The following is a 115343-nucleotide window of genomic DNA, read 5'->3' on the forward strand; positions in this document are numbered from 1 at the left end:
GGGCAACTCACGCGCCGGCCGGCGCGCCCTGCACCTGCTCGTCGAGCGTCTCGGGCTGTCCGTCCTCTGACCCCGTCGCGGGCAGCGGCGCCGCGTCGGGGGCGGTCGGGTCGACCTCCGCGGGCTGCTCGGCCACCGGCTCCTCGGCCACCGGCTCCTCGGCCACCGGCTCCTCGGCCACCGGCTCCTCGGCCACCGGCTCCTCGGCCACCGGCTCCTCGGCCACCGGCTCCTCGGCCGCCGGCTCCTCAATCACGGGCTCCTCGGCCACCGGCTCCTCGGCCACCGGCTCCTCGGCCACCGGCTCCTCGGTCACCGGCTCCTCCACGACCGGCTCCTCCACGACCGGCTCCTCCACGACCGGCTCCTGCGGTGCGAGCGGCTCGGTGGCGACCGGTGCCGGCACCACCGGCACGGTCACCACAGGAGCGGGCAGGACCGGCACGACCGGGAGCGGCAGCACGGGAACGGCCGGACGCGCGGGCCGGGGCGCCGGGCGGGCGGGCGGCGCGACCGCCGGCGCGACGGGCGCGGTAGCGGCGACGGGACCCGGCACCGCGGTCGCGGGAGCGGGCACCACGGCGGGCACGGCGGGCACGACGGGCACGACGGGCACGGCGGCCGCCACGACGGCGGCGGCGGGCGAGGGACCCCACCCGGGGTCCGCGGACCCCCAGGAGGCGCTGGGCACGGGCCCCGGGACGGTGGTGGACGCACCGGCCACCGGGACGGCGGTGGTGGTCGCGGCCGCGCCGCGGGGGGACGGCTCACCGGCCGCGCCGGTCGCACCGGCGGCCGCGGGCGCGGAGGTCGCGCCGGTCGCGGCACCGGTGGCGGCGGCGGGCGCCACCGCGGGAGCGGCGAGCGCGGCGGGACGCTCGTCGGCGCGGACGAGGGCGGAGGCGCCGGCGCTGAGGGCGATGCCGAGCGCGGCGCCGACGACGAGCAGGCCGCCGCCGCCGAGGGCGCGCGGGACGGACGTCGGGAGGTGGGTCACGGGGTTCTCCGGGGATCTGCGGACGGTGCGGGCGCCACCGGCGGGCGCGGTGCGCGAACCTACGCAGCGGTGCGGGGCGCGCACGGCGCGCGAGCGACCGCGCGACCCGGACGGCGCACCACCGCGACGCCGGTTCCACCCGTCCTCCCCACCCGCCGGCACGCTCCGGTCAGGCACCGTCACAGCTGCGGGGGGCACCGCGCGCGGGGACCCGGGAACGCCGGGACCCCGCCGACCGGGTGGTCGGCGGGGTCCCGGGACGGACGCGCTGCGGGCGTCAGGCGGTGACGACGACCGGCACGATCATCGGCCGGCGGCGGTGCTTCTGGCTGACCCAGGTGCCGACGGTGCGGCGCACGATCTGCTGCAGCTGGTAGGTGTCCACCGGCCCGGTGGAGGCCTCGTTCAGCGCGGCCTCGACCTTCGAGCGGATGCCGGCGAAGCGGTCGTCGCCGTCGCCGATGAACCCGCGGGCGTTGAACTCCGGCCCGGAGACGACCTTGCCGGTGACCGAGTCCACGGCGACGAAGATGGAGATGAACCCCTCCTCGCCGAGGATGCGGCGGTCCTTCAGGTCCGCCTCGGTGATCTCCCCGACGCTGGAGCCGTCGACGTAGACGTACCCGACGGGCACGGCACCGGTGATGCTGGCCCTGCCGTCGACGAGGTCGACGACGACGCCGTCCTCGGCGATGACGACGCGCTCGCGCGGGACGCCGGTCTTCACCGCCAGGTCGCCGTTGGCGATGAGGTGCCGGTACTCGCCGTGCACGGGCATGACGTTCTTCGGCCGCAGGATGTTGTAGCAGTACAGGAGCTCCCCGGCGCTGGCGTGCCCGGAGACGTGGATCTTCGCGCTCTGCTGGTGCACGACGGTGGCGCCCAGGCGGGCCAGGCCGTTGATGACGCGGTACACCGCGTTCTCGTTGCCCGGGATGAGGGAGCTGGCCAGCACCACCGTGTCGCCGGCGTTGACGGAGATGCGGTGGTCGCGGTTGGCCATCCGCGACAGGGCCGCCATCGGCTCGCCCTGCGAGCCGGTGCACATGAGGACGACGCGGTCCTCGGGCAGGTCGTCGACCTGCTTGAGGTCGATGAGCACGCCCGGGGGCACGTCGAGGTAGCCGAGGTCGGCGGCGATGCCCATGTTGCGGACCATGGAGCGCCCGACGAGGGCGACCTTGCGCCCGTGCGCGTCGGCGGCGTGCAGGACCTGCTGGACGCGGTGCACGTGGCTGGCGAAGGAGGCCACGATGATGCGCCGCTCGGCGCGGCCGAACAGCTGCTCCAGCACGGGGCCGATGTCGCGCTCGGGGGCGGTGAACCCGGGCACCTCGGCGTTGGTGGAGTCCACGCAGAACAGGTCCACGCCCTCCTCGCCGAGGCGGGCGAAGGCGCGCAGGTCGGTGATGCGCCCGTCGAGCGGGAGCTGGTCCATCTTGAAGTCGCCGGTGTGCAGGACGAGGCCGGCGTCGGTGCGGATCGCCACGGCGAGCGCGTCGGGGATGGAGTGGTTGACGGCGATGAACTCGCACGAGAAGGGGCCGAGCTGCTCGGTCTGCCCCTCCTTGACCGCGTGCGTGAACGGCCGGATGCGGTGCTCCTTGAGCTTGGCCTCGATGAGCGCCAGCGTCAGCTGCGAGCCCAGCAGCGGGATGTCCGGGCGCATCCGCAGCAGGTAGGGCACGGCGCCGATGTGGTCCTCGTGCCCGTGGGTGAGGACGACGGCGACGACGTCGTCGAGGCGGTCGGCGATGTGGCCGAAGTCCGGCAGGATCAGGTCGACGCCGGGCTGGTGGTCCTCGGGGAAGAGGACGCCGCAGTCGACGACGAGCAGCTTGCCGCGGTGCTCGAACACCGTCATGTTGCGCCCGACCTCGCCCAGGCCGCCGAGGCCGACGACGCGCAGCGCGCCGTCGGCCAGCGGGGGCGGGCTCGTCAGCTCGGGGTGGGGGTGGCTCATGCGGCTCCTCCTGCGGCCGTGGTGGCCGCGACCGGGTGGTGGGTGGTGCTGGAAGCGATGAGGGACCCGCGCGCCCCGGCGAGGTCGGCGGCGAGGACGGCGACCTCCTCCTCGGTGGCGGCGAGCAGGGGGGCGCGCACGACGCGGTTGCGGGTGACGCCGAGCAGCTCGAGGGCGGCCTTGACGGCGACGACGCCCTGCGTGCGCTCCATGATCCCGCGCACGACGGGCAGCAGTTCGGTGTGCACGGCGCGGGCGGTGGCGAGGTCGCCGGCGTCGACCGCGGCGACCATCCGGGCGTAGGCGCGGCCGGCGACGTGCCCGACGACGCTGACGATCCCGGAGGCGCCGTGCGCGAGGAGCGCGAGGTTGAGCGCGTCCTCGCCGGAGTACCAGGCCAGGTCGGTGCGGGCCAGGACGTGGGAGGTGGCGACGAGGTCGCTCTTGGCGTCCTTGACGGCGACGATCCGCGGGTGCTCGGCGGCGCGCACGAGCGTCTCGGTGGCGATGGCGACGCCGGCGCGGCCGGGGATGTCGTAGAGCATGACCGGCAGGCCGGTGGCGTCGGCGACGGTGCGGAAGTGCTGCAGCAGCGCCGGCTGGGGCGGCTTGGAGTAGTAGGGCGTCACCACGAGCAGGCCGTGGGCGCCGGCGCGCTCGGCGGCGCGGGCGAGCTCGACGCTGTGGGCGGTGTCGTTGGTCCCCGCGCCGGCCACGACGGAGGCGCGGTCGCCGACGGCCTCGAGGACGGCGCGCAGCAGCCGGTCCTTCTCGGCGTCGGAGGTGGTGGGCGACTCGCCGGTGGTCCCGCTGACGACGAGGCCGTCGTGGCCCTCCTCGTCGACGAGGCGGACGGCCAGCTCAGCGGCGGCCGCGGTGTCCAGGGCGCCGTCGTCCGCGAAGGGGGTGACCATCGCGGACAGCACCGCTCCGAAGGGGCGCGGTGGTGTCGGCGCGGTGGCGGTCGGCATGCCCCCGAGGCTACCGCCGCGGGGCGGCACCTCCCCCGCCACCTCACCGGACCCGACGCGGACGCGCCCCGGACGCGGGAGGACCCGGTCGCTGCCCGCTCGGGGGTCCGGGCAGCGACCGGGTCCAGGGGCGTCATCGCGCCCGCCCCGCCGGGCGTTACACCGCCCCCGCTCAAGCCTCGACGGTGACGTGCACGCCGCGCTCGTCCACCACGGCCCGCACGCCCGACAGGCGGTCCACCACCACGTCGGCGTCCAGCGGGCCGTCCGGGTGGGTGGTGCGCACGGCGAGGGTGGCGCAGCCGGCGGCGCGGGCGGCGGCCAGGCCGGCGGGGGCGTCCTCGACGACGAGGCAGTCGGCGGCCTCGACGCCCAGGCGGCGCGCGCCCAGCAGGAAGCACGCCGGGTCGGGCTTGCCGCGCTCGACGTCGTCGAAGGTCACCAGCGCGCCCGGCTCCGGCAGGGCGCCGGCGCGCATGCGGGCCGCGGCCAGGGCGCTGCCGCAGCTGGTCACCACGGCCCACCGGCGCGCCGGCAGCGCGTCGAGCAGGCCGGCCACGCCGGGCAGCTGCACGACGCCGTCGACGTCGGCGATCTCGAGGGCGTCGATGCGCGCGCTGGCGCGGGCGACGGCCTCCTCGTCGGCGCGACCGTCCGCCGGGCCGCCGACGAGCTCGCGCACGATCTCGGCGGCGGGCCGGCCGTGCCCGTGCGCTGCCAGCAGCGCCTCGTGGCCGATGCCGCTCTCGAGCGCCCAGGTCGTCCAGCTGCGCGCGATGGCGGCGGAGGAGTCGACGAGCGTGCCGTCCATGTCGAAGAGGACGGCGGCGAAGGGGCGGCCCCAGGGGGACGCGGGCGTGGAGGTCACCGCCGCACGGTACGAGGAGGTGCCCGTGACCCCCGCGGCTGGGCCGGGCGGTGGGTACCGGCCGCCGCGGGGCACGGCCGGGGCGCTCGCGTGCCAGGCTGGGCGCCGCGCGCCGGGGGGCGTCCACGCGCGGTGGGCGGCGGAGGGCGGCGCGCGGGAGGGGCCACGTGGACGGCGCGACGACCCGGACGGCCGAGCACCCGGTGACGGGGGTGGGCGCGGGGGCAGGCGCGGCGATGTCGCTGGCGACGGTGTGCCTGTCGGGGACGCTGGAGGACAAGCTGCGCGCGGCCGCGGCCGCGGGCTTCGACGCGGTGGAGGTGTTCGAGCCGGACCTGGTGGCGTGCCCGCTGCCGCCGGCGGACGTGCGCCGCCTGGCCGCCGACCTCGGCCTGGCCGTGGCGCTCGCCCAGCCGTTCCGCGACCCGGACTCCACCGACCCGGCGGCGGTCGCCCGCACCCGCGAGCGGTTGCGCCGCAAGGCGCGCACGGCCCGCGCGCTGGGCACCGACCTGCTCCTGGTGTGCAGCGCCGTGGGCGAGGACGCGGTCGGCGACGACGACCGCCTGGCCGGGCAGCTGGCCGCCCTGGCGGACGTGGCCCGCGAGGAGGGCGTGCGGCTGGCGTACGAGGCGCTGGCGTGGGGCCGGCACGTGGCCGACTACCGGCACTCCCTGCGGGTGGTCCGGGCGGCCGGGCACGAGCACCTGGGCGTGTGCCTGGACTCCTTCCACGTCCTGTCCCGCGGCGACGACACGGCCGGTCTGGCCGACGTGCGCGGCGAGGAGGTGTTCTTCCTGCAGCTGGCGGACGCGCCGCGGCTGTCGATGGACGTGCTGCCGTGGAGCCGGCACTTCCGCTGCTTCCCCGGGCAGGGCGACCTGGACGTGGCGGGGTTCACGGCGGCCGTGCTGGCCACCGGGTACGCCGGGCCGCTGTCGCTGGAGGTGTTCAACGACGTCTTCCGCCAGACGGACCCGCGGCGCACGGCCGTGGACGGGCTGCGCTCGCTGCGGCGGCTGGCGGACGTCGTGCACCGCTCGGCCGGGGACGGCTCGGACGGCGGGGACGGCGGGGGGCCGCGCCGGGAGGTGGTGCGCGCGGCCGTGCGCCCGCTGCCGGCGGCGCCCGCCCCGGCGGGCTGGGCGTTCACCGAGGTCGCCGCCCCCGGGCCCGTCGAGGCGGAGGCGTCGGAGCTGCTGCAGCGGCTCGGGTTCGCGCGCGAGGGCCTGCACCGCAGCGCCCCGGTGACGCTGTGGCGCAACGGGCCGGTGCGCGTGGTCGTCAACGCCCGCGCGGCGGGGGCGCAGGACGCGGCCGGCGGCACGGGCGGGGCGCGGATCTCCGCGCTGGGGCTGCGCACGCCGCAGCCGGTGGCGCTGGAGCAGCGCGCGCGCCGGCTCCTGGCGCCCGTGGTGGCGCGGCCGGTGGGCCCGGGCGAGGCGGACATCCCGTCCCTGGAGGCGCCGGACGGGACGTGGCTGCAGTTCTGCCCGCCGGACGACAGCTGGCTGGGCGACTTCACGGCGGCGCCGCCCGCGGTCGCCCACGGCCCGGTGCTGACGGGCGTGGACCACGTCGCGCTGCCGCAGCGGTTCGGGGAGTTCGACACCGCGAGCCTGTTCTTCCAGGCCGTGGTGGGGCTGGAGGCGCTGCCCGGCACGGAGGTCGCCGGCCCGCACGGGCTGGTGCGCAGCCGGGCCCTGACCGACCCGGCCGCCGACCTCAGCGTCGTGCTGAACGTGGGCCCCTCCGGCGCGGCGCTGCGCGGGCGCGCCGTCGTGGCCGGGCACGTGGCGTTCCGCACGCCCGACGCGGTGGCCGCGGCCCGCGCCGTGGCGGCGGGCGGCGGGCGGCTGCTGGCCGTGCCGGGCAACTACTACGACGACCTCGCGGACCGGTACGGGCTGGAGGCCGAGCGGCTCGCGCAGCTGCGGGAGGCGTCGGTGCTGTACGAGCGGGACGCCGACGGGGAGCTGCTGCACTTCTACACGGCCTCGCTGACGGGCGGGCTGTTCGTGGAGGTCGTGCAGCGCACGGGGACGCACCGCGGGTTCGGCGGCACCGACGCCGCGGTGCGCCTGGCGGCTCAGTCGCGCTGGAGCGCATGAACGGTCCGCGCACCGGGTAGGCCCGTCTCGTCACGACCGAGGAGACGGGAGACGTCCGTGCAGATCGGCTACAAGCTCGCCACCGAGGCCTTCGGGCCGAAGGAGATCATCCGCCAGGCCGTGGCCGCCGAGGAGGCCGGCTACGACTTCGTCGAGATGAGCGACCACTTCCACCCGTGGCTGGACGTGCAGGGCCACTCCGCGTTCACGTGGAACCTGCTGTCGGCGATCGCGGCGAAGACCGAGCGGATCGGCCTGGTGACGGGGGTGACGTGCCCGTCGTTCCGCTACCACCCGGCGATCATCGCGCAGGCCGCCGCGACGCTGGCGATCATCTCCGACGGCCGGTTCACCCTCGGCGTCGGCGCCGGCGAGCGCCTCAACGAGCACGTCGTCGGCACGCCGTTCCCGCAGGTCGCCGAGCGCCACGAGCGCTTCCGCGAGGCCCTGGAGATCATCCACCTGCTGTGGCGGGGCGGGTACCGCAGCTACGAGGGCAAGCACCTGCGGCTGGACGACGCCCGGGTGTTCGACCTGCCCGAGGAGCTGCCGGTCGTCGCGGTCGCCGCGAGCGGCCCGGTGTCGGCGCGGATCGCCGCGGAGCTGGGCACCGGCCTGTTCGCCACGGAACCGAAGGGCGACATGGTGGCCCGGTGGAAGGAGCTGGGCGGCAGCGGACCGGCGTACGCCGAGGTGCCGATGGCGTGGGCGCCGGACGAGCAGACCGCCGTGGACGCGGTGCTGGAGAAGAGCCGCTGGGCCGTCACGGGCTGGAAGGTCATGTCGGAGCTGCCGAACCCGGTGAACTTCGACGCCGCCACGCGGACGGTGACCGGGGACCACGTGCGCGAGATGTTCGCCGTCGGCCCCGACGTCGGGCAGTACCTGCAGAACGCGCAGCAGTACGTCGACGCGGGTTTCGACCACCTCGTCACCCAGAACGCCGGGCCGGACCCGGACGGTTTCCTGGACTTCTTCTCCCGCGAGCTGGCGGCACCGCTGCGGGCGCTGACCCCCAGCGCGGGCTGACGGGGACCGCGGTGACGAGGAACCCGGGGAACCGGCGGCGCGCGGCGGGGTGGCTGCTGCTGCCGGTGCTGCTGGCCGGGTGCACGGCGGGCACCGGCGCGGAGGTGGACGCCACCGGCGCACCGGCGGGCGCGCAGAGCCCCTCCCCGTCGGCGACGGGCGCGGACGGGAGCGCCGGCGAGTCCGCGGCGGCCGGCGCGCAGGACCTCCAGGACGCCTACCAGCGGGTCATCGCGCAGGTCCTGCCCTCGGTCGTGGAGATCCGCACGAGTTCCGGCCTGGGCAGCGGCGTGGTCCTGGACGACGACGGCAACATCGTCACCAACGCCCACGTCGTCGGGCAGGAGACGGAGTTCCAGGTCACCTTCGCCACGTCCCCCACCCCCTACCGGGGGACCCTCGTGGGCACCTACCCGGAGAACGACCTGGCCGTCGTCAACGTGCGGGGGGTCCCCGAGCTGCGCCCGGCGGAGCTCGGGGACTCCGACGCCGTCGAGGTGGGCGACCTCGTCCTCGCGATGGGCAACCCGCTGGGGCTCTCGGCCAGCGTGACCGACGGCATCGTCTCGGCCACCGGCCGCACGGTCACCGAACCGCCCAGCGAGGCCGTGCCGGCGGGCGCCGTCCTGCCGGGCACGATCCAGACGTCGGCCGCCATCAACCCCGGGAACTCCGGCGGCGCGCTCGTGGACCTGGACGGCCAGGTCGTCGGGATCCCCACGCTCGCGGCGACCAACGCCTCCCAGGGCGGGAACGCACCGGCGCCCGGGATCGGTTTCGCCATCCCGTCGAACACGGTGGCCGACGTCGCGGAGCAGCTGGTGCGCGACGGGGAGGTCACGAGCACGAACCGCGCCGCGCTGGGCGTGACCGTCACGACGCTGGCGGACCCCTCGGGCCGGCCCGCCGGTGCCGGGGTCGTGGCGGTCGAGCCGGGCGGCGGCGCCGAGGCGGCCGGGATCCGGCCCGGGGACGTCGTCACGGCCGTCGACGGTCGGCCGGTGGACAGCGCCGCGGGCCTGTCCACCGTCCTGGCCGACCTGGAGGTCGGCGACACCGTGGACGTCACCGTCCTGCGCGACGGCGACGAGCAGGTCCTGAGCGTGACGCTCGGCGAGCTGCCGGCGGGGTGAGCGTGGCCGCGGCGGGAGGACGGCGGCGCGGGCGCGCGGTGCTGGGCGCCGCGGCCGCCGCCCTCCTGCTGGGTTCCTGCACCACCGGCGGCGCGGGCGGTCCGGCGCCGCCCGGGGACGGCGGCGACGGCGACGGCGACGGCGACGGCGACGGCGACGGCGACGGCGACCTGGGACCGTCGCTGACGGCGGCGCCCGCGACGCCCGGCGCCGTCGTGGGCGGCGGCGACGGCCCGCCCGGCGCCCCGGGCTACGACGTGTTCGCCGACGAGGCGGTCCCGGAGGAGGTCCGCGAGGCGGGCACGGACGCGTGGGCGACGTACGACACCAACGACGCCCTCGTGCGCCGGGCCCCGTGGGGGCTGCCGCACCAGCAGGGCCCGTGGGTGGACCGCGACTACTGGGCGCCGGGGGTCCTGCCGATCGGCGACACCTGGTTCGCGTACTCCGCGGTGCGGGTCGCGCCGGACCGCTTCTGCCTCACCGTGGCCGAGGGCCCGGGACCGGAGGGCCCGTTCCGCGACACCACCGGGGACGCCCCGCTGCAGTGCCAGCCCGTCGAGCGCGACCCGCAGGGATCCATCGACCCGCAGCCGTGGCGCGACCCGGCGACGGGGCGCACGTTCCTGCTGTGGAAGGCCGCCGGGAAGCTGGACGTGCGCGAGTCCTCGATCCAGGCCGTCGAGCTGGGCGACGACGGGCGCCCCCTGCCGGGCGCCGGACCCGTCACCCTGCTGGAGACGAACCGGGACGCGGCCTGGGAGGGCAGCACGGTCGAGAACCCCTCGATGGTGACCTTCGAGGGCACCACGTACCTGTTCTACTCCGCCAACTACTCCGGTGTCCTCGACCACAGCGCCCGCAGCGACCACGCCACCGGGTACGCGGTGTGCCCGGACGGCCCGACCGCCCCGTGCACGCGCCCGGAACCGGCCGAACCCCTGCTGGCCAGCCAGGGCACGGTCCAGGGCCCGGGCGGGTCGAACGGGTTCGTCGACGCCGAGGGGACCCTGCGGGTGGCGTACTCGGCGTTCTGGCTCGGGGAGGACCGCGGCGGGGACCAGCCCCACCCGCGCCGGCTCGGGATCGCGACGCTGGAACGCGCCCCGGACGGCACGCTGGACGTCGTGGACGGCCCCGTGCCCACCGGTCACGAGGTGACCGGCGCGCACGTCGTGCGCGGGGCGATCCAGTCGGCCTGGGGCGACACCGGCTGGGAGGCGGGACCGCTCGGGTTCCCCGTCAGCGACGAGCACGAGGTGCCGCGGGGACTGCGCAGCGACTTCAAGGGCGGTTCCCTGGTGTTCGACACGGTGACCGGTGAGGTCACCCGCCGCTGACCGGCCTCACAGCTCGGTGGCCACCTCCCCGGTGCCGCCCGCACCGCCCGTCGTGCTGCCCGGCCGCGCCGCCCGCAGGTCCTCGCGGACGCTGGCGATGGTCTCCTCGGGCAGCAGCGTCCCGATGCGCTTGAGCTCGGCGAGCCCCGCGGAGGCCAGGGCGGCCGCTCCCCCGCCGTAGAGGAGGGTGGCCACGAGGGCGGCGCTGGGCGCGGGCAGGACCTTGCCGAGGGTGCGCACGACGAACGCGGCGGACGTCCCGGTGGCCAGCCCCCCGAGGACGGCGGCCCCGCCCAGCAGCGCGGCCCCCCTCCCCGCCTCGCGGGCCTTGGCCAGCAGCTCCTGCTGGCCCCGGCGCACCTCGGCGCGCACCAGGCGCGCGGTGTCGGAGGTGAGCTCGTCGACGAGCTCACCGGCGGTGCGGTGCTGCTCTCCGGTCATGGTGTCCTCCTGGTCGTGGAACCGGTCGTGGAACTGGTCGCGGGACGGCGGGTCACGGGCCGGTGGTCCCCGCGGTGCGGTCCTGCGACGGCACGGCACCGGGCACCTCCGCCCGGGCCGAGCCGTCCCCGAGCTCGGTGGCCGGGACGACGCTGAGGGTCCCGTCGCTCTCCAGGACGTCGGCGGCGGAGTCGAACCACACGCCCTCCCCCTACCCCGGTGCGCGCGGTCGCACGCGGTCCACCGGGCCGGGCCGGGCGGCCGCCCCTACCGTCGGGGCATGACGGCCACGACCGGTCCGGCCCCCTCCCCCGTGAGCGCCCCCGACCCCGCCCCGGCGCCGGAGCCGGGCGGCGAGCGCCCGTGGGACCTGCTCGTGGTGGGCGGCGGGACGGCCGGGATGCTCGCGGCGCGCACGGGTGCGGACCTGGGGGCGCGCGTCCTGCTGGTGGAGCGGGACCGCACGGGCGGGGACTGCCTGTGGACGGGGTGCGTGCCGTCGAAGGCGCTGCTGGCCGCGGCCGCGACGGTGCGCGCCGCCCGCGCGGCGCAGCGCTACGGCCTGGGCGCGCCGGGGCCGGTCGACGACGCGGCCGTCCTGGAGCACGTGCGCTCGGCGGTGCGGCGCATCGCGCCCGTGGACTCGCCGGAGGCGCTGCGCGCGCGGGGCGTCACCGTCGCCCACGGGGAGGTGCGCCTCGTCGGGCCCGGCGCGGCCCTGGTGGACGGGCGGCCCGTGCGCTTCGACCGGGCGGTGCTGGCGACGGGGTCGGCGCCCGCGGTGCCCCCGTCGCTCGCGGCGCTGGGCCCGGAGCACCTGCTGACCCACGAGACGCTGTGGGACGTGCAGCGGCTGCCCGGGCGCGTCCTCGTGCTGGGCGGCGGCAGCAGCGGGTGCGAGTTCGCGCAGGCGCTGGCGCGCCTGGGCCGCGAGGTGGTGCTCGTGGAGACCGGGGACCGGCTGCTGCCCGCGGAGGACCCGGCCGCGTCGGCGGTGGTGCGCGCCGCCCTGGAGGCCGACGGGGTGCGGGTGCTGACGTCGGCGTCGGTGACGGGCGCGCACGCCGCGGCCGGCGGCGGGGTGCGCGCGCAGGTGGGCACGGGCGCGCCGCGCGGGGTGACCGTCGAGGTCGACGCGGTGCTGGTGGCGGCGGGGCGCGTCCCGCGCACCGCCGGGCTGGGCTGCGAGGACGCCGGGGTGGCGCTGGACGGGCGCGGGGCCGTCGTCGTCGACGAGCGGCTGCGCACGAGCGCGGCCCGCGTGTGGGCCGCCGGGGACGTCACCGCCCGCCCCCGCTACACGCACACCGCGGGCGTGGACGGCACGACCGCCGCGCTCAACGCCCTGCTCGGCCTGCGGCGGCGCGCGGAGCCGCACGTGCCGCGGGTGACCTTCACCGACCCGGAGGTCGCGGCGACCGGGGCGTCCCCGGGCGGCCCGCTGCCGGACGGCTGGCGGCTGCTGGAGCTGGGCGCCGGGCACGTGGACCGGGCGGTCGCGGACGACCGGACGGAGGGCCTGACCCGGCTGGTCGTGGACCGCGCCGGGCGCGTGCGGGGCGCCACGGTGGTCTCCCCGCGCGCCGGTGAGGTGCTCGCCGAGCTGCAGCTGGCGCTGGTGCGCGGCCTGCGGGTGCGGGACCTGGTCGCGTCCCTGCACCCCTACCCCACCTACGCCGACGGGCCGTGGAACGCGGCCGTGGCGGACCTGTGGTCCACCCTGTCCCGGCCGCCCGTGGGCACGGCGCTGCGCGGCTGGGCCGGCGCGCGCCGCGGCTGGACGCGCTTGACCGGCCGCTGACCGGCCGCCGACCCGCCGCGGGTCGCCCGCGGGTCAGCCGCGCGAGCGCGCCCGGACCCGCAGCCGGCGGCTCACCACGACGATGTCCACGACGGCCACCACGGCCAGCAGGGCCAGGACGAACCCGGGCCCGCGCGCCCCGCCGGGCCCGGCGCCGGACAGCCAGAAGGCCGCCAGCAGGGCGCACACGACGAGGCCGAAGACGGCCAGGACCAGGCGCAGCCGCAGCGGTGAGCGCGCGGTGCGCGCCTCGGTGCCGGTGCGCCCGCGGGGCTGCTCCGGGGGCACGCGCCCCGGCTCGTCACCGCCCGCAGCGGCGGGGTCCCGCTGCACCCGCGGACGGTCGTCCCGCACTCGTCGCTCGTCCATGCCGGTGGGGTACCCGGACACGGACGGCTCCATGCGCGTGTCCCCGGCTGCACGGCGCCGACGGGGTGCGTAGCGTCGCCCGCGGTCCACCCCCGGCCGGGGGGTGGCGTCGAGCGTGGAGGGGACGCGCGTGCTGGGACTGCCCGAGGGGGTCACCGCCCTGCTCTTCGACCTGGACGGGGTGCTGACCGACACCGCCGCCGTCCACAACGCCGCCTGGAAGGACACCTTCGACGGCTTCCTGGGCAGCCGGGAGGCGGGGCCGGGCGAGGACCTGCGCCCCTTCGACCCGGAGGCCGACTACCTGTCGTACGTGGACGGCAAGCCGCGCCTGGACGGGGTGCGCGACTTCCTGGCCAGCCGCGGGATCGTGCTGCCGGAGGGCTCGCCCGACGACGGCCCGGACGCCGCGACCGTGCACGGGCTGGGCAACCGCAAGAACGCGGACGTGCTGCACCGGATCGCCACCGACGGCGTGGAGGTGTACGACGGCTCGCGCCGCTACCTGGAGGCGGCCCGCGCGGCCGGGGCGCGCACGGCGCTGGTGTCCTCCAGCGCCAACGCGCAGCAGGTGCTGGAGGTCACCGGCCTCGACGCGTACATCGAGGTGCGCGTGGACGGGGTGACGCTGCGCGAGGAGCACCTGGCCGGCAAGCCGGCGCCCGACACGTTCGTGCGCGCCGCGCAGCTGCTGGGCGTCGGCGTGGGGGCCGCGGCGGTCTTCGAGGACGCGCTGTCCGGCGTGGCCGCCGGTCGCGCCGGGGGGTTCGGGCACGTGGTCGGCGTCGACCGCGCCGGGCAGGCCGCGGCGCTGCGGGAGAACGGCGCCGACGTCGTCGTGCAGGACCTGGCCGAGCTGCTGGAGGGGTCGCGGTGACCGACGAGAACGAGTCCGAGCAGCGCGACCGCTCCACCCCGCCGGTGTTCCCGGTCGACGCGTGGTGCGTGCGCGAACCCGAGTTCAGCCTGGACCACCTGGCGCGCACCGAGTCGGTGTTCGCGCTGTCCAACGGCCACATCGGCTTCCGCGGCAACCTCGACGAGGGCGAGCCGCACGGCATGCCGGGCACCTACCTGGGTTCGTTCTACGAGGAGCGGCCGATGCCGCACGCCGAGGCCGGGTACGGCTTCCCCGAGGTCGGGCAGACGGTCGTCAACGTCACCGACGGCAAGCTGGTGCGGCTGCTGGTGGACGACGAGCCGTTCGACCTGCGCTACGGCACGCTGCACCGGCACGAGCGGCGGCTGGACCTGCGCGCCGGGACGCTGGTGCGCGAGGTCGACTGGACCTCCCCCGCGGGGCAGCGGGTGCGGATCCGCTCCACCCGCCTGGTGTCCTTCACGCAGCGCGCCGTGGCCGCCGTGGAGTTCGTCGCCGAGGCGGTGGACCGCCCGGCCCGCCTGACCCTGCAGTCGGAGCTGGTGGCCAACGAGACGCTGCCGCACCGCAGCGGCGACCCGCGGGTGGCCGCCGTCCTGGACCGCCCGCTGGTCGCGATCGGCCGGCACACCAACGGCCGCGGCGCGGTGCTCCTGCACGAGACCCGCGCCAGCGGGCTGCGGCTGGCCGCCGGCATGGTCAACGAGGTGGACACCGACGTGCGCGTCACGGTGGACACCGACAGCGCCGACGACTGGGCGCGCACCACCGTCGTGGCGGCGGTGGAACCCGGCCAGCCCGTGCGGCTGGTCAAGCACGTCGCCTACGGCTGGTCGGCGCGCCGCTCGGCGCCCGCGCTGCGCGACCAGGTCGCCGGCGCGCTCAGCGGGGCGCAGTTCACCGGCTGGGAGGGCCTGCTCGCCGAGCAGCGCGCCTACCTGGACGAGTTCTGGCGCGCCGCGGACGTCGAGGTCGACGGCGACGCGGAGATCCAGCAGGCCGTGCGGTTCGCGCTGTTCCACGTCCTGCAGGCCGGTGCGCGCGCGGAGCGGCGCGGCATCGCCGCCAAGGGCCTGACCGGGCCCGGCTACGACGGGCACTGCTTCTGGGACACCGAGGCCCTCGTGCTGCCGGTCCTCACGTACACCGCGCCCGACGCGGCCGGGGACGCGCTGCACTGGCGCTGGTCGACCCTGGACCAGGCGCGCCAGCGGGCCCGGGAGCTGGGCCTGCGGGGCGCGGCGTTCCCGTGGCGGACCATCAGCGGGCAGGAGACCTCCGGGTACTGGCCGGCCGGGACGGCGGCGTTCCACGTCAACGCCGACGTCGCCGCGGCCGTCGAGCGCTACCGCGTCGTCACCGGCGACACCCGGCTGGAGGACGAGATCGGGCTGGAGCTGCTCGTCGAGACCGCCCGGCTGTGGATGTCGCTGGGCCACCACGACCGCGACGGGAAGTGGCACGTCGTGGGCGTCACCGGCCCCGACGAGTACACCGCGGTCGTGGCGGACAACGTGTTCACGAACCTCGCCGCGGCGCACAACCTGCGCTCGGCGGCCGCGGCGGCCACCCGCAACCTCGACGCGGCCGGCCGGCTGGGCGTGGACCTGGAGGAGGTGGCCCGCTGGCGCGACGCCGCCGCGGCCGCCTACGTCCCCTACGACGCGGACCTGGGCGTGCACCAGCAGTCGGAGGGGTTCACCCGCCTGCCCGAGTGGGACTTCGAGCACGAGTCGTCGTACCCGCTGCTGCTGCACCGGCCCTACTTCGACCTGTACCGGCGCCAGGTCATCAAGCAGGCGGACCTGGCGATGGCGATGTTCTGGTTCGGCGAGCGGTTCACCCCCGAGGAGAAGGCCCGCAACACCGACTACTACGAGCGGCGCACCGTGCGCGACTCCTCCCTGTCGGCGTGCGTGCAGGCCGTCGTGGCCGCCGAGACGGGCCACCTGGAACTGGCGCACGACTACGCCTACGAGGCCGCGGGCGTGGACCTGCGCGACCTGCACCGCAACACCGCCGACGGCCTGCACATCGCCTCGCTGGCCGGGACGTGGGTGGCGCTGGTCAACGGGTTCGGGGGTCTGCGCGAGACCGACGGTCGCCTGCACCTGGACCCGCAGCTGCCCAGCGGCATCACCCGCCTGGCGTTCTCGCTGCGCTGGCACGGGCACACGCTGCGCGTGGAGGTGCACCCCGACGAGGTCGTCTACTCGCTGCCGCACTGCGTCGACGGCGAGATCGCCCTCGTCCACGCCGGCGAGGACGTCGTCGTCACGTCCGCGGAACCGGTGCGGCGCAAGATCCTGCCGCGCCACCCGCTGCTGCCGCGGCCGGTGCAGCCGCCCGGGCGCGAACCGGTGCACCGGGCCAGCGGGCCGCGCTGAGGCGCCGGCGGCGCGCATGGGCGCGCATGGGCGGGCAGGTGGCCGGGTAGGGGTGGTTGAGCGGGCGACCACCCGGCCGCCCGCCACCCCAGGACTCCAGGAGGGACGCCGTGAAGGCCGTCGTCTACCGAGGACCGAAGAACGTCACCGTCGAGGACGTGCCCGACGCGCGCGTGGAGAACCCCACCGACGCCGTCGTGCGCATCACCACGACCAACATCTGCGGCTCCGACCTGCACATGTACGAGGGGCGCACCAGCGTCGAGGAGGGCAAGGTCCTCGGCCACGAGAACACCGGGATCGTCGAGGCCGTCGGCGACGGCGTCGACCGGGTGAAGGTCGGGGACCGCGTCTCGGTGCCCTTCAACATCGCCTGCGGCAGCTGCCGCAACTGCGTGCACGGCTGGACGTCGTTCTGCCTGCGCACCAACCCCACCGAGGGCGTGGACGGCGCGGCCTACGGCTACGCCAACATGGGCCCCTACGACGGCGGGCAGGCGGAGTTCCTGCGCGTGCCGTTCGCCGACTTCAACCTGCTCGAGCTGCCGGGGGGCACCGAGCACGAGAACGACTTCACGATGCTCTCGGACATCTTCCCCACCGGCTGGCACGGGGTGGAGCTGTCCGGGATGGTCCCCGGCGACGACGTCGCCGTGTTCGGCGCCGGCCCCGTCGGGCTGATGGCCGCGCACAGCGCCCTGCTCAAGGGCGCCGCGCGGGTGTTCGTCGTCGACGAGGAAGCCGACCGGCTGCGGCTGGCCGAGAGCATCGGCGCGGTCGCGGTGGACTTCTCCGCCGGCGACCCCGTCGAGCAGATCACCGAGGCGACGAAGGGCCGCGGCGTCGACCGCGGTGTCGAGGCCGTCGGGTACCAGGCCCACGACCCGTCCGGCGACGAGCACCCCGAACTGGTGCTGGACAACCTCGTGCAGGTGGTCCGCGCCACCGGCGGCATCGGCGTCGTGGGCGTCTACATGCCCCAGGACCCGGGCGCCGCCACGGAGGCCGCCCAGCAGGGCCGCATCGGCTGGGACTACGGCACCTTCTTCACCAAGGGCCAGTCCATGGGCACCGGCCAGGCGCCCGTCATGCGCTACAACCGCCAGCTGCGCGACCTCATCGTCGCCGGCCGCGCCACCCCCGGGTTCATCGTGTCCCACGAGCTGGGCCTCGAGCAGGCGCCCGAGGGCTACGCGAAGTTCGACGCCCGCGAGGAGGGCTGGACGAAGGTCCTCCTGCACCCGGGGTCCTGACACCCCGCTCCCGGCGGGCGGTCCGCCACCGGCGGTGGTGGACTGCCCGTCGACGGGCGCGCGCCCGGGACGACGGTGACGACGGAGGTGGCCGGTGGCCGCGAAGAAGGAGCACGGGGTCCCCGACCCCGAACAGCTGCCCAGCACGCTGCAGCGCTCGGGCGAGAAGGCGCAGCGCACGTACGCGGCGGCGCTGGACTCCGCGGAGGACACCTACGGCGACGGCGAGCGCGCCCACCGCACCGCCTACAGCGCCCTGAAGCACACCCACGAGAAGGTCGGCGACCACTGGGAGCCGAAGGAGGGCGGGCGCAAGGGCCCCTCCGACGCGCAGGCCGAGGGCGGGCGCGACACCGACCGCCCCACGGCCGGCGGGGTGGACGCCAACGCCACCAAGGCGCACCTGCAGGACGTCGCCAAGCGGCTCGGCGTGCCGGGACGCTCGCGGATGAGCAAGGAGGAGCTCGTCGAGGGCATCCGCAGGGCCAACGACCGCGCGACGCGGCGGGCCCGGGAGGACTGACGGCGCCGCGAGCGCTGCGGGGCTCGTGGCGCTCACGGAGTCCGACCTCGGTGTCGAGGACGACTTCCACGCGCCCGACCTGGGTCTGGTCCGGCAGCAGGACGCAGCGGACCTGGGCCTGCACGTGCCCACCGCCGAGATCGTCTCCCCCGACGACGCCAGCCGCGCGAAGATCCCCTTCCACCTGGGCCGGGGAGTGCGTGAGGTGTGGCTGGCCGACCCGGCCGAGCGCGTCCTGACCGTCCACACGTCCGACCACCCGGACGCCGGCGCCACCGGCCGGTCCGGGCGCAGCGCCGTCCTGGGCCTGGACGTCGAGGAGGTCACCCGCCGGCTCGGCTGGTGAGCACCGGCGGAGCCGGCGAGGGGCCCGGCGCTCAGCCCCCGCCGTGCAGGCGCACGGCGTGCCGGGCCGCCGCGCGGGCGCGGCGGCGGTCCCCGGCGGCGTCGTAGGCCAGCGCGAGGCGGTACCAGGCGCCCGCGTCACCGGGCGCGGCCTCCACCTCGGTGCGGTACCGCTCGTACATCTCCTGCCCCGCCGCGCGGTCCACGCGCCCGCTGGCGGTGCGGCGCAGGTCGTCCACCGGCAGCTCGCCGCGGTCGGCCAGCTCGCGGCCCAGGCGCTCGGTGGCGCGGCCGAAGGAGATCTCCCGCCACACCGCGTACGCCCCGACCAGCGGGAAGGCCAGCAGCGCGGTGCCGAGGGCGGCACCGGCCCACTCCCCCGTGCCCAGCAGCAGGACACCGGTCCGGCCCAGCAGGACGAAGTAGACGAGCAGGGCGGCCACCGAGACCGCGACGACCACCTTGGTGCGCACGGCGGCCGCCTCAGCCCAGGTCGAGGTAGTGCTCGAGCCCGATCGTCACCCCGGGGCGGGAGACGACCTCCCGGACCCCCAGCAGCAGCCCGGGCATGTAGGCGGCCCGGTCGTAGGTGTCGTCGCGCAGGGTCAGGGTCTCCCCCGGCCCGCCGAGGACGACCTCCTGGTGGGCCGTGGCCCCCCGCACCCGCAGGGCGTGGACGTGGATCCCGTCGACGACGGTGCCGCGGGCGCCGTCGAGCTGCTGCTCGGTGGCGTCGGGCACGTCGCCCAGCCCGGCCTCGGCGCGCGCGGCGGCGATGAGCTGCGCCGTGCGCACGGCCGAGCCGGAGGGCGCGTCCACCTTGCCGGGGTGGTGGGTCTCCACGACCTCCACCGACTCGAAGAAGCGGGCGGCCTGCCGGGCGAACTGCATGACCAGGACGGCGCCCAGGCCGAAGTTCGTGGCGACCAGCACGCCCAGGTGCGGGGCGGAGGCCGACCAGCCGCGCAGCGTCTCGTAGCGCTCCGCGTCCCAGCCGGTGGTGCCCGTGACCACGTGCAGGTCGTGGGTCAGGGCGAACTCGACGTTGCCCATCACCGACGACGGCACCGTGAGGTCGACGAGCACGTCGGCGCCCACGGCGTCGCCCAGGTCGTCGCCGCGGCCGATCTCGGCGACCAGCTCCAGGTCCTCGGCCGCCGAGACGGCGCGCACGGCCTCGCGGCCCATCCGCCCGCGCGCGCCCACCACCGCGACCCGCAGCGGGGCGCGCTCCGGGTCGCCGGCGCCCGGGCCGAGGCTCACGACAGCACCCCGCGGAAGGCGCGGTCGTCGGCGAAGGGCCCGACGACGGTGACGGCCCGCGGCCGCCCGACGATCTCGGCGGCCATCGCCTGCACGTCCTCGGCGGTCACGGCCCGCACCCGCGCCAGGACGGTGTCCAGGTCGAGGAAGGCACCGTGCACCAGCTCGGCCTTGCCCAGGCGGTTCATCCGGGCGCCGGAGTCCTCCAGGCCCAGCACGAGGCCGCCGGCCAGCTGGCCGGTCCCGCGCTGCAGCTCCTCGGCGTCCAGGCCGCGCTCGGCCAGGCCGACGAGCTCGGCGAGCATCAGCTCGGCCACCTGCCCGGCTTTGGCGGGCGAGCAGCCGGCGTACAGGCCGACGTAGCCGGAGTCGGCGTAGTTGGCCGCGAAGCTGTACACCGAGTAGGCCAGGCCGCGCTTCTCGCGGACCTCCTGGAACAGCCGGCTGCTCATCCCGCCGCCCAGGACGGCGTTGAGCACCGACAGGGTGAAGCGGCGTTCGTCGGTGGCGGTGAGCCCGGTGGTCCCCAGCAGGACGTGCGCCTGCTCGGTGGGGCGCTCCACGACGAGGACCTGCGAGGCGACCAGACCGCCGCTGGTGCCGCCGGTGCGCCGCGGCGCGGGGGCGGCCTCGCCCAGGGTGCCGGCGGCGCGCGCCAGCTCCCGCTCGACGGTCTCCACGACCTCGTCGTGGTCCAGGCCGCCCGCGGCCGTGAACACCAGCTGGGAGGGCTGGTAGTGGCGCCGGTAGTGCGCCCACACGTCGTCGCGGCCGACGGCGCGGATGGTCTCCGGGGTGCCGCCGATGGGCCGGGCCAGGGGGTGGTCGCCCAGGACGAGCTCGGCGAAGCGCTCGTGCGCGACGTCGCCGGGGTCGTCGTCGTTCATCGCCAGCTCCTCGAGGATGACCTCGCGCTCGGAGGCGAAGTCGTCCTCGTCGAGGACGGCGCTGGTGACCATGTCGGTGACGACGTCGACGGCCATCGGCAGGTCCTCGTCGAGGACCCGCGCGTAGTACGTCGTGTGCTCCTTGCCCGTGGCGGCGTTGGCCTCCCCGCCGACCGCGTCGAACGCGGTGGCGATGTCCATGGCGTCGCGCCGCTCGGTGCCCTTGAACAGCAGGTGCTCGAGGAAGTGCGTGGAGCCGTGGTGGCCGTCGTCCTCGTCGCGCGAGCCGACCCCCACCCAGCAGCCGACGGTGGCCGAGCGCTGGGCGGGCACGGACTCGGTGAGGACGCGCACGCCCGAGGGCAGGACGGTGCGGCGGACCACCGCACCGTCCTGCTCGGACAGCGTCGTCGTCACCGGGGACCCGCCGGCCGCCGTGGTCGGCAGCTCGGCGGGACCCGGTGCGGTGCGGCCGCTCACGTCAGGCGTCGGCCGGCTCGGTGGCAGCGGCGTCACCGGCGTCACCGGCGGTCTCCTCCTCGGCCACGACGGGCACGAGGGAGAGCTTGCCGCGCGGGTCGATCTCGGCGATCTCCACCTGGACCTTCTGGCCGACGGAGACGACGTCCTCGACGTTGTCCACGCGCTTGCCGCCGGCGAGCTTGCGCAGCTGCGAGATGTGCAGCAGGCCGTCCTTGCCGGGCAGCAGCGAGACGAACGCGCCGAAGGTCGTCGTCTTGACGACGGTGCCGAGGTAGCGCTCGCCGACCTCGGGCATCGTCGGGTTGGCGATCGCGTTGACCGCCGCGCGCGCCGCCTCGGCCGAGGGGCCGTCGACCGCGCCGATGAACACCGTGCCGTCGTCCTCGATGGAGATGTCGGCGCCGGTGTCCTCCTGGATCTGGTTGATCATCTTGCCCTTGGGGCCGATGACCTCGCCGATCTTGTCCACGGGCACCTTGACGGTGATGATCCGCGGGGCGGTGGGCGACATCTCGTCGGGGGCGTCGATGGCCTCGGCCATGACGTCGAGGATGTGCAGGCGCGCGTCGCGGGCCTGGGTCAGCGCCCCGGCCAGGACGGAGGCGGGGATGCCGTCCAGCTTGGTGTCCAGCTGGATGGCGGTGACGAACTCCCTGGTGCCGGCGACCTTGAAGTCCATGTCGCCGAAGGCGTCCTCGGCGCCCAGGATGTCCGTCAGCGCGGCGTAGCGGGTCTCCCCGTCGACGGTGTCGGAGACCAGGCCCATCGCGATGCCGGCCACGGGGGCGCGCAGCGGCACACCCGCGTTCAGCAGCGACAGCGTCGAGGCGCAGACCGAGCCCATCGAGGTGGAGCCGTTGGAGCCCAGCGCCTCGGAGACCTGGCGGATCGCGTAGGGGAACTCCTCGCGGGCCGGCAGCACCGGCACCAGGGCGCGCTCGGCGAGCGCCCCGTGGCCGATCTCGCGGCGCTTGGGGGAGCCGACGCGGCCGGTCTCGCCGGTGGAGTACGGCGGGAAGTTGTAGTTGTGCATGTAGCGCTTGCGCGTCACCGGCGACAGCGTGTCCAGCTGCTGCTCCATGCGGAGCATGTTCAGCGTGGTGACGCCCATGATCTGCGTCTCGCCGCGCTCGAACAGGGCCGAGCCGTGCACGCGGGGCAGGACCTCGACCTCGGCGGACAGCGTCCGGATGTCGGCCAGGCCGCGGCCGTCGATGCGCACGCCGTCGGTGAGGATGCGCTGGCGGACCAGCTTCTTCTGCAGCGCGCGGTAGGCCGCGGAGACCTCCTTCTCGCGGCCGGCGAAGCGCTCGGCCAGCGACTCGCGCAGCTGCGCCTTGATCTCGTCGACGCGGCCCTCGCGCTCCTGCTTGCCGCCGATGGCCAGCGCCTCGCGCAGGTCGCCGGCGGCGGCCTCCTCGACGGCGGCGTAGACGTCGTCCTGGTAGTCCAGGAACAGCGGGAACTCGGCGGTCGGCTTGGCGGCCTCGGCGGCGACCTCGGCCTGCGCGGCGACGAGCTTGGCGATGTGCGGCTTGGCGGCCTCGAGGCCGGCGGCCACGACCTCCTCGGTGGGGGCCTGGGCGCCCTGCTCCTTGACGAGGTTCCAGGAGCCCTCGGTGGCCTCGGCCTCGACCATCATGATCGCGACGTCCTCGGTGCCGTCCGCGGCGGTGACGACGCGGCCGGCCACGACCATGTCGAACACGGCGCGCTCGACCTCGGAGTAGCGCGGGAACGCCACCCACTGGCCGTCGACCAGCGCGATGCGCACACCGCCGACGGGGCCGGAGAACGGCAGGCCCGCCAGCTGGGTCGACAGGGACGCGGCGTTGATCGCGACGACGTCGTAGGCGTCGTCGGGGTGGATCGCCAGCACGCTGACGACGACCTGGACCTCGTTGCGCAGGCCCTTGACGAAGCTGGGGCGCAGCGGGCGGTCGATGAGGCGGCAGGTCAGGATCGCCTCGGTCGAGGGGCGGCCCTCGCGGCGGAAGAACGAGCCGGGGATCTTGCCGGCGGCGTAGCTGCGCTCCTCGACGTCCACCGTCAGCGGGAAGAAGTCGAACTGGTCCTTGGGGGACTTGCCGGCGGTGGTGGCGCTCAGCAGGTAGGTCTCGCCGTCCAGGGAGACGCTGGCGGAGCCGGCGGCCTGGCGGGCGAGGCGGCCCGTCTCGAAGCGGACGGTGCGGGTGCCGAAGGAGCCGTTGTCGATGACGGCTTCGGCGGCGGTGATCTCGGGACCCTCCACGGGGTTCCTCCTCCGTTGCTCGGGGAGCACCCGCGCGTGCCGGGAGGGGTTCCCTCCCGTCCGGCCTTCGATCGAGGCCCACGGGCGCTGGTGCGCCCGGAGGCCACTACCGAGGACCGGCACGACGCTGCGGGGTGCTCGGGGTGGTGTGCCCGGTCGAGCCGGGGTCGTGCTGGGTGGTGCGGGGGCGGTCCCGCCGGGCGGGGCCTCCCCGAGTCTGCCGCCCGGACGGTCGCGACGCGCGCCGCGACGGCCCGGGACGGCAGCAGGGGCGGTCCCGACCGGCGGGACCGCCCCTGCTCGCCTCAGCGGCGGATGCCGACCCGCTCGATGATCGAGCGGTAGCGGTTGATGTCCTTCTTCGCCATGTACTGCAGCAGGCGGCGGCGCTGGCCGACCAGCAGCAGCAGGCCGCGCCGGCTGTGGTGGTCGTGCTGGTGCGTCTTGAGGTGCTCCGTCAGGTCGCGGATGCGCTGGGTCAGCATGGCGACCTGCACCTCCGGCGAGCCGGTGTCGCCCTCGCTGGTGGCGTACTCGGCGATGATCTTCTTCTTGACGTCGGCGTCGAGCGGCACTGACCTCTCCTGATCACTCGTTGCGCGGTGCCTCGGGGCTGGTCCACCCGGGCTCTCTGGGTCCGCGGCCGGCAGAACGGCGGGCCCCAGGCTACCAGCGCGGGCCCGCCCCGCCCCCACCGGCGGTCGCGGGCGGCGACGCTCAGCCCGCCCGGTCGGCCCGCCCGGCCCGCTCGGGCAGCCCGAGCGCCCGGCGGCACTCCTCCACGTCGCGGTGCATCTGGCGCACCAGCGAGTCCGCGTCGCCGAAGCGCAGCGTGGGGCGCAGCCGCTCGACGAGGTCGACGTCCACGCGCTCGCCGTACAGGTCCAGGTCGGGACCGGCGTCCAGGCAGTGCGCCTCCACCTGCCGGCGCACCCCGTCGAAGGTGGGGTTGGTGCCGATGGACACCGCCGCGGGCAGCCGCCGCCCGTCGGCGCGGCGCAGCCACCCGGCGTACACGCCGTCGGCGGGCACCAGCTGCTCCAGGCGCTCGCCGTCGAGGTTGGCCGTCGGGTAGCCCAGCTCGCGGCCGCGGTGGTCCCCGTGCACGACGGTGGAGGTCAGGCGGTGCTCGTGGCCCATGACCTCCGCGGCCCGGCGCACGTCCCCGGCCGCCAGCGCCTCGCGCACGGCCGTGGACGACCAGCGCGGCACGGGCGCGCGCCCGGGCAGCGCGGGGTCGCCCAGGTCGTCCAGGGCGACGACGTCGAAGCCGTGCCGGGCGCCCAGCTCCTGCATCGTCGCCAGGTCGCCGGAGTTGCGGTGCCCGAAGCGCACGTCGTGGCCCACGACGACGGCGCTGGCCAGCAGCGCCTCGACGACGACCTCGCGCACGAAGCGCTCGGGGCTCCAGGCGGCCAGCTCGCGCGTGAAGGGCAGGACGAGCACCGCGTCCAGGCCGGTGGCGGCCAGCAGCTCCAGCTTGTGCTCCAGGTCCGTCAGCAGGCCGGGAGCGCGCTCGGGCTGCAGCACGCGCAGCGGGTGCGGCTCGAAGGTGACCGCCACGGCGGCCGCCGCCCGCGCCCGGGCCGTCTCGACGACCCGGCCCAGGACGGCGCGGTGCCCGCGGTGCACGCCGTCGAAGTTGCCGACGGTGACGACCGAGGGGCGCGCGGCCCACTCCTCGTCGGCGGCGCGCGCCGCCCGGACGTCGTCGAGACCCCGCCAGCGCTGCACGCTGCCACTGTGCCAGCCGGGACCGCCGCGGCCGGTGCACGGGTCCCCGGGCGCCCGGGCGGGCGGCTGGCTAGCGTTCTGGGCGCCGACGACGACGCACCGAGACGACGCACCGCCGCAGCACCGACGAGACCCGCGCGACCTGGAGGTCAGCAGTGAGCACGAACCCCGTGGACCCGGCCGGCACGAGCGCCTGGGCGGCGCTCACCGACCACGCCGCCGCCACCACCCCCGACCTGCGGGCGTGGTTCGCCGACGACCCCGGCCGGGCCGAGCGCCTGACGTTCGACGCGGCCGACCTGCACGTGGACCTGTCGAAGAACCTCGTCACCGACGAGACCGTGCGCCTGCTGCTGCAGCTGGCGGAGGAGACCCGCGTGGGCGAGCGCCTGCGGGCGATGTTCGCCGGCGAGCGCATCAACGTCACCGAGGACCGCGCCGTGCTGCACACGGCGCTGCGCCGCCCGCCGGGCGCGCAGCCGCCGCTCGTGGTCGAGGGCCAGGACGTCGACGCCGACGTGCAGCGGGAGCTGGAGAAGGTGTTCGCCTTCGCCGACGCGGTGCGCTCGGGGGCGTGGACGGGTGTCACGGGCAAGCGCATCACGACGGTGGTGAACATCGGCATCGGCGGTTCCGACCTGGGCCCGGTGATGGCGTACGAGGCGCTGGCGCCGTACGTCCAGGAGGGCCTGGAGTGCCGGTTCGTCTCCAACATCGACCCCACCGACGTCGCGCGCACGACCCTGGGCCTGGACCCGGAGACCACGCTGTTCGTCGTGGCCTCCAAGACGTTCGGCACGCTGGAGACGCTGACGAACGCGCGCCTGGCGCGGCAGTGGCTGTGGGACGGCCTGGGCGCCGCGGGGGCGCTCGCCGACGACGACGAGGCGCGCCGCGGGGCGGTCGCGAAGCACTTCGTGGCGGTGTCGACGGCGCTGGAGAAGGTCGAGGCGTTCGGCATCGACCCCGCGAACGCGTTCGGGTTCTGGGACTGGGTGGGCGGTCGCTACTCCGTCGACTCGGCCATCGGCACCTCCCTGGCGGTGGCGGTCGGCCCGGAGCGCTTCCGCGAGTTCCTCGCCGGTTTCCACGCCGTCGACGAGCACGTGCGCACGACCCCGTTCGAGCGCAACGTCCCGGTCCTCATGGGCCTGCTGAACGTCTGGTACGTGAACTTCCTCGGCGCGCACACGCACGCCGTCCTGCCGTACTCGCAGCTGCTGCACCGCTTCCCCGCGTACCTGCAGCAGCTGACGATGGAGTCCAACGGCAAGTCGGTGCGCTGGGACGGCACGCCCGTCGGCACCCACACCGGCGAGGTGTTCTGGGGCGAGCCGGGCACCAACGGCCAGCACGCCTTCTACCAGCTGATCCACCAGGGCACCCGGATCGTGCCGGCGGACTTCATCGCGGTGGCCGAGCCGGCGCACCCGCTGGACGACGGCGGCACCGACGTGCACGCGCTGTTCCTGGCGAACTTCTTCGCCCAGACCAAGGCGCTGGCGTTCGGCAAGACGGCCGAGGAGGTGCGCGCCGAGGGCACGGACGAGTCGGTCGTGGCCGCGCGGGTGTTCTCCGGCAACCGCCCGACGACGTCGGTCCTGGCACCGGCGCTGACCCCGTCGGTGCTGGGTCAGCTCATCGCGCTGTACGAGCACATCACGTTCGTGCAGGGCGCCGTGTGGGGCATCGACAGCTTCGACCAGTGGGGCGTGGAGCTCGGCAAGAAGCTCGCGCTGGAGATCGCCCCGGCGCTGACCGGCGACGAGGAGGCGCTGGCCGCGCAGGACCCCTCGACCGCCGCGCTGATCCGGTACTACCGGCAGCACCGCTCCTGAGCGCGGTCCGGCCTACGATCGCCGCGTGGACGCGACCGCGGCGGTGAGCAGGCTCCTCGGGGCGGCCGCGGACGGCCGCCTCGAGGAGCTCGCCGCGCGGCGAGGCGCGCGGCTGCTGACGCTGTTCGGCAGCGCCGCGCGCGACCCGGCGCGGGCCCGGGACCTCGACGTCGCCGTGCTGGGCGCTCCGACGCCGGTTCCCGGCGCTGCCGGCTCCTCCGCCGACCTGCTCGGTCTGGTCGGCGACCTGGTCGACCTGACGGGTTTCGACGGCGTCGACGTGATGGACCTGGCGGCCGCGTCCCCGACGGCCCGGCACCGGGCGCTGACGGGGGCGCGGCTGCTCGTCGAGGCCGAACCGGGCCTGTTCGCCCGCCGGCAGATGGCCGCGGCCCTGGAGTTCTACGAGACCGCGTGGATGCGCGCCGCCGACCTGCGCAGGATGTCGGCGTGAGCCCGCGCGAGCTGGAACCGGACACGGTGCAGGCGAAGCTGCGCCTGCTGGAGGAACTGCTCGCCGCGCTCGACGGCGCGGGCCCGGTCACGGCGGAGCGCCTGCGGACCGACACGTGGTTCCGCCTGGCGCTGGAGCGCATGCTGACCCACAGCGTCGACACGGTCGTCGCGGTGTGCAGCCACGTCGCCGGAGCGCACGGGCGCACCCCGACGACCTACCGCGAGGCGGTCGCCGCGGCCGGTGAGCTGGGGGTCGTCGAGCCCGCGCTGGCCTCCTCGCTGGTCGCGGCGGTCGGGATGCGGAACCTGCTGGTCCACGAGTACGCCCGCACGGACCTCGACCGGGTCGCGGCGGCGGTGCCCGCGGCCGCCGGGGACCTGCGGGCGTTCGTGCGGCAGGTCGCCCGCTGGCTGGCGGAGCGGACGGGCTGACGGCGGAGGTGGAGGGTGCCGGCGGCCTCGGCCGCTACCGCCTGCTGGCCGCGGGGTACGACGTCCTGTCCGGCGAGCGGCCCCTGTACCGGGTGGGGCGCCTGGCGGGGCTCGCCGCCCTGGCACCGGCGTCCGGCGAGCGGGTCCTGGTGCTCGGCTGCGGCACGGGCCTGGACCTGCCGCTGCTGGCCCCCGCCGTGGGCCCGGCGGGACGGGTCGTCGCGGTGGACGCCAGCCCGGCGATGCTGCGGCGGGCGGTCCGCCGGGTCGCGCGGCACCGCTGGCAGCAGGTGACGCTGCTGCGCGCCGACGCCACGGCCGTCGCACCCGCCGACCTGCGGACCGCGCTGGGCGGGCCCGGCGCGCCGGCGGCCGCCGACGCCGTCCTGTTCACCTACTCGCTGTCGCTGATGCGCCCGTGGCGGGCGGCGTGGGCCACCGCCCTGGCGTGCGCGCGCCCCGGCGCGCGGGTCGTCCTGGTCGACCTGGGACTGCCGCAGGGGTGGGCTCGCCCGCTGGCCCGGGCGGCGTGCGCGCTGGGCGGTTCCGACGTGCGGGCGCGGCCGTGGACGGCGCTGCACGAGGAGCTGGTGGACGTGAGCGCGCACGAGTTCCGCCGCGGCCACGTGCAGGTGCACGCCGGGCGCGTCCCGCAGCCGGGTCCCCCGCACGAGCGGGGGACGCCGTCTCACACCTGGTTCTCCCCACCGTCGACGTAGAGGTTGGCGCCGAGCACGAACGTGCTCTGCTCGGAGGCGAGGAAGAGGACCGCCGCGGCGACCTCCTCCGCGGTCCCCATCCGCCCGAGCGGGACCTTGGCCGCGAACTCGGCCCGGACTGCGTCGAGCTCCTCGGCGGGCACCAGCCCGGAGAGCGCGGGGGTGTCGATGGTGCCAGGGGAGATCGCGTTGACGCGGACGCCACGGCCCCTGAGCTCGTTGGCCCAGGTGCGGGCGTAGGACCTCAGCGCCGCCTTGGAGGCGGCGTAGGTCCCGAACCCCTCGACCCCGTCGTCCGCCCGGACGGAGGAGTTGACGATCACCGAGGCCCCCTCGTTGAGCAGGGGCAGCGCCTTCTGCACGGTCAGCACGGTGCCGCGGACGTTGACGTCCAGGATCCGGTCGACGTGCTCCGCGGTGGTCTCCGCCAGGGTCGCGAAACCGGCGGCGCCCGCGTTCGCGAACAGCGCGTCCAGCCCCTGGCCCCGCGCCCGGACCGCGTCGTAGAGCCGGTCCAGGTCGGCCGGGTCCGCGATGTCGCCGGCCACCGCGGTGGCGGTGCCGATCACGTCGACCGCGTCGCGGAGCTCGTCCTCGCGCCGGCCCGTCACGAAGACGTGCGCGCCCTCGGCGGCGAGCCGTCGGGCCGCCGCCAGTCCGATCCCGCTGCTGCCGCCGGTGACCACGGCGGTCTTCCCGTCGAGCTGTCCCACGTCTGTTCCTCCGGAGGTGGACGTGCGCCGGTTCGGCGCGGTGAGGCCGTGCGGTCGGGTGGTGCTGGTTCAGAGGTCGACGCGTCGTCCGGTGGCCGCGGAGCGCGGGACCGCGTCCAGGAGCCGGTGCCGCCGGACGGCGTGGGCGAAGTCCGGCACGGTGCGCGCACCGCCGCGCAGCTCCCGCCCGATGCCCGCGTACGCGTGCGCGAGGGTGTGCACCGAGGTCCCGTGCAGGTGCGGGAATGCGTCGTACGCCGGCGGCACCTCCAGCCTCGCCAGGTCCCGGCCCCGGCGCGCGCCGTGGACGGTGAGCGGCGCGATGTGCGGGTGGTTCGCGGCGGTGGCCACCAGGGTCCCGGCGGTGCCGTCGAGCCGCAGCGAGAACCCGGGACCGGAGGCGGTGCCGCCGCGCTGGTGGGCGGACAGGACGGCGCCGCCCAGCAGCGTCCCGGAGATCGCGATCTGGTCGTCCGCCGTCACGGGCACGAACCGCCCTGTGCCGGCCAGCGGCACCCGGGGCCGGCGGACCGCCGTCGTGGCGACGACGTCGCGCAGCTCGCCGGTCACCATGAGCACCGGGTCGATCGCGTGGCCGAACGCGATGGCGAGCATCGTCGCGCCCTGCTCCCGGTCGAGGGTGTACGCCTCGCGCTCGGAGACGGGGGAACCCCACTCCGCGGCGGCCGAGAGGACCGTGGCCGACAGCAGCTCACCGACGTACCCGTCGGCGACCAGGTCGGCCAGCCACCGGAAGCGCGGCGACGAGCGGCCCTGCAGGCCGACGAACGTGGGCAGTCCCGCCGCGGCGGCGCTCATCTCGACCGCCTCCGCGTGGCTGACGGCGAACGGCCACTCGCAGAAGACGGGTTTCCCGGCGGCGAGCGCGGGCAGGACGAGGTCGCGGTGCTCCGGGGTCCTGACCGCGACCACGACGAGGTCGACGTCCTCCGCGGCGGCCAGCTGCCCGGCCGAGTCGTACGCCGGCACGCCGAATCTCCGAGCGGCGGCCCGGGAGGACTCCCGCGAGCCCGCCACGAGACCCCGCAGCTCGAACCCGCCGGCGGCCGCCATCGCCGGCAGGTGCGCGCCGGATCCCCAGCCGCCCCGGGCGCTGAGCCCGACGACACCGACGCCGACGGGACGGTCCACCGGCACCTCGTCCACGGGGCTCACACCTGGTTCATGCCGCCGTCGACGTGGAGCTCGACGCCGTAGACGAAGCTGCTCTCGCGGGAGGCGAGGAAGGCGACGGCGCTGGCGACCTCGTCGGGGTCGGCGATGCGCTGGGCCGGCAATCCGGAGGCGATCGACTTCTTCACCTCCTCCGCGCCCTCGCCGAAGACCTCGTCCCACAGCGGGGTGTCCACCGGCCCGGGCGAGACGACGTTGACCCGGACGCCCCGGCCGCTGAGCTCGTTGGCCCAGGTGCGCGCGTAGGAGCGCACGGCGGCCTTGGTGGCGGCGTAGGCGCCCTGGGCGGGGGTGCCGCTGCCGGCTGCGGTGGAGGCCACGAGGACGACCGACGCGCCGGGGTTGAGCAGCGGGAGGGCTCCTCGCACGGTGAGGTAGGTGCCCTTGACGTTGGTGTCGAAGATCCGGTCGTGCGCCTCCTCGGTCAGCTCCTCCAGGGTGGCGAGGTGGTTGGTGCCGGCGTTGGCGACGAGCACGTCCACACCCCGCCCGTGCTCGCGCACCCGCTCGTAGAGGCGGTCGACGTCGGCGGCGACGCTGACGTCGCCGACCACCGCCGTGGCGTCGCCGATGGCGGCGACCGCCTCGTCCAGCTGCTCCCGGCGGCGCCCGGTGATGACGACGTGCGCGCCTGCCGCGGCCAGCCGCTTCGCGGTGGCCAGCCCGATGCCGGCGCTGCCGCCGGTCACCACCGCGGTCTTGCCCTCGAAGTTCCTCATGACCGTGCGACTCCCTCGACGTAGATGTATACCGATCGGTATGGAAAGAACGTAGCACGCCCTCGGCCCGGGCGTCGCGGACTAGGCTCGCGACCGTGGCAGGGACGGGGAAGGCGACGGTCGGGCGTCCGCGGGGTTTCGACGCCGACCAGGCCCTGGAGCGGGCCCTGCTGGTCTTCTGGGAGCAGGGGTACGAGGGCGCCAGCCTGAGCGACCTGACGGCCGCCATGGGCATCACCCGCCCGAGCCTGTACGCCGCCTTCGGCAACAAGGAGGACCTGTTCCGCGCCGCGCTGGAGCGCTACTCCGCGGGGCCGGCGGCCTACGCCACGCGGGCCCTGGCCGAACCCACCGCCCGGGCGGTGGCCGAGGCGTTCCTGCACGGGGCGGTCGGCACCACCACCGGCGACGACCGGCCCCACGGGTGCCTGGGCACCCAGGGGGCCCTGGCCACGGCCCCCGCCGACCGGGCGGTCCGCGACCTGCTGGCCGCCTGGCGCGACGAGGCCCGTTCCCGCCTGGCGGAACGCTTCCGGCGGGCCCGGGACGAGGGCGACCTCCCGGCGGACTCCGACCCGGCGCTGCTGGCCGAGTTCCTCATGACCGTCGCCAACGGGATCGCCGTCCAGGCGGCCGGCGGCACCGGGCGCGAGCAGCTGCTCGCGGTCGCCGACGCCGCCCTGCGCGCCTGGCCGCCCGCCTGAGGACGCGGGTCAGCGCGCGCCGGCGGTCTCCTCGGCGCAGACCCGGGCGAGCAGCTCGCCGGAGTTCGTGCCCTCGAAGAGCCTGTCCAGCGCGGCCGGGACGTCCTCCAGGCCGTCCACCACGTCGACCGAGTACCGCACCTCGCGCCAGATGACCTCGTCGGGGCGCCGGCGCCCTCGCGGGTGGTGCGCGACCAGCCGGTGCTGGTCCACCGTCACGACCGCTGTTCCGCTCGCGGGAGGGCTCGTGGACGGTGCTGCGGGTTCAGGCGACCGGTCCCAGCAGCAACCCGCCGTCCTGGTCGGCGGTGACGCCGAGGTAGCGGAGGCGCACGAGCCGGTGGTGGGAACTCCCCTCCGTCGACCCTGCTGGCGCTCGTCCGCCACCACCGGGCAGCCCCACCGGATCGACGGGTGGAGCTGAGCGGCGGTCAGTCCGACAGCAGCAGGGTGTAGAGGCTGACCATCTGCCCGTCCTGGACGTGGGCCACGTCCACGCCCCGGAGCACGGGGGGCTCGCCGGGCACCCCGAAGTTCCAGGCCACGTAGCCCAGGTCCTGGTTGACGTGGGTGGGGCCGGCCGCGGTGAACTCCAGGCCCTCCCCCGTGTCCAGGATTTCCTGCACCTTGGCGTGCAGGGCGTCGTGCCCGACGGACACGGACCCGTCGGGAGAGTTGAAACATCCCTCGGGCGCCCAGGTCCTGGCGATCGCCGCCCGGCGGCGTTCGGCGTCCCGTTCGTTGAAGACGTCCAGCAGGTTCGCTGTCATGAGCTGCTCGGTGCTCGCCATGACCAGTCCTCTCGTGTCGTGCGGTGGGTGTGCTCCTCCTGCGCGCGTCCCGACCGGGCGCCGGCCGGTCCGCTGGTGGTGCGTCCGGAGCCGGGCCGAGGTGGGGGCTCAGACGGCGGTGAGCTCGCGGGCCGCGGACGCGGCGGCGGTGAAGTCGTCGGCGTCGGTGCTCAGGGCGATCTCGCGCTGGGCGTCCATGTCGGCCAGCCGCTGGGTCAGCGCGGCGCGGATCATCGCGTCGGCGTCGGAGCCCAGCGCCTGCCGCAGCGGCGGGGAGGGCAGTTCAGCGACGCGGATCATCGCCGCGGCCATCTTGCGCGGGTCGCCGGGCATCGCCTCGAGGGGGATGCCCTCTCCGCGCACGAACTGCGCGGCGGGGGTGCCCGCGTAGACGGCCAGCGCGGGGGCCAGGTCGGCGGAGGCGCCGCCGAAACCGGTGCGGGCCATGCCCGGCTCGATGAGCGTGGTGGTGATGCCGAAGGGGGCCACCTCCGGGGCCAGGGCCTCGACGAAGCCCTCGATCGCCCACTTGCTGGCGTGGTAGAGCGACATGCCGGGGAACGCCAGCTGGCCGCCCATGCTGGCCACCTGCAGGATCCGCCCGCCGCCCTGGGCGCGCAGGTGCGGGACGGCCGCCCGGACCAGGGCGACGGCCCCGGTGACGTTGGTGGCGAGCTGCCGCTCGACCTGCGCGTCGGACAGCTCCTCGGCGGCGCCGAAGAGACCGTAGCCGGCGTTGGAGACCACCACGTCGACGCGGCCGAGCTCGGCGAAGGCCTCGTCGGTCACGCGGCGCACCGCAGCGGTGTCGGTGACGTCCAGGGACCGCGTCCACAGCCGCCGCCCGTGCCGGGCGGCGAGGTCGTCGAGGCGGGAGGGGGTGCGCAGGGTGGCGGCGACGGTGTCACCGCGCTCGAGCAGCTGCTCGGTGAGCTCGCGGCCGAAGCCGCTGGAGGTGCCGGTGATGAGCCACGTGCTGGTCATGACGTCTCCTCAGTAACTGGTCGGTTAAGATGTGAGGACCGTAGCACGCAAGTTCCCCAACTGGTTAGGGAAGATGAAGAGGAGAGTGCTGTGACGCGCATCACACCCGAGGTCGTCCCGCCCGGGGAGACCGCCGAGGCCCCCGCGCAGCTCACCGCCAAGCAGCGGCAGGCGCTGGCCACCCGGACGCGCTTGCTGGCCGCGGCGTTCGAGGAGTTCCAGCAGCACGGCCTGGCGGGCGCGCGGGTCGACCGCATCGCCGAGCGGGCGGGTGCGAACAAGCGCCTGATCTACGTGTACTTCGTCGACAAGGAGACGCTCTTCGACACCGTCCTGGAGCAGCACCTCGAAGCGCTGATCGACGGTGTCCCCTTCGCCGTCGAGGACCTGCCGACCTACGCCGCGGACCTGTTCGACTACCTGGAGCAGCGCCCGGAACTGCTGCGGCTGTTCACCTGGCGCACGCTGGAGCGCGGCGCCGACGCCGCCTCCTCGGCCCCCGAGCTGGCGTCGTACCACGACAAGGTGCACGCCATCGACGCCGCGCAGCGGGCCGGTGCGGTCGCCGGCGGGGTGCCCGCCGCGCACGTCCTGGCGCAGATCCTGGCCCTGGCGCAGTTCTGGGCGCTGGCCGCTCCGGCGCTGCAGGCCGTCGAAGCCGTCGGCGTGGCGCGACGGCAGCTCGCCGGCCGGCGGCGGCGCAGCGTCTACGAGGCGACGCTGCGGCTGACGCGCCCGGCGGCGCCGCGCGGCGCCGGGCAGTAGACGACGGGCGGGCAGGTGGGCGGGGGCCGCACCGGCAGCGGCCGGTGCGACCCCGGGCGCGCCGTCAGCGCCGGGGGCTGAGGCTCGTCAGCAGCGCGGCACCGGCGAGCGCCGCGACGGCTCCGACGACCAGCGGAGCGCCGGCGGAGACCCCGTCGACGAGGAGCCCGCCGGCGACACCTCCCACCGCGATGCCGAGGTTGCAGACGGTCACGATCAGACCGCCGATCTGCTCCAGCCGCTCGGGCTGCACCCGGGCGCCCCAGGTCAGCACGCTCGTGGGCACCCCGCCGAAGCCGAGGCCCCACAGCGCGGCCGCGGCGAACAACCCGGCGGTCGAGCCGCCGGTCGCGTGCAGCAGGAGCATCCCCGCCCCCAGCGCGACGGGGAAGGCGAGCACCGCCGCGCGCAGCGCCCGGTCGGCCAGCGGACCGCTGATCGCCGTGCCGAGCGCGGTGGCGACCCCGAACACCAGCAGCAGCGCCGCGGTGCCGGCGGGACCGATCGGCGACAGGCTCTCCACGGCCGGCCGCAGGTAGGTGAAGGCACCGAAGTGCCCGCCGAACACCAGCAGGACCGCGAGCAGGCCCAGCAGGACGACGCCCGAGCGCAGCGTCACCCCGAGCGCGCGGGTGCCGTTCACCGGCGGGGGCGCGATGCGCGGCAGCGTGGCGGCCTGCACGAGCAGCGCGAGGACGGCGACACCGGCGCCCAGCACGAACACCTGCCGCCACCCCCACACCTCCCCCAGCCAGGACCCGAGCGGGACGGCGGCGACCGTGGCCAGCGAGACGCCGGTGTTGACCACGGTCAGCGCGCGGCCGAGGTGGTCGGCGGGCACCAGGTGGGCGACCACGGCGGTGGCCATCGCCCAGAACCCGCCGAGGGCGACGCCGAGCAGGAGCCGGGCGACCAGCAGGACGGCGAGGTTCGGCGCGAGCGCGACGGCCAGGCTGGAGACGACCGCGAGCGCCGTGAGGGCGAGCACGACGCGGCGCCGGTCGGCGCGCGGCAGGAGCGCGGCGATGGACAGGGCCGAGAGCACGGCCGCCGCGGCCGTCGCGGTCACGCTCTGACCGGCCGCGCCCGCCGAGACCCCCAGGTCGTCGGCCATGCGCGGCAGCAGGCTGGCGGGCAGGAACTCGGCCATGACGATGGCGAAGATCCCCAGGCCGAGGGAGACGACGCCGGCCCAGGACGCCGGCCGGTGCGTCGTGCCGGTCGCAGGGGCGGAGCCGGTCGCGGAGGTGCTGCTGGTCGAGCTCACCAGGCCAGCTCGCCGTTCTCGTCCTGCAGCGTCCCCGTGGGGCCGTCCGCGCCCAGGGTCGCCAGCCGGACGACGACCCGGGCGCTGTCCTGCACGGGCCGACCGATGCCGAAGGCGGCGGTCATGTCGGTGGCCGTGGTCCCCGGCTCCAGTGCGTTGAACTTGATGCCGGGGTGCGTCTTGGCGTACTGGACGGTCAGCATGGTGGCTGCGGACTTGGACGCGGCGTACAGCTGCAGCGGCGCCCTCGACTCCGCCCGCTCGGGGTTGTTCACCGCCCAGAAGGACCCCATGCTGCTGGACACCGTGACCACGTTGGGGTTGGCCGAGCGGGCCAGCAGCGGCAGCGCCGCCTCGGTGACGCGCACGATCCCCACCGCGTTGGTGTCGAACGTGCGCAGCGCCGCGGCGGTGTCGAAACCGGTCTCCAGCACGCCGGCGTTGTGCACGAGGACGTCCAGGCGCCCCTCGGCCGCGTCGATGCTCGCCAGCGCCGCGGCCACCGAGGCGTCGTCGGTGACGTCCAGCTGCACGGAGCGGACCCCCAGCTCGGCGGCGGCCTTCTCCCCGCGCTCGGCGTCGCGGGAGCCGATGTACACGAGGTGCCCCAGCGCGGACAGCTGCCGGGCGGTCTCGAAGCCGATGCCCTTGTTGCCCCCGGTGATCAGGGTGACGGTCCGCGAGGTGCTGGTCGTGGAGGTGCTGGTCGCAGGGGTGGTGCTCATGGTGTTCCTCTCGGGACGGGTGGGCCCGGGTGGCCCGCTCCCCACGGTGGGGCCCGGCCCGCTGCCCCGGCAGTGCCCTGGTCAGCCGGGGGTGCGCCAGGACCCCCGCTGTCCCTCGCGCACCGACCTACGCTGGAGCGGTGAGCGAGAGCACGAACCACCTGGGCGCCTACCTGCGCGCCCGGCGCGAGCAGGTGACACCGGCGCAGGCGGGGATCCCCGAGCTGGGGGTGCGCCGCACCCCGGGGCTGCGCCGCGAGGAGGTCGCGATGCTCGCCGGCATCAGCGCCGACTACTACCTGCGCCTGGAGCGCGGCCGGGACCGCCACCCCTCGGTGCAGGTGCTGGAGTCCATCGCGCGGGTCCTGCAGCTGGACGAGGACCACCTGGCCCACCTGCTGACCCTGGCCGCCGGCGTCCCCCGCCGACGCCGCAGGGCGCGGCGGCAGTCCCACCCAGCGGGATGGTGAAGCTGGTGCACTCCCTGGTGCAGCCGGCGTTCATCGAGGACCGCTCCTTCGACATCCTGACGTCCAACGCCTCGGCGCGGGCCCTGTCCCCCGGCCTCGTCGAGGGCGGGAACCAGCTGCGCGACCTGTTCCTGGACCCGGCCGTGCAGGCGCTGCACCCGCAGTGGCACGAGGTCACCGAGTGCTTCGTGTTCAACCTGCGCCGAGCCGTGGGGACCGACGTCGACGACCCCCGCTTCATCGAGCTCACCGGTGAGCTGTCGCTGGCCAGCGCCCGGTTCCGCGAGCTGTGGGCCCGGCACGAGGTGCGGGGGCAGCGCGGCACCCCCGTCGAGATCGAGCACCCGCAGGTCGGGCGCATGACCCTGAACCGCGAACGGCTGAGCATCGACGGCACCGACGACCTGATGCTCGTCGTGTACCACCCCGACGCCGGGTCCGAGGCCGCCGACAAGCTGGCGCTGCTGGCCTCGGCGAACCTGCCGGCGGCGGGCACGGGCGGCGGCACCCCCTCCTCGCCCCGCACCCGGCACCGCGACGGAGCGGGGGCGTGACGACCGTCGGCGTCCTCGGCGCCGGGCAGGCGGGCAGCGTCCTGGCGCACGCCCTCACCACCGCCGGCCACGACGTCGTCATCGCGAACTCCCGCGGGCCCGGAACCCTGGCGGAACTGGTCGCCGCGCTGGACCCCCGGGCCCGCGCGGCGCGCGCCGCCGAGGCCGCGGCCGCCGCCGACGTCGCGGTGCTCGCGTTCCCGTACGCGCCCACCGACCGCCTGCCCGTCGAGGAGCTCGCGGGCAAGGTCGTGATCGACGTCGACAACTACATGCCGTGGCGCGGCGGGAACCTGCCCGAGGTCGACGCCGGCCGCGCGACGCTCCACCAGCTGCGCCAGCGGCAGCTGCCCGGCGCGCAGCTCGTGAAGGCGTTCTCGCACGTGCAGTTCCACGCGCGCTCCCCCGTGCGGTTCCCGGGCGACGAGCGACCCGCCCTCCTCCGGCTGGCCCGGCCGGCGGGAGATCCCGAGCGCAAGGCCCTGGCCGTCTTCAGCGACTTCCCGGACGCAACCGCCCTGGTCACCCGGTTCTGCGACGAGCTGGGTTTCGACGCGGTCGACGGCGGTCCGCTGAGCGAGTCGTGGCGCAGCGCCCCGGGGACACCGGCGTGGCGCCACCACGTCGACGGGCAGAGCCGCGAGGAGCTCGTGGAGAACCTGCGGCGCGCGCAGCGCGTCCCCGGCTGACCCGCACGCTGCCGCGCGGGCCGCCCCGCGACCGCCTCAGCGGTCCCCGGGGCCGTACGAGAAGAACGGCCAGCCGTCGCGGAACTCCACCTCCCGCACCTGCATGCGGATCGTGCCGCCGGTGTCGGTGTCGTAGTAGTGGTGCACGCCGTACCAGCGGCCGCGTTCGCGCACGACGTCCAGGGCGCCGGGCCCGGCCTGGTTCCCGCGCCGCTCCAGCAGGACCTCGCCGCCGCCCTCGGTCAGCGGCGTGCCGTCGCGGTCGACGAAGGGACCGGTGGGGCTGGTCGAGCGGCCCACGACGGTCTTGTACGTGCTGTCCGCGCCGCGGCAGCACAGGTCCCACGCGGTCGTCAGGTACCACCAGCGGCCCTGCTGGAACAGCTGCGGGTTCTCGATGGCGTTGGGCGGGACCTCGGCGTTGCTGGCCAGGCGGATCCGCTCGCCGACGGGGGTGTCCATGCCCTCCAGCCGCTGCAGCTGGATCCCGGACCAGAACGAGCCGTAGGCGATGAACCACGTGCCGCCGTCACGGAACACCATGGGGTCGATGGCGTTGAAGTCGTCGCCGGGTTCCGACGTGAGCACCGGCCCGTGGTCCACCCAGCTGCCCGGGTCGCCCGGGGTGCGGGTGGTGGCGTGGCCGATGGCGGAGCGGTTCGTGCCGAAGCTGGAGGCCGAGTAGTACAGGTGGAACACGCCGGCGCGCTCGACGACGTGCGGGGCCCACAGGTGCGCGACGCCGTACGCGCGCGTCCACTCCGGCAGCGGGATCGCGCCCACGCTCTCCCACGGCCCGGCCAGCGTGCCGGTGGAGCGGCGCACGAAGATCCCGCCCGGGTCGTCGGGGTCGGCGATCCCGGTGGAGAACACGTAGTGGGTGCCGCGGTCGGAGAAGATCGTCGGGTCGTGCACGGGGTCGTCGACGACCCCCTCCACGTAGTCCCCGACGTCGCCGGTCATCGCCAGCTCGCCGGTCAGCGGCGGGCCGCCGTGCCCGGCGGCCTCGGCGCCGACGGGGGCGGCCAGCAGGGCCAGCGCGGCCGCCGCCGCGGTCGTCCAGCGCAGCCGGGACCGGCGCGCGCCGGGGGTGGTGGGGGTCGCAGCAGGGGTCGTGGTCGTGCGGGTCGTCACTGGTCCTCCGCTCGTCGTCGAGCGCACCGGGGTGCGAGGGGTGCCCCCACCCTGCCTCACACTTCCATCGTTGTACAAGGGGGGGAGGCTGGGCGGCGCGACCACCAGCGGGCACCCTGGTCCGGCGCACCACCCCGCGCACGAGCACGCACGAAGGAGAGCGACAGTGAGCGATCGAGCCGTCCCGGACATCCCCGCGACGATGAGGGCCAGCGTCCTGGTCGAGAAGGGCGTGATCGAGCTGCAGGAGCGGCCGGTGCCGCGGCCGCGGCCCGGGGAGGTGCTGGTCCGCGTCGCCGCGGTCGGCGTGTGCGGCTCGGACGTGCACTACTACCAGCACGGGGCGATCGGCGACTTCGTCGTCCGCGAGCCCCTCGTGCTCGGCCACGAGGTCTCCGGCCAGGTCGTCGCCGTCGGCGAGGGCGTCGACGCGGCCCGCGTGGGCGAGCGCGTCGCCGTCGACCCGCAGCGCCCGTGCCGGCAGTGCCGCGCCTGCAAGACCGGCCGGTTCAACCTCTGCCCGTTCATGGAGTTCTACGCCACCCCGCCCGTCGACGGGACGTTCTGCGAGTACGTGACCGCCCCCGCCGACATGGCGTTCGCGGTGCCGGACAGCCTGTCCGACGAGTCCGCGGCCCTGCTGGAACCGCTGTCGGTGGGCATCTGGGCCGCGCACAAGGCGCAGGTCGGCCCCGGCGACCAGGTCCTCGTCGCCGGCGCCGGGCCGATCGGCGCGATGGTCGCCCAGGCCGTGCGGGCGCGGGGCGCCACCGACGTCGTCGTCACCGACTTCGTCGACTCGCGCCGCGAGCGCATCACCTCCTTCGGCGCCACCCGCGCCCTGCACCCCGTCGCCGACGCCGAGGAGCTGGCCGGGATGCGCGCCGACGCGTTCGTCGACTGCACCGGCGCCACCCCCGCCGTGCTGTCCGGGATCCGCTCGGTGCGCCCCGGCGGCACCGCCGTCCTCGTCGGCATGGGCGCGGACGAGATGCCGGTCCCCGTGTCGCTGGTCGCCAGCCGCGAGATCACCCTCACCGGGGTGTTCCGCTACGTCGACACCTGGCCGCGCGGCATCGCGCTGACCACGTCCGGCGCCGTGCACCTGGACGACATGGTCACCCACCGGTACACCCTGGAGCAGGTGGAGGAGGCGCTGAACGCCGACTCCGACCCGCTGAGCATGAAGGCCGTCGTCGTCGTGCACCCCACGACCACGAGCGCGACCGCGAGCGCGGGCGGCGCCGCGTGAGCGGGGTCCTGGACCGCTTCTCCCTCGCCGGGCGCACCGCCCTGGTCACCGGCGGGTACCGCGGGCTCGGCCGGGCGTTCGCGCAGGCGCTCGCCGAGGCCGGCGCGGACGTCGTCGTCGCCGCCCGCGACGAGGCCCGCTCCGTCGCCGCGGCGCGGGAGATCGCCGACTCGACGGGCCGGCGGACCCTCGGCCTGCGCCTGGACGTCACCTCCCGCGCCGAGGTGGAGGCCGCCGTCGAGCGCACCACCGCCGAGCTCGGCGGCCTGCACGTCCTCGTCAACAACGCCGGGGCCTGCGTGCACCGGCCCGCCCTGGAGGTCACCGACGACGAGTACGAGGAGGTGATGACGACCAACGTCAAGGGCGTGTGGCTGCCCAGCCAGGTCGCGGCGCGCTGGATGGCCGCGAACGGCGGCGGCAGCATCGTCAACATCGGCTCGATCAGCGCCTCGATCGTCAACCGCCCGCAGATGCAACCGGCGTACAACGCCTCCAAGGCGGCCGTGCACCAGCTGACGAGGTCGCTGGCCGCGGAGTGGGCGCCGCTGGGCATCCGCGTCAACGCCGTCGCCCCCGGCTACGTCAAGACGGAGATGGCGCCCGTGGACGAGCCGCGCTTCCGGCGCATGTGGATCGAGGACGCGCCCATGCAGCGCTACGCCACCCCGGACGAGATCGCCGCCACCGTCGTCTACCTGGCCTCGGACGCCTCGTCGTTCTCCACCGGCTCGGTGGTCGTCACCGACGGCGGCTACACGCTCTTCTGAGCCGCCGCCGGCAGGACCGCCGGATTGGGAAGAAGCCGGCCCGCGCTGGCATTGTGTCCTCAGGCATGGACACGACGACGAGCGCGGGCTGGCTGTTCACCCAGCGGCGCCACATCGACCTCGGGCGGACGGCGAGCTCCCGATAGGGGGGCCGGCGCACCGGTCCGTCAGCTCACCCCTCCTCCCCCGAAGGTCCCTCCATGATCCGCGCCCTGCGCAGGACGCCGTTCGGCGTCCAGGTCCTCATCGGTCTCGTCCTCGGCGTCGTCCTCGGCGCCCTCGCCCGCTCGATGGGCGGCACGGCCGACGACCCGAACTGGCTGACCACCACCCTCGACACCATCGGCTCGACGTTCGTGACGCTGCTGCGCACGCTCGTCCCGCCCCTCGTGCTCCTGGCGATCGTCACCTCGATCGCCAACCTGCGCGAGGTCACCAACGCCGCCCGCCTGGCCTGGCAGACGCTGCTGTGGTTCGCGGTCACCGCGCTCGTCTCCGTCGGCATCGGCCTGGCCATCGGGCTGGTCACCGACCCCGGCAACCGCACCTCCGTCTCGGCCGACGCCGCGACGTTCGAGGGCCGCTCCGGTTCCTGGCTGGACTTCCTGCAGGGCATCGTCCCGGTCAACCTCGTCGGCCTGCAGGCCTCCACCTCCGTCGAGGACGGCTCCGCCTCGACCTCGCTGAGCTTCAACGTCCTGCAGCTGATCGTCGTCGCCATCGCGATCGGCGTCGCCGCCCTCAAGGTCGGCCAGAAGGCCGAGCCGTTCCTGACGTTCTCGCGCAGCGCCCTCGCGGTCGTGCAGACGATCCTGTGGTGGGTCATCCGCCTGGCCCCGCTGGGCACCGTCGGCCTGCTGGGGCGCGCCGTCGCCAGCTACGGCTGGGACGCGCTGAGCCCGCTGGCCGTGTTCGTCGCCGACGTCTACGTCGGCCTGGCGATCGTCCTGTTCGTCCTGTACCCGGTGCTGCTGCGCCTGCACGGCCTGCCCGTCGGGCGGTTCTTCGCCGGCGCCTGGCCGGCGATCCAGCTGGCGTTCGTCTCCCGCTCCTCCATCGGCACCCTGCCGGTGACGCAGCGGGTCACCGAGGAGAACCTCGGCGTGCCGCGCTCGTACGCCTCGTTCGCCGTGCCGCTGGGCGCGACGACGAAGATGGACGGCTGCGCGGCGATCTACCCGGCGCTCGCGGCGATCTTCGTCGCCGGGTTCTTCGGCGTGGACCTGTCGGTGACCGACTACCTGCTCATCGCCTTCGTGTCCGTCGTGGGCTCGGCCGCCACCGCGGGCCTGACGGGCGCCACGGTCATGCTGACGCTGACCCTGTCGACGCTGGGCCTGCCGCTGGCCGGGGTCGGCCTGCTGCTGGCGATCGACCCGATCCTCGACATGGGCCGCACCGCGGTGAACGTCGCCGGTCAGGCGCTCGTGCCGACGATCGTCGCCAAGCGCGAGGGCATCCTCGACCTGGAGCGCTACCGCTCGCGCCGCCCCGTGGAGGAGACGACGAAGGAGACCGTCGCGGTCTGACCGCTCCCCACCGCACGTCCCGCGGGACCCGTCGCGCCGACCGGCGCGGCGGGTCCCGCCGCGTCCGGGGCGCTCAGCGGCGCGGGCGCGCCTCGACGACCGTGACGCCCGAGGCGAACGCGCGCCGGTCCAGGACCTCCAGGTGGGTCGTGCGCGGGCCCCGCCGCCCGAACAGCGGGACCCCGTCCCCCAGCAGCAGCGGGTTCACCTTCAGCACCAGGCGGTCCACCTCCTCCAGCAGGGACCCGGCCAGCTCACCGCCACCGGCCAGGTAGACGTCCGAGCCGCCCTCCTCGGCCTTCAGGGCGCGCACCAGCGCGACCGCGTCCTGCACGAGCGTCACGTCCGCGCCCGTGCGGCGCCCCGGGGAGCCGACGACGTACTGGCGCAGGTGCGGGTACGGGCTGTCGATCCCCACCGCCAGCGCGGGGGTGTACGTGCCCCAGCCCATGACGACGGTGTCGAAGCGGGACAGGTCCGCCCGAACGCCCAGGGCGCGCTGCACGTGCCCGGGCAGCGCGTCGGTGTACTCGCCGACCACGAGCTCCATGTGGTCCCCCTCCACGGGGAAGGCGTCGGCCGAGCCGTCCGGGGCGGCGATGAACCCGTCGAGGCTGACGGCCACGTAGTACACGAGCTCCCTGCGGCGCGGTGGTCTATCCACCTGGGTGATCGTGCTCGGCGCCACCACCGCGGTCAACGGGGTTCCCCGTGATCGAGTGGCGCTGCGCGCTCACGCGCCTACCGTGCGGACATGACCCCTCCCGCGCGACGCGCCGCCGCCGTCGCGGCCGCAGCCGCCCTCCTGCTGGCCGCCCCCGGGACCGCCGCCGCGGCACCGGCCTCCCCCGCACCGGCGGCCGCCGGCGCCACCCCGCTCGCCGGCCCGCCCGCCGGGCGCCCGTTCCCCGCCACCGTGCCGCTGCCCACCGGGTCCCTGCCCGAGGGGATCGCCGAGGGCCCGGGCACCACGTTCTACGCCGGCTCGCGCGCCGACGGCAGCGTCGTGCGCGGCAACCTGCGCACGGGCGTCACCACCCCGTTCGTGCCCGGCGTCGAGGGCCGCGTCGCGGTCGGGATGCGCTACGAGGAGGGGGCCGACCGGCTGTGGGTCGCCGGCGGTGCCACCGGCGCCGTCACCGCCTACGACGGCACGACCGGCGAGGAGCTGGGGCGCTGGCTGGTGCCCGGCAGCGGGTTCCTCAACGACGTCGAGGTCACCCGCGACGCGGTGCTCGTCACCGACTCCGCCGTGCAGCGGCTCGTCGTGGTCCCCCTCGGCCCCGGCGGGGAGCTGCCCGGACCCGACGGCGCGCGGACCCTGCCGATCACCGGCGACCTCGTCTACGGCGAGGGGTTCAACGCCAACGGGATCCGCGCCCTCCCCACCGGCCAGCTGCTGGTGACGCAGAGCAGCACGGGAGACCTGTTCCGCGTCGACCCCGCCACCGGGGCCAGCGTCCGCGTCCCCGTGGGCGGGCGGGACCTGACCAGCGGCGACGGCCTCGTGCTGCGCGGGCCGTTCCTGTACGTCGTCAACGGGTTCTCCGGCGACAGCGCCGCCGTCGTCCTGCTGACCCCCGGCGGGCGCGCCGGCCTGGTCGTCGGGGAGGTCTCGTCCCCGCTCCTGGACCGGCCCACCACGGGGATCCTCGCCGCCGGGGCGCTGTACCTGGTCAACGGGCGCTTCGAGGTCGAGGACCCGGAGAGCGCCGAGTACCAGGTGGTGCGGGTCGAGCTGCGCTGAGGCGACGGTTCAGGCGGGAGAGACGACCAGCAGGGGCTTGGCCCCGCGGGGCGTGTCGCCGAGCAGGGCCACGAGCGTCCCGTCCGGTCCGAACGCCGCCACGGGACCCTCGACGCCGGCGGCGGGCAGGAAACCCCCGTGCGCCACGGAGGCGGTCTGCGCGGCGTCCAGCTCGCGCACGGGGAACAGCCGGCGCGCCACGTCGGCCAGCGGTTCCACGCGCGGCTCGCGCTCGACCTCCTCCAGCGTGCGCGCGGTGCTCAGCTCGAACGGGCCGGACCTGGTGCGCCGCAGCGCCGTCAGGTGCCCGCCCACGCCCAGCGCGGCGCCCAGGTCGCGCGCCAGCGCCCGCACGTAGGTGCCGCTGGAGACCTCCACCGCCACGTCCAGGTCCACGAAGGGGGCCGCGTCGCGCCGCGCGAGGACGTCGAAGCGGGCGACCACGACCGGCCGCGGCGGCAGCTCGACCTCCTCGCCGCCGCGCACCCGCGCGTAGGAGCGGCGCCCGTCCACCTTCACCGCGCTCACCGCGCTGGGCCGCTGGGCGATCGGGCCGGTCAGCGCCGCCACGGCCGCCGCGAGCGCCTCCGGCGCCAGCCCCGTCGCGTCCACCGGCTCGCCCAGCACCTCCCCCTCGGCGTCGTCGGTGACGGTCGCCGCGCCCAGCCGCACCGTGGCCGTGTACGCCTTGTCGTGGGCGACGAGGTGGGTGAGGAACTTCGTGCCGCGGTTCACCCCCAGGACCAGGACCCCCGTCGCGGCGGGGTCCAGGGTCCCCGCGTGGCCCACGCGCCGGGTGCGCAGCAGCCGCCGGCAGCGGCCCACGACGTCGTGGCTGGTCCACCCCGCGGGTTTGTCGACGACGAGGATCCCGTCGCCGACGTCGGGAGCGGTGGGCTGGTCGGGCTGGTCGGGCACGGCGCCCAGGGTGGCACGCCGGGAGCGCCGCCCGGTCGGACGGTCCCAGCGGCCCCTGGCGCCACCCGGGGGTTCCGGAGGAGTTCCGGAGCAGTTCCGGACGATGTCGGAACGCTTCCGTGACCTTGCGGACCTTGTCGCCCCCGAACGCCGTCCCTACGGTGATCGGCACGCGGCAGCCCCGCACCGGCGACGACGCCGGTGCGCTCGACGACGAGGCGGGAGGCGACGACGTGACGGCACCGGTGGACTCCGCGCGGACGGCCGCCATCCTGGGCGCGCTGGACGCCGACGGCCAGGTCAGCGTGCGCGACCTCGCCCGGCGCCTCGGGGTGTCCGACGTGACCATCCGCAAGGACCTCGAGGCGCTGCAGGCGCGCGCGGCGCTGCGCCGCGTGCGCGGTGGCGCCGTGCCCGTCGAGCGGGACGCGGACCCCGCCGCGCAGGACGAGGGGCCGTTCGAGGCGCGGATGCGCCTGCGGCGCGTGGAGAAGGAGGCCGTCGCCGACGCCGTGGCCCCGCTGGTGGCCGACGGCGACGTCATCGCCCTGGACTCCTCCACCACCTGCCACCTGCTCGCCACCCGGCTCCTGGACCGCCACGGCCTCGTCGTCGTGACGAACAGCCTGCGCACCGCGACCCTGCTCGCCGAGCGCACCGACGCCACCGTCCTCGTGCCCGGCGGCACGGTCCGCCGCCCCTCGTTCTCGCTCGTCGGCGACGTCGGCGCCTCGCTGGCCGGCCGCGGCCGCATCGACCGCGGGTTCTTCAGCGGCACCGGCATCTCCCCCGGCGCGGGGCTGGCCGAGTTCACCGCCGAGGAGGCGCACGCCAAGCAGGTGCTGGCCGCGCCCTGCCGGGAGGTGCACGCCCTCGTCGACCCGTCGAAGTTCGGCGGGCTGTCGCTGTGCACCTCGATCCCCGCCGACCGCCTCACCGCCGTGTGGACCACGGCGGGGGCGGACCCGGGCGCCGTGGCGGCGCTGAGGGCCGCCGGCGTCACCGTCAACGTTCCGGGCGCACCGTCGCGCCCGGGGAGGGAGGAACCGTGATCTCGACACGCACCCGCGCGGCGGCCGCCGCGCTCGGGGTCGCCGCGCTCGTGCTCACCGCGTGCGGCGAGGGCAGCGGGGGGTCCGCCGGTGGCGGCGGAGGTGGCGGCGGGGGCGGCGGTGAGGACGGCGGCGGCGGTCCCACGGTCGCGTTCGTCCCCAAGCTGCAGGGCATCCCGTACTTCGAGGCGATGAACACGGGCGGGCAGGCCGCCTGCGAGGAGCTCGGCTGCACCTGGCTGTACCAGGGCCCGGTGGAGGCCGACGCCGCCGCGCAGGCCGACATCGTGCGCTCCTACGTCCAGCAGGGCGTCGACGTGCTGTTCGTGGCGCCCAACGACCCCGACTCGATGGCGCCGCTGCTGCAGGAGGCCGCCGACGCGGGCATCGCCGTGGGCACCACCGACACGGACGCCCCCGGCTCGGTGCGCGAGGTGTTCGTCAACCAGGCCAGCGCCGAGGGGATCGGGCAGACGCTGACCGACCAGCTGCTGGAGGCGATGGGCGGCAGCGGGCGCTACGCCATCGTCTCGTGCGGGGAGACCGCGGAGAACCTCAACAGCTGGATCGAGGTGCAGCGCGCGCACACCGCCGAGCAGTACCCCGAGGCGGAGATCACCAGCGTCGTGTACGCCGGGGAGGACCAGGCCGTCGCCACCCAGCTGGCCACCGACCTGATGAACGCCGACCCGACCCTGACCGGTCTCGTCGGCGAGTGCACCTCCTCCGCACCTGGTGTGGCGCAGGCGGTGCGCGACGCCGGCCGGATCGGGCAGGTCTCCACCGTGGGCCTGGGCACCCCGCAGTCGATGGCGCCCTACCTGGAGGACGGGTCCAGCTCGGCCAGCGTCCTGTGGGACGTCGAGGCCCTGGGGTGGCTGACCGCGTGGGCCGGCGTCCAGCTGCACGAGGGCGCGGAGTTCTCCGCGACGAACCAGGTGAACGACGACCTGGACGCCGTCGAGTACGACGAGGCGTCGCGGACGCTGCTGCTCGGGCCGCCGCTGGTCATCACCACCGAGAACGTCGGCGAGTTCGACTACTGACGGGAGGCGCACCCGTGGGAACCGACCCCGCGCACGAGGCGCGCGACCCGCGCGACGCGCACCGCGCGCACGCACCGGCGCGACCGCCGCGGCTGGCCGTCCGCGGCGTCACCAAGCGGTTCGGCGCCGTGCGCGCCGTGCGCGGGGCGGACCTCGTCGTCGCCCCGGGGACGGTCCACGCCGTCGTCGGGGAGAACGGCGCGGGCAAGTCGACGCTCATCAAGATCCTGTCGGGCGCCGAGCGCGCCGACACCGGGACGGTCGCCGTCGACGGCGAGGAGGTCACGATCTCCTCCACGGCCGACGCCATGGCGCTCGGCATCGCGACCGTCTACCAGGAACCGCAGCTGTTCGCGGAGCTCACGGTGGCGGAGAACGTCTTCACCGGCCGGGAGCTGCGCCGGCGCGGACGGGTGGACTGGGCCGCGCAGCACGCGCGGGTCGTGGAGCTGCTGACCCTGCTCGGGCTGCCCGAGCGGTACGCCACCGCGGCCGTCGGCAGCCTGTCCATCGCCGAGCAGCAGCAGGTGTCGATCGCCAAGGCGCTCGCCGGGGACGCCCGCGTCCTGATCCTCGACGAGCCCTCGGCGATCCTCACCGACGCGGAGGTGGAGGTCCTGTTCGGCGTCGTGCGCCGCCTCACCGCGCGCGGGGTGTCGATCGTCTACATCTCCCACCGCCTCGACGAGCTGCCGCTCATCGCCGACGAGGTGACGGTCATGCGCGACGGGCGCACCACCGGCACGCACCCCATCGGCGAGGTCAGCGTGCGCCGCCTGGTCGAGCTCATGGTCGGCGGCCTGGTGGAGACCGAGCGCGCCGAGCGCACCGTGGCCGACGCGCCGCCGCGGCTGGAGCTGCGCGGCCTCGGGGTGGAGGGCAGGTTCTCCGGCGTCGACGTCCGCGTCCGCCCCGGCGAGATCGTCGCCCTCTACGGCCTCGTCGGTTCCGGGGTCGCCGAGATCGGCGCGACCGTCTACGGCATCGCGGCCGCCACCGCGGGCGAGGTCGTCGTCGACGGGCGCGCCGTGCGCCCGCGCAGCCCCGCGCACGCCAAGGCGCTGGGCATCGCGATGCTGCCGGCCGACCGCAAGCAGCAGGGCCTGTTCACCTTCCAGCCCATCTCCTTCAACATCTCCGCCGGGCACCTGGGCCTGCTGTCGCGGGCGCGGGTGTGGGTGGACCGGGCCCGCGAGCGCGAGGTGGCGCGGGACATGGTGCGCCGCCTGTCGGTCAAGACGCCCTCGGAGAGGCAGGTCGTCTCGGCGCTGTCGGGCGGCAACGCGCAGAAGGTCGTCCTGGCCCGCCAGCTCGTGGACCGCCCCGGCGTCCTCGTCCTCGCCGAACCCACCCAGGGCGTGGACGTGGGCGCCAAGGAGGAGATCCACCGCATCGTCACCGGACTCGCCGACGAGGGGACCGCCGTGCTCATCGTGACCTCCGACCTGCCCGAGGCGCTGCGCCTGGCCGACCGCGTGCAGGTCGTGCGCGCCGGCACGACGACGGCCGAGTTCGGGCGCGGCGCCACGCAGGTCGACGTCCTGGCCGCCGCGGCGGGCGCCGGGGACGGCGCTGGGCAGGTCGCGCCGTGACCGCCACCGCACCGCCCGCCCCCGCGCACGGCGCACCCTCGCGCGGGCGGGTCCTGCCGCCGCCCGTCACCGGCCAGGAGGTCGTCCTCGTCGCGCTGATCGCCGTGCTGTGGCTCGTCCTGGGGCTGGCGACACCGGCGTTCCTATCCGCCGGCTCGATCGTCCCGCTGCTGGTGGCGACCGCGCCCGTGGCGCTCATCGGCATCGGGATGACCGTCGTCATCGTCACCGGCGGGATCGACGTGTCCGTCGGCAGCACCGTGATGGTCAGCGCCGTCGTCGTCGCCACGACGATGGTCGCCACCGGGGTGCCGCTGCCGGCCGCCGTGGCGCTGTCCGTGGCCGTCGGCGGGCTGCTCGGCCTCGTCAACGGCGTGCTCATCGCCTACGGGCGCGTGCACGCCATCATCATCACCTTCGGCACCCTCAACCTGTTCCGGTTCATCGGCCTGCGGGTGTTCGACTCCTCGACCGTCGAGGGCATCCCCGCCACCCTGGCCGTGTTCGGGCGCGGCGAGGCCGGGCGCACCCTCGGCGTCCCGCACAGCTTCGCCATCACCCTCGTGCTCGCGGCCGCGGCCTGGTGGTACCTGCGGCACACCGCGGGCGGGCGGCACTTCTACGCCGTCGGCGGCGACGCGCACGCCGCCCGGCTGGCCGGGGTGGCGGTGCGCCGGCGGGTCCTGTCCGCCTACGTCCTCACCGGCGTGCTGGCCGGGCTGGCCGCCTGCTTCGTCCTCGCGCAGGGCACCTCCAGCCTGGCCGCGAACGTCGGCTCCGGCACCGAGCTGGCCGTCATCGCCGCCGTCGTCATCGGCGGGACGTCCATCACCGGCGGCCGTGGTTCCGTGCTGGGCACCGTCCTGGGGGCGCTGCTGGTGCAGACCGTCGCCACCGGCGTCACCCAGCTCGGCTGGCCCTCGCAGCTGTCGGCGCTGTTCGTGGGCGTCTCCATCGTCGTCGCGGTCGGCACCGACCTGATCCGCCAGCGCACCAGGAGGTCGTCGTGACCGCCACCGCCGCCCGGCCCGCCGACGCGGGCACCGACCGGCCGGAGTCCCTGCCCGCGAAGGCCCTGCGGGTCCTGCTCACCCAGCGCACCGCGCTGCTCGTCGTCCTGCTCGTGGCGGTCCTCGTCACCATGACGACCCTCAGCCGGCGCAACTACCTCACCGCGCCCTACGACACCGGCTACCTGGCCGCCACCCTCATCAACGCCGTCCCGCTCGTCATGCTCGGCCTGGCCGAGCTGCTGGTCATCACCTCCGGCCGCGGCGGCATCGACCTGTCCGTGGGCTCGATCGTGTCCCTGACCGGCATGGTGTTCGGGTTCGCGTACGGGCTGTGGGGCTGGCCGCTGCCGGCGGCGCTCCTGCTCGCCGTGGTGTTCGGCGGGCTGTGCGGGGCGGTCAACGGGGCGCTCGTGGCCTACCTGGGGTTCCCCGCGCTCATCACCACCCTGGCCACGTACTACGCGTTCAGCTCGCTGGCGCTGGTCGTCAACCGCCAGCAGCCCATCAACTCCGAGCCCGTGCAGCAGCTGTACTCCGCGGCCGCGGCCGTCGACCTGCCGCTGCTGCCGGAGGCGTTCCCGCGCGTGCCGCTGGGCGTGTTCACGTTCCTGCTGCCCACCGCCCTGCTCGTGTGGGTCGTGCTGGCCCGCACCACGTGGGGCCGTCGCCTGTACGCCGTGGGCACCAACGACGTCGCCGCCCGCTGGGCCGGGATCGACGTGCGCCGCACGCGGTTCAGCGCCTACGTCGCCGCCGGGGCGATCTCCGGGCTGGTCGCCGTGGTGACCGTGGCGCAGTTCGCCTCCGCGCGCCCCGACGCCGGGACCACCGGCAACGGGATGGCCCTGCCCGCCATCACCATCGCCGTCCTCGGCGGGGTCGCCATCACCGGCGGGATCGGCCGCGTCGGCGGGGTCGTCCTGGCCGCGCTGCTCGTGGTGTGGCTCAACGCCGGGATCCTGCTCGCCGTCCCCGGCAACGCGGGCGCCCAGTTCCAGCTGCTGTCCCTGGGCGTCGTCCTCGTCGTCGCCGCCCTGCTCAACGGGGTCGCCACCCGCCGCTACGGCGGGACCTCGTGAGCCCCGCCGTCGAGACCGGAACCCCCGCGACCACCGTCACCGCCGTCGACCTCGGCGCCGGCAGCGGCCGCGTCGTCGCCGCCGCCTTCGACGGCGAGCGCCTGCGCACCCGCACCGTCCACCGCTTCCAGCACGCCCCGCGGACCGTCGACGGCGTCCTGCGCTGGGACGTGGCGGCCCTGTGGGCGGGGGTGCGCGAGGGGCTGGCCGCGCTCACCGCCGCCCACGGCGTCCCGGCCTCCGTGGGCGTCGACGGCTGGGGCGTCGACCACGCCCTGCTGCGCGCCGACGGGACGCTCGCGGCCGAGCCGGCCTGCTACCGCGACCCCCGCCGGTCCGCGGCGCTGGAACGGGCGGTCGCCGAGGTCGGCCGCGAGCGCCTGTACGCGGCCACCGGCACCCAGGTGGCCCCGATCAGCACCCTGTTCGCGCTGCTGGCCGACGCCCGCGGCGCGGCGGCCGAGCGCGAGCGGCTGCGCGAGGCGGCGCAGCTGGTCATGCTGCCCGACCTGTTCCACCACCTGCTGCGCGGCGCACCCCCGGTGCCCGTGGTCACCGAGCGCACCGCCGCCTCCACCAGCGCCCTCCTCGACGTCACCACCGGCGCGTGGGCGCGCGAGCTGCTCGACGAGCTCGACCTGCCCGCGCACCTGCTGCCCGGGGTCGTGCCCGCCGGCACGGACACCGGGCCGGTGGGCGGGGACCTGGCCGGCCTCCTGCCCGGCACCCGCGTCGTGCTGCCCGCCGCCCACGACACCGCCAGCGCGGTGGCCGCCACCCCCGGCGTCGAGGACGGCGCCCTCTTCCTGTCCTGCGGCACCTGGTCGCTGCTGGGGACCGAACGGCGCGAGCCCCTCGTCGGCCCCGCCGCGCGCGACGCGGAGCTGACCCACGAGGCCGGGTACGGCGACGACGGCGGCACCGTCCTGCTGCTGCGCAACCTCACCGGCGACTGGCTGCTGCAGGAGTGCCGCCGCGCCTGGGCCCGCGAGGGCCTGCGTCTGGGCGCCGCGGACCTGGCCGCGCTGGCGGCCGCCGAGCCGCCGCTGCGCAGCCTCGTGGACCCCGGCGACCCCGCCTTCCTGGCGCCCGGCGACCTGCCCGCGCGCCTGCGCGCGGCCTGCGCGCGCCACGGCGAACCCGTCCCGGCCACCCCCGGCGCCCTGGCGCGCTGCGTCGTGGACTCCCTGGCCCTCGCGCACCGCGACGCGGTCGCCGCGCTGGAGCGCGTCACCGGGCACCGCGCACCCTCGATCACCGCCACCGGTGGCGGCTCCCAGCACGAGCTGCTCGTGCGGGCCACCGCCGACGCCACCGGCCTGCCCGTGCGCCTGGGGCCCGTGGAGGCCACCGCCACCGGCAACGCGGGCGCGCAGCTGGTCGCCCTCGGCGACCTGGCCGGCCCCGCCGACGTACGGCGCCTCGTCGACGCGGACCCCCGCTGCCGCCGCGTCGTCGAGCCCGCGGCCCGCTCCGCCGAGCGCTGGGGCGAGGCGGCCGGGCGCTGGCGGCGCCTGGCCCGGCGCACCGCCGGCGCCACCACCGGCACCCCCGCCGCCGGCGGCGCGCGGGAGGTGCCCGCGTGAGCACCACCTGGGAACCGGACCTCGTGCCCGCCGAGCTGCTCGACCTGACGCACCGCCTCGGCGACCCGGTGCGCGACCTCGTCGTGCTCGCCGAGGGCAACACCTCGGCGCTGCTGCCCGACGGCCGCGTCGTCGTCAAGGCGTCCGGGTCCTCGATGCGCACCGCGACGGCCGCGGACTTCGTCGTCGTCGACCCGGGCGCGCTGCTCGCGCTCGCCGACGACCCCGCCGCCGACCAGGACGCCCTGACCGCCGCCCTGGACGCCGGCGAGCACGACGGGCGGCGCCGGCGCGCGTCCATCGAGACCCTCGTCCACGTGGCCGCGCAGCGCTTCACCCCCACGCCGTTCACCGGGCACACCCACCCCACCGCCGTCGTCGGCGTCCTCGCCAGCGTCCACGCCGCCACCGCCTGGGACCGGCACGTGTACTCCGACGAGGCCGTCGTCGTCGGCCGGCCCCTGTTCGTGCCCTACGCCTCCCCCGGCATCGACCTCGGCCGCGCGTACCTCGCCGCCCTGGCCCACCACCACGCCGAGCACGGGCAGGTGCCGCAGCTCGTGCTGCTCGGCAACCACGGGATCGTCGTGCACGCCGGCACCCCGGCCGCCGTGGACGCCGTCACCGAGATGGCCGTCAAGGGCGCCCGCGTCCGCGCCGCCGCCTACGCCGCCGGCGGCCTGGCCCCGTTGCCCACCGCCTCCGTCGAGCGCTTCTCCGCCCGCGCCGACGTCGCCGAGCGCCGCCAGGTCCTCGGCGTCCCCGGCGTCCCCGGCGTCCCCAGCCCCCCACCGACCGGCACCACGGGAGAGGAACCATGAGCATCACCTACGGCGTGCACGCCCTCGTCTGGACGGGCGGGTGGTCCGAGCGCGAGGCGCGCGCCGCCCTGGAGGCGACCGCGGAGGCCGGCTACGACCTCGTCGAGCTCGCGCCCATCGACCCCTCCGGGTTCGACGCGGCGATGACCGCGCGGCTGCTGGCCGAGCACGGCCTGCGCGCCAGCGCCTCCCTGGGCCTGGACGAGTCCACCGACGTCTCCAGCGAGGACCCCGAGGTCGTCGCCCGCGGCCGCGAGCGCCTCGGGCAGGCCCTGCGCATCGTCCGCGACGTCGGCGGCGACACCCTGTGCGGCGTCATCTACTCCAAGCTCGGCAAGTACGCCGGGCCGGCCACCGAGCGGGGACGGGAGAACTCCCGCGAGACCATCGCGCGGCTGGCCGACGAGGCCGCCGCCTCCGGCATCGTGCTGGGCATCGAGTTCTGCAACCGGTACGAGACGAACATCGTCAACACCGTCGCCGAGACGCTCGACTACATCGCCGCCGTGGACCGCCCGAACGTCGTCGTCCACGTCGACACGTACCACATGAACATCGAGGAGCGCTCGTTCCGCGAGGCCGTGCACGCGGCCGCCGCCGCCGGCCGCCTGGGCTACGTGCACGTCGGTGAGTCGCACCGCGGCGCGCTGGGCACCGGCACCGTCCCGTGGGAGGAGTTCTTCACCGCCCTGCGCGACGTCGGCTACGACGGCACCGTGACGTTCGAGTCGTTCTCCTCGCGGGTGGTGCACCCCACGCTGTCGAACTCGCTGGCCATCTGGCGGGACCTGTGGAGCGACAACCGGGCGCTGGCCCGCGACGCGCTGGCCTTCGTCAAGGCGGGGCTGGAGCGGTGAGCGGAGCCCGTCCCGGGAGCGGCGCCGAGGCCGTCCACCCGGACCTGGCCGGCGCGGTGGCCGTCGTCACCGGCGGCGGGCGCGGGCTCGGGCTGTCGATGGCGCGGGCGCTGGGCCGGCAGGGCTGCCACGTCGCCCTGCTGGACCTGCTGCCCGGCGTGGAGGACACCGGGGCCGAGCTGGCCTCGGAGACGGGCCTGCCGGCGCTGGGGCGGGGCGCCGACGTCACCGACGCCGGGGACCTGCGCGCGGCGTTCGACGCGGTCGCCGAGCGCCTGGGCACCCCGCGCGTGCTGGTCACCGCCGCCGGGATCGCCGCGTGGGCCGACGCCGAGGACCAGCCGCCGGAGCAGTGGCGCCGCGTCCTCGACGTCAACCTCACCGGCACGTTCCTCGCCTGCCAGGCCTTCGCCCGGCACGCCCTGCCCGCCGGGCGCGGCGCCGTGGTCACCGTCGGGTCGATGTCCGCGAGCATCGTCAACGTGCCCCAGCACCAGGCCGCCTACAACGCCTCCAAGGCCGGGGTGGAGCACCTGACGCGCTCGCTGGCCGTGGAGTGGGCGCCGCGCGGGCTGCGCGTCAACGCCGTCTCCCCCGGCTACACGCTCTCGGACATGACGCGGCAGTTCACCGACGCCCGGCCCGAGCTGCGCCGGCGCTGGGAGGAGCTGACGCCGATGGGGCGGATGGGCGAGCCGTCCGACCTGGACGGCGTCGTCGCCTTCCTGGCCTCCGACGCGGCGCGGTTCGTCACCGGCCAGGCGATCGTCGTCGACGGCGGCTACACGCTCCTCTGACCCCGCCCCCTCCGCCGTGATCATGGACGGGTGAACGCTCACCCGTCCATGATCACGACGAGAGGGAGGTCAGCGGGCGGGCTGGTCGCCGTCGAGGTCGTCGTCGTCCTCGAGCTCGTCGTCCTCGTCGAGGTCGTCGTCGTCCAGCTCGTCGTGCTCGACGGGCTTGCGGTACGGGTCGGCCTCGCCCGCGGGGCGGGAGCCCGCGGCCAGGGCCGCCACGCGAGCGTCCTGCTCGGCCGCCGAGCGCAGCAGGTCCTCGATGTGCGTGGCGGTCTCGGGGACCTCGTCGGAGGTGAACGTCAGCGTCGGGGTCAGCCGCACGCCCGTGCGCTTGCCGACCTCCGAGCGCAGCACGCCCTTGGCGCTCTCCAGGGCCGCCGCGGTGCCGGCCTTCTCCTCCTCGGAGCCGAAGACCGTGTAGTAGAGCGTCGCGTGCTGCAGGTCGTTCGTCACCCGCGCGTCGGTGATGGTGACGAACCCCAGCCGGGGGTCCTTGACGCGCTTCTCGAGCGCCTCCGCGACGACCACCTTGATGCGGTCGGCGAGCTTGCGGGCGCGGGTCGGGTCCGCCACGGGACTCTCCTCCTGGGGGTGACTAGTCCTCCGACGACAGCAGCTGCCGCCGGGTGCTGAGGATCTGGAACTCGGGGTGCGCCGCGACCAGCCGCTCGCAGCGGTCCAGCACGTCGGCGCAGCGCGCCGCGTCCGGGGCCACGACCGCCACCGCCACCTCGGCGCGGCGGTGCAGGTCCAGGTGGCCGGTCTCGGCCGCGGCGACGTCGAAGGAGCGCCGCAGCTCGGCGACGAGGGGACGGACCAGGCTGCGCTTGCCCTTGAGCGAGTGCACGTCGCCCAGCAGCAGGTCCACGGTGAGGGTGGCAGCGAACACGGGTGGGGGTGCGGCCTCCCCCGCGGGTGTCTCGGGTCCCGTCCGCGGGCGCGGACGGCGACGGCCGGGGCGGGAGGGAGGTCCCGCCCCGGCCGTGGTGGGCGCTGGGCCCGGCCGGATCAGCCGGTCAGCGCGGCTTCTCCTGCATCTCGAACGTCTCGATGACGTCGTCGACCTGGATGTCGTTGAACGACCCCAGCCCGATGCCGCACTCGTAGCCCTCCCGGACCTCGGTCGCGTCGTCCTTGAAGCGGCGCAGCGACTCGATGTTCAGGTTGTCCCCGTGCACCACGCCGTTGCGCAGGACGCGCGCCTTCGTGTTGCGGCGGATGAGGCCCGAGCGGACGAGGCAGCCGGCGATGTTGCCGAACTTCGAGGAGCGGAAGACCTCCCGCACCTCGGCGGTCCCGAGCTGGACCTCCTCGTACTCCGGCTTGAGCATGCCCTTCAGCGCGCTCTCGACGTCCTCGATCGCCTGGTAGATGACCGAGTAGTAGCGGATGTCGACGCCCTCGCGGTCCGCGTACTCCTTCGTCTGCTGCTCAGGACGCACGTTGAACCCGATGATGATCGCGTTCGACGCGACGGCGAGGTTGACGTTGTTCTTCGTCACCGCGCCGACGCCGCGGTCGATGACCCGCAGGTCGACCTCGTCACCCACGTCGATCTTCAGCAGGGCGTCCTCGAGGGCCTCGACCGAGCCCGCGCCGTCACCCTTGAGGATGAGGTTGAGGGTCTCGACCTTGCCCTGCTCCAGCGCCTTGGTGAAGTCCTCCAGCGAGATGCGCTTGCGCGCCTTCGCCAGGGCCGCGTTGCGCTCCTGCGCCTCGCGCTTCTCCGCGATCTGCCGGGCCGTGCGGTCGTCGGGAGCGGCGAGGAAGGTGTCGCCCGCCCCCGGCACCGACGTCAGGCCGAGCACCTGCACCGGACGCGACGGGGTCGCCTCCTCGACGTTCTCGCCGTTCTCGTCGAGCATCGCGCGGACGCGTCCGTAGCCGGTGCCCGCGACGATGGCGTCGCCGACGCGCAGGGTGCCGGACTGCACCAGCACCGTCGCCACCGGACCGCGACCCTTGTCGAGGTTGCCCTCGATGGCCACGCCGCGGGCGTCCTTGTCGGGGTTCGCCCGCAGGTCCAGCGCCGCGTCGGCGGTCAGCAGGACCGCCTCCAGCAGCTCGTCCAGGCCGCGGCCCTGCTTGGCCGACACGTCGACGAACAGGGTGTCGCCGCCGTACTCCTCGGCCACCAGGTTGTACTCGGTGAGCTGCTGCCGGACCTTGTCCGGGTTGGCGCCCTCCTTGTCGACCTTGTTGACCGCGACCACGATCGGCACGTCCGCCGCCTGGGCGTGGTTGAGCGCCTCGATCGTCTGGGGCATCACGCCGTCGTCGGCCGCGACCACGAGGATCGCGATGTCGGTCACCTTCGCACCGCGGGCACGCATGGCGGTGAACGCCTCGTGACCGGGGGTGTCGATGAAGGTGATCGGGCGCTCGACGCCGTCGTGCTCCTTGGCGACCTGGTAGGCGCCGATGTGCTGGGTGATGCCACCGGCCTCCTTCGCGACCACGTCGGAGGAGCGGATGGCGTCCAGCAGCTTCGTCTTGCCGTGGTCGACGTGACCCATGACGGTGACGACCGGCGGGCGCGCCTCCAGGTCCTCGTCGCCCTCGGCCTCGAGCTCGGCGTCCAGGTCGATCGAGAAGCCGGCGAGCAGCTCGCGCTCCTCGTCCTCCGGCGAGACGACCTCGATGACGTAGCCCAGCTCGCCGCCCAGCAGCTGGAAGGTGTCCTCGTCCAGCGACTGCGTCGCGGTGGCCATCTCCCCCAGGTGGAAGAGGACGGTCACCAGCGCCGCGGGGTCGGCGTCGATGCGCTCGGCGAAGTCGCTCAGCGACGCGCCGCGGCGGATCCGGACGACGGTCGTGCCGTCGCCGCGGCGGACCTGCACGCCACCCACCGAGGGGGCCTGCATCGCCTCGTACTCCTGGCGCTTCGCGCGCTTGGACTTGCGCCCGCGGACCGGACGGCCGCCGGCGCGCCCGAAGGCGCCCTGCGTGCCACCGCGGCCACCGCGGCCCGGACCACCGGGACGGCCGGCGAAGCCGCCGCCACCACCGGCGCCGCCGGGACCGCCCGGACGGCCGGCGAAGCCGCCGCCACCACCGGGACGACCGCGACCGGGAGCGCCGGGGCGCCCCGCGGGCGCGCCGGGACGGCCGACCGTCGGGCGGGCCGGCATCATCCCCGGGTTCGGGCGCGGGCCGCCCGGACGCGGGCCGCCGGGGCCGGCGGCGCCGCCGGGACGGGGACCGCCCTGCGGACGCGGCATGCCCTGGTTGGCCGCGAACGGGTTGTTGCCCGGGCGCGGACCGCCCTGCGGGCGCGGCATGCCCTGGCTCGTCGCGAACGGGTTGTTGCCCGGGCGGGGAGCACCGGGACGCGCCGCGCCGGCCGGGCCGCCCTCGCGGCCGCCGGGGCGGCCACCGGGAGCGGGACGGTCACCGCGCGGGCCGCCGGGACGGCCGTCGCGCTCGGGCGGGCCGGGACGGCGCGCACCGGGCGCGGGCGCGCCGGGACGGCCGCCGGCCGGTCCACCGGGACCGCCGGGACCACCCGGGCCGGGACGGCCACCGGGCAAGGGACGGTCACCGCGCGTCGGGCCGCCCGGTGCGGGCGGCGTGGACGGGCGGGCCTGCCCACCGGCGGCGGGAGCCTGCTGACCCGGGCGGGCGCCACCGGGCGTCGGCCGCTGCTGACCCGGGCGGGCCGGGGTCGCGGGCGACGGGGCGGACGCCGCCGGCTGGGCCGACGCGGCGGGGGCCTGGAAGGCCGGGCCCGGCGCGGGCGCCGCGGGGGCGGCCGGAGCCTGGGGGGCCGAGGGGGCCTGCGCGGCGGGAGCCGCCGGGGCGGCCGGAGCCGGACGGGCGGCGGGACCCGGCGCGGGCGCCGGGCGGGAGGGCACCGGCGCGGGGCCCGGGCGGGCTCCCTGCGGCAGGCGCGGTCCCGGCTTCACGGCCGGGGCGGGACGGTCGGCGCCGCGGGCGCCGCCGTCGTGGGGGAACTTGTCCTTCAGGCGTCGGATGACCGGCGGCTCGACGGTCGACGACGCCGACCGGACGAACTCACCCATCTCCTTGAGCGTGGCCAGCACGACCTTGCTCTCGACCCCGAACTCCTTGGCGAGCTCGTAGACCCGGACCTTTGCCACATCTCTCCTGTCTCGGTCCGGGCCACCTCGAGGGCGCGGACCGTCGTCAGTCGGGGGTGTTCATCGCTGCGCACTCATCGGGTGCTCATCAGCTGTTCGACCCGCTCTCGTCGGTGGTGGTGGACACGACGCCCTCGACGTGCGAGCGCACGGCGGAGGTGTCGAGGGGACCGGTGCGGCGCAGGGCGCGGGCGAAGGCCCGCCTCTTGTCCGCAGCGGTCAGGCACGCGGGGTCCTCGTGCACCCACGCGCCCCGGCCGGGGAGCCGGCGCCGGGCGTCGACGAGGAGCACGTCCCCGTCGCCGGGGGCGACGACCCTCAGCAGCACCGACCGGAGGTCCCGTCCTCGACAACCCACGCAGGTGCGCAGCGATTCCACGACGGCCCCCTCGGGACGGGTGCTGTCGCGCCGCGCGGTGGATCGCCGGTCGGGTCGACCGGTCGGAGCGAGTGACACGATGGCGGAAGTGTAGCGCTGCGGGCCCGCCTCAGCGTCCGCGCGTCGCGCCCGGGGCCGCGCTGCGGTCGCCGGGACGCCCCGACGTGCCCGCGGCCCCGGAGCCGCCGGGACCCCCGGCGTCCCCGGGCGCCTCGGTGTCCGGGCGGATGTCGATGCGCCAGCCCGTCAGCTTCGCGGCCAGGCGGGCGTTCTGCCCCTCCTTGCCGATCGCCAGCGACAGCTGGTAGTCGGGCACGACGACGCGCGCGGCGCGGGCGACCTCGTCCACGACGGTCACCGACGTCACGCGCGCGGGCGACAGCGCGCTGGCCACGAAGGCCGCCGGGTCGTCGGAGTGGTCGACGATGTCGATCTTCTCCCCGCGCAGCTCGGCCATCACCGCCCGCACCCGCTGCCCCATCGGCCCGATGCAGGCGCCCTTGGCGTTGACCCCGGGCCGGGTGGCGCGCACCGCCATCTTCGAGCGGTGCCCGGCCTCGCGCGAGAGCGCCGTGATCTCCACGGTGCCGTCGGCGATCTCGGGGACCTCCAGCGCGAACAGCTTGCGCACCAGCTGCGGGTGCGAGCGCGAGAGCACCACCTGCGGTCCCTTGGGGCCCTTGCGCACCGACACGACGAAGCAGCGCAGGCGGCTGCCGTGCTCGTAGCGCTCCCCCGGCACCTGCTCCTGCGGGGGCAGCACGCCCTCCAGCGCCCCGAGGTCCACCTGCACCACCCGCGGGTCGCGCCCCTGCTGCACGACGCCGGAGACGATCTCGCCCTCGGTGCCGGCGAACTCGCCCAGCACCTGGTCGTCGGCCGCGTCGCGCAGCCGCTGCAGGATGACCTGGCGGGCCGTCGTGGCGGCGATGCGCCCGAAGCCGGAGGGGGTGTCGTCGCGCTCGGCCAGGACGGTGCCGTCCTCGTCGCGCTGGGCCACCAGGACCCGGCACTCGCCGCTGGTGCGGTCCAGCTCCACGCGGGCGTGCGGCTTCGCGCCCTCGGTGTGGTGGTAGGCGCTCAGCAGCGCCTGCTCGATCGCGCGCACGAGCGTCTCGAAGGGGATCTCCTTCTCCCGCTCGAGCAGGCGCAGGGCCGCCATGTCGATGTTCACCGCTCGTCCTCGTCCTCGTCCACGTCGTCGTCCAGCTCGTCCGCGTCGTCCGCGTCGTCCGCGTCGTCCGCGTCGTCCGCGTCGTCGTCCAGCCCGCCGGCCGGGGCGTCACCCGCCCGGCGGAACTCCACCTGCACCTCGCCGCGCAGCACGTCGGCCAGCGCCACCTCGCGCGGCGCCCCGACGTCGGCGGCCCGGGGCGGGCGGCCCTTGACCGGCTGCGGCTCCAGCCGCAGCAGCACCACCGCGCCGTCCCCGTCCCCGGTGACGGACTCGACGCGCCCGAGCACCTCGCCGCCGGCGCGCAGCAGCACCCGCACGAGGCGCCCGCGGGCGCGGGAGAAGTGCCGCGCGCTGGTCAGCGGCCGGTCCACGCCGGGGGAGGTGACCTCCAGCGTGTACGGGACCTCGCCCAGGGCGCCGGAGGCGTCCAGCGCCTCCGAGACCGCCTGCGAGGCCACCGCGACGGCGTCCAGGTCGACCTCGCCGGGCTCGTCGCCCGCCAGGTCGACGACCACCCGCACGACGCGGCGGCGCCCGGCGGTGGTCACGGCCACGTCCTCCAGCGCCAGCCCGGCCCGCTCCACGGGCCCGGTGAGCACGCCGGTCAGCACGTCCGGCAGGGCACCGGGCGCGGACTGCTCGGACGACGGCACGGTGCTGCTCCCCAGGTCGCGGGCGGTCGCGCGGGCCCGCACGACGACGGACCACCTTAGCCGCCGCGGCGACCCCCGCCCGCCCGCGAGCGCCGGGCGGGACGCGGGGCAGCGGGCGAGCGCGGACCGGGCGCGGGCCGGGCGCGGACCGGGCGCGCGGGAGGCGCGTGGCACGATGCCCGCCGTGCGCGCCCCCCGTCCCCCCGCCGGCGGTGGGGCGCCGCCGGACCCCGGCCGGCGGGCGCTCCTGAGCGCGGGCCTGGCGGCCGGCGCCGTCCTGCTGGGCGGCTGCGGCGTGCGGTGGGTCAGCGGGCCCGAGCCCACGCCCACCCCCGCGCGGGGCCCGGACGACGACGCGCGCGACACCGCGGTGGCCCAGGCCCGCGCGCTGGCCGCCGCGCCCGCCGACCCCGCCGCGGGCGAGGAGGTGCGCGCGGTCCTGGCGGACGTCGCCGCGGCCGCGGGGGAGCACCTGCGCGCGCTGGGCGACGACGGCACCGGGCCGACCACCGGGCCGGGGGCTCCGGGCGACCCCGCCCGGGTGCTGGAGGTCCTCACCGCCGCCACCGCCGACGTCCCCGCGGTCCTCGCACCCCTGTCGGGCGGCGCGGCGCGGCTGCTCGCCGCGGTGGCGGTCTCCCGGCGCCTGCACGCCGAGCGCCTGGCGGCGGCGCTCGGCGCCCCCCTGGAGCCTCCCGCTCCCGCCGGCCCCGGCGAGTCGGCCCGCGCGGTCGCCGCGGAGGCCGCCGCGCTGACGGGGACGCCCGCCGCGGACGGCGGCGCCCCGGCCGGCGCGCTGCAGGACGCGCTCGCGGGCGCCCACGCCGCCGTCCACGCCCACGGCCTCGTCGCCGGCCGGGTGCTGCCCGCGGTGGACGAGGGCGTCCACCGGGCGGCCCTGGCCGCGGCGGACGCCCACCGCGTCGTGCGCGACGCGCTGGCCGGGCTGCTGCGCGCCCGCGGGACCGAGCCCGTGGCGGCCGCGCCCGCGTACGACCTGACCGCGCCCGCCCCCGGGGACGTGGCCGCCGCCCGCGACCTGGCCCGGCGCGTCGAGCTGGCCCTCGTCGACGTCTGGTCCGCCGGGGTGGCCGCCACCCGCGCCGAGCGGGCGCTGGCGGCCGCGGGCTGCCTGGCCGCCGCCCGCGACGCCGCCTCGTGGGGGGCGCCGGTGCCCGCGCTGCCCGGGCTGGGAGACTCGCCCTCGCCATGACGAGCAGCGCGAGCGGGACCGGGCCGGGCGGCCGCACCGACGGGGACGGCGGGGACGGCGGGGACGGCCGGGACGCGGGGACGGTCCGCGTGCTGACGTGGAACGTGTGGTGGCGCTTCGGCGACTGGCGCGCCCGCCGCGACGCGCTGCTGGCCGTCCTGGAGCGCGAGCGCCCCGACGTCGTGTGCCTGCAGGAGGTGTGGGCCACCGCGGAGGAGAACCTCGCCGAGCAGCTGGCCGAGCGGCTGGGCATGAGCGCGGCCTGGTCGCCCTCGCCCGCCCCGCAGCGCTGGCAGCGGCGCCTGGCCTGGACCGGCGAGGACGCCGAGGACCCCGCCGGCGTCGAGTTCGGCAACGCCGTGCTCTCGCGCTGGCCGCTGCGCGAGACGCGCGTCGCCGACCTGCCCACCGGGGGCGGCGAGCCGGAGGGCCGCACCGCCCTGCAGGTGCTCGTCGAGGCGCCGGGGCGGCTGCTGCCGGTGACCACGACCCACCTGAACTCCTCCCCCGCCGAGTCGGCCGTGCGCTGCGAGCAGGTGCGCGCCCTCGTGCGCTTCGTCGCCGAGCGCCGCGACCGCTCCTGGTACCCGCCGGTCCTCACCGGCGACTTCAACGCCGTGCCCGAGTCCGACGAGGTGCGCCTGGCGTGCGGGTACCAGACGGCCGGGCCCGTGGAGGGCTTCGTGCTGCTGGACTCCTGGCGCTTCGCCGAGCCCGGCGACCCGGGCCTGTCGTGGGACCGGCGCAACCCGTGGGTGGCGCGCGTGCACCAGCCCAGCGCCCGCATCGACTACGTCCTCGTCGGCCTGATGCCGTTCACCGGCGAGGGCGCGGTGCTGGGCGCCCGGCTGGCGGGCACCGAGCCGGAGGACGGGGTGTGGCCCTCCGACCACGCGGCGGTCGTCGTGGACCTGCGGGCCTGACCCCGGGCACCGAGGCGGTCGCCGGCGTTCAGCCACCGCGCTCGCGGCGGGCGACGCGCTTCCAGTTGGCCCCCAGCTTCTGCAGGTGCACGCGCGTGCGGTCGGCGCGGAAGAAGTCGAGGGCGTGCTCGACGGCCGCGCCGTCCACGTCGTGCGCGGTGCGGCGGATCGCCAGCAGCGCCGCCCCCGCCGGCACCTGCAGCAGCCGGGCCTGCTCCGCGGTGGCGGGGACGGCCTCGACGGTCTCGTCGGCGCGGTCCAGCTCCAGGCCGTAGCGGGCGGTCAGCGTCGCGTACAGCGACTCGGTGAGGTCGTGCTGCAGGAGCCCGGGGTAGCGGCGGGCCGGCAGCACCGAGCGGTCCAGCGACCACGGCACGTCGTCGACGCGGCGCAGGCGCACGACGCGGACGACCTGCTCGCCCTCGCCCAGCCGCAGGGCCCGCCGCTCGTCGGGACCGGGGACGCCCAGCTCGGCCCGCAGCACCGTCGTCGCCACGCGCATCCCCTGCCGGCGCACCATCTCCGGCACGCCCATGGTCGTGTTCAGGTGCCGCTGCACCTTCCCGTCGTGGGCGAAGACCCCGCCCGTGCGGCCGGTGGCCCGCCGCACCCGCCCCTCGTCCTCCAGCCGGTCGACGGCCTGGCGCAGCAGGGAGCGGCTCACCCCGAAGCGCTCGGCCAGCGCCCGCTCGGACCCGACGAGCTCGCCGGGGTGGAACCGCTCGTCGCCCAGCAGGCGCAGCAGCCGCAGCCGCACCAGGGCGGCGGCGTCCTCGGGCGGCGCGGGGCGCTCGGTCACGCCGGCGGAACCTACCCGCCGGCAGCCGCTCACCGCCCCAGCGCCGTGAGCGAGTCGTCCAGGGCGGTGACCAGCGTGCCCACGTCCTCGCGGGCGAACGCCAGCGGCGGGCGCAGCTTGAGGACGTTGCCGTGCGGGCCGGCCACGGAGGTCAGGACGCCGCGCTCGCGCAGCTCCTCCAGCACCTCCAGGGCCAGCGGCCCGTCGGGTTCGCGGGTGCCGCGGTCGCGCACCAGCTCCAGCCCGGTGAACAGGCCCGCGCCGCGCACGTCGCCGACGCACTCGTGCCGCTGGGCCAGGACGCGCAGCTCCGCCAGCAGCAGCGAGCCCACGACGAGGCTGTGCTCCTGCAGCCCCTCGGCGCGGATCGTCGTCAGGACCGCCTGCGCCGCGGCCATCGAGACGGGGTTGCCGCCGAAGGTGTTGAAGTAGGGGACGCGGTCGCTGAAGGCGGCGAGGACCTCCTCGCGGGCCACCAGCCCGGAGACCGGGACCCCGTTGCCCATCGGCTTGCCCAGGGTGACGACGTCGGGGACGACGCCGTGCCGGGCGAACCCCCAGAACTCCTCGCCGGTGCGGGCGAAACCCGGCTGCACCTCGTCGGCGATGAACACGCCCCCGGCGCGGTGGACGACGTCGACGGCCTCGGCCAGGTACCCGGCGGGACCGGGCAGCACCCCGTCGGAGGAGAAGATCGAGTCGGCGACGAGGCCGGCGAAGCGCGTGCCGCTGCTCTCCATGTCGGCGATCGCGGCGCGCACGCGGTCCGCGAACCACGCGCCGACGTCGGCGGCACCCGTGCGGTAGGCGTCCGGCGCCGGGACCAGCCGCGCCGTCGGCGCGATCGGCTGGCCCGAGCCCAGCGCCGGGGACACGCCGGACGTCAGCTCGCTGGTGCCGTGGTAGGCCTCGGTGGTCGCGATGAACCCCTCGCCGCCGGTGACGGCCCGGGCCACGCGCAGCGCCAGGTCGTTGGCCTCCGACCCGGTGCACATGTACATGGCGCGGGCCCGGCCGGGACCCAGTTCCGGCGGCATCGTGGCGAGCAGGTCGTCGGTGTAGTCGAGGATCCGCCGGTGCAGGTAGCGGGTGTGGGTGTTCAGCTCCTGCATCTGCCGGTGCACGGCCTCCACGACCGCCGGGTGGCAGTGGCCCAGGCTGGCGACGTTGTTGTAGACGTCCAGGTAGCGGCGGCCGTCGGCGTCCCACAGGTACTGCCCGCGCCCGTGCACCAGGTGCACCGGCCGGCGGTAGAACAGCCGGTAGGAACCGCCGAGCACGGCGTCGCGCCGCTCGGTCAGCGCGCGCGTGGTCGCGTCCAGGCCGTCGGCGTGCTCGGCGCGGAAGCTGTTGCCGTCCATGATGGTCGAGCGGCTCACGAGGGGTCCTCCACGGTGGCGCGGGGCGCCGGTCGGTCGTGCGGGGCACGGGTGCGCGGGAGCTGCGACCGGCCGTCGCAGCGGGGCCCGACCCTCTCGAGCGGCGGTCAGCGCCATCGTTCCCGCCCGCCGCCCGTCCGCCGAGCGCCCCGCGTTTCGCCCGTGTTGCGGTTGCGCGCGCCGCGTGAACGGTTGGTTTCGCGCGCCGGAGGCTCCCCGGCGGCCACCGGGCGTGCCATGCTCACCGCGGGCCCGACCCTCCTCGCACCCCGAGGAGGAACCCCGTGACCAGCACCGCCCTCGACAGCGCCAGGAACCCCGCGACCCCCGCGGCGCCACCCGCCGCGTCCCCCGCCGCGTCCCCTGCCGCGCCTCCCCCGGCGCACCCCGCGCCCCTGGCGGCGTTCGACGCGCTGCGCCGCGGCGACGCCGCGCCGGACTGGCTGGCCGGCCCCGTCCTGCGCGCGTGGGGCCTGGACCCCGCGACGACGACGCTGACGCTCATCGCCGTCTCCGAGAACGCCACGTTCCTCGTGCGCGCGGCCGGGGAACCCGTCAGCGTCCTGCGCGTCCACCGCCCCGGGTACGTCGCCGACCCCGGGCAGATCGTCGCCGAGCTGCGCTGGGTGCGGGCGCTGCGCCGCGACACCGACGTGCGCGTCCCCGACGTCGTGCCGACCCGCGACGGCGACCTCGTCGCCGCGCTCGACGCCGCCGGGACCCGCTGGTACGTCGTGGCGTTCGGGCACGTGCGCGGCGACGTCCTGGAGGACGTCGCCGACCCGCGCCCCTGGTACGGCCGGATCGGCGCCACGACCGCCCACCTGCACGAGCACGTGGCGCGGTGGTCGCTGCCGGCCGGGGCCTCCCGGTTCTCCTGGCGGCTGACCGACGCGCTGGGCGCCGCCAGCCGGTGGGGCGACTGGCGGGGCGCCGCTCTGGCCCCCGCCGAGCGGGCCCTGCTGGAACGGGCCGAGGCCGCCGCCCGCGACGACCTCGCCGGCCTGCCCACCGGCGGACCCGGCTGGGGCCTCGTGCACGCCGACCTGCGCCCCTCCAACGTCCTCGTCGACGGCGACGACCTGACCGTCATCGACTTCGACGACTGCGGCACCACCTGGCTGCTGTGGGACTTCGCCGCCGCCCTGTCGTTCATCGAGCACGAGCCGCACGCCCCCGAGCTCGCCCGGTCCTGGGTCGAGGGGTACCGCACCGTGCGCGACCTGCCCGGCGAGGCGCTGCGCACGGCCGCAGCGCTCAGCACCGTCCGGCGGCTGCAGATGCTCGGCTGGACCACCACCCACCGCGCCGACGCGCTGCCCGCCGCCGTCTGGGACGCGCAGGTGCCCGGGACCCTCGCCGTCGCCGAGCGCTACCTGGCGCGGCGCACCTGGTTGTTCGACTGACGCGCCGCCCCCTCCCCCACCCCACCCCGCGAGAGGCAGGACCCCTGTGACCGCACCCACCACCCGCAGCGCAGCGCGCGACGACGACTACTTCGCCCGGCGCGCGCTGCGCCGCGGCGCCGCCGGCTCGTTCCTCCTGGCCGGGCTCGGCGTCTCCTTCGTCATCTCCGGCGACTTCTCCGGCTGGAACCTCGGCCTGGCCACCGGCGGCTGGGGCGGCCTGGCGGTCGCCTTCGTCGCCATGGGCCTCATGTACTCCTGCATGGTGCTCGGGCTCGCGGAGATGTCCGCGGCCCTGCCCACCGCCGGCGCCGGCTACGGGTTCGCCCGCCGGGCGCTGGGCCGCCTCGGCGGGTACGCGACCGGGCTGGCCATCCTCGTCGAGTACGCCATCGCCCCGGCCGCCATCGCCGTGTTCATCGGCGGGTACGTGGAGAGCCTGGGCCTGTTCGGCACCACCAGCGGCTGGCCGGTGTACCTGGCCTGCTTCGCGGTGTTCGTCGGCCTGCACCTCGTCGGCGTCGGGGAGGCGCTGAAGGTGATGCTGGCCATCACCGCGCTCGCCGTGCTGGCGCTGGTGCTGTTCGCCGTCGGGATGCTCCCCCACTTCGACGTCGCGAACCTGCTGGACGTCCCCGTGAGCGACGCCGCCGGTGCGAGCGCGTTCCTGCCGTTCGGGTACGCCGGCGTCGTGGGCGCCCTCGTGTTCGCCATCTGGTTCTTCCTGGCCGTGGAGGGCGTGCCGCTGGCGGCCGAGGAGTCCCGCGACCCCGCCCGCGACATGCCGCGCGGCATCATCGGCGCCATGGCCGTGCTCGTCGTCACGGGCCTGACCGTCCTCGTCCTGGCGCCCGGCGGAGCGGGGGCGCAGCTCGTGGGCGCCTCCGCCAGCCCCCTGCCGGACGCCCTGCGCGCCGTCGGTAGCGACCGGCTGGCCGTCGTCGTGAACTACGTGGGGCTGGCCGGGCTCGTGGCCAGCTTCTTCTCCATCGTGTACGCCTACTCCCGCCAGCTGTTCGCCCTCTCCCGCGCCGGCTACCTGCCCACGTGGCTGTCGCGCACGTCGCCGCGGGGCACGCCGACGTGGGCGCTCCTGGTCCCCGGTGCCGTCGGGTTCGCGCTCGCCGCCGTCGTGGAGGACGGGGACGTCCTCATCAACGTGGCCGTCTTCGGCGCCGCGGTCTCCTACGTGCTGCTGAACCTGTCCCACATCGTGCTGCGGGTGCGCGAACCCGGGATGGAGCGCCCGTACCGCACGCCCGGCGGGGTCGTCACCACCGGTGTCGCGCTGGTGCTGTCGTGCGTGGCGCTGGCCGCCACGTTCGTCGTCGACGTGCGCGCGGCCGTCGTCACCGCGCTCATCTTCGCGGCCGGGCTGGCGTACTTCCTCCTGCACTCGCGCCACCACCTCGTGGCCACCGCGCCGGAGGAGGAGTTCGCCCTGCTGGCCGCCGCGGAGGAGGAGCTGCGCTGATCCCCTCCCCGGTGCCGGGCCCCGGGTGCGGACGGCCCCGGCCGCGGTGACCATCGGGGCATGACCACGGCCCCCGCCCCCACCGCCCGCACCGGCGACGCCCGTCCGCGGGACGTGGCCCGCCAGGCCGTCGTCGCCGTCAGCGCCCTCGTGGCCGTCGTGGGCGCCGTCGTGGGCTCGGGCGCGCTGGGGGGGACGCCGATCGCCGAGGCCGGCGGCGGGGCGCTCTCGGCGACCGCGACGCTCGTGGCGCCGGCCGGGCCGGCGTTCGCGATCTGGTCGGTGGTCTACACCGGGCTCGTCGCGCTGGCCGTCCACCAGCTGCTGCCCGGCCGGCGCGAGGACGCCCGCCAGCGGCGCACCGGGTGGTGGGTGGCGGCCTCGCTGCTGCTGAACGCCGCGTGGATCCTCACCGTGCAGGCCGGGCAGGTGTCGGCGTCCGTCGTCGTCATCGCCGCCCTGCTGGTGGTGCTCGTCGTCGCCTTCGGGCGGCTGGTGCGCTCGCGGCCCGCCAGCCGCGTCGAGGCGCTCGTCCTCGACGGCACGATCGGGCTGTACCTGGGGTGGGTGAGCATCGCGACCGTCGCCAACACCGCCGCGGCCCTCAAGCAGGCGGGGTTGACGAGCGCCGAACCCGCCTGGGCGGTCGCCGTCCTCGCCGTCGCCGCGCTCGTCGGCGTCGTCGTCGCGCGCCTGGGCGGCGGGCGCCTCGCCTACGGCGCCGGGCTGACCTGGGGGCTGGTGTGGGTGGCCGTCGGCCGGTCGGGCGACGGGGAGTCGGCCTCCACCACCGCGGCCGTCGCCGCCGCGGTGGCCGCCGTCGTCGTGGCGGCGGCCACCGTGGCCGAGCGGCTGCGCTCGCGCTCCCTCAGCCGCGCACCGCGGCGCTGACCCGCGCCACGGCGTCGGCCAGCGGGACCTGCTCGGCCTCGCCGCTGCGGCGGTCGCGCAGCTCCACGACCCCCTCGGCCAGGCCCTTGCCGACGACGAGGAGCGTCGGGACCCCGATGAGCTCGGCGTCCTTGAACTTCACGCCCGGCGACACCTTCGGCCGGTCGTCCAGCAGCACCTCCACGCCCGAGGCCTCCAGCTCGCCGGCGATCCGCTCGGCCGTGGCGAACACCTGCGGGTCCTTGCCGGTGGCCACGACGTGCACGTCGGCCGGGGCGAGCTCGCGCGGCCACACCAGGCCGCGCTCGTCGTGGTTGCCCTCGGCGACAGCGGCCAGCGCGCGCGTGACCCCGATGCCGTAGGACCCCATCGTCACCACGACCTGCTTGCCGTTCTCGTCGAGGACCTTCAGGTCCAGCGCCTGCGCGTAGCGGCGGCCCAGGGCGAAGATGTGCCCGATCTCGATGCCGCGCGCCAGCTCCAGCGGCCCGGACCCGTCCGGCGCCGGGTCGCCGGCGCGCACCTCGGCGGCCTCCACGACGCCGTCGCCGGTGAAGTCGCGGCCGGCGACGAGGTCGAAGACGTGCTTGCCCTCCGCGTCCGCGCCCGTGATCCACCGGGTGCCGGGCACGACCCGCGGGTCCAGCAGGTAGCGGATCCCCGAGGCGCGCTCGGCGCCCAGGACGCCGGGACCGATGTAGCCCTTGACCAGCGACGGGTGCGCGGCGAAGTCCTCCGGCCCGAACGCCTCCACCTCGGCGGGCGCCAGCGACGCCTCCAGCCGCTTGGCGTCCACCTCGCGGTCGCCGGGCACGCCCACGGCCAGCGGCTCGCGCGCGCCGTCCGGGTGGTGCAGGACGACCAGGACGTTCTTCAGGGTGTCCGCGGCCGTCCACGGGCGGTCCGGGCGCGGGTGGGAGGCGTTGGCCGCGGCCACCAGCGTCTCGATCGTCGGGGTGTCCGGGGTGTCCTCCACGTGCGCGGCGGGCGCGTCGTCCCACGGCAGCGACGGCGGCACCGGCGTGGTGACGGCCTCCACGTTGGCCGCGTACCCGCCCGGGGAGCGGACGAAGGTGTCCTCCCCGATCGGCGACGGGTGCAGGAACTCCTCGCTGCGCGAGCCGCCCATCGCCCCCGAGACGGCCGAGACCACCACGAACTCCAGGCCCAGGCGCGTGAAGACGCGCACGTACGCCTCGCGGTGCTTCTCGTACGACACCTCCAGGCCCGCGTCGTCGACGTCGAAGCTGTAGGAGTCCTTCATGACGAACTCGCGCCCGCGCAGCACGCCGGCGCGCGGGCGGGCCTCGTCGCGGTACTTCGTCTGGATCTGGTAGATCGACAGCGGCAGGTCCTTGTACGAGGAGTACAGGTCCTTGACCAGCAGCGTGAACATCTCCTCGTGCGTGGGGGCGAGGAGGTAGTCGGCGCCCTTGCGGTCCTTCAGGCGGAACATGCCGTCGCCGTACTCGGTCCAGCGGCCCGTCGCCTCGTAGGGCTCGCGCGGCAGCAGCGCCGGGAAGTGGACCTCCTGGAAGCCGGCGGCGTCCATCTCCTCGCGCACGACCCGCTCGACCCGGCGCAGGACCTTCAGCCCCAGCGGCAGCCAGGTGTAGATGCCGGGCGCGGCGCGGCGCACGTACCCGGCCCGCACCAGGAGCTTGTGGCTGGCGACCTCGGCCTCGACCGGGTCCTCCCGCAGGGTCCGCAGGAACAGCGTCGACATCCGCATGAGCACCCCGGGAGCCTAACGGCGCCCCCGCGGGCCGGTCGCGGCACTTCCCCCGCGCCGGCGTTCCCGAACCGCACCCGGGCCGCGCGCCTCAGAACAGGACGGTCGCGTACGTGCCGACCTCGCGGAACCCGACGCGCCGGTAGGCCGCCAGCGCGCGGGTGTTGTAGTCGTTGACGTACAGGGAGACCTGCTCGACGCCGTCGGCGCGGGCGGCCCGCACGACGGCGGCCATGCCGGGCGCGGCCAGGCCCTCACCGCGCCGGTGCGGGGGCACCCACACGCCCTGCACCTGCACGGTCTTGGGCGCCACGGCCCCCAGCTCGGCCTTGAAGACGACCTCCGGTCCCGAGGGGCCGGGGTCGACGCGCACGAACGAGCGGCCGGTGGAGACCAGCTCGGCGACGCGGGCGCGGTAGGCGCCGCCGCCGTCGGGCGGGGCGGGCGCGTAGCCGATCTCCTCGGTGAACATGGCTACGCACGCCGGGACGACGAGGTCCAGCTCGCGCAGCGTCGAACGGCGCACCGCCGGGTCCGGCTCCACCGACGGCTCGGTGTCGCACACCATCAGCGGCTGGCGGGCGCGCACCTCGCGCACCCCCCGCCAGTGCGGGCGCAGACGCTCCCACAGGCCGAGGACCGCCTCGGCCGGGCCGACCAGCGAGGAGCAGCGCCGGCCCTGCTCGCGCGCGTGCGCCGCGAAGGCGTCCAGCGCGGCGGGCGTGGCCTCCACCGGCACGAGGTTGGCGCCGGCCCAGCACGCCGAGACGAGGACGCCGTCCTCGAACCAGCCCCACACCTGCCCGCCGAGGTCGGTGCCGGGCCGGGCGACCAGGCCCAGCAGGCGCGCGGAGACGAACAGGTTGCCCACCGGGTCCCGGTCGCACAGGCGCAGCAGGGCCGGGGCGTCGGCGCCGGTGAGGACGCGCAGCTGCCCCGGCAGGGCTCCGCGGGAGGTCGGCGCGGACGGCGTCAGGGGCACCCGGGCATCCTGTCCCCTCGCGGGGCGGCCGTCGAGGCGAGCCGCCCGGCGCGGCGCGCCCCGCTCACCGCGGGCGAGCCGCTCAGCCGACGGTGACGCTGGGGGCGCCGGCCGCGCTCTCGTCGTCCGGCTCGCCCATCTCGGCGGCCAGGCGGTTGGCCTCCTCGATGAGCGTCTCGACGATCGCGTGCTCGGGGACGGTCTTGATGACCTCGCCCTTGACGAAGATCTGCCCCTTGCCGTTGCCGGAGGCCACGCCCAGGTCGGCCTCGCGGGCCTCGCCGGGGCCGTTGACGACGCAGCCCATGACGGCCACGCGCAGGGGCACGGTCATGCCCTCCAGGCCCTCGGTGACCGCGTCGGCCAGCGAGTAGACGTCCACCTGCGCGCGCCCGCAGGAGGGGCAGGAGACGATCTCCAGCTTGCGCGGGCGCAGGTTCAGCGACTGCAGGATCTGGATGCCGACCTTGACCTCCTCCGCCGGCGGCGCCGACAGGGAGACGCGGATCGTGTCGCCGATGCCCTTGCTCAGCAGCGCGCCGAAGGCGGTCGCGGACTTGATGGTGCCCTGGAAGGCCGGACCGGCCTCGGTGACGCCCAGGTGCAGCGGCCAGTCGCCGCGCTCGGACAGCAGCTCGTAGGCGCGCACCATGACGACGGGGTCGTTGTGCTTGACGGAGATCTTGAAGTCGTGGAAGTCGTGCTCCTCGAACAGCGAGGCCTCCCACACCGCGGACTCCACCAGGGCCTCGGGGGTGGCCTTGCCGTGCTTGGCCATGATCCGCGGGTCCAGGGACCCGGCGTTGACGCCGATCCGGATCGAGACGCCGGCGTCCTTGGCGGCCTGGGCGATCTCCTTGACCTGGTCGTCGAACTTGCGGATGTTGCCCGGGTTCACGCGCACGGCCGCGCAGCCGGCCTCGATCGCGGCGAAGACGTACTTGGGCTGGAAGTGGATGTCCGCGATGACGGGGATCTGCGACTTCCGCGCGATGATCGGCAGCGCCTCGGCGTCGTCGGCGCTGGGGCACGCCACGCGCACGATGTCGCAGCCCGTCGCGGTCAGCTCCGCGATCTGCTGCAGGGTGGCGTTGATGTCCGTCGTCGGCGTCGTCGTCATCGACTGCACCGAGATCGGGGCGTCGCCGCCGACCTCGACGGTCCCCACCTTGATCTTGCGGGTCTTGCGGCGGGGTGCGAGGACGGGCGGCGGGAGGGCGGGGAGTCCGAGGCTGACGCTCACGGGGTCAAGCATCGCACCGGGCGGGCGCCGCCACGACACGCCGCCGCGCGCGCTGCGCCGCCCGCCGCGGCCCTCACCCGATCTGCACGGGCCGCACCACGTCCGCGTACAGCAGCAGCGCCGACATCCCGATGAGCAGCACCGAGACGGCGTAGGCCACGGGCATCGCCTTGGCCACGTCCACCGGCCCCGGGTCGGGCTTCCGGCGCAGGCGCGCCACGCCGCGCTTGAGGGCCTCCCACAGCGCGCCGGCGATGTGCCCGCCGTCGAAGGGCAGCAGCGGCACGAGGTTGAAGACGAACAGCGCCACGTTCAGCCCGGCCAGCAGCGTCAGCAGCCGCGAGGTGCGCTCGGCCAGCTCGTCGCCGGGGATGACCGCGGGCAGGGCGTTCAGCTCACCCGCGATGCGGCCCACCCCGACGACCCCGATCGGGCCGTCCGGGTCCCGCTCGGCGCTGCCGAAGGCGGCCTGCGCGACGTCGTACAGGCGCTGCGGCAGGCGCACCACGATCCCGGCGACGGCCTCGACCTGGTCGGCGACCAGGCCGGGGACCTCCGCGACGGGCAGGCGCGCGACGGCGAGCTGGCTGGTGATGCCCAGCATCCCCACCTGCTCCGTCCCGCCGCCGGGGGCCGCGCGCGAGGTCAGCACCGGCGTCACCCGCAGCGGCACCCGCTGCCCGTCGCGCTCGACCACCAGCGGCACCTCGCGCCCGGCGCCGACCTGGATGAGCCCGGACAGCTGCGCCCACGAGGTGACCGCGACGCCGTCGAACTCCACGACCTCGTCGCCGGGCAGGACCCCGGCGGCCGCGCCGGGCGCGAGCGGGTCGTCGGCCGCGCACTCCCCCGAGGCGTCGGTGACCGTCTGCAGGCACTGGCTGACCGCGGCCACGCGCGTCGTGGTCTGCGGCGTGCCGATGGCCGACAGCGCCAGCGCCGTCAGGACCAGCGCCAGCAGCAGGTTCATCAGCGGCCCGCCGGCCATGACGACGATCCGCTTCCACACCGGCAGCCGGTAGAAGGTGCGCCGCTCCTCCCCCGGGCCGATCTCCACGAAGCTGGCCCGGCGGGCCTCCTCGGCCATGAGGGCCCAGCGGCCGGTGCTGGAGGCGCGCAGCCGGTGCGGGTCGGCGCCCGGCGCGGGCGGGAACATGCCGATCATGCGGATGTAGCCGCCGAGCGGGATCGCCTTGACGCCGTACTCGGTCTCCCCGCGCCGGCGCGAGAACAGCGTCGGGCCGAAGCCGACCATGTACTGCGTCACCTTCACGCCGAACCGCTTGGCGGGCACCAGGTGCCCCACCTCGTGCAGCGCGATCGAGACGGCCACCCCGAGCGCGGCCACGAGCACGCCGACGACGACGAGCGGGGCGCCGCTCACGCGAGCGCCCCCGTCAGCTCGCGGGCGCGGGCGCGGGCCCACTCCTCCGCCGCGAGCACGTCCGCCACGTCGCGCGGTCCGCCGCCGGGCTCGTGCTCGCCCACCACGCGCGCGACGGTGTCGACGATGCCGAGGAACGGCAGGGCGCCGGCGTGGAAGGCGGCCACGCACTCCTCGTTGGCGGCGTTGAGGACGGCCGGCACCGTCCCGCCGCGCCGGCCGGCCTCCCGGGCCAGGTCGACGGCGGGGAACGCCTCGGCGTCCAGCGGCTCGAACTCCCAGGTGGCCGCGCGCGTCCAGTCCACGGCCGCCGCGGCGCCCGGCACGCGCTCGGGCCAGCCCAGGCCCAGCGCGATGGGCAGCTTCATGTCCGGCGGGGAGCACTGCGCCAGGGTCGAGCCGTCGGTGAACTCCACCATCGAGTGCACGACCGACTGCGGGTGCACGACGACGTCGAGGCGGTCGTAGCCGACGCCGAACAGCAGGTGCGCCTCGATGACCTCCAGGCCCTTGTTGACCAGGGTCGCCGAGTTCGTCGTGACGACCGGCCCCATCGACCAGGTGGGGTGCGCCAGGGCCTGCTGGGGCGTCACCGCGGTCAGCTCCTCGCGGCGGCGGCCGCGGAACGGCCCGCCGGAGGCGGTCAGGACGAGCCGGGCGACCTCGCCGGCCGAGCCGCCGCGCAGGCACTGCGCCAGCGCCGAGTGCTCGGAGTCCACCGGCACCACCTGCCCGGGCGCGGCGGCGCTCGTGACCAGCGGGCCGCCGGCCACGAGGGACTCCTTGTTGGCCAGCGCCAGCACCCGCCCGGCGCGCAGCGCCGCCAGGGTCGGGCCCAGGCCCACCGAGCCGGTCGTGCCGTTGAGGACGACGTCGCACGGGTGCGCGGCCAGCTCGGTGGCGGCCTCCGGGCCGGCCAGGACCTCCGGCAGCGGCTCCCCCGGCCCGGCCAGCGCGCGCAGCGCCTCCCGCAGCGGCCCGCGGGCCTCCTCGCGGGCCACGGCGACCGCGCGCACCCGGTGCTCGAGGGCCTGGCGGGCCAGCAGGCCCGTGTCCGCGCCGCCGGCGGCCAGGGCCACCACGCGGAAGCGCTCCGGGGCGGCGGCCACCACCTCCAGCGCCTGCGTGCCGATCGACCCGGTGCTGCCCAGCAGGACCACCTCGCGGGGGCCACCGGCCGCAGCTGCGGGGGTGCCCGGGGTGCTGACGGCGGGGGCGGGGTGCGGCGCGTCGCTCACCGGCCCATCCTCACAGCCCGTCCGCGCCCGCGCGGCCCGCCCCGCGTCCCGCCACGACGCCGCCGCGGTCCCGCCGCGGTCCCGCCGCGCTCCCGCCGAGGCGCCGGTGCGGTCCCGGCGCGGCACGGGGAGGGCCGGACGTCCGCCAGACTGTGGCCCGGAGCCCACCGGAAGGACGTGCCGCCCATGCCCGAGAACGCCCCGCGCCGCCGCACCGCCGGCCTGGCGGCGCCCCTCTCGCTCGCCGCGGGCCTGGCCCTGCTGCCGGTGGCACCGGCCGCCGCAGCACCCGCAGCGCCCGCGACGGCGACGCTCCTCGCCACCACCGGCGAGGCCGGGCAGGAGGCCGCGGCGGAGTACTGGACGCCCGAGCGGATGGCCGCCGCCCGCCCCGCCGACCCCGCGCCCGCGGCCGTCGCCGACCTTCAGCCGCCGGCGCCGGCCGGCGGGCCCGCGCAGGCGGCGCCGCGACCGCTGGCCGACGCGACCCCCGCCGCCGCGGACGCGGCGGTCCCGCGCCGCGGGCGGCCGCTCGCGCAGGCCGCCGCGGCCCCCGTCACCCGCGCCACCGCCTGGACCTCGGGCGGGGCGGTCGCCCAGCGGGTCGGCCGGCTGTACTTCACCCGCTCCGGTGAGGACTTCGTGTGCTCCGGCACCAGCGTGCGCGCGGCCAACGAGAGCGTCGTCATGACCGCCGGGCACTGCGTCACCTCCGGGGGCAGCCCCTCGGAGAACGTCGTCTTCGTCCCGGGCCTGCGCGGCGGCGCCGAGCCGTACGGGCGCTGGCCCGCCCGCAGCACCTTCACCACCGCCTCCTGGGCCTCGCAGGACCAGAGCGTCCCGCCGGGGCTGAACTTCGACGTCGGCTTCGCGGTCGTCGGCCCCCGCGCCGGCCGCACCCTGACCGCGACCGTCGGGGCGTTCCCCGTCGGCTTCGACGCGCCGCTGGACGGGGTGACCGTCTTCGGCTACCCGGCCGCCTCGGGCACCAGCGACGGGCGGACCCTGCAGTTCTGCCGCGGCCTGCGCTTCGCCGACCTGCGCGGCTCCACCGACGGCGCGACGAACTGCACCCTCGGCGGCGGCGCCAGCGGCGGCCCGTGGCTGTCCCGGTTCGACCCCGCCACCGGCGAGGGCACCGTCACCTCGGTGACCTCCTTCGCCTACGAGGACGACCCGACGGTCCTGTACGGGCCGCGGCTGGGCGCCGAGGCGCGCGCGGCCTTCGACGAGGCGGCCGCCGCCCGCCCCTGAGCCCCGCGACCCGCGCCCGCGCCCCGCTCCCCCGGCGGGCGCGGGCCGCGCGTACGGTCGGCCCGTGGCCCTGGACCCGCACGACCTGCCGCCGGGCGCGCTGGAGTTCCTGCGCGAGCGGCACCTGGCGACGCTGACGACGCTGCGCCCCGACGGCACCCCCCACGTGGTGGCCGTCGGGTTCACCTTCGAGGAGGGGACCGCCACCGCGCGGGTCATCACCTCCGGCCCCTCGCGCAAGGCGCGCAACGTCGCGCACGGCTCGCGGGCCGTCCTCGCGCAGGTCGACGGGCGCCGCTGGCTGGCGCTGGAGGGGCCCGCGCGGCTGCTGGACTCGCCCGAGGACGTCGCCGACGCCGAGCGCCGCTACGCCGGGCGCTACCGGGAGCCGCGGCCCAACCCGCGGCGCGTGGTGATCGCCGTCGCCGTCGACCGCGTCCTGGGGTCGGTGCCGCCGTGGGGGTGAGCGCGGGCGGTCGGTACGGTGGCCGGGCCCCGACGGCGGGGCGGCGGTGCGCGAGACGGAGGTGCGGCACGTGACGGTCCCCGTGGTCCACGTGGGCCTGGGCGGGTGGGGCGGCGACTGGGAGCGCAACGCGATCCCCCCGGTCCGGGAGGTCCGCCGCACGGCGGTGGTCGACCCGCACGAGCCGACCCTGCGCGCGGCGCAGGAGGCGCTCGAACTGCCCGACGAGGTGTGCTTCACGTCGCTGGCCGACGCGCTGGCGGCCGTGGAGTGCGAGGGCGTGCTGCTGACCACGCCCGTCGCCACCCACGTCCCCCTCGCGCTGCAGGCGCTCGAGGCGGGCCGGCACGTCCTGGTGGAGAAGCCGTTCGCCTCCACGGCCGAGGAGGCGGCCACCGCCGTGCGCCGGGCAGAGGAGCTCGGCCTCGTGCTGCAGGTGAGCCAGAACTACCGCGCCTACCCGGCGCCGCGGGCGGTGCGCCGGCTGCTGGCCGAGGGCGCGCTGGGCCGCGTCGGCGCGATCGACCTCGACTTCCGCAAGTGGGACAACGACGCCCCCGCCGACACGTACGGGCACTACCGGTTCCCGCACCCGCTGCTGCACGACATGGCGATCCACCACTTCGACGCGCTGCGGCAGGTCACCGGCCAGGAGGCCGTGCGCGTGCACGCGGTCGCGTCCAACCCGCCGTTCAGCAACTACCGCGAGCCGGCCGCCGCCGTCGTCACGGTCGAGATGGCCGACGGCGTCGTCGTCAGCTACCGCGGCAGCTGGGTCAGCCGCGGCGCCGACACCCCCTGGGGCGGGGAGTGGAACATCACCGGCGAGCTCGGCTCGATCTCCTTCGCCACCCGCTCCGGCGGCGAGGACGCCCTCGAGGGCGACGTCGTCGTGCTCCACCCGGCCGACGGGGAGCCGGACGTCGTGCCGCTGGAGCCGATGCCGGTGTGGGGGCGCTCCGCGGGCCTGCAGCAGTTCGCCGCCGCCGTGCGCGGCGGGCCGGCGCCCGACGTCACCGGCCGGGACAACCTGGGCAGCGTCGCGCTCATGGAGGCGGCGACCGAGTCGGCGCGCACCGGGCGGCCCGTGGACGTCGTCGTCCCCCGTTGAGACCGGCGCCGGCCGGTCCCCCGGGACCGGCCGGCGCCCCTCAGCGCTCGAAGGCGACCAGCAGCTCCACGACCCGGTCGAACCAGGCGTCCACGGGCGCCTCGCGGTAGCCGCGCCGCCCGCGGGCGGGGCGGAACAGCGCCGCGCGCACGTCCTCGGCGGCCAGGCGCGTCCCGCCGTCGAGGTGCTCGGCGACCAGGTCGCACAGCGCGTCCACGTCCGCGGGCCGGTAGCCGCGCCGCAGCCCGCTCGCGCGGGGGAAGCGCTCCCCGGCCGGCTCGCCCAGGCGGCCGCGGACGGCGGCCGACAGCCCGGCGGCGCGCTCGGCCCAGCGGCGCTCGTGACCGCCGGCCAGGGCGCGGTCGCGCTCGCGCAGCGCCAGGACGTCCTCCAGGCGCGCCAGGGCGTCGTCGGTGGCGGCGGTGTCGTAGCCGCCGAACTGGGCGCCGAACCCGACCGCGCGCACCTGCGCGGACGTCAGCCGCCCCGGCGCGGCGGTGCGGGCGGCGTGGTCCCAGAAGGCGTCGACGTCCTGCAACCGGTAGCCGCGGCGCAGGCGCGGCACGCGGGGCGGCCGCCCGGCCAGCAGGTCGGCGAGCGCCTCGGCGCGCGTCGTCGCGCTCACCCGGCCCCGCTCAGGACGCCGGCTCGACGGGGGCGACGGCGGCCAGCTGGCCGCACGCGCCGTCGATGTCGCTGCCGCGGGTGTCGCGCACCGTCGTGGGCACGCCCCGGGCCTCCAGCGCCGCCACGAAGGCCCGCTCGACGGCCGGGTCGCTGGCGGTCCACTTGGAGCCGGGCGTGGGGTTGAGCGGGATGGGGTTGACGTGCACCCAGCCGCGGCCGCGGGCGTTGAGCAGCTTGCCCAGCCGGTCGGCCCGCCACGCCTGGTCGTTGACGTCGCGGATGAGGGCGTACTCGATGCTGACCCGCCGCCCGGTGGCCTCGAAGTAGCGGTGGGCGGCGTCCAGCGCCTCGGCCACCTTCCAGCGGGTGTTGATCGGCACCAGCTCGTCGCGCAGCTCGTCGTCGGGCGCGTGCAGGCTCAGCGCCAGCGTCGCCGGGATCCCCTCGGCGGCGAACCGGTCGATCGCGGGCACCAGGCCCACCGTCGACATCGTCACGTGCCGCGCCGAGATGCCCAGGCCGTCGGGGGCGGGCGCCACCAGCCGGCGCAGCGCGGCCACCGCCGAGCGGTAGTTGGCCAGCGCCTCGCCCATGCCCATGAAGACGACGTTGTTGACGCGCCCGGGACCGCCGGCGACCTCGCCGCGCGCCAGGGCGCGGGCCGCGGCCGTCACCTGCTCGACGATCTCGGCGGTGGACAGGTTGCGGGTCAGCCCCGCCTGGCCGGTGGCGCAGAACGGGCAGTTCATGCCGCAGCCGGCCTGGCTGGACAGGCACAGCGTGTTGCGCCCCGGGTAGCGCATGAGCACCGACTCCACGAGGGCGCCGTCGTGCAGCCGCCACAGCGTCTTGACGGTCTTCCCGCCGTCGGCGGCCAGGGTGCGCACGGGGGTCAGCAGCGTCGGCAGCAGCGCGTCGGCGATCCGGCGCCGGCTGGCGGCCGGCAGGTCCGTCATCTCCTCGGGGTCGTCGACGAGGCGCTCGAACCAGTGGGTGGCCAGCTGCTTGCCGCGGAACGGCTTCTCGCCCAGCTCGGCCAGGGCCGGCCCGCGCTCGGCCGGCTCCAGGTCGGCGAAGTGCCGCGGCGGCTTGCCCCGGCGGGGTGCCGTCATCACGAGCGCGCCCGGACCCGCGGGGGCCAGCGGCAGCGGCTCGCGGACGGGGGCGCTCGGGGGCTGCTGGTCCAGGGCGGGGGCGTCGCTCGGCATGGTGCTCCCATGGTAAGGGCGCTGCGGACGCCACCGGGCCCCCGCGGACCCCCGCGGCCCCTCGCGGCTCAGCCGCCGATCAGCGCCAGCAGCAGCAGGTGCACGACGGGCGCGGCCGGCAGCAGCGAGTCCAGCCGGTCCATCACCCCGCCGTGGCCGGGCAGCAGCGTGCCCATGTCCTTGATGCCGAGGTCGCGCTTGAGCATCGACTCCGACAGGTCGCCCAGGGTGGCGACCGCCACGGCGACGAGCCCGAGCACGACCCCGCCCCACCAGGTGCCGCCGAGCATCAGCGGCAGCGCCACCGCACCGGCGACCGCGCCCACCACCAGCGACCCGGCGAAGCCCTCCCAGGACTTCTTCGGGCTGACCGAGGGGGCCATCGGGTGCCGGCCGAACAGCACCCCGGCCGCGAAGCCGCCGATGTCGCTGCCGACGACGAGCAGGATGAACAGCAGGACCCGCCACGGGCCGTCGGAGGCGCCGAGCATGAGGATCGCGAAGCCCGCGCACAGCGGGCCGTAGGTGGCGGTGAACACCCCGCCGGCCACGTCGCGCACGGGCGGCACCCGCACCGGCGTGCCGTGGTCGCCGCCGCCGACGACCACCCGCCACACGACGAGCGCCAGGACGGTCAGCGCGTAGCCGACGAAGAGGGTCTGCCCGCCGTCCAGGTAGGCGCCCGGCAGCATCGCCAGGGTGCCCGCCACCAGGGGCAGCGTGGGCACGCGCAGGTGGCGGGCGCGGAAGGCCCGCGCCACCTCCACCGTGCCGTAGAGGACGGCCGCGGACGCCAGGACGACGAACCCGACGGGGTGCACGAACAGGCTGAGCACGAGCACCGCGCCCATGCCCAGCCCCATGCCGATCGCGACGGGCAGGTTGCGGCCTGCCCGCCGCGCCGGGGCGGCTGCCGGGGCGTTCACACCGCCAGCAGTTCCGCTTCCTTGTTCTTCAGCAGCACGTCGACCTCGTCGACGTACCTCTTGGTCGTCGCCTCCAGCTCCTTCTCGGCACGGGCGACCTCGTCCTCGCCGGCCTCGCCGTCCTTGACGATGCGGTCGAGCTCCTCCTTGGCGCGCCGGCGCACGTTGCGCACCGACACGCGCGCGTCCTCGGCCTTGGTGCGCGCCAGCTTGATGTAGTCCTTGCGGCGCTCCTCGGTCAGCTGCGGGAGCACGACGCGGATGACCTGGCCGTCGTTGCTCGGGTTGGCGCCGAGGTCGGAGTTGCGCAGGGCCTTCTCGATCTCGCCCATCGCCGAGCGGTCGAAGGGGGTGATGAGGACCGAGCGGGCCTCGGGGATCTGGAAGGAGGCCAGCTGCTGCAGCGGCGTGGGCGCGCCGTAGTAGTCGACGAGGATCTTGTGGAACATCGCGGCGTTGGCGCGCCCGGTGCGGATGCTCCCGAAGTCCTCCTTGGCGACGTCGATCGCCTTGGTCATCTTCTCCTCGGCCTCGAGGAGGGTGTCGTCGATCACGCCTGGTCCCTTCGTCCTGCCGTGCGGTCCTGCGGCGCCCCGCCGGGGCGGACCGGGCCTCAGCCCGCGGTCACCTGCGTGCCGATCCTCTCACCCCGCAGGGCGCGCGCCACTCCCTGCCCCTCCATGCCGAAGACGACCATCGGCAGGCCGTTGTCCATGCACAGGCTGAAGGCCGTGGTGTCCACGACCCGCAGGCCGCGCTGCAGGGCGTCCGCGTAGGTGATGGTGTCGATCTTCGTGGCGGCCGGGTCCTTGCGCGGGTCGCCGGTGTAGACGCCGTCGACGCCGTTCTTGGCCATGAGCACCGCGTCGGCGCGCACCTCCAGCGCGCGCTGGGCGGCGACGGTGTCGGTGGAGAAGTACGGCAGGCCGGCCCCGGCGCCGAAGATGACGACGCGGCCCTTCTCCATGTGCCGGATGGCGCGGCGCGGGATGTACGGCTCGGCGACCTGGCCCATCGTGATGGCCGTCTGCACGCGGGTGTCGACGCCGGCCTGCTCCAGGAAGTCCTGCAGCGCCAGGCAGTTCATCACCGTGCCGAGCATGCCCATGTAGTCGGCGCGCGTGCGCTCCATGCCGCGCTGGGACAGCTCCGCGCCGCGGAAGAAGTTGCCGCCGCCGACGACGATGGCGACCTGCACGCCCTGCTTGACGGGGCCGGCGATCTCGCGGGCGACCTGGGCGATGACGTCGGGGTCCACGCCGACGGAGCCGTTGCCGAAGAACTCCCCGGACAGCTTGAGCAGGACCCGGCGGTACTTCGGCTTGGGCTCGAGGGTGCCGGCGTCCAGGTCGACGGTCAGCTCGGGCTCGGTGGTCTCCGGCACGCGGGGGCTCCTCGGGGTCGGCGCGGGGTGGGCGCGCTGCGGGCGCTGGGTGCGCTGGGTGGGCGCTGCCCGCGCGGTCGGCGCGGGGCGGGCGGTGGGCAGTGTGCCGCACCGCACCCCTCGCGGTCACGGTCGGTGACCGCCGGGGTGGGCCGTCCGGGGTGGCGGGGCACCGGGCCCGGACGCGCGGACGGGGTGGGGGGACGCGCGACCCCCCACCCCGTCGGGCGTGCTCAGGCGCCGGCGCGGAAGCGCGCGAAGGCGGTGACGTTCACCCCGGCCCCGGCGAGCAGCTTGGTGATGGTCGTCTTCGGGTCCTTGGCGAACGGCTGCTCCAGCAGGACGTTGTCCTTGAAGAAGCTGTTCACCCGGCCCTCGACGATCTTCGCCATGGCGGCCTCGGGCTTGTTCTCCTCCCGGGCGGTCTCCTCGGCGATGCGGCGCTCGCTCTCGACCGTCTCGGCGGGGACGTCCTCGCGGCGCAGGTACGTCGGGCTCATCGCGGCGGCGTGCATCGCGACGTCCTTGCCGACCTCCTCCTGGGCACCGTCCAGCGCGACGAGCACGCCGATGGTGGGGGGCAGGTCGGTGGCGGTGCGGTGCAGGTACGCCGAGACGTGCGCGCCCTCCACCCGGGCCACGCGCGGGACGAGGATCTTCTCGCCCATGGTCGCGTTGGCCTCGTCCAGCAGCTGCTGCACGGTGCGGCCGCCGAGGTCGGAGGCCAGCAGGGACTCCGCGTCGGTCGCGCCCACGGCCACCGCCTGGGCCAGCACCTGCTGGGCCAGCTGCTGGAAGCCCTCGGACTTGGCGACGAAGTCGGTCTCGCAGTTCAGCTGCACCATGACGCCGAGGCCGCCCTCGGTGTGCACGGCCACCAGGCCGTTGGAGGCGTCGCGGTCGGCGCGCTTGGCCACGCCCTTCTGGCCCTTGATGCGCAGCAGCTCGATGGCCTTCTCGACGTCGCCGTCGGACTCCACGAGGGCGTTCTTGCAGTCGAGCATGCCGGCGCCGGTCTTCTCGCGCAGCGCCTTGACGTCAGCGGCGGTGTACGCAGCCACGGTCGGTCCTTCCTGGGGGTGGGGTGTCCTGGGGACGGGCGGGGCGGCGCGGACGCGCCGACGCCCCGGGCTGCGGGCAGCCCGGGGCGTCGGCGGTCCGGACCGGGGGTCTCAGGCCTGGGTGGAGGCGCCGACGGTCTCCGACGGGGCCTCGACGGGCTGGTCGCCCGACAGCGCGACGGTCTCGGCGTCCTGACCGGTCGCGGCCTCGGCGGCGGCGGCCTCGGGCTCACCGGCGGTCGCGGCGGTCGCGGCGGACTCCGACCCGCCGGACTGCAGGTCCTCGCCACCGGCGAGCAGGTCCTGCTCCCACGCGGCCAGGGGCTCGGCGTCGGAGTCGGAGCGGCCGCCGTGGCGCACCTGCAGGCCGTCGGCGACGGCGTCGGCCATCACGCGCGTCAGCAGCGTCACGGCGCGGATGGCGTCGTCGTTGCCGGGGATCTTGTAGTCGACGTCGTCCGGGTCGCAGTTGGAGTCGAGGATCGCGACGACCGGGATGCCCAGCTTCTTCGCCTCGTCGACGGCCAGGTGCTCCTTGTTGGTGTCCACGATCCACACCGCGGAGGGCACCTTGGTCATGTCCCGGATGCCGCCGAGGGTCTTGTCCAGCTTCTCCTTCTCGCGGCGCAGCACGAGGAGCTCCTTCTTCGTGAGCCCCGAGCCGGCGACGTCGTCGAAGTCGACCTCCTCGAGCTCGCGCAGGCGCGCGATCCGCTTGGAGACGGTGGAGAAGTTGGTGAGCATGCCGCCCAGCCAGCGCTGGTTCACGAAGGGCATGCCCACGCGGCGCGCCTGCTCGGCGATGGACTCCTGGGCCTGCTTCTTCGTGCCGATGAAGAGCACCGAGCCGCCGTGGGCGACGGTCTCCTTGACGAAGTCGTAGGCGCGGTCGATGAACGACAGCGACTGCTGCAGGTCGATGATGTAGATGCCGTTGCGCTCGGTGAACAGGAAGCGCTTCATCTTGGGGTTCCAGCGGCGCGTCTGGTGCCCGAAGTGCACACCGGACTCGAGCAGCTGGCGCATCGTGACGACGGCCACGGGTGGTCCTCCTCGTGCCGGCCCCCGGACGGGGCCGATCGGTTCTCCGCCGCGGACCGGGTGGTCCGCCGCGCCTGGCCCCCCGACGGCGTCCGACCGCCGGACGGGCGGACCGAGCGGACGCGACCCCCGCGTCGCGCGGGGAGTGGGGAGCGCGGTGTCACCCCGCCCGTGGACGGCAGCCGGCGGTGCCGACGGCCACGACGCGCACGAGGTGCCCTCGTAGTCTACGGCCCGTGAGCAGCAGCCTCGACCCCGGTCGCGCCGACGCCCCCGGGGCGGTGGGCGCGGTCGCCCGGGCGGCCCGCGGGCCCGCGGTGGTGCGGCGCATGCGGGGCTTCGGGCCGACGGTGTTCGCCGAGATGACGGCGCTGGCGCTGCGCACCGGCGCGGTCAACCTCGGGCAGGGCTTCCCCGACGCCGACGGCCCGCCCTCGCTGCTGGAGGACGCCGTCGCCGCGGTGCGCGGCGGGCGCAACCAGTACCCGCCGGGCACCGGCGCGCCCGAGCTGCTGACGGCGGTCGCGGAGCACCAGCGCCGCTGGTACGGCCTCGACCTCGACCCCGGCACGCAGGTGCTCGTCACCGCCGGGGCGACCGAGGCGGTGGCCGCGGCCGTCCTCGCGCTCGTCGAGCCGGGCGAGGAGGTCGTCGTCCTCGAGCCCGCCTACGACTCCTACACGGCGGTCGTGGCCCTGGCCGGGGGCGTGCAGCGCTCCGTCCCGCTCGTGCCCGCGGGCGGCGACGTGCGGGCCGGCTTCCGCCTGGACCGGTCGGCGCTGCGGGCGGCGTTCTCGCCGCGCACCCGCCTGGTGCTGCTCAACACCCCGCACAACCCCACCGGCACCGTCCTGGACGCCGCCGACCTGGCCGAGGTGGCGCGCCTGGCGGTCGAGCACGACGCGCTGGTCCTCACCGACGAGGTCTACGAGCACCTCGTCTTCGACGGCGCCCGGCACGTGCCGCTGGCGACCCTGCCGGGGATGGCGGAGCGGACGCTGACGGCCTCCAGCGCGGGCAAGACGTTCTCGGTGACCGGCTGGAAGGTCGGCTGGATCACAGGGCCGGCGGAGCTGGTCGCGGCCGTGCGCACGGTCAAGCAGTTCCTCACCTACGTCAACGCCGGTCCCTTCCAGCCGGCCGTCGCCACCGCCCTGGCGCTGCCCGACGACTTCTTCACCGGCCTGGCGGCGGACCTGGCGCGCCGGCGCGACCTGCTCGTGGAGGGCCTGCGCGCGGCGGGCTTCGCCGTCGACGTGCCGCGCGGGACGTACTTCGCGGTCGCCGACGCCCGCCCGCTGGGCTGGGACGACGGCGTGGCCGCCTGCCGGGCGCTGCCGGAGCGCGCCGGTGTCGTCGCGGTGCCCGTGGCGGCCTTCTGCGAGCCCGGGTCGGCGGCCGCCGAGGCCGTGCGGCCGCTGGTGCGCTTCACCTTCTGCAAGTCCGACGCCGTGCTGCACGAGGCGGTGGAGCGGCTGCAGGTGCTGCGGCCGTGAGCGCGGACGGGCCCGGGGGCGCGCGGGCGGTGCTGGAGGCCGAGCGGCGCGGGGCGCTGGAGCTCGCCGCCGCGCTGGAGCGGGAGCTGGCCAGCGCCGTCGAGGCGGCCGCGGGCGCCGGCGCCGACGACGAGCACGACCCGGAGGGCTCCACCACGGCCTTCGAGCGGGCGCAGACCTCCGCCGTGCTGGAGCAGGTGCGCGCCCGGCTGGCCGCCCTGGACGCCGCGCTGGAGCGCCTCGACGGACCGGACGCCGGCACCTGCCGCACCTGCGGCGGGCCCGTGGGCGCCGAGCGGCTGGCCGTGCGGCCGTGGGCCGAGCAGTGCGTGCGCTGCGCCGGGGCGTCCCGGCGCCGCTGACGCGCCGGACCGATGAGTCCGGGCGCCGGGCGCGGTCCACAGGTCGTCCCGTCCACCACCGACCGGGGAGGACCCCGTGGCGCACACCCTGAACCCCTACCTGACCTTCCGCGGCACGGCCCGCGAGGCGCTGGACGCCTACCGCGACGTGCTCGGCGGCGAGCTGGACGTCATGACCTTCGCCGAGGGCGGCATGCCCGTCGACGTCGCCGAGGAGGCGGACTGGCTCATGCACGGCCAGCTCACGCTGCCCGACGGCAAGGTCCTCATGGCCTCCGACGCCCCCACCGGCATGCCCGCGCCGCCGATGGCCGGGTTCGCCGTGGCCCTGACCACCGCCGACGCCGACGAGGTCGACACCGTCCTGGGCTGGTACCGCCGCCTCGCCGAGGGCGGGCGCGAGGACGTCCCGCTGGCCGTGGCCCCGTGGGGCGACTGGTTCGGCCAGTGCACCGACCGCTTCGGCACGCCGTGGATGGTCGACGCGGGGCCGGTGGACGCGCAGGAGCGCCCCGCGGACCGCGAGCCGGCTCAGTCCGCGGCCACGCCGTAGGCGCGGGCCAGCCGCTCGATCCGCTCGGCCCGGCCCAGGCGGGGCAGGTCGCCGCCGTCGCGCACCACCCGCCCGCGGGCGTCGAAGTCCGCCAGGAAGCGGCGCGCCCACGCCACGTCCGCGCGGGCCGGGCTGAGCACCTCCTCGACCACCTCCACCTGGGCGGCCTCCAGGCACAGCTTGCCGGTCAGCCCCAGCTGCACCGACACCTCGCACGCCTCGCGCAGCGCGGCGCGCCCCGGGCTCGTGGTGGGCCCGTCGACGGGGCCGGGCAGGCCCGCGATGCGGCTGGCCACCACCAGCCGCGAGCGGGGGTAGGCCATCGCCGCGTCGCTGGCGCCCGTCGCCGTGTCCAGCCGGTAGTCGGCGTTGCCGAACGCCAGCCGCAGGCACCCGCGCGCCCGGGCGATCTCCACGGCCGCCTCCACGCCCAGCGCGGACTCCACGAGGGCGACGACGGGCACCTCGCCGCCGAGGCGGTCGGCCGTCTCGGTCACCTGGGTGCCCGACTCCGTCTTGCTCAGCCACACGCCCGCCAGGCCCGGCAGCCCGCGCAGGGCGTCCACGTCGCGCGAGAAGTGCTCGCTGCCGCGGCCGTTGACCCGCACCCACGCCGTGCCGCCGCCGCGCAGGTGCGCCACGACGGCCTCGCGGGCGCGGTCCTTCAGGGAGGCGTCGACGGAGTCCTCCAGGTCCAGCACGAGGGCGTCGGCGCCCGCCCGGGCGGCCGCCGCCAGGTCGCCCAGCGCCGGCACCAGCAGCCACGAGCGGGCCAGCTCCGGCGGCACCGGCCGGTGCGCGGGAGCGCCGCCCGGGGCGGGAACGGGTTCCCCGGGGGCCTCGGTGAGGAAGTCGATGGCGGCCGTGCGGAAGTGCCGCGACGTCGGGGCGTTGAAGTGGTGCCGGCCCGGCACCTCGAAGAACGAACCCTGCGGCACCGCGGCGGCCAGCCCCCGCGAGCGCTCCAGGATGCCGTCCTCGCTGCCGGTGGCGAACAGCACCGGCTGGCGCGGCGGGTCCGCCGGGTCCGGCTGCCCGGTCCCCCGCATCCCCTCCACGAGGGCCACGAGGGCGCGCAGGTCGTTGCCCGCCACCGACTCGGCCATCGTCAGGTAGGCGGCCGTGATGCGGTCGGTGACCTCCTCGCCGCGCTCGACGAAGGCGCGGGCCTGCTGCACCCGGAAGCGCTCCAGCGGCTCCCCGTCGGGGATGCCGCCCAGGACGGCGCTCAGGACGCGGTCGGGAGCCTGCACGGCGGCCTGCCAGCCGACGCGGGCGCCCAGCGAGTAGCCGACCCAGTGCGCGCGCTCGACCCCGTGGGCGTCGAGCACCGCCAGGACGTCGGCGACGAGCACGTCCATGCCGTAGGCGCCGGGGTCGTGCGGGGTGCCGCTGGCCCCGTGACCGCGCTGGTCGAGCGCGACGACCCGGAAGCCGGCGCGGGTCAGGTCGCGCGTCCACCCGGTGCGGCCGAAGTTGGCGTCGGCGCTGGAGGCGAACCCGTGCACGGCCACGACGACGGGGGCCTCCGCGGAGTCCCCCGGGCCGCCGGCGTCCGGGGCGTCGGGCTCCCAGACGTAGGTGGCCAGGGGCGTGCCGTCCGCCGCGGCGACCGTCCGGACGAGGGGATCGCTGGTGCTCACCCCGGCATCCTGGCGGACCGGGGCTCGCGCGCGGAGCGGTGGCCGGTCCGCGGGGCGCGCCGTCGGGTCCCCAGGCGCGCGCGGGGCCGGCGCTCCACAGGGTCCGGCGGGCACCCGGCGGTGGTCGCGGTGACGCACCACGCTGGACGGGTGCCCCTGCCCCGCGCCGTCCTGCCGGTCGTCGCCGCGGCCGCCCTGGCGCTCGCGCCCGTCGCCGCCGTCCCCCGCCCCGTCGCCGGGCCCGGCCCCGCTCCCGCGGCGGCCGGCCCGCCCGTCGCGGCGGCGGTGGCGCGCTGGACGTGGCCGCTGGCCGGGCCGCCGGCGGTGCTGCGCGGCTTCGAGGACGTCGGCCGCTACGAGGCGGGCCACCGCGGCGCGGACCTGGCCGCCCGGCCGGGCGAGGCGGTGCTGTCCCCGGCCGACGGGACGGTGACCTTCGCCGGCCCGGTCGCGGGCCGCGTCGTGGTCGTGGTGGCGCACCCGGGCGGCCTGCGCAGCACCCTGGAGCCGGTCGCGGCGCCCGTGCCGGCGGGCACGGCGGTGCGGGCCGGGCAGCGGGTGGCCGACGTGCCGGCGCCCGGCGCCGGGTCCGCGCACTGCCTCGTGCCGTGCCTGCACCTCGGCGCCCGCGACGGCGAGCGCTACGTGGACCCGCTGACGCTGCTGGCGCCGGCCGGGCCGCCGGTGCTGCTGCCGCCGGACGGACCGGACGGCGGTTCCAGCGGCGGTCTCGGCGGTGCTCTCAGCGGACGTCGCTGAGCTTGCCGCGCAGCTGCAGGACGGCCTTGGTGTGCATCTGGCAGATGCGGGACTCGGTGACGCCCAGGACGCGGCCGATCTCGGCCAGGGTCAGGCCCTCGTAGTAGTAGAGGGTCACGACGATCTTCTCGCGCTCGGGCAGCTGGTTGATGGCCCGCGAGAGCAGGAACTTCGTCTCCTCGCCCTCGAACGCCTGCACCGGGTCCTCGGCGCGGGTGTCCTCCAGCGTGTCGACGAGGGACAGCTTGTCGCCCTTCTCCCCCGAGACGCTGAGCAGCTCGTCGAGCGCGACGACGTTGACGTAGGAGACCTGGCTGAAGATCTGGTGCAGGTCGCCCAGGGCGATGCCCATGCGGTCGGCGACCTCTGCCTCGGTGGGCGTGCGGTGCAGCTCGCCCTCGAGGGCCGCGTAGGTGCGCTCGACCTCGCGGGCCTTGCTGCGCACCGAACGGGGGATCCAGTCGATGGCCCGCAGCTCGTCGATGATGGCGCCGCGGATGCGGGAGATGGCGTACGTCTCGAACTTGATCGCGCGCTCGATGTCGAACTTCTCGATCGCGTCGATGAGGCCGAAGATGCCGTAGGAGACGAGGTCGGCCTGCTCGATGTTGGCGGGCAGGCCCACGCCGACGCGGCCGGCGACGTACTTGACCAGCGGCGAGTAGTGCAGGATCAGCTTCTCGCGGACCACGGCGTCGCCCGTGGCCTTGAAGTGCTCCCACATCTGGCGCAGGGCCGCCTCGGCGGCCTCCTGCTCCGGGGTGGAGGGGCCCTTGCGGCTGGAGAAGCGCGCGTTGGCCTGCGGCCGGCCCGCGGGCCGCACCTCCTCGGGCGCCTCCTGCGCGGCTGCCCGCTGCGCGGCGTCCCCGGTCGCGGCCTCGCCCGTCGCGGCGGCCCCGCTCCCGGCGGCCGGGCCCGCGGCGGTCCCGCCCGCGGGGTCCTGCCGCGCGCGCGCGTCGACGACGCGGACGTCGGACGCCGTCCGCCGCCGTGCCGTCGTGGCGGCGCCCTCGCGCCCCGCTGCTGCGTCCACCGGTGCCCCCTCCCCCCGAGGCCGTCAGGCCCGGGGGTGGGCCTGACGGTGCGACCTCCGCAAGCGCTCCACGGAGACGTGCGTGTAGATCTGCGTCGATGACAGCGTAGCGTGACCGAGCAACTCCTGAACGCTACGCAGGTCAGCTCCCCCGTCGAGCATGTGCGTCGCGGCGGCGTGCCGCAGGCCGTGCGGGGAGGTCACCGGGGTCCCCGGCAGCGCCGGGAGCAGGTCGCCGAGCACCTCGCGCAGCCGGCGCTGGTCGACCCGCCGCCCGCGCCGGCCCAGCAGCAGCGCGTCCCCGGACTCCCCCGTCGCCAGCTCCGGGCGCCCGGCGAGCAGCCAGGCGCGCACGGCGTCGGCGGCCGGCACCCCGAAGGGCACGACCCGCTGGCGCCCGCCCTTGCCGAGCACCTGCAGCGTGCGCCGGTCGAGGTCGACGTCGCCCACGTCGGCGCCGACGAGCTCGGCCACGCGGCAGCCGGTGGCGTACAGCAGCTCCAGCGCCGCGACGTCGCGCAGGCGCACGGGGTCGGGGCGGCCGCGCGTCGCGGGTCCCCCGGCGGCTCCCGGTGCTCGCCGTCCCCCGTCCGGACCGCCCGGAGCACCCGCGCCCGGAGCACCCGCGGCCGGAGCACCCGCGGCCGGAGCACCCGCGGCCGGACCGTCCGCCGCGGTGTCCGCCGGGCCGTCCGCCGGGCCGTCCGCCGGGCCGTCCGCCGGGCCGTCAGCGGGATCGTCCGCCGGGTCGTCCGCGGGCCCGTCCGCAGCCCGGCGGGCGGCGTCGAGCAAGTCGACGACCTGCCCGGCGCCGAGCACGTGCGGCAGCGGCCGGTCGCGGCGCGGGACCTGCAGGCGCGCGCCGGCGTCCTCGCGCGCGCGGCCGGTGCGCGCGGCCCACGCGGTGAAGGCGCGCGCCGCCACGGCTCGCCGCGCCAGGGTGGAGCGGGCCCGCTGACCGGCCGCCCCGGCCAGCCACGCCCGCAGGTCCGCCAGGGTCAGCACGTCCAGGTCGGCCGGCTCGTCCCCCACCGCGGGCAGGACCAGGTCGAGCAGGTCGGCCGCGTCGCGGCGGTAGGCGCGCACGGTGTGCGGGCTGCGCCCGCGCTCGGCCCGCAGGTGGGTCGCGAACGCGTCCAGCACCTCCTCGACCGTCTCCCGCGCCCGCCCGCCGCTCACCCCGGGCACGCTGCCCGCCCGCGCCGGCCGCGGCGAGCACCGACACGCCCGCGTCCCCGGTGGGCCGGGGTCAGGGCCGCCGGGCCAGCCGCCACCCGCCCTCGTCGCGCGCCGCCAGCCCGGCCAGCTCCAGGCGCCCCAGGGCGGCCCGCACCGACCCCTCGTCCAGGCCGGCGTCGCGCACCAGGCGCCCGGTGGTGGCGGCCCCGCGCAGCGGCAGGCTCTCGGCGACCCGCAGCTCGTCGGCGCTGAGGCCGTCGAAGAAGCGCACCTCCTGCGGCGGCGGCGCGGCGTGCACCTCGCCGACGCGCCCCAGGAGCTCGGCGACCTCGTCCGGGCCGGTCACGCACACGGCGCCGCGCTCGCGCAGCAGGCGGTGGCAGCCGGCCGAGGCCGGGGAGGTCACCGGGCCGGGCACCGCGCCGACGGGGCGCAGGAGCCGCTCGGCGCGGTCGGCGGTGGACAGCGCCCCCGAGCGCCACGTGGCCTCCACGACGACCGTGCCGCCGGTCAGGGCGGCGATGAGGCGGTTGCGCTCCAGGAAGCGCCACCGGGTGGGCGTGCTCCCGGGCGGCACCTCGCTCAGCACCGCGCCCTCGCGGGCCAGCCGGGCCAGCAGCGCGGCGTTGCCCGAGGGGTAGCTGCGGTCCACGCCGCAGGCCAGGACGGCCACGCTGGCACCCCCGACGGCCAGCGCCGCCCGGTGCGCGGCCGCGTCGATCCCGTAGGCGCCGCCGCTGACGACCGCCCAGCCGCGGTCGGCCAGCCCCGCGGCCAGCTCGGCGGTGACGTGCTCGCCGTAGCCGGTGGCCGCGCGCGAGCCGACGAGCGCGGCGCTGCGGGCCGCGACGGCGTCCAGCCGCAGCGGCCCGCGCACCCACAGGCAGGCCGGCACGCCGAGCGGGCGCCCGTCGCCGGCCGCCGCGTGCGCCAGGTCGTCCAGGGTCGCCGGCCACTCCTCGTCGCCGGGGACGACCAGGCGCGCCCCGACCGCCCGGGCGGTGGCCAGGTCGGCCACGGGGTCGACGTCCTGCAGCCGCGAGCGCCAGCGGGCCGGTCCCCGCCCGGTGACCACGGCCTCCAGCGCGAGCGCCGCCCCGACCTCGCCGACGAGGGCCGCGGCGGCCGCGTCCCCCGGTTCGGCCAGGCGGCTCCACGCCGCGCGGGCCAGCCGCTCGTCGTCCATCGCCGGGCGCAGCCCGGGCGGGACCGAGCGGCCCACCGCCCGGGACGTCGCACCGGTCACCGCACCGGTCACCGTGCCGTCCACCGAGCCGCTCAGCGCGCCGCTCACCGGGCGCTCCCCGCGGCCGGGGCGTCCAGGCCGCGCAGGACGGCCGCGCGGCCCACGTCGTCGCGGTCGGGCACCGTCGCGCCGCGCAGGTCGGCCACCGTCCAGGCCACCCGCAGCACGCGGTCCAGCCCGCGCAGGCTGAGGACCCCGCGCTCCAGGGCGCGGTCGAGGTCGGCCGTGACGGCCGGCGGCAGCCGCAGCGGGCCGCGCAGCAGCGGCCCCCGCAGCTCGCCGTTGGTGCGCAGGCCGTGCGGGCGCAGCCGCTCGGCGGCCGCGGCCCGGGCGGCGCGCACCCGCGCGGCGACGACGGCCGTCGGCTCCCCCGGCAGCGCGTCGGCGACCTGCGCGCGGGTGACGGCGTGCACGGTGACGCGCACGTCGACCCGGTCCAGCAGCGGCCCGGACAGGCGGGTCGCGTAGCGGCGCCGGGCGGCCGGGGTGCAGGTGCAGTCCAGGCCGCGGCCGGTGGCCCGCCCGCACGGGCAGGGGTTGGCGGCCAGCACGAGCTGGAAGCGCGCCGGGTAGCGGGCGGCGCCGCGGGCGCGGTGCAGCACGAGCTCACCGGACTCCAGCGGCTGGCGCAGCGACTCCAGGACCCGCGCGTCGAACTCGGGGGCCTCGTCGAGGAAGAGGACGCCGCGGTGGGCGCGCGAGACGGCGCCCGGGCGCGGCACGCCGGTGCCGCCGCCCACCACGGAGGCCACGGAGGCGGTGTGGTGGGGATCCTCGAACGGCGGGCGCGTCACGAGGGCGGCGCGCCGGCCGCGCAGGGCCCCGGCCACCGAGTGCACGGCCGTCACCTCCAGGGCCTCCTCCTCGTCGAGGTCGGGCAGCAGCCCCGGCAGCCGCGCCGCCAGCATCGTCTTGCCGGCCCCGGGCGGGCCCGTCATCAGCAGGTGGTGGGCGCCGGCCGCCGCGACCTCCAGGGCCGCGCGGGCGTCGGCCTGGCCGACGACGTCGGCCAGGTCCGGTACCGGGGAGGCGGGCGGCGGGCCGACCGGGTCCGCGAGCTCCAGCGGGTCGGGCAGGTCGGGCGCCCCGGGCGGCGGGTCGCCGCGGTAGTCCGCCACGAGCTCGGCCAGCCGGTGCACCCCGCGCACCGACACCCCGGGCACGAGCTCGGCCTCGGCGACGGCGTCGGCCGGGACCACGACGCGGCGGACTCCGGCCCGCGCCGCGGCCAGCACGGCCGGCAGCACCCCGTCGACGGCGCGCACGCTGCCGTCCAGCCCCAGCTCGCCGAGGTGGGCCACTCCCTCGACCGCCTCCGGCGGGACGACGCCCGCGGCGGTCAGCAGCGCCACCGCCACCGCCAGGTCGAAGCCGGAGCCGGACTTGGGCAGCGTGGCCGGGGACAGGTTGACCACGATGCGCCGCGGCGGCAGCCCGAACCCGGCGTTGGCCGTGGCCGCGCGCACGCGGTCCTTGGCCTCGTGCAGGGACGCGTCGGGAAGGCCCACCACGACGAACGCGGGCAGGCCCGCGGAGATGTCGGCCTCCACCCGCACCAGGTGCCCGTCCAGGCCGACCAGGCCGACGGCCAGCGCACGCGCCAGCGCCATCACGCCACCCCGCGCAGGTGCTCGACGACGGCGGCCCCGCGGGCGGGGACGGTCACGCCGACGACGTCCAGGCGCACGTGCGGCGGGCGGACGTCCTCGTGCTCGGCCAGCCACCGCGCGGCCAGCCGCCGCAGCCGCGCCAGCTTGGCCGCGGTGACGGCCTCCAGCGGCGAGCCGGTGGCCAGGCTGCGCCGCGTCTTGACCTCGCAGACGACGAGGTCGTCCCCGTCGCGGGCGACGACGTCGATCTCGCCCAGCCGGCACCGCCAGTTGCGGTCCAGCACCGTCATCCCGGCCCCGGTCAGCCAGCGGACCGCGACCCTCTCCCCGTACGCCCCGACCGCGTCCTGCGCGCGCACCGGCACCACCTCCGCGCAGCACCGTGCCCGGCGGGCGGGCACCCGCCGGCGTCCGCGGCGGCGGGGGTGTGGACGGCGGCGCCCGGCCGGTCCTGTGGACCCCGCGGCGCGGGGCCGGGCCTCAGCGCTCGCGCAGCTCCGGGCTGTCCGGCACCTCGATGTCGCGCTTCTGCAGCTCCTCGACGTTGACGTCCTTGAACGTCACCACGCGCACGTCGCGCACGAACCGCGCGGGGCGGTAGACGTCCCACACCCACGCGTCGTGCAGCCGCAGCTCGAAGTAGGTCTCGCCGTCGGCGGTGCGCACCTGCAGGTCCACGGAGTTCGCGAGGTAGAAGCGCCGCTCGGTCTCCACCACGTACGAGAAGAGGGACACCACGTCCCGGTACTCCCGGTAGAGCTGCAGCTCCATCTCGGTCTCGTAGTTCTCCAGGTCCTCGGCGCTCACGAGCCCATCATGCCCCCCGCGGCGAGCTGGCCGGTCGCCACCGCGCCGCGCGGTCCGGGCAGGCGCCAGCTGCGCCGGTGCTGCTGCGAGACCCCGCGCGCGGCCAGCGCCGCCAGGTGGTCGGGGGCGCTGTAGCCCTTGTTGCCCGCCCACCCGTAGCCGGGGTGCTCGGCGTCCAGGGCCACCATGAGCGCGTCGCGCGTCGTCTTCGCCAGGACGCTGGCGGCGGCCACGGCCGCGCACGTGACGTCGCCCTTGACGCGGGTGGTGACCGGCGGCGCCGCGCACGGCAGCGCCGGGCCGGCGGACTCCAGCCCCGGCAGGGCGGTCTCCGGCGGGTCGCCGAGCCAGTCGTGGTCGCCGTCGAGGACGACGACGGACGGCGCGACGGGCAGCTGGGCCAGGGCGCGGCGGCCCGCCAGCCGCAGCGCCGCGACGATCCCCGCCGCGTCCACCTCGGCCGGCTCCGCGTGCCCGACGGCGTGGGCGAGCGCCCAGCGGCGCACCCGCGGCGCCAGCTCCTCGCGCGCGGCGGGGGTCAGCAGCTTGGAGTCGCGCAGGCCCACCGGCGCCGAGCGGGTGGTGGGGCCGACGACGACGACGCCCACCGAGACGGGTCCGGCCAGCGCGCCGCGGCCCACCTCGTCCATCCCGGCCACGAGGGGGTGGCCGGCGCGCAGGAGCTGCCGCTCCAGGCGCAGCGACGGCGCCGGCCCCCGGCCGGTGCGCCGGGCCGCGGGCCGGCCGCTCACCGCTCGTCCCCGGCGGCGGGCACGCCGTCGAAGGACGTCGGCGTGGACAGCCACGACCAGTGCTGCACGGGCCACACGACGGTGTAGGCGCGGCCGACCACGAGGTCGACGGGCACGAAGCCGTCGTACGGCTTGTCCCCGTTGTAGCGGGAGTCGGCGGACTCGTCGCGGTTGTCGCCCATGACCCACAGCATCCCGTCGGGCACGACGACGTCGAACTCGTCGGCGCTGGGGGCCGTACCCGCCTCGAGGTAGGCGCTCTCGTCGACCGGCTCGCCGTTCACGGTGAGGCGGCCGTCGGCCTCGCAGCACACGACGTGGTCGCCGGGCATGCCGACCACGCGCTTGATGAGGTGCTCGTCGGACTCCTCCGGCAGCAGCCCGACGAAGGTGAGCGCCTCGGCGACCACCGTGCCCACCGGACCGCGCTCGACCGGCGGGGTCGGCGTGAGCCAGCCGCCGGGGTCGGCGAAGACGACGACGTCGCCGCGGTGCAGGTCGAAGGGACCCGGGGTCAGCTTGCTGACGACGACCCGGTCGCCGATGCGCAGCGTCTGCTCCATCGACTGCGAGGGGATGTAGAAGGCCTGGAAGAGGAAGGTCTTGACCACCAGCGAGACCACGAGGGCCACCGCGACGACGAGCACCGTCTCCTTGACGACCGACCACAGCCCGCCCCCGCGGCGGGCCGGCTCCGGCGGCGGCCCGCCCTGCTCGCCGGTGCTGACGTCCGGCTCCCCCGGTGCGCTCACGGCCGCTCCTCACGGTGCTCGTCGTCCCGGCCGTGCCCGACCTCGCCGGCGGCCGCCACCGCGGGCGCGGTGCGCTCCACCACCCCCACCGCGCGCAGCGGCCAGGTGACGGCCACCACGCGCCCGACGACGTCGCCCAGGGCCACGGTGCCACCACCGGGCGAGCCCAGGTGGCTGCGCGAGTCCGCCGACCGGCTGCGGTGGTCGCCCATGACCCACAGCCGCCCGGCGGGCACCTCGACGTCGAAGGTCTGGTCGCTGGGCGCGTCTCCGGCGCGCAGGTACGGCTCGTCCAGCGGCCGGCCGTCCACCAGCAGCCGCCCGCCGTCGTCGCAGCAGGTGACGCGCTCGCCGGGCAGGCCGACGACGCGCTTGACGAAGTCGCTCTCCCCCGGGCGGAAGCCCAGCACCCGGCCGGCCGCCACGCCCAGCGAGGCGAGCCCGGTGCGCTCGGCGGGGGCGGGCGCGAACGTGCCGGTGCCGTCGAAGACCACGACGTCGCCGCGGCGCACGTCCTCGCCGGCGCCCACGCGCCACACCAGCACCCGCTCGCCGGGCTCCAGCGTCGGGCTCATGGACTCCGAGGGGATGGAGAAGGTCTGCACGAGGAAGCTGCGCACGAGCAGCGCGACCACGAGGGCCAGGGCCAGCAGCAGCAGGAACCGCGGGCCGGTGCGCGACCGCTCGTGCACCCGGGGGGCCGGTGGGCTGGTCGTCACGGGGCTCCCGGGCGTGCGGCGGGTCGGCGGTCGGGCGTCCCGCGCGGGGCGCCCCGCCGAGTCTGCCACGCCCGGCCACCGGCGGGGGCGGCGCGCGCCCGCCACCGCTGCGGGAGCGCCCGGGAGCGCCGCCGGGCCCGGGGACGCGCAGAGCCGGGCCCCCGACGGGGACCCGGCTCTCGGCGTGGTGCGGGGGCGCTGCGTCAGTTGCCGCGCGGCGTCCCGGAGTCGCGACGCTCCTTGATCTTGGCGGCCTTGCCGCGCAGGTCGCGCAGGTAGTACAGCTTCGCGCGCTTGACGTCACCGCGGGTGACGACCTCGACCTTCTCGATGACCGGGGTGTGCAGCGGGAAGGTGCGCTCGACCCCCACGCCGAAGCTGACCTTGCGGACGGTGAAGCTCTCGCGCACGCCACCGCCGGTGCGGCGGATGACGACGCCCTGGAAGACCTGGACGCGCGAGCGGCTGCCCTCGATGACGCGCACGTGGACCTTCAGGGTGTCACCGGCCCGGAACTCCGGGACGTCGGTGCGCAGGCTGGTGGCGTCGACGGTGTCGAGCACGTTCATGGTGTCGCTCTTCTCCCCTGCAGGCGCCGCAGGACACCGGCGCGGGTTCGTGGTCCGTGACGCGCGTGCGGGCGCGGCGCTCCCCCTGCGGCAGGCGCGCCGTCCGCCGCCCAGCGGGCAGCGGTCACCCGCCGTCACGGCTGGGTCGTCGGTTCGACCGATCAGTCTGCCACAGCGGCGGGCGTGGGGCGGAACCGGCCGTCGTCGCCGGGCGCCCACCCCTCCTCGGCCAGCACGGCGCGGTCGGCGGGGTCGGTGCGCTCCACCGGCAGCCGCGCCAGCAGGTCCGGGCGCCGGCGCGCGGTGCGCCGCAGCGCCTGGTCGCGGCGCCAGCGGGCGACCTGCCCGTGGTGCCCGCCGGCCAGCACGGGCGGCACGTCGAGCCCGCGCCAGCTGGCGGGCTTGGTGTACGCCGGGTGCTCCAGCAGCCCGTCGTGCTCGGCGGCGTGGCTCTCCTCGGTGAGGCTGGCGGCGTTGCCGACCACGCCGGGCAGCAGGCGGGCGACGGCCTCGACGACGACGAGGACGGCGACCTCCCCGCCGTTGAGGACGTAGTCGCCCAGCGAGACCTCGCGCACCCGCACCCGGGTGGCGTAGTGCTCGGCCACGCGCGCGTCGATGCCCTCGTAGCGACCGCAGGCGAACACCAGCCACGGCTCGGCCGCCAGCTCGACGGCGGTGCGCTGGGTGAAGACCTCCCCGGCCGGGCCGGGCACGAGCAGGACGGGGCCCTCCTCGCGGGCGCCGGGCGGCGGGTCGTCCAGGACGGCGTCCAGGGCCTCGCCCCACGGCTCGGGCTTCATCAGCAGCCCGGCGCCACCGCCGTACGGGGTGTCGTCGACGGTGCGGTGGCGGTCGTGGGTGTGCTCGCGCAGGTCCCGCACGCGCAGGTCCAGCAGACCCTGCTCGCGCGCCCGGCCGATGAGCGACAGGGACAGCGGCTGCAGGTACTCGCCGAAGATGGTGACGACGTCGACGCGCACGTCAGCGCTCCCCCGCCGGGCCGGGGCCGTCGGGCGCGTCCCCGGGCAGCTGGGGGAACAGCCCGCCGGGCGGGTCGAGCACGACGCGCCCGCCGGCGACGTCGACCTCGGGCACGAGGCGGGCGACGAAGGGCACGAGGACCTCGGCGCCGTCGGTGCCGGTGACCACGAGCAGGTCCTGCGCAGTACCGGTCAGCAGGTCGGCCACCGTCCCCAGCGGCACGCCGGCCGCGCTGACCGCGGCCAGGCCGCGCAGCTGGTGCGGGTACCAGGCGTCGTCCTCGCCCGCGGCGGCCTCCTCGTCGACGTCGACGAGCAGGAGGGTGTCGCGCAGCTCCTCGACGGCGGCGCGGTCGGCGGCCTCGGCGAAGGCGACGAGCAGGGTGCCGCTGTGCCAGCGCGCGGACTCCACGGTCAGCGGGCCGCGGGCGGCGGGGTCGGTGCGCAGGACGGCGCCCGGGGCGAAGCGCTCCTCGGGGGCGTCGGTGCGCAGCTCGACGGTCACCTCGCCGCGCACGCCGTGCGGGCGGCCGACGCGGGCCACGACGTACTCCACCGGCGGGTCCTCCCCTGTCCTCGGGTGCTGCTGGTCGGGTGCTGCCGGGGTCGCGGCCGGGAGCGGCCGGACGGGCCCGGACGCAGCGGCGCCGGGGCCACCGGTGGTGGCCCCGGCGCGCGGGGTGCGGGTGCCGGGGTCAGCGGCGGTCGACGTCGACGAGGTCGACGCGGACCGGCTTGCCCCCGGCGAGGGCGCCGACGACGGTGCGCAGCGCCTTGGCGGTGCGCCCCGAGCGGCCGATGACGCGGCCCAGGTCGTCGGGGTGCACGCGCACCTCGAGCAGCGACCCGCGCCGTCCCGGCTTGGACGTCACGCGGACGTCGTCGGGGTGACCGACGATGCCGCGGACGAGGTGCTCGAGCGCGTCGGCGAGCACCGGCTCAGCTCTCGGAGGAGCTCGCGCCGGCGGGCGCCTGGGCGGCGGGGGCGGCCGCGGCCGAACCCGGGCGGGTGGCCGGGCTGGGCTGGCGGTAGGTGCCCTCGGCGCCCGGCAGGCCCTTGAACTTCTGCCAGTCGCCGGTCACGCGGAACAGCGCGGCGACCTGCTCGGTCGGCTGCGCGCCGACGCCGAGCCAGTACTGGGCGCGCGCGGAGTCCACCTCGATGGTCGAGGGGTCGGTCATCGGGTTGTAGATCCCGATCTCCTCGATGGCGCGGCCGTCGCGCTTGCTGCGCGAGTCGGCGACGACGATGCGGTAGAACGGCGAACGGATCTTGCCGAGCCGCTTCAGGCGGATCTTGACAGCCACGGTGGGGGGTGTCTCCCGGTTCTGGTCTGGACGAGCGGTCACCGCTCGGTGTGGGGACGCCGAGCTGCGGGGCTCTGAGGACGCGACCGGCCCCGGTGAGAGGGTCCGCGGACGGTCGAGTGCTCGTCCATCATGCCAGAGGTCGCCGCCCGTGCTGGACCGGCCCGGCGCGCCCGGCGCTCAGCCGCGCACGAGCCGCCCGCGCAGGACCACGCGCGGCGCGCGCAGCACCCCGAGGTCGGCGCGGGGGTCGCCGTCCAGGACGAGGAGGTCGGCCGGCGCCCCCTCCTCCAGGCCCGGGTGGCCCAGCCAGCTGCGCGCCGACCAGCAGGCGGCGTCCAGCGCCGCGGTGCGGCCCAGCCCCGCGGCGGCCAGCTCGTGGACCTCGTCGACGACCAGGCCGTGCGGCAGGACGCTGCCCGCGTCGGTGCCGGCGAACACCCGCCCGCCGGCCGCGTGCAGGGCGGCCACCGTGGCGTACCGGCGCTCGTGCAGGGCCCTCATGTGCGCCGCGTACGCGGGGAACTTCGGCTCCCCGCGCTCGGCGATGCCGGGGAAGGTGGCGATGTTGACCAGCGTGGGCACGACGGCGACCCCGCGCTCGGCGACGACGCGCAGGACGTCGTCGCGCAGGCCCGTGCCGTGCTCGATGCCGTCGACGCCGGCGTCGAGGAGCTCGGGCACGCCCTCCTCGCCGAACTGGTGGACGGTGACGCGGGCGCCGAGCTCGTGGGCGGCGGCGACCCCGGCGCGCAGGACGTCGGCCGGCCAGCAGGGGGCCAGGTCGCCGCGCTCGCGGTCGATCCAGTCCCCCACGAGCTTGACCCAGCCGTCCCCGCGCGCGGCCTCGGCGCGCACGTGCTCGACGAGGTCCTCCGGCTCGATCTCGTGGGCCAGCCCGCGCAGGTAGCGCCGGGTGCGGGCCAGGTGCCGGCCGGCGCGCACGATCCGCGGCAGGTCCTCGCGCTCGTCGATCCACCGGGTCTCCGACGCCGACCCGGCGTCGCGCAGCAGCAGGGCGCCCGCGTCGCGGTCGGTGCGCGCCTGCGCCTCGCTGACCGCGTCCTCGACCCGGCCGGTCGGGCCGATGCCGACGTGGCAGTGCGCGTCCACGAGGCCGGGCAGCACCCAGCCGGGCAGCGTCGTGGTGCTCGCCGCGCGCGGGCGCTCGAAGGTGATCCGCCCGCCGAGGACCCACGCCCCGGGGCGCTCGCCGTCCGGGCCGGTCAGGACCGGCCCGGGCAGGTGCAGCGCCTCGGCGGCGGGCACCGGCTCAGCGCCCGCCGAGGAGCTTGTCGAAGCCGGGGGGCAGCTGCAGCTGCGAGGGGTCGACCTGCGGCTGGCCGTCGGCGCCGGCGGGCAGCCCGAACGCCGAGCCCGGGGCGGTGGTGCTGCGGGCGGCCGCGGCGCGCTCCTGCTCGGCGCGCTTGGCGGGGTTGCCCGACTTGCCCTTCTTGCCCTTGGCCGCGGCCGCGCGCGCCCGCTGCTTCTTCGAGGCCCCGCCGGGGACCCCCGGCATGCCCGGGATGCCCGGCATCCCGCCGCCGAGGCCCTTGCGCATCTGGCGCATCATCTTCTGCGCCTGCCCGAAGCGCTCCAGCATGTCGTTGACGGCGGACACGCTCTGCCCGCAGCCGCGGGCCACGCGGGCGCGGCGGGAGCCGTTCATGATGCGCGGCTGGCGCCGCTCCAGCGGCGTCATCGACCGGACCATCGCCTCGATGCGGTCGAACTCGCGCTCGTCGAAGGCGTCGAGCTGCTCGCGCACCTGCGCCATGCCCGGCAGCATCCCGAGCATCTTCTTGATGCTGCCCATGTTGCGGACGGCGGCCAGCTGCTGGAGGAAGTCGTCGAGGGTGAAGTCCTCGTCGGCGGCGAACTTGGCCGCCATGGCCTGCGCCTGCTCGGCGTCGAAGGCGCGCTCGGCCTGCTCGATGAGGGTGAGGACGTCACCCATGTCGAGGATGCGCGAGGCCATCCGGTCGGGGTGGAACAGCTCGAAGTCGTCGAGCTTCTCGCCGGTGGAGGCGAACATGACCGGCCGGCCGGTGACCGAGCGCACCGACAGCGCGGCGCCGCCGCGGGCGTCGCCGTCGAGCTTGGTGAGCACGACGCCGTCGAAGCCGACGCCGTCGCGGAAGGCCTCGGCCGTGGCGACGGCGTCCTGGCCGATCATCGCGTCGAGGACGAAGAGGACCTCGTCGGGCTTGACGGTGTCCCGGATGTCGACCGCCTGCTGCATCATCTCGGCGTCCACGCCGGTGCGGCCGGCGGTGTCGACGACGACGACGTCGTAGTGCTGGCGCTGCGCGTGCTCCAGGCCGCGCCAGGCCACCGAGACGGGGTCGCCGACGCCGTTGCCGGGCTCGGGGGCGAAGACGTCCACGCCCGCGCGCTCACCGGTGATCTGCAGCTGGTTGACGGCGTTGGGGCGCTGCAGGTCGCAGGCCACCAGCAGCGGGCGGTGGCCCTGCTGGTGCAGCCAGCGGCCCAGCTTGCCGGCCAGGGTGGTCTTGCCGGCGCCCTGCAGGCCCGCGAGCATGATCACGGTCGGCGGGTTCTTGGCGAACCGCAGCCGGCGGGTCTCCCCGCCCAGGACCGCCACGAGCTCCTCGTTGACGATCTTGACGACCTGCTGGGCCGGGTTCAGCGCCTGGGAGACCTCCGCGCCCGTCGCGCGCTCGCGCACCGTGGCGGTGAACTGGCGCACCACGGGCAGCGCGACGTCGGCGTCGAGGAGGGCGCGCCGGATCTCGCGGACGGTCGCGTCGACGTCCTCCGGCGACAGCCGCCCCTTGCCGCGCAGGTTCTTGAACGTCGCGGTGAGGCGGTCGGAGAGCGTGGCGAACACGCCCCCAGCCTACGGGAGCCCGGCCCGCCGCTCCGGCGCCCCGCGGGCCGGGGCCGGCGCGGGCACCTCGGCGGCGTCCGAGAGCGCCGCGACGGCGCGCGCCACCCGCGGCGGGCTCAGCCGCTGCCCCGACGGCTCGGCCAGGTACAGCACGTCGACGGCCTGCGCGGCGTAGGTGGCCACGTGCGCGGAGCGGATGTCGATGCCCTCGGCGGCCAGCGCCCGGCCCAGGGCGTGCAGCAGCCCGGGTCGGTCGGCGGCGCGCACCTCCAGCACGGTGGCCCGCTCCGAGGCGCCGGGCAGGACCACCACGCGCGGGTGCGCCACCAGCGCACGCAGAACGCCCGCCGGCCGCGGCGTGCGCGCGTCGCGCTCCGCCAGGCGCTCCAGGACGGCGACGTCACCGGCGGCGATGCGCTCCAGGCCCGTGCGCAGCAGCTCCGCCTCGGGCGCCTCGCCCGTGCGCGGCTCCACCCACCAGGAGTCCACGGCCACCCCGTCCAGGGTCCGCACGAGCGCCGAGCGCACCAGGAGGCGGTGCCCGGCCAGCAGCCCGGCCAGGTCGGCGAACAGGCCGGTGCGGTCGCGCGCGACGACGGTGACGACGTGGAAGCCGTCGACCTCGGCCACCCGCACGAGCGGCCCGGCGCCCGCGGCGACCTCGGCGGCCAGCGCGGCCTCCTCCTCGCTGAAGGGGGCGGGCCCGGGCACGGCGCTGCCGGCGAGGCTGGCGCGGGCGCGGGCCACGAGGTCGTCGACCAGGCGGGCTCGCCAGGGCGACCAGGCGGCCGGGCCCGCGGCGCGGGCGTCGGCCTCGGTCAGCGCCCGCAGCGCCGCCAGGACGTCCTCGCGCCCGTCGACGGCCGCCACGAGCGCCTCGACCGTCTGCGGGTCGTCGGGATCGCGGCGGGTGGCCAGCTCCACGAGCGTCAGGTGCTCGGCGACCAGCCGCTCGACGACGGCGACGTCGACGGGCTCCAGGCCGATCCGGCGGCACACGGCCGCGGCCAGCGGGGCGCCGGTGCGGGCGTGGTCCTGCGCGCCGGGCAGCTTGCCGATGTCGTGCAGCAGCGAGGCCAGCAGCAGCAGGTCCGGGCGCGGGGTGTCGCGCAGGAACGGGCGCGCCAGGGCGGCGGTCTCCACCAGGTGCCGGTCGACGGTGAAGCGGTGCACGGCGTTGCGCTGGGGGCGGTTGCGCACGCCGGTCCACTCCGGGACCCACCGCTCGACGAGGCCGACGAGGTCCAGGGCCTCCCACACCGGCACCTGGGCCGGCCCGGCGGCCAGCAGCTCCAGCAGGGCCTCGCGGGCCGCGGCCGGCCACGGGTCCGGCAGCGGCGGGCAGGCGCGCACCAGGTGCTCCAGCGTCACGGGCGACAGCGGCAGCCCCGTGCGCACCGCGGTGGCCGCGGCGCGCAGCGGCAGCACCGGGTCCTCGGCCGGGACGGCCCCGGCGCCGAGGACCACCTCGCCGTCGTGCTCCACGAGGCCGTGGCCCAGCGAGCGCAGCCGGGGGCGGCGGCCGGTGGCGCGGAAGCGGCGGGTGGGCAGCGACTGGCGCGCCCGGCGCGTGGTCAGGTCGACGGCCGCGGAGACGGTGCGGGCGGCCTGGGCGACGGCGGCCAGCAGCAGGTCGGCGTCGGCGTACCCGCAGACGACGGCCACGGCGTCCTGCTCGGGCAGGACCAGTCGGTCGCTGGGCCGGCCGGAGGAGGCCTGCAGGCCGTCGCGCACGTCCAGCAGCACCCGGTGGGCCTCGTCGACGGCCCCGTGCGGGCGGTCGGTGAGCCAGCTGGCGGCCAGGGCGCGCAGCGTCACGGCGTCGCGCAGGCCGCCGCGGGCCTCCTTCAGGTCGGGTTCGAGCAGGTAGGCCAGCTCCCCGAAGCGCTCGGCGCGCTCGGCCAGGGAGTCCAGCACCTGCGGCAGGCGGCGGCGCGCGCCGGCCCGCCAGTCGTCGAGCACCTGCCCGCGGGTGCGGGCCACCAGCCCGCCGTCGCCGGCGACGACGCGCAGGTCCAGCATCCCGGTGGCCACGGCCAGGTCGGCGGCGGCCACCTCGCGGCACTCGCGGGCCGTGCGCACCGAGTGGTCCAGGCGCAGGCCGTTGTCCCACAGCGGGTACCAGACCCGCTCGGCGACGGCGGCCACGTCCTCCGGGCGCAGCCGGCGGCCGTCGTGCAGGAGGACGAGGTCGACGTCGCTGGCGGGGCCGCAGTCGCGGCGGGCCAGCGAGCCCACGCACGCCAGCGCGATCCCGGTGGGGTCCTCGAGCAGCTGCGGGGCGACCGCGAGGGCGTCGGCCCAGACGACGCGCAGCCGGGACTCGACGAGCTCCACGAGCTCGGCGCGACGGTGCGGGCCGGGTCGCCCGGCCCGCACCGCCATCGCCAGCCTCTCGGTGCGCAGGTCAGCGCTCAGCGCGCGCTCCCCGCGACCGGGGAGGCGACCCCGCCCGGGACCGCAGCGCTCACAGGGCGTCCGGGCCGTGCTCGCCCGTGCGCACCCGCACGACGTCCTCCACGTGCTGCGTCCACACCTTGCCGTCGCCGATGCGCCCGGTCTGGGCGCTCTTGACGACGACCTCGACGACGTCGGCGATGTCGACGTCCTCCACGAGGACCTCCACCCGCACCTTGGGCACGAGGTCCACGGTGTACTCGGCGCCGCGGTAGACCTCGGTGTGCCCGCGCTGGCGGCCGTAGCCGGAGGCCTCCGAGATGGTCAGGCCCTGGATGCCGTAGGCCTCGAGGGCGGACTTCACGTCGTCGAGCTTGTGCGGCTTGATGACCGCGGTCAGGAGCTTCATGCCGAGACCTCCGAGGTGCCGGTGGAGTGGGCGCCGGGACGGGTGGTGGGAGCGGGCGAGCCGAGGCGGCTCCCGCCGCCGCCGCCGAGGGCGCTGAAGTCGTAGCCGGTCTCGGCGTGCTCGACCTGGTCGATGCCGGCGACCTCGTCCTCCTCGTCCAGGCGGAAGCCCATCGTCTTCTGGATGATCGTGCCGATGATCCAGGCCATGACGAAGGAGAAGACCATGACCGCGACGGCGCCGATCGTCTGGCGCCCCAGCAGGCCGGCCCCGCCGCCCCACAGCAGGCCCGCCTCGCCCGTGGGGGCGGAGGCGCTGCCGACGAGGCCGATGCCGATGGTGCCCCACAGACCGGCGACGAGGTGGACGCCGACGACGTCGAGGGAGTCGTCGTAGCCCAGCTTGTACTTCAGGCCGACCGCGAGCGCCGCCAGGACGCCGGCCACGGCGCCCAGCAGGATCGCACCGACCGGGTTGACGGCGTTGGCGGCCGGGGTGATGGCCACGAGGCCGGCCACGGCGCCGGAGGCGGCGCCCAGGGAGGTGGGGTGGCCGTCGCGGAAGCGCTCGGTCAGCAGCCAGCCGAGGATCGCCGCGCCGGTGGCGACGAGCGTGTTGGTCCAGGCGATGGCGGCGACGTTGTCGGCGGCCACGGCCGAGCCGGCGTTGAAGCCGAACCAGCCGAACCACAGCAGGCCCGCGCCGAGCATGACCAGCGGCAGGTTGTGCGGGCGCATCGGCTCACGGCCGAAGCCCTTGCGCTTGCCCAGGACCAGGGCCAGCGCCAGGGCCGCGGCACCGGCGTTGATGTGGACCGCGGTGCCGCCGGCGAAGTCGAGGGCCTCGAGCTGGTTGGCGATCCAGCCGCCGACGTAGGAGCCGTCGTCGGAGGTGAAGGCGAACACCCAGTGCGCGACCGGGAAGTAGCACAGGGTCGCCCAGACGCCGGCGAAGACCATCCAGGCGCCGAACTTGGCGCGGTCGGCGATGGCGCCGGAGATGAGGGCGACCGTGATGATCGCGAAGACGGCCTGGAAGCCGACGAACATCATGTTCGGGTAGGTGACCGACGGGTCGTCGCCCATCAGGCCGTTGAGGCCGAAGTACTCGACGGGGTTGCCGAGCAGGCCGCCGCCCACGTCGTTGCCGAAGGCGATCGAGTAGCCGTACAGCACCCACAGGACGGAGATGAGCCCGAGGGCGCCGAAGCTCATCATCATCATGTTCAGGACGCTCTTGGCGCGGACCATGCCGCCGTAGAACATCGCGAGTCCGGGGGTCATCAGCAGCACCATCGAGGCGCTGGTGAGCAGCCAGGCGGTGTCGCCGGAGTTGAGCTCCGCTTCCATGCAACAGGGCCTTCCACGAGGCCGGCGGGGCCGGCGGGGGGTGGGGCGCCGCGCGGTGGCGCGGCTCGGGGCGGTCCCCACCGTGGGGCCTGCGCGTTACGGGCGCCGCCCCCTCGTGTTTCGGTCCTGTGACGGCGGCGGCCCCCGTGTGAACATCGTGTTGCCGCCACCGCCCCGTGAGCGGGCCGTCACCGCGCTGTGACCGGCCCGCCCGTCCTCAGGAGATCAGGGCGTCGACGAACGCCTCGGGCTCGAAGGGCGCCAGGTCGTCCGGCCCCTCGCCCAGGCCCACGAGCTTGACGGGCACGCCCAGCGAGCGCTGCACCGCCACGACGATGCCGCCCTTGGCGGTGCCGTCCAGCTTGGTCAGCACGATGCCGGTGACGTCGACGACCTCGGAGAACACCGCGGCCTGGCGCAGGCCGTTCTGCCCCGTCGTGGCGTCCAGGACGAGCAGGACCTCGTCGACGGGGCCGTGCTTCTCCACCACGCGCTTGACCTTGCCCAGCTCGTCCATGAGGCCGGCCTTGTTCTGCAGGCGCCCGGCGGTGTCGACCAGGACGACGTCGGCCTCGGCGTCGATGCCGGCCTTGACGGCCTCGAAGGCCACGGAGGCCGGGTCGGCGCCCTCGCGCTCGGAGCGCACCGTCGGCACGCCGACGCGCTCGCCCCACGTGGCCAGCTGCTCGGCGGCCGCGGCGCGGAAGGTGTCGGCGGCGCCGAGGACGACGTCCTTGTCCTCGGCGACGAGCACGCGGGCGATCTTGCCGACGGTGGTGGTCTTCCCCGTGCCGTTGACGCCGACGACCATGACGACGGCCGGGCGGTCGTCGTGGCGGGTCGTGGCCAGGGTGCGGTCGACGTCGGTGCCGACGGCCTTCAGCAGCTCCTCGCGCAGCAGGGCCCGCAGCTGCTCGGGCTCGCGGGTGCCCAGGACGCGCACGCGCTCGCGCAGGCTGTCGACGATCTCGGTGGTGGGGCCGAAGCCGACGTCGGCCAGCAGCAGGGTCTCCTCGACCTCCTCCCAGGTGGCCTCGTCGAGGCTGTCGCGCGACAGCAGCGCCAGCAGGCCCTGGCCGAGGGCGGAGTTGGAACGGGCCAGGCGCTCGCGCAGCCGCACCAGGCGGCCGGCGGCGGCGGCGGGGCGGTCCAGCTCGCGCGCCGGCGCGGGCGCGGCGGCGGGGTCGTCACCGCCGGCGTCCGGCAGGTCGACGGTGTCCACCGCGCGGGACGGGGAGTCGCGCGGGACCTCGGCGTCGTCCCCGACACCGGGCAGCGGCAGCTCGTCGGAGCGCGGCCCCAGGCTGGAGCGGCCGGCCTGCTCGGCCTCGCGCGGGGCCAGGGAGTCGCGGCGGCGGCGGGGCCGCACCAGACCCACGACCGCGCCCACCCCGGCGAGGGCGACGAGCACGACGACGGCGATGACGATCTCGATCGCTTCCACGGGCGCGATCCTCCCAGACCCGCGGGGGCGGTGCTCAGCGCCGCCGGGCGCCCGGCGGCGCCGACGACCTCAGTGCTGGTGGGCGGTCTCGCGCTCGTCGGTGCGGCGGGCGCGCTGCGCCTGCAGGCGGGCCGCGGCGTCCTCCACCACGGGACGGGCGATCGTCACCGCGCGGTCCTGCACGCGGGTCCGGGTGGCGCGCACCCGCGGGGAGACCCGCTCCCACCAGGCGTCGTAGCGGGCGATCCAGCGGTTGCCGCCCGCGCGCAGCGGCGGCGCCGCGACGACGAGCAGGACCGCCGCCGCGAGCCCCACGACGAGGACGAACGTCACGATCAGGGTCGTCAGCACCACGCGTCCCACGATGCACCGGGGCCCCGCGCCGCACCACCGGACCCGCCGTGTCGTCACCGCTCCGTGATGGATACCTCACCGGAGAGTCACCGAACGGTCACGCGGGTGACGGCTCCCGCAGGCGCTGGCTGACCACCGTGGACACGCCGTCCCCGCGCATCGTCACCCCGTACAGCGCGTCGGCGACCTGCATCGTGCGCTTCTGGTGCGTGATGACGATGAGCTGGCTGGACCCGCGCAGCTCCTCGAACAGCGTGATGAGCCGGCCCAGGTTCGCGTCGTCCAGCGCCGCCTCCACCTCGTCCAGCACGTAGAACGGGCTGGGGCGCGCGCGGAAGATCGACACCAGCATCGCCACGGCCGTCAGCGAGCGCTCCCCGCCGGACAGCAGCGACAGCCGCTTGACCTTCTTGCCCGCCGGGCGCGCCTCCACCTCGATGCCCGTGGTGAGCATGTCGGAGGGGTCGGTGAGCACCAGGCGGCCCTCCCCGCCGGGGAACAGCCGCCCGAAGACCACCTCGAACTGCGCCGCGACGTCCGCGAACGCCTCCGCGAACACCCGCTGCACCCGCTCGTCGACCTCGCGGACGATGGCCAGCAGGTCCTCGCGCGAGCGCTTGAGGTCGTCGGACTGCTGCACGAGGAAGGAGTGGCGCTCCTCCATCGCCGCGAACTCCTCCAGCGCCAGCGGGTTCACCGTGCCCAGCTGGGCCAGCGCCCGCTCGGCCGACCGGCGGCGCCGCTCCTGCTCGGCGCGCACGTACGGGCGCTCCGCCGGTTCGGCGCCCTCCGGCGGGACCGGGTCGCCCGGCGCCGGCGGCGAGGGCGGCACCGGCCGGTCGGGGCCGAACTCCTCGACGAGGACGTCGGGGTCGGTGCCCAGCTCCTCCAGCGCGCGCCGGCGCAGCTGGTCGACGGTCCAGCGCTGCTGCGCGCGGGCCACCTCGTCGGCGTGCCGGGAGTCGCCCAGCCGCTGCTGCTCGGCCTGCAGCCCCTCCACGGCGCCGCGCGCACCGCTGACCTCCTGCGCGAAGCGGGCGCGCGCCTCCTCCGCGGCCGCGCGCAGGGCGGCGGCCTCGGCCGCCGAGGCGGCGTGGACCGCCAGCGCCCGCTCGGCCCCCTCGCGCACCCGGGTGGCGACCTCGGCCTGCCGGGCCCGGCGCACCCGGCGGGCCGCCGCCCGCTCCAGCGCCGCGCGCTCCTCAGCGGCCTGGCGCTCCAGGGCGTCGGCGCGCCCGGCCAGCGCCCGCGCCCGCTCCTCCGTCGTCCGCAGCGCCAGCCGCGCCTCGGTCTCCTCCCGGCCCAGCGCGCGGGCCGCCTCGGCCAGGCGGTCGCGCTCGTCGGTGCCGACGTCGCCGTCCTCCTCGGGGGCGGCCGCGGCCAGCTCCGCGCGCTCGCTGAGCTCCTCCAGCTCCGCGCGGTCGCTCGCCAGGCGCCCCAGCACCGCCTCGCGGGCCGCGCGGGCCCGGTCGGCCTCCGCGCCGGCCGAGCGCACGGCCGCGCCCAGCTCGGCCAGCTGCTCGGCCACGGCGTTCATCCGCGCGTCGGACTCGTGCAGGTGCTCCAGCGCCGCGCGCACGCGCTCCTCGCCCGCCGCGCGGGCCTCCTCGGCCGCGGCGACGGCCCCCGCGGCCCGCTCCCCGCGCCGCTCGGCCGCGCGCAGGGCGTCGGCGGCCTCGTCGACGGCCGCCTGCACCTGCAGCAGGCTCGGCGCGGACGCCGACCCGCCCGCGGCCCGGTGCGCCGCCAGCAGGTCGCCGGCGCGGGTGACGGCCACGAGGTCCGGGCGCGCGACCAGGACCCCGCGCGCCGCGGCCAGATCCTCGCACACGACGGCGTCGCCCAGCAGCCGGGCCAGCGGCGCGCCCAGCTCGGCCGGCGCGGTGACGAGGTCCAGGGCGGGGCGGGCGCCGGGGGGCAGGTCCCCGCAGGCCGCCGCGGGCTCGTGCCCGCCGGCGGGGGCTCCGGCGACCACCAGGTGCGCCCGCCCGGCGTCGCCGTCCTTCAGGTGCTCCAGCGCCGCCACCGCCTCGGCCGGCGAGGCGACCGCCACCGCGTCGGCGGCCGCGCCCAGCGCCGCCGCCACGGCCTGCTCGAAGCCCGGCTCCACGCTCAGCAGCGCCGCCACCGAGCCCAGCACCCCCGACAGCCGGTCACCGGCCGCCAGCAGCGTGCCCGCCCCGTCCCCGCGGGCCAGGCCCAGCTCCAGCGCCTCGTGGCGGGCGCGCCAGCTGGTGCGCTCGCGCTCGGCCTCGCGCTCCTCCTCGCGGGCCGCGCGCAGCGCCTCCTCGGCCTCCGCCAGCGCGGCCGAGGCGCGCTCGTGCTCGGCGTCGAGGTCCTCCTCGCCCTCCTCCACGCCCGCGACCTGCGCCTCCAGCGCCGCGAAGCGCTCCCGGGCGCCGGCGCCGCGCTCCTCGGCCTCCGCCAGCGCCTGCGCCAGGCGCTCGGCCTCCGCCTCGCCGGCCTCCACGCGCGAGCGCCGGGCCGCCACCTGCCCCTGCAACCGGGCCAGGCCCTCGCGGCGGTCCGCGGCCGCGCGCAGCGCCGCCGCGACCCGCCGGTCCTCCGCGAGCGCGGCGGCGTCCGCGTCCGCGCGCCGCGCCAGCACCTCGTCCAGCGCGGCGCGGCCGGCGGCCACGCGCCCGGCCAGCTCGGCCTCCTCCGCCCGCACCCGCTCCGCCGAGCGCGCCAGCTCCTGCGGGTCGCGGCGCCCCGCGGCCTCCTCCGGCTCGGCCGCCAGCAGGCGCAGCCGCTCGGCGGCCAGCGCCCGCACCCCGCCCAGGCGCTCGGCCAGCGCCTGCAGGCGGTGGTGCGTCTCCACCGCGCGGGCCAGCTCCGGCGCGGCGGCCGCGGCGCGGGCCTCGGCCGCGGCCAGGCGCTCGGCGGCCTGCGACAGGTCCGCCTCCACCTGCGCCTGGCGGGCCTTCAGGGCGGCCTCGTCGGCCTCGTCGCGGGCCAGCGCGCTCACGGCCTGGACCAGGTCGTCGGCCAGCAGACGGCAGCGGGCGTCGCGCAGGTCGGCCTGCACCACCTGCGCGCGCCGGGCCGCCTCGGCCTGCCGGCCCAGCGGCTTCAGCTGGCGGCGCACCTCGACGACCAGGTCGGCCACCCGCGTGAGGTTGGCCTCCATCGCGTCCAGCTTGCGCAGCGCCTTCTCCTTGCGGCGGCGGTGCTTGAGGACGCCGGCGGCCTCCTCGACGAACCCGCGGCGCTCCTCCGGGGAGGCGCGCAGCACCGCGTCGATCTGCCCCTGGCCGACGATGACGTGCATCTCGCGGCCGATGCCGGAGTCGCTGAGCAGCTCCTGCACGTCCAGCAGCCGGCACGGGGCGCCGTTGATGGCGTACTCCGAGCCGCCCGTGCGGAACATCGTGCGGGTGACCGTCACCTCGGCGTACTCGATGGGCAGCGCGCCGTCGGAGTTGTCGATCGTCAGGCTGACCTCGGCGCGGCCCAGCGCCGCGCGGCCGGACGCGCCGGTCGTGCCGGCGAAGATGACGTCCTCCATCTTGCCGCCGCGCAGCGTCTTGGCGCTGTGCTCGCCCATCACCCACGCCAGGGCGTCGACCACGTTGGACTTGCCGGAGCCGTTGGGGCCGACGACGCACGTGATCCCCGGCTCCAGGCGCAGCGTCGTCGCCGAGGCGAACGACTTGAACCCCTTGAGGGTGAGGGTCTTCAGGTGCACGGTCGTCGAGCCTAACCACGCCGGGCGCCCGCACCGGCGCGCCGCGCGGGCCGCCGGACGGGCGGTGCGCGGCGGTGCGGGGCCGGGTGCGGGCCGGGCGCGGGGCCGGGTGCGGCGCGCGCCGGACGGGCGATCACCCCCCGTCCCGTGGTACGACGGTCGTGGCTCCAGGACACCGTCGTCCGAGGCCGACGACCGTCCGGAGACGGGCGGACCGAGGACGACCGCTCCCCGAGCCGAGAGGACACCCGTGTCGACCCCCACGGTCGCGTCGCTGCGCGCGCGACTGCCCCGCCCCCGCCCCGTCCCCCTCGCCCCCCTCGCCCCACCGCCGGGCCCCGGCGCGAGCGCCCCCGGCCCGGCCGCCGAGCGGTCCGTGCCGCTGCGCGTGCTGCTCGTCGTCGCGCTGCTGTGCTCGATCGGCCCGCTCTCGATCGACATGTACCTGCCGGCGTTCCCGGCGATCAGCGGCGACCTGTCCACCTCGGCGACCGCGGTGCAGCTGACGCTGACCACCTTCATGGCCGGCATGGCGCTGGGACAGCTCGTGCTCGGGCCCCTGTCCGACCGCCTCGGCCGGCGCCGCCTGCTCCTGGTGGGGGCAGCGACGTGCTTCGCCGCGGGGGTGGTGTGCGTCCTGACCCCCTCGATCGCGGTGATGGTCGTGGCCCGCTTCGTGCAGGGCTTCTCGGGCGCGGCCGGGCTGGTCATCGGCCGCGCCGTCGTCGCCGACGTCTCCTCCGGCCGGGCCGCGGCCCGCGCCTTCTCCACGCTGGCCGTCATCCAGGGCGTCGCCCCCGTCGTGGCCCCGATCCTCGGCGGCCTGCTGGCCGGGCCGGTGGGCTGGCGCGGCATCTTCGGCGTCATCGCGGCCGCGTCCCTCGTCATGACGCTGGCCGTGCTGCTCCTGCTGCCCGAGACGCTGCCCGCCGAGCGCCGGCACAGCGGCGGCGCCGCGCAGGTGGCGGCGACGGCCCGGCGGGTCCTGGGTCGGCGGCGCTACGTCGGCTACGTGCTCACCGTCACCTCCGCGTTCGCGGGGATCTTCGCCTACGTCTCGGCCGCGCCGTTCGTGTTCACCAACGTCCTGGGCCTGAGCACCGGCTGGTTCTCCGTCGCCTTCGCCGCCAACGCGATCGGCATCGTCGCCGGCAGCTCCAGCTCGGCGCTGCTGCTGCGCCGGCTGGACCCGCGCACCGTCCTGACCGCGGGGGTGTCGCTGCAGATCACGTGCGCGCTCGCGATGGGCGCGGCCGTCCTGGTGCTCGGCTCCCCGACCGTCCTCGTGCTGCCGCTGCTGTGGCTGACGATGTACGCGGCGGGCCTGACGTTCGGCAACGCCACCGCGCTGGCCATCGAGCAGGTCCGCTTCGCCGCCGGCACCGGCTCGGCCGTGCAGGGCGCCCTGCAGTTCGGGTTCGCGGCGCTGGTGTCCCCGCTGGTGGGGCTGGCCGGGGAGGCCTCCGCCGTGCCGATGGCGGTGGTCATGCTCGGCGCCGCCGCGGTCTCGGCGACCGCGCTGTTCGCCGTCGCCCGCCCGTGGTCGCGGCGGCTGCCCGCGCCCGCCTGAGGAGGGTCCCCGGCGCGCCGCGCGGGGTCAGCGGGTCTCGAACCCGCGGGCCCCGCGGGCGGCGGTGCGGTGCTCCACGACCGCGGTGACGCGCCCCGGGCGCCGGTGCGCCGACGGTTCCGCGCGCAGCCGGGACAGCAGCTCGGCCAGCGCGGGCGGCGGGCCCTCGGCCACGACCTCCACCCGCCCGTCGCCCTTGTTGGCCGCGCTGCCG

At 76.6% G+C, this 115343-nt stretch carries 112 protein-coding genes and 2 pseudogenes (2 of these 114 only partly in view); 45 read left to right on the forward strand and 69 right to left on the reverse strand.

Translation table 11 applies throughout. The annotated features are described in order from the left end of the window. Positions 1-70: the end of a glutaminase A gene (gene glsA, locus AB8M62_RS01565; protein WP_369068432.1), read on the forward strand. 860 nt of this gene lie to the left of the window's left edge; the window shows 70 of its 930 coding nt (coding positions 861-930); its start codon lies off the left edge, out of view; its stop codon occupies positions 68-70. On the opposite strand, the gene AB8M62_RS01570 is transcribed toward glsA, so the two are convergent. The 4 genes from AB8M62_RS01570 to AB8M62_RS01585 form a co-directional block, all read right to left on the reverse strand. Continuing rightward, positions 8-997 carry a hypothetical protein gene (locus AB8M62_RS01570; RefSeq protein WP_369068433.1) on the reverse strand — a complete coding sequence of 330 codons (990 nt, stop codon included), beginning with the start codon at positions 995-997 and terminating at the stop codon, positions 8-10. The genes glsA and AB8M62_RS01570 overlap by 63 nt on opposite strands. A 277-nt stretch (positions 998-1274) precedes the next feature. After that, positions 1275-2960, reverse strand: a complete 1686-nt coding sequence (locus tag AB8M62_RS01575) for a ribonuclease J (RefSeq protein ID WP_369068435.1) — start codon at positions 2958-2960, stop codon at positions 1275-1277. After that, a complete protein-coding gene (gene dapA / locus AB8M62_RS01580; RefSeq protein ID WP_369052954.1) occupies positions 2957-3931 on the reverse strand; it encodes a 4-hydroxy-tetrahydrodipicolinate synthase in 975 nt (324 codons plus the stop codon). Before dapA ends, AB8M62_RS01575 begins: the two co-directional genes overlap by 4 nt. A gap of 172 nt (positions 3932-4103) precedes the next feature. Then, positions 4104-4799: an HAD-IA family hydrolase gene (locus tag AB8M62_RS01585; protein WP_369052953.1), complete on the reverse strand. Its 696-nt coding sequence runs from the start codon at positions 4797-4799 to the stop codon at positions 4104-4106. A gap of 167 nt (positions 4800-4966) precedes the next feature. Between AB8M62_RS01585 and AB8M62_RS01590 the strand changes: the two genes are divergently transcribed. The 4 genes from AB8M62_RS01590 to AB8M62_RS01605 are packed head-to-tail and all read left to right on the forward strand — an operon-like array spanning position 4967 to position 10412. Beyond that, positions 4967-6910 (forward strand): sugar phosphate isomerase/epimerase and 4-hydroxyphenylpyruvate domain-containing protein, encoded by a 1944-nt coding sequence (locus AB8M62_RS01590; RefSeq protein ID WP_369068436.1) that lies wholly within the window; start codon positions 4967-4969, stop codon positions 6908-6910. A gap of 57 nt (positions 6911-6967) precedes the next feature. Continuing rightward, positions 6968-7939 carry a TIGR03557 family F420-dependent LLM class oxidoreductase gene (locus AB8M62_RS01595; protein WP_369052949.1) on the forward strand — a complete coding sequence of 324 codons (972 nt, stop codon included), beginning with the start codon at positions 6968-6970 and terminating at the stop codon, positions 7937-7939. Between the two features lie 11 nt (positions 7940-7950). Beyond that, complete coding sequence (locus AB8M62_RS01600) at positions 7951-9072, forward strand: S1C family serine protease (protein WP_369068437.1); 1122 nt, start codon at positions 7951-7953, stop codon at positions 9070-9072. Beyond that, positions 9069-10412 (forward strand): family 43 glycosylhydrolase, encoded by a 1344-nt coding sequence (locus AB8M62_RS01605; protein WP_369068438.1) that lies wholly within the window; start codon positions 9069-9071, stop codon positions 10410-10412. Before AB8M62_RS01600 ends, AB8M62_RS01605 begins: the two co-directional genes overlap by 4 nt. A 6-nt stretch (positions 10413-10418) precedes the next feature. On the opposite strand, the gene AB8M62_RS01610 is transcribed toward AB8M62_RS01605, so the two are convergent. Continuing rightward, positions 10419-10853 carry a phage holin family protein gene (locus tag AB8M62_RS01610; RefSeq protein ID WP_369052945.1) on the reverse strand — a complete coding sequence of 145 codons (435 nt, stop codon included), beginning with the start codon at positions 10851-10853 and terminating at the stop codon, positions 10419-10421. 52 nt (positions 10854-10905) lie between these two features. Further along, entirely contained in the window at positions 10906-11055 is a 150-nt protein-coding gene (locus tag AB8M62_RS01615) for a hypothetical protein (protein WP_369068439.1), read from the reverse strand. A 78-nt stretch (positions 11056-11133) separates the two neighbouring features. Here AB8M62_RS01615 and AB8M62_RS01620 point away from each other — a divergent pair, with 78 nt between their 5' ends. Next, the gene (locus tag AB8M62_RS01620) at positions 11134-12654 is read left to right on the forward strand and encodes a dihydrolipoyl dehydrogenase family protein (protein WP_369068440.1); all 1521 of its coding nucleotides are present in this window, start codon (positions 11134-11136) and stop codon (positions 12652-12654) included. Positions 12655-12687: 33 nt separating this feature from the next. On the opposite strand, the gene AB8M62_RS01625 is transcribed toward AB8M62_RS01620, so the two are convergent. Then, positions 12688-13023, reverse strand: a complete 336-nt coding sequence (locus tag AB8M62_RS01625; RefSeq protein WP_369052940.1) for a DUF6343 family protein — start codon at positions 13021-13023, stop codon at positions 12688-12690. A 130-nt stretch (positions 13024-13153) separates the two neighbouring features. On the opposite strand from AB8M62_RS01625, the gene AB8M62_RS01630 reads away from it, so the two are divergent. From AB8M62_RS01630 to AB8M62_RS01650, 5 genes are all read left to right on the forward strand, one after another. Beyond that, a complete protein-coding gene (locus tag AB8M62_RS01630; RefSeq protein ID WP_369068441.1) occupies positions 13154-13900 on the forward strand; it encodes a beta-phosphoglucomutase family hydrolase in 747 nt (248 codons plus the stop codon). Next, positions 13897-16290, forward strand: a complete 2394-nt coding sequence (locus AB8M62_RS01635; protein WP_369052938.1) for a glycoside hydrolase family 65 protein — start codon at positions 13897-13899, stop codon at positions 16288-16290. The genes AB8M62_RS01630 and AB8M62_RS01635 overlap by 4 nt, the downstream gene beginning before the upstream one ends. A gap of 110 nt (positions 16291-16400) precedes the next feature. Next, a complete protein-coding gene (locus tag AB8M62_RS01640) occupies positions 16401-17543 on the forward strand; it encodes a glutathione-independent formaldehyde dehydrogenase (protein ID WP_369052936.1) in 1143 nt (380 codons plus the stop codon). 94 nt (positions 17544-17637) lie between these two features. Beyond that, positions 17638-18066 carry a ChaB family protein gene (locus AB8M62_RS01645; RefSeq protein ID WP_369068442.1) on the forward strand — a complete coding sequence of 143 codons (429 nt, stop codon included), beginning with the start codon at positions 17638-17640 and terminating at the stop codon, positions 18064-18066. Between the two features lie 25 nt (positions 18067-18091). Continuing rightward, positions 18092-18412, forward strand: coding sequence for a Uma2 family endonuclease (locus AB8M62_RS01650; RefSeq protein WP_369068444.1), 321 nt, complete (start codon positions 18092-18094; stop codon positions 18410-18412). A 31-nt stretch (positions 18413-18443) separates the two neighbouring features. Here the strand turns inward: AB8M62_RS01650 and AB8M62_RS01655 are convergent, their stop codons facing one another. The 6 genes from AB8M62_RS01655 to AB8M62_RS01680 all read right to left on the reverse strand — a co-directional run bounded on the left by AB8M62_RS01655 (position 18444) and on the right by AB8M62_RS01680 (position 25029). Continuing rightward, complete coding sequence (locus AB8M62_RS01655; protein ID WP_369068445.1) at positions 18444-18884, reverse strand: hypothetical protein; 441 nt, start codon at positions 18882-18884, stop codon at positions 18444-18446. A gap of 10 nt (positions 18885-18894) precedes the next feature. Beyond that, complete coding sequence (gene dapB / locus AB8M62_RS01660; protein ID WP_369052931.1) at positions 18895-19674, reverse strand: 4-hydroxy-tetrahydrodipicolinate reductase; 780 nt, start codon at positions 19672-19674, stop codon at positions 18895-18897. Next, positions 19671-21041: a M16 family metallopeptidase gene (locus AB8M62_RS01665; protein WP_373694826.1), complete on the reverse strand. Its 1371-nt coding sequence runs from the start codon at positions 21039-21041 to the stop codon at positions 19671-19673. Before AB8M62_RS01665 ends, dapB begins: the two co-directional genes overlap by 4 nt. Position 21042: 1 nt before the next feature. Continuing rightward, positions 21043-23295 (reverse strand): polyribonucleotide nucleotidyltransferase, encoded by a 2253-nt coding sequence (locus AB8M62_RS01670; protein WP_369068446.1) that lies wholly within the window; start codon positions 23293-23295, stop codon positions 21043-21045. Between the two features lie 305 nt (positions 23296-23600). Beyond that, a complete protein-coding gene (gene rpsO / locus AB8M62_RS01675) occupies positions 23601-23870 on the reverse strand; it encodes a 30S ribosomal protein S15 (protein WP_242129612.1) in 270 nt (89 codons plus the stop codon). A 142-nt stretch (positions 23871-24012) separates the two neighbouring features. Then, positions 24013-25029: a bifunctional riboflavin kinase/FAD synthetase gene (locus tag AB8M62_RS01680; RefSeq protein ID WP_369052929.1), complete on the reverse strand. Its 1017-nt coding sequence runs from the start codon at positions 25027-25029 to the stop codon at positions 24013-24015. Positions 25030-25184: 155 nt separating this feature from the next. Between AB8M62_RS01680 and pgi the strand changes: the two genes are divergently transcribed. The 4 genes from pgi to AB8M62_RS01700 are packed head-to-tail and all read left to right on the forward strand — an operon-like array spanning position 25185 to position 28474. Further along, a complete protein-coding gene (gene pgi, locus AB8M62_RS01685) occupies positions 25185-26867 on the forward strand; it encodes a glucose-6-phosphate isomerase (protein WP_369068447.1) in 1683 nt (560 codons plus the stop codon). Positions 26868-26892: 25 nt separating this feature from the next. After that, the gene (locus tag AB8M62_RS01690) at positions 26893-27321 is read left to right on the forward strand and encodes a nucleotidyltransferase family protein (RefSeq protein ID WP_369068448.1); all 429 of its coding nucleotides are present in this window, start codon (positions 26893-26895) and stop codon (positions 27319-27321) included. Then, entirely contained in the window at positions 27318-27755 is a 438-nt protein-coding gene (gene hepT, locus AB8M62_RS01695; protein ID WP_369052925.1) for a type VII toxin-antitoxin system HepT family RNase toxin, read from the forward strand. Before AB8M62_RS01690 ends, hepT begins: the two co-directional genes overlap by 4 nt. Before the next feature lie 8 nt (positions 27756-27763). Continuing rightward, positions 27764-28474, forward strand: a complete 711-nt coding sequence (locus AB8M62_RS01700) for a methyltransferase (protein WP_369068449.1) — start codon at positions 27764-27766, stop codon at positions 28472-28474. Here the strand turns inward: AB8M62_RS01700 and AB8M62_RS01705 are convergent. From AB8M62_RS01705 to AB8M62_RS01715, 3 genes are all read right to left on the reverse strand, one after another. Next, positions 28444-29187 (reverse strand): SDR family NAD(P)-dependent oxidoreductase, encoded by a 744-nt coding sequence (locus tag AB8M62_RS01705; protein WP_369068450.1) that lies wholly within the window; start codon positions 29185-29187, stop codon positions 28444-28446. The genes AB8M62_RS01700 and AB8M62_RS01705 overlap by 31 nt on opposite strands. A gap of 69 nt (positions 29188-29256) precedes the next feature. Then, positions 29257-30363, reverse strand: coding sequence for a Gfo/Idh/MocA family protein (locus AB8M62_RS01710; RefSeq protein WP_369068451.1), 1107 nt, complete (start codon positions 30361-30363; stop codon positions 29257-29259). Next, a complete protein-coding gene (locus AB8M62_RS01715) occupies positions 30360-31100 on the reverse strand; it encodes an SDR family NAD(P)-dependent oxidoreductase (protein WP_369068452.1) in 741 nt (246 codons plus the stop codon). Before AB8M62_RS01715 ends, AB8M62_RS01710 begins: the two co-directional genes overlap by 4 nt. 95 nt (positions 31101-31195) lie before the next feature. On the opposite strand from AB8M62_RS01715, the gene AB8M62_RS01720 reads away from it, so the two are divergent. Further along, positions 31196-31804 (forward strand): TetR/AcrR family transcriptional regulator, encoded by a 609-nt coding sequence (locus AB8M62_RS01720; protein WP_369068453.1) that lies wholly within the window; start codon positions 31196-31198, stop codon positions 31802-31804. A 9-nt stretch (positions 31805-31813) separates the two neighbouring features. Here AB8M62_RS01720 and AB8M62_RS01725 read toward each other — a convergent pair whose 3' ends face one another. The 3 genes from AB8M62_RS01725 to AB8M62_RS01735 all read right to left on the reverse strand — a co-directional run bounded on the left by AB8M62_RS01725 (position 31814) and on the right by AB8M62_RS01735 (position 33579). Then, on the reverse strand, positions 31814-32023 hold the full coding sequence (locus AB8M62_RS01725) for a hypothetical protein (RefSeq protein WP_369068454.1): 210 nt from the start codon (positions 32021-32023) through the stop codon (positions 31814-31816). A gap of 212 nt (positions 32024-32235) precedes the next feature. Continuing rightward, positions 32236-32595, reverse strand: a complete 360-nt coding sequence (locus AB8M62_RS01730; RefSeq protein WP_369068455.1) for a nuclear transport factor 2 family protein — start codon at positions 32593-32595, stop codon at positions 32236-32238. Between the two features lie 108 nt (positions 32596-32703). Next, entirely contained in the window at positions 32704-33579 is an 876-nt protein-coding gene (locus AB8M62_RS01735) for an SDR family oxidoreductase (protein WP_369068456.1), read from the reverse strand. A gap of 90 nt (positions 33580-33669) precedes the next feature. Here AB8M62_RS01735 and AB8M62_RS01740 point away from each other — a divergent pair, with 90 nt between their 5' ends. Then, positions 33670-34344: a TetR family transcriptional regulator gene (locus AB8M62_RS01740; RefSeq protein WP_369068457.1), complete on the forward strand. Its 675-nt coding sequence runs from the start codon at positions 33670-33672 to the stop codon at positions 34342-34344. Between the two features lie 64 nt (positions 34345-34408). On the opposite strand, the gene AB8M62_RS01745 is transcribed toward AB8M62_RS01740, so the two are convergent. After that, the gene (locus tag AB8M62_RS01745) at positions 34409-35611 is read right to left on the reverse strand and encodes an MFS transporter (protein WP_369068458.1); all 1203 of its coding nucleotides are present in this window, start codon (positions 35609-35611) and stop codon (positions 34409-34411) included. Further along, positions 35608-36336: an SDR family NAD(P)-dependent oxidoreductase gene (locus AB8M62_RS01750; protein WP_369068459.1), complete on the reverse strand. Its 729-nt coding sequence runs from the start codon at positions 36334-36336 to the stop codon at positions 35608-35610. The genes AB8M62_RS01745 and AB8M62_RS01750 overlap by 4 nt, the downstream gene beginning before the upstream one ends. 140 nt (positions 36337-36476) lie before the next feature. Between AB8M62_RS01750 and AB8M62_RS01755 the strand changes: the two are divergent. Together AB8M62_RS01755 and AB8M62_RS01760 are read left to right on the forward strand one after the other, a co-directional pair. After that, positions 36477-37360 (forward strand): annotated as a pseudogene (locus AB8M62_RS01755) (helix-turn-helix domain-containing protein). Continuing rightward, positions 37357-38049: an NADPH-dependent F420 reductase gene (locus tag AB8M62_RS01760; protein WP_369068460.1), complete on the forward strand. Its 693-nt coding sequence runs from the start codon at positions 37357-37359 to the stop codon at positions 38047-38049. The pseudogene AB8M62_RS01755 and the gene AB8M62_RS01760 overlap by 4 nt, the downstream one beginning before the upstream one ends. 36 nt (positions 38050-38085) lie before the next feature. Here the strand turns inward: AB8M62_RS01760 and AB8M62_RS01765 are convergent, their stop codons facing one another. After that, positions 38086-39183 carry an arabinan endo-1,5-alpha-L-arabinosidase gene (locus tag AB8M62_RS01765; RefSeq protein WP_369068461.1) on the reverse strand — a complete coding sequence of 366 codons (1098 nt, stop codon included), beginning with the start codon at positions 39181-39183 and terminating at the stop codon, positions 38086-38088. 202 nt (positions 39184-39385) lie between these two features. On the opposite strand from AB8M62_RS01765, the gene AB8M62_RS01770 reads away from it, so the two are divergent. From AB8M62_RS01770 to AB8M62_RS01780, 3 genes are all read left to right on the forward strand, one after another. Beyond that, the gene (locus tag AB8M62_RS01770) at positions 39386-40435 is read left to right on the forward strand and encodes an NAD(P)-dependent alcohol dehydrogenase (protein WP_369053038.1); all 1050 of its coding nucleotides are present in this window, start codon (positions 39386-39388) and stop codon (positions 40433-40435) included. Then, positions 40432-41205 carry an SDR family NAD(P)-dependent oxidoreductase gene (locus AB8M62_RS01775; RefSeq protein ID WP_369052919.1) on the forward strand — a complete coding sequence of 258 codons (774 nt, stop codon included), beginning with the start codon at positions 40432-40434 and terminating at the stop codon, positions 41203-41205. Before AB8M62_RS01770 ends, AB8M62_RS01775 begins: the two co-directional genes overlap by 4 nt. 200 nt (positions 41206-41405) lie before the next feature. Then, positions 41406-42734: a dicarboxylate/amino acid:cation symporter gene (locus tag AB8M62_RS01780; protein WP_369052918.1), complete on the forward strand. Its 1329-nt coding sequence runs from the start codon at positions 41406-41408 to the stop codon at positions 42732-42734. 73 nt (positions 42735-42807) lie between these two features. Here the strand turns inward: AB8M62_RS01780 and AB8M62_RS01785 are convergent, their stop codons facing one another. Continuing rightward, the gene (locus AB8M62_RS01785) at positions 42808-43398 is read right to left on the reverse strand and encodes a dihydrofolate reductase family protein (protein WP_369068462.1); all 591 of its coding nucleotides are present in this window, start codon (positions 43396-43398) and stop codon (positions 42808-42810) included. A 90-nt stretch (positions 43399-43488) separates the two neighbouring features. Between AB8M62_RS01785 and AB8M62_RS01790 the strand changes: the two genes are divergently transcribed. Further along, positions 43489-44481, forward strand: a complete 993-nt coding sequence (locus tag AB8M62_RS01790; RefSeq protein ID WP_369052916.1) for an NHL repeat-containing protein — start codon at positions 43489-43491, stop codon at positions 44479-44481. A gap of 9 nt (positions 44482-44490) precedes the next feature. On the opposite strand, the gene truB is transcribed toward AB8M62_RS01790, so the two are convergent. Then, positions 44491-45399, reverse strand: a complete 909-nt coding sequence (gene truB / locus AB8M62_RS01795; RefSeq protein ID WP_369068463.1) for a tRNA pseudouridine(55) synthase TruB — start codon at positions 45397-45399, stop codon at positions 44491-44493. A gap of 161 nt (positions 45400-45560) precedes the next feature. Between truB and AB8M62_RS01800 the strand changes: the two genes are divergently transcribed. The 9 genes from AB8M62_RS01800 to AB8M62_RS01840 are packed head-to-tail and all read left to right on the forward strand — an operon-like array spanning position 45561 to position 55242. After that, positions 45561-46451: a DeoR/GlpR family DNA-binding transcription regulator gene (locus AB8M62_RS01800; RefSeq protein WP_369068464.1), complete on the forward strand. Its 891-nt coding sequence runs from the start codon at positions 45561-45563 to the stop codon at positions 46449-46451. Continuing rightward, entirely contained in the window at positions 46448-47497 is a 1050-nt protein-coding gene (locus AB8M62_RS01805) for an autoinducer 2 ABC transporter substrate-binding protein (RefSeq protein WP_369052910.1), read from the forward strand. Before AB8M62_RS01800 ends, AB8M62_RS01805 begins: the two co-directional genes overlap by 4 nt. A 14-nt stretch (positions 47498-47511) precedes the next feature. Further along, positions 47512-49089: a sugar ABC transporter ATP-binding protein gene (locus AB8M62_RS01810; protein ID WP_369068465.1), complete on the forward strand. Its 1578-nt coding sequence runs from the start codon at positions 47512-47514 to the stop codon at positions 49087-49089. Further along, positions 49086-50099, forward strand: a complete 1014-nt coding sequence (locus tag AB8M62_RS01815) for an ABC transporter permease (protein ID WP_369068466.1) — start codon at positions 49086-49088, stop codon at positions 50097-50099. The genes AB8M62_RS01810 and AB8M62_RS01815 overlap by 4 nt, the downstream gene beginning before the upstream one ends. Further along, positions 50096-51181: an ABC transporter permease gene (locus tag AB8M62_RS01820; RefSeq protein ID WP_369052906.1), complete on the forward strand. Its 1086-nt coding sequence runs from the start codon at positions 50096-50098 to the stop codon at positions 51179-51181. The genes AB8M62_RS01815 and AB8M62_RS01820 overlap by 4 nt, the downstream gene beginning before the upstream one ends. After that, complete coding sequence (locus AB8M62_RS01825; protein WP_369068467.1) at positions 51178-52767, forward strand: rhamnulokinase; 1590 nt, start codon at positions 51178-51180, stop codon at positions 52765-52767. The genes AB8M62_RS01820 and AB8M62_RS01825 overlap by 4 nt, the downstream gene beginning before the upstream one ends. Beyond that, a complete protein-coding gene (locus tag AB8M62_RS01830) occupies positions 52764-53588 on the forward strand; it encodes a class II aldolase/adducin family protein (RefSeq protein ID WP_369068468.1) in 825 nt (274 codons plus the stop codon). Before AB8M62_RS01825 ends, AB8M62_RS01830 begins: the two co-directional genes overlap by 4 nt. After that, positions 53585-54445 carry a sugar phosphate isomerase/epimerase family protein gene (locus AB8M62_RS01835; protein ID WP_369068469.1) on the forward strand — a complete coding sequence of 287 codons (861 nt, stop codon included), beginning with the start codon at positions 53585-53587 and terminating at the stop codon, positions 54443-54445. Before AB8M62_RS01830 ends, AB8M62_RS01835 begins: the two co-directional genes overlap by 4 nt. After that, the gene (locus AB8M62_RS01840; protein WP_369052900.1) at positions 54442-55242 is read left to right on the forward strand and encodes an SDR family oxidoreductase; all 801 of its coding nucleotides are present in this window, start codon (positions 54442-54444) and stop codon (positions 55240-55242) included. Before AB8M62_RS01835 ends, AB8M62_RS01840 begins: the two co-directional genes overlap by 4 nt. Positions 55243-55311: 69 nt before the next feature. On the opposite strand, the gene rbfA is transcribed toward AB8M62_RS01840, so the two are convergent. From rbfA to rimP, 6 genes are all read right to left on the reverse strand, one after another. Continuing rightward, positions 55312-55818, reverse strand: coding sequence for a 30S ribosome-binding factor RbfA (gene rbfA / locus AB8M62_RS01845; protein WP_369068470.1), 507 nt, complete (start codon positions 55816-55818; stop codon positions 55312-55314). Between the two features lie 22 nt (positions 55819-55840). Further along, positions 55841-56134, reverse strand: coding sequence for a DUF503 domain-containing protein (locus AB8M62_RS01850; RefSeq protein WP_369052897.1), 294 nt, complete (start codon positions 56132-56134; stop codon positions 55841-55843). A gap of 127 nt (positions 56135-56261) precedes the next feature. After that, complete coding sequence (gene infB, locus AB8M62_RS01855) at positions 56262-59345, reverse strand: translation initiation factor IF-2 (protein WP_369052895.1); 3084 nt, start codon at positions 59343-59345, stop codon at positions 56262-56264. 88 nt (positions 59346-59433) lie between these two features. Beyond that, on the reverse strand, positions 59434-59724 hold the full coding sequence (locus AB8M62_RS01860) for a YlxR family protein (RefSeq protein ID WP_369068471.1): 291 nt from the start codon (positions 59722-59724) through the stop codon (positions 59434-59436). Positions 59725-59833: 109 nt separating this feature from the next. Next, a complete protein-coding gene (gene nusA, locus AB8M62_RS01865; protein ID WP_369052894.1) occupies positions 59834-60898 on the reverse strand; it encodes a transcription termination factor NusA in 1065 nt (354 codons plus the stop codon). Beyond that, a complete protein-coding gene (gene rimP, locus AB8M62_RS01870; protein ID WP_369068472.1) occupies positions 60895-61554 on the reverse strand; it encodes a ribosome maturation factor RimP in 660 nt (219 codons plus the stop codon). The genes nusA and rimP overlap by 4 nt, the downstream gene beginning before the upstream one ends. 184 nt (positions 61555-61738) lie before the next feature. Between rimP and AB8M62_RS01875 the strand changes: the two genes are divergently transcribed. Then, positions 61739-62767 carry a DUF4439 domain-containing protein gene (locus AB8M62_RS01875; protein ID WP_369052891.1) on the forward strand — a complete coding sequence of 343 codons (1029 nt, stop codon included), beginning with the start codon at positions 61739-61741 and terminating at the stop codon, positions 62765-62767. Then, positions 62764-63690, forward strand: a complete 927-nt coding sequence (locus AB8M62_RS01880; protein ID WP_369068473.1) for an endonuclease/exonuclease/phosphatase family protein — start codon at positions 62764-62766, stop codon at positions 63688-63690. The genes AB8M62_RS01875 and AB8M62_RS01880 overlap by 4 nt, the downstream gene beginning before the upstream one ends. Before the next feature lie 28 nt (positions 63691-63718). On the opposite strand, the gene AB8M62_RS01885 is transcribed toward AB8M62_RS01880, so the two are convergent. Next, entirely contained in the window at positions 63719-64489 is a 771-nt protein-coding gene (locus tag AB8M62_RS01885; RefSeq protein WP_369052887.1) for a GntR family transcriptional regulator, read from the reverse strand. 29 nt (positions 64490-64518) lie between these two features. Continuing rightward, on the reverse strand, positions 64519-65850 hold the full coding sequence (locus AB8M62_RS01890) for an aspartate aminotransferase family protein (protein ID WP_369053035.1): 1332 nt from the start codon (positions 65848-65850) through the stop codon (positions 64519-64521). Between the two features lie 302 nt (positions 65851-66152). On the opposite strand from AB8M62_RS01890, the gene AB8M62_RS01895 reads away from it, so the two are divergent. Genes AB8M62_RS01895 through AB8M62_RS01905 form a run of 3 tightly spaced genes read left to right on the forward strand, consistent with a single transcriptional unit; the run spans position 66153 to position 69639 of the window. Beyond that, on the forward strand, positions 66153-67274 hold the full coding sequence (locus AB8M62_RS01895) for a phosphotransferase enzyme family protein (protein WP_369052886.1): 1122 nt from the start codon (positions 66153-66155) through the stop codon (positions 67272-67274). A 46-nt stretch (positions 67275-67320) separates the two neighbouring features. Further along, the gene (gene eat, locus AB8M62_RS01900; protein ID WP_369052885.1) at positions 67321-68748 is read left to right on the forward strand and encodes an ethanolamine permease; all 1428 of its coding nucleotides are present in this window, start codon (positions 67321-67323) and stop codon (positions 68746-68748) included. A gap of 60 nt (positions 68749-68808) precedes the next feature. Further along, positions 68809-69639 (forward strand): TspO-related membrane protein, encoded by an 831-nt coding sequence (locus AB8M62_RS01905; RefSeq protein WP_369052884.1) that lies wholly within the window; start codon positions 68809-68811, stop codon positions 69637-69639. On the opposite strand, the gene AB8M62_RS01910 is transcribed toward AB8M62_RS01905, so the two are convergent. The 5 genes from AB8M62_RS01910 to dxr form a co-directional block, all read right to left on the reverse strand. Then, a complete protein-coding gene (locus tag AB8M62_RS01910; RefSeq protein WP_369068475.1) occupies positions 69617-71377 on the reverse strand; it encodes a proline--tRNA ligase in 1761 nt (586 codons plus the stop codon). The two genes, AB8M62_RS01905 and AB8M62_RS01910, sit on opposite strands and share 23 nt — an antisense overlap. 85 nt (positions 71378-71462) lie before the next feature. Beyond that, positions 71463-72353 (reverse strand): GNAT family N-acetyltransferase, encoded by an 891-nt coding sequence (locus AB8M62_RS01915; protein ID WP_373694827.1) that lies wholly within the window; start codon positions 72351-72353, stop codon positions 71463-71465. Between the two features lie 82 nt (positions 72354-72435). After that, positions 72436-73596, reverse strand: a complete 1161-nt coding sequence (gene ispG / locus AB8M62_RS01920) for a flavodoxin-dependent (E)-4-hydroxy-3-methylbut-2-enyl-diphosphate synthase (protein ID WP_369068476.1) — start codon at positions 73594-73596, stop codon at positions 72436-72438. Positions 73597-73669: 73 nt separating this feature from the next. Then, entirely contained in the window at positions 73670-74980 is a 1311-nt protein-coding gene (locus AB8M62_RS01925; RefSeq protein WP_369052881.1) for a M50 family metallopeptidase, read from the reverse strand. Continuing rightward, positions 74977-76218, reverse strand: a complete 1242-nt coding sequence (dxr, locus tag AB8M62_RS01930) for a 1-deoxy-D-xylulose-5-phosphate reductoisomerase (RefSeq protein WP_369068478.1) — start codon at positions 76216-76218, stop codon at positions 74977-74979. The genes AB8M62_RS01925 and dxr overlap by 4 nt, the downstream gene beginning before the upstream one ends. 186 nt (positions 76219-76404) lie before the next feature. Between dxr and AB8M62_RS01935 the strand changes: the two genes are divergently transcribed. From AB8M62_RS01935 to AB8M62_RS01945, 3 genes are all read left to right on the forward strand, one after another. Further along, the gene (locus tag AB8M62_RS01935; protein ID WP_369052878.1) at positions 76405-77472 is read left to right on the forward strand and encodes a trypsin-like serine peptidase; all 1068 of its coding nucleotides are present in this window, start codon (positions 76405-76407) and stop codon (positions 77470-77472) included. A gap of 64 nt (positions 77473-77536) precedes the next feature. Further along, positions 77537-77938, forward strand: coding sequence for a PPOX class F420-dependent oxidoreductase (locus AB8M62_RS01940; RefSeq protein ID WP_369052877.1), 402 nt, complete (start codon positions 77537-77539; stop codon positions 77936-77938). Between the two features lie 70 nt (positions 77939-78008). After that, entirely contained in the window at positions 78009-79049 is a 1041-nt protein-coding gene (locus tag AB8M62_RS01945) for a Gfo/Idh/MocA family protein (protein ID WP_369068479.1), read from the forward strand. Positions 79050-79089: 40 nt separating this feature from the next. Here AB8M62_RS01945 and AB8M62_RS01950 read toward each other — a convergent pair whose 3' ends face one another. The 7 genes from AB8M62_RS01950 to rpsB all read right to left on the reverse strand — a co-directional run bounded on the left by AB8M62_RS01950 (position 79090) and on the right by rpsB (position 85296). Then, complete coding sequence (locus AB8M62_RS01950) at positions 79090-79674, reverse strand: DivIVA domain-containing protein (RefSeq protein ID WP_369052874.1); 585 nt, start codon at positions 79672-79674, stop codon at positions 79090-79092. Positions 79675-79684: 10 nt separating this feature from the next. After that, positions 79685-80884, reverse strand: a complete 1200-nt coding sequence (gene rlmN, locus AB8M62_RS01955; RefSeq protein ID WP_373694828.1) for a dual-specificity RNA methyltransferase RlmN — start codon at positions 80882-80884, stop codon at positions 79685-79687. A gap of 68 nt (positions 80885-80952) precedes the next feature. Beyond that, the gene (locus AB8M62_RS01960) at positions 80953-81810 is read right to left on the reverse strand and encodes a phosphatidate cytidylyltransferase (protein WP_369052873.1); all 858 of its coding nucleotides are present in this window, start codon (positions 81808-81810) and stop codon (positions 80953-80955) included. Continuing rightward, positions 81807-82364, reverse strand: coding sequence for a ribosome recycling factor (frr, locus tag AB8M62_RS01965; RefSeq protein ID WP_369068481.1), 558 nt, complete (start codon positions 82362-82364; stop codon positions 81807-81809). Before frr ends, AB8M62_RS01960 begins: the two co-directional genes overlap by 4 nt. A gap of 59 nt (positions 82365-82423) precedes the next feature. Then, positions 82424-83170 carry a UMP kinase gene (gene pyrH / locus AB8M62_RS01970; RefSeq protein ID WP_369053031.1) on the reverse strand — a complete coding sequence of 249 codons (747 nt, stop codon included), beginning with the start codon at positions 83168-83170 and terminating at the stop codon, positions 82424-82426. A gap of 257 nt (positions 83171-83427) precedes the next feature. Then, complete coding sequence (tsf, locus tag AB8M62_RS01975) at positions 83428-84255, reverse strand: translation elongation factor Ts (protein WP_369052871.1); 828 nt, start codon at positions 84253-84255, stop codon at positions 83428-83430. A gap of 111 nt (positions 84256-84366) precedes the next feature. Further along, the gene (gene rpsB / locus AB8M62_RS01980; protein ID WP_369068482.1) at positions 84367-85296 is read right to left on the reverse strand and encodes a 30S ribosomal protein S2; all 930 of its coding nucleotides are present in this window, start codon (positions 85294-85296) and stop codon (positions 84367-84369) included. A 236-nt stretch (positions 85297-85532) separates the two neighbouring features. On the opposite strand from rpsB, the gene AB8M62_RS01985 reads away from it, so the two are divergent. The 3 genes from AB8M62_RS01985 (at position 85533) to AB8M62_RS01995 (ending at position 87707) form a co-directional block, all read left to right on the forward strand. Then, positions 85533-86792 (forward strand): pyridoxal phosphate-dependent aminotransferase, encoded by a 1260-nt coding sequence (locus AB8M62_RS01985; protein WP_373694829.1) that lies wholly within the window; start codon positions 85533-85535, stop codon positions 86790-86792. Next, positions 86789-87154: a TraR/DksA C4-type zinc finger protein gene (locus AB8M62_RS01990; protein WP_369068483.1), complete on the forward strand. Its 366-nt coding sequence runs from the start codon at positions 86789-86791 to the stop codon at positions 87152-87154. The genes AB8M62_RS01985 and AB8M62_RS01990 overlap by 4 nt, the downstream gene beginning before the upstream one ends. Before the next feature lie 76 nt (positions 87155-87230). Further along, positions 87231-87707: a VOC family protein gene (locus AB8M62_RS01995; protein WP_369068484.1), complete on the forward strand. Its 477-nt coding sequence runs from the start codon at positions 87231-87233 to the stop codon at positions 87705-87707. Here AB8M62_RS01995 and AB8M62_RS02000 read toward each other — a convergent pair. After that, the gene (locus AB8M62_RS02000) at positions 87686-88495 is read right to left on the reverse strand and encodes an HpcH/HpaI aldolase/citrate lyase family protein (protein ID WP_369068546.1); all 810 of its coding nucleotides are present in this window, start codon (positions 88493-88495) and stop codon (positions 87686-87688) included. The two genes, AB8M62_RS01995 and AB8M62_RS02000, sit on opposite strands and share 22 nt — an antisense overlap. A 111-nt stretch (positions 88496-88606) precedes the next feature. Then, positions 88607-89491 (reverse strand): annotated as a pseudogene (locus AB8M62_RS02005) (alpha/beta fold hydrolase); the annotation flags it as partial. Between the two features lie 9 nt (positions 89492-89500). Here AB8M62_RS02005 and AB8M62_RS02010 point away from each other — a divergent pair. After that, entirely contained in the window at positions 89501-90109 is a 609-nt protein-coding gene (locus AB8M62_RS02010) for a murein hydrolase activator EnvC family protein (protein ID WP_369068485.1), read from the forward strand. Here the strand turns inward: AB8M62_RS02010 and whiG are convergent. The 22 genes from whiG to smc form a co-directional block, all read right to left on the reverse strand. Beyond that, a complete protein-coding gene (gene whiG, locus AB8M62_RS02015) occupies positions 90093-90932 on the reverse strand; it encodes an RNA polymerase sigma factor WhiG (RefSeq protein WP_373694837.1) in 840 nt (279 codons plus the stop codon). The two genes, AB8M62_RS02010 and whiG, sit on opposite strands and share 17 nt — an antisense overlap. Positions 90933-91166: 234 nt before the next feature. Beyond that, on the reverse strand, positions 91167-92321 hold the full coding sequence (locus tag AB8M62_RS02020; protein WP_369068487.1) for a tyrosine-type recombinase/integrase: 1155 nt from the start codon (positions 92319-92321) through the stop codon (positions 91167-91169). Between the two features lie 70 nt (positions 92322-92391). Continuing rightward, positions 92392-93615 (reverse strand): DNA-processing protein DprA, encoded by a 1224-nt coding sequence (gene dprA / locus AB8M62_RS02025; RefSeq protein ID WP_369052864.1) that lies wholly within the window; start codon positions 93613-93615, stop codon positions 92392-92394. After that, positions 93612-95177: a YifB family Mg chelatase-like AAA ATPase gene (locus AB8M62_RS02030; RefSeq protein WP_369068488.1), complete on the reverse strand. Its 1566-nt coding sequence runs from the start codon at positions 95175-95177 to the stop codon at positions 93612-93614. The genes dprA and AB8M62_RS02030 overlap by 4 nt, the downstream gene beginning before the upstream one ends. Beyond that, positions 95177-95536, reverse strand: a complete 360-nt coding sequence (locus AB8M62_RS02035; protein ID WP_369052862.1) for a YraN family protein — start codon at positions 95534-95536, stop codon at positions 95177-95179. The genes AB8M62_RS02030 and AB8M62_RS02035 overlap by 1 nt, the downstream gene beginning before the upstream one ends. A gap of 121 nt (positions 95537-95657) precedes the next feature. Then, on the reverse strand, positions 95658-95984 hold the full coding sequence (locus AB8M62_RS02040; RefSeq protein WP_369052861.1) for a DUF2469 domain-containing protein: 327 nt from the start codon (positions 95982-95984) through the stop codon (positions 95658-95660). Beyond that, complete coding sequence (gene rnhB / locus AB8M62_RS02045) at positions 95981-96736, reverse strand: ribonuclease HII (RefSeq protein ID WP_369068489.1); 756 nt, start codon at positions 96734-96736, stop codon at positions 95981-95983. The genes AB8M62_RS02040 and rnhB overlap by 4 nt, the downstream gene beginning before the upstream one ends. Beyond that, a complete protein-coding gene (gene lepB, locus AB8M62_RS02050; RefSeq protein WP_369068490.1) occupies positions 96733-97488 on the reverse strand; it encodes a signal peptidase I in 756 nt (251 codons plus the stop codon). Before lepB (AB8M62_RS02050) ends, rnhB begins: the two co-directional genes overlap by 4 nt. After that, positions 97485-98207: a signal peptidase I gene (gene lepB / locus AB8M62_RS02055; protein ID WP_369068491.1), complete on the reverse strand. Its 723-nt coding sequence runs from the start codon at positions 98205-98207 to the stop codon at positions 97485-97487. Before lepB (AB8M62_RS02055) ends, lepB (AB8M62_RS02050) begins: the two co-directional genes overlap by 4 nt. Before the next feature lie 203 nt (positions 98208-98410). Next, the gene (rplS, locus tag AB8M62_RS02060; RefSeq protein WP_369052856.1) at positions 98411-98776 is read right to left on the reverse strand and encodes a 50S ribosomal protein L19; all 366 of its coding nucleotides are present in this window, start codon (positions 98774-98776) and stop codon (positions 98411-98413) included. Between the two features lie 161 nt (positions 98777-98937). Beyond that, entirely contained in the window at positions 98938-99759 is an 822-nt protein-coding gene (trmD, locus tag AB8M62_RS02065; RefSeq protein WP_369052855.1) for a tRNA (guanosine(37)-N1)-methyltransferase TrmD, read from the reverse strand. Position 99760: 1 nt separating this feature from the next. Continuing rightward, entirely contained in the window at positions 99761-100315 is a 555-nt protein-coding gene (gene rimM / locus AB8M62_RS02070) for a ribosome maturation factor RimM (RefSeq protein WP_369052854.1), read from the reverse strand. A 139-nt stretch (positions 100316-100454) separates the two neighbouring features. Further along, a complete protein-coding gene (locus AB8M62_RS02075; RefSeq protein WP_369052853.1) occupies positions 100455-100694 on the reverse strand; it encodes an RNA-binding protein in 240 nt (79 codons plus the stop codon). A gap of 4 nt (positions 100695-100698) precedes the next feature. Beyond that, on the reverse strand, positions 100699-101067 hold the full coding sequence (rpsP, locus tag AB8M62_RS02080) for a 30S ribosomal protein S16 (RefSeq protein WP_369052852.1): 369 nt from the start codon (positions 101065-101067) through the stop codon (positions 100699-100701). Positions 101068-101247: 180 nt separating this feature from the next. After that, a complete protein-coding gene (locus AB8M62_RS02085) occupies positions 101248-102336 on the reverse strand; it encodes an amidohydrolase family protein (protein ID WP_369068492.1) in 1089 nt (362 codons plus the stop codon). A 4-nt stretch (positions 102337-102340) separates the two neighbouring features. Then, positions 102341-103918 (reverse strand): signal recognition particle protein, encoded by a 1578-nt coding sequence (gene ffh / locus AB8M62_RS02090; protein WP_369068493.1) that lies wholly within the window; start codon positions 103916-103918, stop codon positions 102341-102343. A gap of 9 nt (positions 103919-103927) precedes the next feature. Next, positions 103928-106336 (reverse strand): [protein-PII] uridylyltransferase, encoded by a 2409-nt coding sequence (locus AB8M62_RS02095; protein WP_369068547.1) that lies wholly within the window; start codon positions 106334-106336, stop codon positions 103928-103930. A gap of 49 nt (positions 106337-106385) precedes the next feature. Beyond that, on the reverse strand, positions 106386-106724 hold the full coding sequence (locus AB8M62_RS02100; protein WP_369054004.1) for a P-II family nitrogen regulator: 339 nt from the start codon (positions 106722-106724) through the stop codon (positions 106386-106388). Beyond that, positions 106721-108073, reverse strand: coding sequence for an ammonium transporter (locus AB8M62_RS02105; RefSeq protein ID WP_369054003.1), 1353 nt, complete (start codon positions 108071-108073; stop codon positions 106721-106723). The genes AB8M62_RS02100 and AB8M62_RS02105 overlap by 4 nt, the downstream gene beginning before the upstream one ends. Positions 108074-108290: 217 nt before the next feature. Then, positions 108291-109508 carry a signal recognition particle-docking protein FtsY gene (gene ftsY / locus AB8M62_RS02110; protein ID WP_369068548.1) on the reverse strand — a complete coding sequence of 406 codons (1218 nt, stop codon included), beginning with the start codon at positions 109506-109508 and terminating at the stop codon, positions 108291-108293. 78 nt (positions 109509-109586) lie between these two features. Further along, positions 109587-109871, reverse strand: a complete 285-nt coding sequence (locus tag AB8M62_RS02115) for a hypothetical protein (protein ID WP_369054002.1) — start codon at positions 109869-109871, stop codon at positions 109587-109589. A gap of 97 nt (positions 109872-109968) precedes the next feature. Beyond that, the gene (gene smc / locus AB8M62_RS02120) at positions 109969-113559 is read right to left on the reverse strand and encodes a chromosome segregation protein SMC (protein ID WP_369068494.1); all 3591 of its coding nucleotides are present in this window, start codon (positions 113557-113559) and stop codon (positions 109969-109971) included. 250 nt (positions 113560-113809) lie between these two features. On the opposite strand from smc, the gene AB8M62_RS02125 reads away from it, so the two are divergent. Beyond that, the gene (locus tag AB8M62_RS02125; RefSeq protein ID WP_369068495.1) at positions 113810-115129 is read left to right on the forward strand and encodes a multidrug effflux MFS transporter; all 1320 of its coding nucleotides are present in this window, start codon (positions 113810-113812) and stop codon (positions 115127-115129) included. 27 nt (positions 115130-115156) lie between these two features. On the opposite strand, the gene AB8M62_RS02130 is transcribed toward AB8M62_RS02125, so the two are convergent. Further along, a protein-coding gene (locus AB8M62_RS02130) for an acylphosphatase (RefSeq protein ID WP_369068496.1) crosses the window boundary here: on the reverse strand, positions 115157-115343 show its 3' portion. It continues 110 nt past the right edge of the window; only the last 187 of its 297 coding nucleotides appear in the window; the start codon falls outside the window, past its right edge — the gene reads right to left on this strand; the stop codon is at positions 115157-115159.

Source organism: Kineococcus terrestris (assembly GCF_041020755.1).
Lineage (GTDB): Bacteria > Actinomycetota > Actinomycetes > Actinomycetales > Kineococcaceae > Kineococcus > Kineococcus terrestris.

Coding starts and splice junctions, on each gene's coding strand:
- AB8M62_RS01575 (WP_369068435.1), bottom strand. CDS start 2,960: ATGAGCCACCCCCACCCCGAGCTGACGAGCCCGCCCCCGCTGGCCGAC.
- dapA (WP_369052954.1), bottom strand. CDS start 3,931: ATGCCGACCGCCACCGCGCCGACACCACCGCGCCCCTTCGGAGCGGTG.
- AB8M62_RS01610 (WP_369052945.1), bottom strand. CDS start 10,853: ATGACCGGAGAGCAGCACCGCACCGCCGGTGAGCTCGTCGACGAGCTC.
- AB8M62_RS01620 (WP_369068440.1), top strand. CDS start 11,134: ATGACGGCCACGACCGGTCCGGCCCCCTCCCCCGTGAGCGCCCCCGAC.
- AB8M62_RS01625 (WP_369052940.1), bottom strand. CDS start 13,023: ATGGACGAGCGACGAGTGCGGGACGACCGTCCGCGGGTGCAGCGGGAC.
- AB8M62_RS01715 (WP_369068452.1), bottom strand. CDS start 31,100: ATGAGGAACTTCGAGGGCAAGACCGCGGTGGTGACCGGCGGCAGCGCC.
- AB8M62_RS01730 (WP_369068455.1), bottom strand. CDS start 32,595: ATGGCGAGCACCGAGCAGCTCATGACAGCGAACCTGCTGGACGTCTTC.
- AB8M62_RS01735 (WP_369068456.1), bottom strand. CDS start 33,579: ATGACCAGCACGTGGCTCATCACCGGCACCTCCAGCGGCTTCGGCCGC.
- AB8M62_RS01750 (WP_369068459.1), bottom strand. CDS start 36,336: ATGAGCACCACCCCTGCGACCAGCACCTCCACGACCAGCACCTCGCGG.
- AB8M62_RS01770 (WP_369053038.1), top strand. CDS start 39,386: ATGAGGGCCAGCGTCCTGGTCGAGAAGGGCGTGATCGAGCTGCAGGAG.
- AB8M62_RS01780 (WP_369052918.1), top strand. CDS start 41,406: ATGATCCGCGCCCTGCGCAGGACGCCGTTCGGCGTCCAGGTCCTCATC.
- AB8M62_RS01790 (WP_369052916.1), top strand. CDS start 43,489: ATGACCCCTCCCGCGCGACGCGCCGCCGCCGTCGCGGCCGCAGCCGCC.
- AB8M62_RS01835 (WP_369068469.1), top strand. CDS start 53,585: ATGAGCATCACCTACGGCGTGCACGCCCTCGTCTGGACGGGCGGGTGG.
- AB8M62_RS01880 (WP_369068473.1), top strand. CDS start 62,764: ATGACGAGCAGCGCGAGCGGGACCGGGCCGGGCGGCCGCACCGACGGG.
- AB8M62_RS01890 (WP_369053035.1), bottom strand. CDS start 65,850: ATGGACGGCAACAGCTTCCGCGCCGAGCACGCCGACGGCCTGGACGCG.
- AB8M62_RS01905 (WP_369052884.1), top strand. CDS start 68,809: ATGACCACGGCCCCCGCCCCCACCGCCCGCACCGGCGACGCCCGTCCG.
- AB8M62_RS01935 (WP_369052878.1), top strand. CDS start 76,405: ATGCCCGAGAACGCCCCGCGCCGCCGCACCGCCGGCCTGGCGGCGCCC.
- rlmN (WP_373694828.1), bottom strand. CDS start 80,884: ATGCCGAGCGACGCCCCCGCCCTGGACCAGCAGCCCCCGAGCGCCCCC.
- AB8M62_RS02030 (WP_369068488.1), bottom strand. CDS start 95,177: ATGGCGCTGGCGCGTGCGCTGGCCGTCGGCCTGGTCGGCCTGGACGGG.
- rplS (WP_369052856.1), bottom strand. CDS start 98,776: ATGAACGTGCTCGACACCGTCGACGCCACCAGCCTGCGCACCGACGTC.
- AB8M62_RS02100 (WP_369054004.1), bottom strand. CDS start 106,724: ATGAAGCTCCTGACCGCGGTCATCAAGCCGCACAAGCTCGACGACGTG.
- AB8M62_RS02105 (WP_369054003.1), bottom strand. CDS start 108,073: ATGGAAGCGGAGCTCAACTCCGGCGACACCGCCTGGCTGCTCACCAGC.